The 115343-nt window shown below is 63.0% G+C and carries 104 protein-coding genes (1 of these 104 running past the window's edge); 52 read left to right on the top strand and 52 right to left on the bottom strand.

Annotated elements, in window-relative coordinates; genetic code table 11:
* The 7 genes from BC363_RS36205 to BC363_RS07870 all read left to right on the top strand — a co-directional run.
* A protein-coding gene (locus BC363_RS36205) for an amino acid ABC transporter permease/ATP-binding protein (protein ID WP_083223777.1) crosses the window boundary here: on the top strand, positions 1–1136 show its 3' portion. The gene continues 640 nt to the left of window position 1, outside the view; 1136 of the gene's 1776 nt are visible here — the last part of the coding sequence; its start codon lies off the left edge, out of view; its stop codon occupies positions 1134–1136.
* A 77-nt stretch (positions 1137–1213) separates the two neighbouring features.
* Complete coding sequence (locus BC363_RS07895) at positions 1214–2158, top strand: ABC transporter substrate-binding protein (RefSeq protein WP_065787402.1); 945 nt, start codon at positions 1214–1216, stop codon at positions 2156–2158.
* Between the two features lie 76 nt (positions 2159–2234).
* Complete coding sequence (locus tag BC363_RS07890; protein ID WP_065787403.1) at positions 2235–3173, top strand: ABC transporter substrate-binding protein; 939 nt, start codon at positions 2235–2237, stop codon at positions 3171–3173.
* Positions 3174–3185: 12 nt separating this feature from the next.
* Positions 3186–4247 (top strand): LLM class flavin-dependent oxidoreductase, encoded by a 1062-nt coding sequence (locus BC363_RS07885; protein WP_065787404.1) that lies wholly within the window; start codon positions 3186–3188, stop codon positions 4245–4247.
* Between the two features lie 47 nt (positions 4248–4294).
* Positions 4295–4891 carry a DsbA family protein gene (locus tag BC363_RS07880; protein WP_065787405.1) on the top strand — a complete coding sequence of 199 codons (597 nt, stop codon included), beginning with the start codon at positions 4295–4297 and terminating at the stop codon, positions 4889–4891.
* Positions 4892–5108: 217 nt separating this feature from the next.
* Positions 5109–5312 (top strand): hypothetical protein, encoded by a 204-nt coding sequence (locus tag BC363_RS07875; RefSeq protein ID WP_065787406.1) that lies wholly within the window; start codon positions 5109–5111, stop codon positions 5310–5312.
* A 46-nt stretch (positions 5313–5358) separates the two neighbouring features.
* Positions 5359–5961 (top strand): nitroreductase family protein, encoded by a 603-nt coding sequence (locus BC363_RS07870; protein WP_065787407.1) that lies wholly within the window; start codon positions 5359–5361, stop codon positions 5959–5961.
* A 133-nt stretch (positions 5962–6094) separates the two neighbouring features.
* On the opposite strand, the gene BC363_RS07865 is transcribed toward BC363_RS07870, so the two are convergent.
* Positions 6095–7834, bottom strand: coding sequence for a penicillin-binding protein 2 (locus BC363_RS07865; protein WP_083223778.1), 1740 nt, complete (start codon positions 7832–7834; stop codon positions 6095–6097).
* 1 nt (position 7835) lies between these two features.
* The gene (locus tag BC363_RS07860) at positions 7836–10289 is read right to left on the bottom strand and encodes a penicillin-binding protein 1A (RefSeq protein ID WP_065787408.1); all 2454 of its coding nucleotides are present in this window, start codon (positions 10287–10289) and stop codon (positions 7836–7838) included.
* A 449-nt stretch (positions 10290–10738) separates the two neighbouring features.
* Between BC363_RS07860 and BC363_RS07855 the strand changes: the two genes are divergently transcribed.
* Both BC363_RS07855 and bla read left to right on the top strand, forming a co-directional pair.
* Entirely contained in the window at positions 10739–11656 is a 918-nt protein-coding gene (locus BC363_RS07855; RefSeq protein WP_065787409.1) for a LysR family transcriptional regulator, read from the top strand.
* A 404-nt stretch (positions 11657–12060) separates the two neighbouring features.
* Positions 12061–12921 carry a subclass B3 metallo-beta-lactamase gene (gene bla / locus BC363_RS07850; RefSeq protein WP_083223779.1) on the top strand — a complete coding sequence of 287 codons (861 nt, stop codon included), beginning with the start codon at positions 12061–12063 and terminating at the stop codon, positions 12919–12921.
* Positions 12922–12963: 42 nt separating this feature from the next.
* Here the strand turns inward: bla and BC363_RS07845 are convergent, their stop codons facing one another.
* A complete protein-coding gene (locus BC363_RS07845) occupies positions 12964–13170 on the bottom strand; it encodes a hypothetical protein (protein ID WP_065787410.1) in 207 nt (68 codons plus the stop codon).
* 249 nt (positions 13171–13419) lie between these two features.
* Here BC363_RS07845 and BC363_RS07840 point away from each other — a divergent pair, with 249 nt between their 5' ends.
* The 6 genes from BC363_RS07840 to BC363_RS07815 all read left to right on the top strand — a co-directional run bounded on the left by BC363_RS07840 (position 13420) and on the right by BC363_RS07815 (position 22411).
* Complete coding sequence (locus tag BC363_RS07840) at positions 13420–14304, top strand: AraC family transcriptional regulator (protein ID WP_065787411.1); 885 nt, start codon at positions 13420–13422, stop codon at positions 14302–14304.
* Positions 14305–14482: 178 nt separating this feature from the next.
* Positions 14483–16681: a TonB-dependent siderophore receptor gene (locus tag BC363_RS07835; protein ID WP_065787492.1), complete on the top strand. Its 2199-nt coding sequence runs from the start codon at positions 14483–14485 to the stop codon at positions 16679–16681.
* Positions 16682–16770: 89 nt separating this feature from the next.
* Positions 16771–17550, top strand: coding sequence for an ATP-binding cassette domain-containing protein (locus BC363_RS07830; protein ID WP_065787412.1), 780 nt, complete (start codon positions 16771–16773; stop codon positions 17548–17550).
* 5 nt (positions 17551–17555) lie between these two features.
* A complete protein-coding gene (locus tag BC363_RS07825) occupies positions 17556–18437 on the top strand; it encodes an ABC transporter substrate-binding protein (protein WP_065787493.1) in 882 nt (293 codons plus the stop codon).
* On the top strand, positions 18421–20424 hold the full coding sequence (fhuB, locus tag BC363_RS07820) for a Fe(3+)-hydroxamate ABC transporter permease FhuB (protein ID WP_083223780.1): 2004 nt from the start codon (positions 18421–18423) through the stop codon (positions 20422–20424). The genes BC363_RS07825 and fhuB overlap by 17 nt, the downstream gene beginning before the upstream one ends.
* A 202-nt stretch (positions 20425–20626) precedes the next feature.
* Positions 20627–22411 (top strand): diguanylate cyclase, encoded by a 1785-nt coding sequence (locus BC363_RS07815; protein ID WP_065787413.1) that lies wholly within the window; start codon positions 20627–20629, stop codon positions 22409–22411.
* Between the two features lie 195 nt (positions 22412–22606).
* Here the strand turns inward: BC363_RS07815 and BC363_RS07810 are convergent, their stop codons facing one another.
* The 7 genes from BC363_RS07810 to BC363_RS07780 form a co-directional block, all read right to left on the bottom strand.
* Positions 22607–23266 carry a histidine phosphatase family protein gene (locus BC363_RS07810; RefSeq protein WP_065787414.1) on the bottom strand — a complete coding sequence of 220 codons (660 nt, stop codon included), beginning with the start codon at positions 23264–23266 and terminating at the stop codon, positions 22607–22609.
* 91 nt (positions 23267–23357) lie between these two features.
* Positions 23358–24458, bottom strand: coding sequence for an ABC transporter ATP-binding protein (locus BC363_RS07805; protein WP_065787415.1), 1101 nt, complete (start codon positions 24456–24458; stop codon positions 23358–23360).
* A gap of 18 nt (positions 24459–24476) precedes the next feature.
* The gene (locus BC363_RS07800; RefSeq protein ID WP_141690252.1) at positions 24477–26186 is read right to left on the bottom strand and encodes an iron ABC transporter permease; all 1710 of its coding nucleotides are present in this window, start codon (positions 26184–26186) and stop codon (positions 24477–24479) included.
* Between the two features lie 220 nt (positions 26187–26406).
* Positions 26407–27702: an extracellular solute-binding protein gene (locus BC363_RS07795; protein WP_244519821.1), complete on the bottom strand. Its 1296-nt coding sequence runs from the start codon at positions 27700–27702 to the stop codon at positions 26407–26409.
* A 184-nt stretch (positions 27703–27886) separates the two neighbouring features.
* Positions 27887–29227 (bottom strand): sigma-54 dependent transcriptional regulator, encoded by a 1341-nt coding sequence (locus BC363_RS07790; protein WP_065787417.1) that lies wholly within the window; start codon positions 29225–29227, stop codon positions 27887–27889.
* Positions 29224–31116, bottom strand: a complete 1893-nt coding sequence (locus BC363_RS07785) for an ATP-binding protein (RefSeq protein WP_065787418.1) — start codon at positions 31114–31116, stop codon at positions 29224–29226. Before BC363_RS07785 ends, BC363_RS07790 begins: the two co-directional genes overlap by 4 nt.
* Positions 31117–31127: 11 nt before the next feature.
* A complete protein-coding gene (locus tag BC363_RS07780; protein ID WP_065793288.1) occupies positions 31128–32519 on the bottom strand; it encodes an extracellular solute-binding protein in 1392 nt (463 codons plus the stop codon).
* Between the two features lie 463 nt (positions 32520–32982).
* On the opposite strand from BC363_RS07780, the gene BC363_RS07775 reads away from it, so the two are divergent.
* Positions 32983–34797 (top strand): ABC transporter ATP-binding protein, encoded by a 1815-nt coding sequence (locus tag BC363_RS07775; RefSeq protein WP_065787420.1) that lies wholly within the window; start codon positions 32983–32985, stop codon positions 34795–34797.
* Positions 34798–35019: 222 nt separating this feature from the next.
* On the opposite strand, the gene BC363_RS07770 is transcribed toward BC363_RS07775, so the two are convergent.
* From BC363_RS07770 to BC363_RS07755, 4 genes are all read right to left on the bottom strand, one after another.
* Positions 35020–36228 carry a TIGR03862 family flavoprotein gene (locus BC363_RS07770; protein WP_065787496.1) on the bottom strand — a complete coding sequence of 403 codons (1209 nt, stop codon included), beginning with the start codon at positions 36226–36228 and terminating at the stop codon, positions 35020–35022.
* 81 nt (positions 36229–36309) lie between these two features.
* Positions 36310–37383: an amino acid ABC transporter permease gene (locus BC363_RS07765; protein WP_065787421.1), complete on the bottom strand. Its 1074-nt coding sequence runs from the start codon at positions 37381–37383 to the stop codon at positions 36310–36312.
* Positions 37380–38570 (bottom strand): ABC transporter permease subunit, encoded by a 1191-nt coding sequence (locus BC363_RS07760; protein WP_065787422.1) that lies wholly within the window; start codon positions 38568–38570, stop codon positions 37380–37382. The genes BC363_RS07765 and BC363_RS07760 overlap by 4 nt, the downstream gene beginning before the upstream one ends.
* Before the next feature lie 19 nt (positions 38571–38589).
* Positions 38590–39633: an amino acid ABC transporter substrate-binding protein gene (locus BC363_RS07755; RefSeq protein ID WP_065787423.1), complete on the bottom strand. Its 1044-nt coding sequence runs from the start codon at positions 39631–39633 to the stop codon at positions 38590–38592.
* 422 nt (positions 39634–40055) lie between these two features.
* On the opposite strand from BC363_RS07755, the gene BC363_RS07750 reads away from it, so the two are divergent.
* The 3 genes from BC363_RS07750 to BC363_RS07740 all read left to right on the top strand — a co-directional run bounded on the left by BC363_RS07750 (position 40056) and on the right by BC363_RS07740 (position 43216).
* Entirely contained in the window at positions 40056–41072 is a 1017-nt protein-coding gene (locus tag BC363_RS07750) for a DUF930 domain-containing protein (RefSeq protein ID WP_065787424.1), read from the top strand.
* 192 nt (positions 41073–41264) lie between these two features.
* Positions 41265–42323 carry a P1 family peptidase gene (locus BC363_RS07745; RefSeq protein WP_065787425.1) on the top strand — a complete coding sequence of 353 codons (1059 nt, stop codon included), beginning with the start codon at positions 41265–41267 and terminating at the stop codon, positions 42321–42323.
* 26 nt (positions 42324–42349) lie between these two features.
* Positions 42350–43216 (top strand): D-amino-acid transaminase, encoded by an 867-nt coding sequence (locus BC363_RS07740; RefSeq protein ID WP_065787426.1) that lies wholly within the window; start codon positions 42350–42352, stop codon positions 43214–43216.
* An 88-nt stretch (positions 43217–43304) separates the two neighbouring features.
* Here BC363_RS07740 and BC363_RS07735 read toward each other — a convergent pair whose 3' ends face one another.
* The 7 genes from BC363_RS07735 to BC363_RS07705 form a co-directional block, all read right to left on the bottom strand.
* The gene (locus tag BC363_RS07735) at positions 43305–44204 is read right to left on the bottom strand and encodes a LysR substrate-binding domain-containing protein (RefSeq protein ID WP_065787427.1); all 900 of its coding nucleotides are present in this window, start codon (positions 44202–44204) and stop codon (positions 43305–43307) included.
* A gap of 87 nt (positions 44205–44291) precedes the next feature.
* Positions 44292–45806, bottom strand: coding sequence for a serine hydrolase domain-containing protein (locus tag BC363_RS07730; RefSeq protein WP_065787497.1), 1515 nt, complete (start codon positions 45804–45806; stop codon positions 44292–44294).
* Between the two features lie 40 nt (positions 45807–45846).
* Complete coding sequence (locus BC363_RS07725; RefSeq protein WP_065787428.1) at positions 45847–46587, bottom strand: ABC transporter ATP-binding protein; 741 nt, start codon at positions 46585–46587, stop codon at positions 45847–45849.
* The gene (locus tag BC363_RS07720) at positions 46584–47414 is read right to left on the bottom strand and encodes an ABC transporter ATP-binding protein (protein ID WP_065787429.1); all 831 of its coding nucleotides are present in this window, start codon (positions 47412–47414) and stop codon (positions 46584–46586) included. Before BC363_RS07720 ends, BC363_RS07725 begins: the two co-directional genes overlap by 4 nt.
* Before the next feature lie 3 nt (positions 47415–47417).
* Entirely contained in the window at positions 47418–48320 is a 903-nt protein-coding gene (nikC, locus tag BC363_RS07715) for a nickel transporter permease (protein ID WP_065787430.1), read from the bottom strand.
* On the bottom strand, positions 48317–49330 hold the full coding sequence (locus BC363_RS07710; RefSeq protein ID WP_065787431.1) for an ABC transporter permease: 1014 nt from the start codon (positions 49328–49330) through the stop codon (positions 48317–48319). The genes nikC and BC363_RS07710 overlap by 4 nt, the downstream gene beginning before the upstream one ends.
* The gene (locus BC363_RS07705) at positions 49327–50925 is read right to left on the bottom strand and encodes an ABC transporter substrate-binding protein (RefSeq protein ID WP_065787432.1); all 1599 of its coding nucleotides are present in this window, start codon (positions 50923–50925) and stop codon (positions 49327–49329) included. The genes BC363_RS07710 and BC363_RS07705 overlap by 4 nt, the downstream gene beginning before the upstream one ends.
* A 286-nt stretch (positions 50926–51211) precedes the next feature.
* Here BC363_RS07705 and BC363_RS07700 point away from each other — a divergent pair, with 286 nt between their 5' ends.
* Entirely contained in the window at positions 51212–52252 is a 1041-nt protein-coding gene (locus BC363_RS07700; protein WP_065787498.1) for a dipeptidase, read from the top strand.
* A 20-nt stretch (positions 52253–52272) separates the two neighbouring features.
* On the opposite strand, the gene BC363_RS07695 is transcribed toward BC363_RS07700, so the two are convergent.
* From BC363_RS07695 to BC363_RS07660, 8 genes are all read right to left on the bottom strand, one after another.
* Positions 52273–53337 carry an ABC transporter ATP-binding protein gene (locus BC363_RS07695; RefSeq protein WP_065787433.1) on the bottom strand — a complete coding sequence of 355 codons (1065 nt, stop codon included), beginning with the start codon at positions 53335–53337 and terminating at the stop codon, positions 52273–52275.
* A 21-nt stretch (positions 53338–53358) separates the two neighbouring features.
* Positions 53359–54180: a carbohydrate ABC transporter permease gene (locus BC363_RS07690; RefSeq protein ID WP_065787434.1), complete on the bottom strand. Its 822-nt coding sequence runs from the start codon at positions 54178–54180 to the stop codon at positions 53359–53361.
* Positions 54177–55064, bottom strand: a complete 888-nt coding sequence (locus BC363_RS07685; RefSeq protein WP_065787435.1) for a sugar ABC transporter permease — start codon at positions 55062–55064, stop codon at positions 54177–54179. The genes BC363_RS07690 and BC363_RS07685 overlap by 4 nt, the downstream gene beginning before the upstream one ends.
* A gap of 138 nt (positions 55065–55202) precedes the next feature.
* Positions 55203–56516 carry an extracellular solute-binding protein gene (locus tag BC363_RS07680; protein WP_244519820.1) on the bottom strand — a complete coding sequence of 438 codons (1314 nt, stop codon included), beginning with the start codon at positions 56514–56516 and terminating at the stop codon, positions 55203–55205.
* Positions 56517–56544: 28 nt separating this feature from the next.
* Positions 56545–57402 (bottom strand): ROK family protein, encoded by an 858-nt coding sequence (locus BC363_RS35850; protein ID WP_065787437.1) that lies wholly within the window; start codon positions 57400–57402, stop codon positions 56545–56547.
* Positions 57403–57407: 5 nt separating this feature from the next.
* Positions 57408–58094 carry a putative N-acetylmannosamine-6-phosphate 2-epimerase gene (locus BC363_RS35845; RefSeq protein WP_065787438.1) on the bottom strand — a complete coding sequence of 229 codons (687 nt, stop codon included), beginning with the start codon at positions 58092–58094 and terminating at the stop codon, positions 57408–57410.
* Positions 58095–58268: 174 nt separating this feature from the next.
* Positions 58269–59015, bottom strand: coding sequence for a GntR family transcriptional regulator (locus BC363_RS07665; RefSeq protein WP_065787439.1), 747 nt, complete (start codon positions 59013–59015; stop codon positions 58269–58271).
* 418 nt (positions 59016–59433) lie between these two features.
* Positions 59434–60297 carry a DMT family transporter gene (locus BC363_RS07660; RefSeq protein WP_065787440.1) on the bottom strand — a complete coding sequence of 288 codons (864 nt, stop codon included), beginning with the start codon at positions 60295–60297 and terminating at the stop codon, positions 59434–59436.
* Positions 60298–60398: 101 nt separating this feature from the next.
* On the opposite strand from BC363_RS07660, the gene BC363_RS07655 reads away from it, so the two are divergent.
* Together BC363_RS07655 and BC363_RS07650 are read left to right on the top strand one after the other, a co-directional pair.
* A complete protein-coding gene (locus tag BC363_RS07655) occupies positions 60399–61796 on the top strand; it encodes a PLP-dependent aminotransferase family protein (RefSeq protein WP_065787441.1) in 1398 nt (465 codons plus the stop codon).
* A gap of 394 nt (positions 61797–62190) precedes the next feature.
* Positions 62191–63234 carry a glutamine synthetase beta-grasp domain-containing protein gene (locus BC363_RS07650; protein WP_065787442.1) on the top strand — a complete coding sequence of 348 codons (1044 nt, stop codon included), beginning with the start codon at positions 62191–62193 and terminating at the stop codon, positions 63232–63234.
* A 162-nt stretch (positions 63235–63396) separates the two neighbouring features.
* Here the strand turns inward: BC363_RS07650 and BC363_RS07645 are convergent, their stop codons facing one another.
* From BC363_RS07645 to BC363_RS07615, 7 genes are all read right to left on the bottom strand, one after another.
* The gene (locus tag BC363_RS07645; RefSeq protein ID WP_065787443.1) at positions 63397–64305 is read right to left on the bottom strand and encodes an ABC transporter ATP-binding protein; all 909 of its coding nucleotides are present in this window, start codon (positions 64303–64305) and stop codon (positions 63397–63399) included.
* Complete coding sequence (locus tag BC363_RS07640; RefSeq protein WP_065787444.1) at positions 64302–65105, bottom strand: ABC transporter ATP-binding protein; 804 nt, start codon at positions 65103–65105, stop codon at positions 64302–64304. Before BC363_RS07640 ends, BC363_RS07645 begins: the two co-directional genes overlap by 4 nt.
* Positions 65102–65992, bottom strand: a complete 891-nt coding sequence (locus BC363_RS07635; RefSeq protein ID WP_065787445.1) for an ABC transporter permease — start codon at positions 65990–65992, stop codon at positions 65102–65104. The genes BC363_RS07640 and BC363_RS07635 overlap by 4 nt, the downstream gene beginning before the upstream one ends.
* Before the next feature lies 1 nt (position 65993).
* Entirely contained in the window at positions 65994–66971 is a 978-nt protein-coding gene (locus tag BC363_RS07630; RefSeq protein WP_065787446.1) for an ABC transporter permease, read from the bottom strand.
* Between the two features lie 162 nt (positions 66972–67133).
* Positions 67134–68783 (bottom strand): ABC transporter substrate-binding protein, encoded by a 1650-nt coding sequence (locus BC363_RS07625; RefSeq protein WP_065787447.1) that lies wholly within the window; start codon positions 68781–68783, stop codon positions 67134–67136.
* 36 nt (positions 68784–68819) lie between these two features.
* Positions 68820–69842 carry a glycoside hydrolase family 3 N-terminal domain-containing protein gene (locus BC363_RS07620; RefSeq protein ID WP_065787448.1) on the bottom strand — a complete coding sequence of 341 codons (1023 nt, stop codon included), beginning with the start codon at positions 69840–69842 and terminating at the stop codon, positions 68820–68822.
* A 24-nt stretch (positions 69843–69866) separates the two neighbouring features.
* Complete coding sequence (locus tag BC363_RS07615; protein WP_065787449.1) at positions 69867–70346, bottom strand: GNAT family N-acetyltransferase; 480 nt, start codon at positions 70344–70346, stop codon at positions 69867–69869.
* Between the two features lie 521 nt (positions 70347–70867).
* On the opposite strand from BC363_RS07615, the gene napE reads away from it, so the two are divergent.
* Genes napE through BC363_RS07585 form a run of 6 tightly spaced genes read left to right on the top strand, consistent with a single transcriptional unit; the run spans position 70868 to position 75491 of the window.
* Entirely contained in the window at positions 70868–71059 is a 192-nt protein-coding gene (napE, locus tag BC363_RS07610) for a periplasmic nitrate reductase, NapE protein (RefSeq protein WP_065787499.1), read from the top strand.
* An 8-nt stretch (positions 71060–71067) separates the two neighbouring features.
* Positions 71068–71562: a ferredoxin-type protein NapF gene (locus tag BC363_RS33325; protein ID WP_083223782.1), complete on the top strand. Its 495-nt coding sequence runs from the start codon at positions 71068–71070 to the stop codon at positions 71560–71562.
* Entirely contained in the window at positions 71555–71842 is a 288-nt protein-coding gene (locus BC363_RS07600; RefSeq protein WP_065787451.1) for a chaperone NapD, read from the top strand. The genes BC363_RS33325 and BC363_RS07600 overlap by 8 nt, the downstream gene beginning before the upstream one ends.
* Positions 71817–74321, top strand: a complete 2505-nt coding sequence (gene napA, locus BC363_RS07595; protein WP_065787452.1) for a periplasmic nitrate reductase subunit alpha — start codon at positions 71817–71819, stop codon at positions 74319–74321. Before BC363_RS07600 ends, napA begins: the two co-directional genes overlap by 26 nt.
* Positions 74322–74335: 14 nt before the next feature.
* Positions 74336–74791 carry a nitrate reductase cytochrome c-type subunit gene (locus BC363_RS07590; RefSeq protein ID WP_202618547.1) on the top strand — a complete coding sequence of 152 codons (456 nt, stop codon included), beginning with the start codon at positions 74336–74338 and terminating at the stop codon, positions 74789–74791.
* A 4-nt stretch (positions 74792–74795) separates the two neighbouring features.
* Positions 74796–75491: a NapC/NirT family cytochrome c gene (locus BC363_RS07585; RefSeq protein ID WP_065787454.1), complete on the top strand. Its 696-nt coding sequence runs from the start codon at positions 74796–74798 to the stop codon at positions 75489–75491.
* Positions 75492–75531: 40 nt separating this feature from the next.
* Here BC363_RS07585 and BC363_RS07580 read toward each other — a convergent pair whose 3' ends face one another.
* Together BC363_RS07580 and BC363_RS07575 are read right to left on the bottom strand one after the other, a co-directional pair.
* Complete coding sequence (locus BC363_RS07580) at positions 75532–75900, bottom strand: YbaN family protein (protein WP_065787455.1); 369 nt, start codon at positions 75898–75900, stop codon at positions 75532–75534.
* A gap of 19 nt (positions 75901–75919) precedes the next feature.
* A complete protein-coding gene (locus BC363_RS07575) occupies positions 75920–76621 on the bottom strand; it encodes a DUF2161 family putative PD-(D/E)XK-type phosphodiesterase (protein WP_065787500.1) in 702 nt (233 codons plus the stop codon).
* 245 nt (positions 76622–76866) lie between these two features.
* Between BC363_RS07575 and BC363_RS07570 the strand changes: the two genes are divergently transcribed.
* Positions 76867–78231, top strand: a complete 1365-nt coding sequence (locus BC363_RS07570; RefSeq protein ID WP_065787456.1) for a nodulation protein NfeD — start codon at positions 76867–76869, stop codon at positions 78229–78231.
* 26 nt (positions 78232–78257) lie between these two features.
* Positions 78258–79031 carry a slipin family protein gene (locus BC363_RS07565; RefSeq protein ID WP_065787457.1) on the top strand — a complete coding sequence of 258 codons (774 nt, stop codon included), beginning with the start codon at positions 78258–78260 and terminating at the stop codon, positions 79029–79031.
* 21 nt (positions 79032–79052) lie between these two features.
* Here BC363_RS07565 and BC363_RS07560 read toward each other — a convergent pair whose 3' ends face one another.
* The 4 genes from BC363_RS07560 to BC363_RS07545 all read right to left on the bottom strand — a co-directional run bounded on the left by BC363_RS07560 (position 79053) and on the right by BC363_RS07545 (position 84475).
* Positions 79053–79865 carry an inositol monophosphatase family protein gene (locus tag BC363_RS07560; RefSeq protein WP_065787458.1) on the bottom strand — a complete coding sequence of 271 codons (813 nt, stop codon included), beginning with the start codon at positions 79863–79865 and terminating at the stop codon, positions 79053–79055.
* 136 nt (positions 79866–80001) lie between these two features.
* Positions 80002–81063, bottom strand: a complete 1062-nt coding sequence (locus tag BC363_RS07555) for an ABC transporter ATP-binding protein (protein WP_065787459.1) — start codon at positions 81061–81063, stop codon at positions 80002–80004.
* 8 nt (positions 81064–81071) lie between these two features.
* Positions 81072–83309, bottom strand: a complete 2238-nt coding sequence (locus BC363_RS07550; protein ID WP_065787460.1) for an iron ABC transporter permease — start codon at positions 83307–83309, stop codon at positions 81072–81074.
* Between the two features lie 137 nt (positions 83310–83446).
* Positions 83447–84475: an ABC transporter substrate-binding protein gene (locus BC363_RS07545; RefSeq protein ID WP_065787461.1), complete on the bottom strand. Its 1029-nt coding sequence runs from the start codon at positions 84473–84475 to the stop codon at positions 83447–83449.
* Positions 84476–84667: 192 nt separating this feature from the next.
* On the opposite strand from BC363_RS07545, the gene BC363_RS07540 reads away from it, so the two are divergent.
* Positions 84668–85669 carry a substrate-binding domain-containing protein gene (locus BC363_RS07540; RefSeq protein WP_065787501.1) on the top strand — a complete coding sequence of 334 codons (1002 nt, stop codon included), beginning with the start codon at positions 84668–84670 and terminating at the stop codon, positions 85667–85669.
* Positions 85670–85707: 38 nt separating this feature from the next.
* Here BC363_RS07540 and BC363_RS07535 read toward each other — a convergent pair whose 3' ends face one another.
* Positions 85708–86505 carry a phosphatase PAP2 family protein gene (locus BC363_RS07535; protein ID WP_083223783.1) on the bottom strand — a complete coding sequence of 266 codons (798 nt, stop codon included), beginning with the start codon at positions 86503–86505 and terminating at the stop codon, positions 85708–85710.
* 379 nt (positions 86506–86884) lie between these two features.
* Here BC363_RS07535 and BC363_RS07530 point away from each other — a divergent pair, with 379 nt between their 5' ends.
* The 4 genes from BC363_RS07530 to BC363_RS07515 all read left to right on the top strand — a co-directional run bounded on the left by BC363_RS07530 (position 86885) and on the right by BC363_RS07515 (position 90512).
* The gene (locus BC363_RS07530) at positions 86885–87577 is read left to right on the top strand and encodes a response regulator (protein WP_065787503.1); all 693 of its coding nucleotides are present in this window, start codon (positions 86885–86887) and stop codon (positions 87575–87577) included.
* 17 nt (positions 87578–87594) lie between these two features.
* Positions 87595–88746 carry an ATP-binding protein gene (locus BC363_RS07525; RefSeq protein WP_244519818.1) on the top strand — a complete coding sequence of 384 codons (1152 nt, stop codon included), beginning with the start codon at positions 87595–87597 and terminating at the stop codon, positions 88744–88746.
* Between the two features lie 220 nt (positions 88747–88966).
* Entirely contained in the window at positions 88967–89971 is a 1005-nt protein-coding gene (locus BC363_RS07520) for a DUF535 family protein (protein WP_244519817.1), read from the top strand.
* Between the two features lie 124 nt (positions 89972–90095).
* Entirely contained in the window at positions 90096–90512 is a 417-nt protein-coding gene (locus tag BC363_RS07515) for a GFA family protein (protein ID WP_065787462.1), read from the top strand.
* Between the two features lie 50 nt (positions 90513–90562).
* Here BC363_RS07515 and BC363_RS07510 read toward each other — a convergent pair whose 3' ends face one another.
* The 3 genes from BC363_RS07510 to BC363_RS07500 form a co-directional block, all read right to left on the bottom strand.
* Positions 90563–91186 (bottom strand): LysE family transporter, encoded by a 624-nt coding sequence (locus BC363_RS07510; protein WP_065787463.1) that lies wholly within the window; start codon positions 91184–91186, stop codon positions 90563–90565.
* 3 nt (positions 91187–91189) lie between these two features.
* Positions 91190–91639 (bottom strand): Lrp/AsnC family transcriptional regulator, encoded by a 450-nt coding sequence (locus BC363_RS07505; RefSeq protein ID WP_065787464.1) that lies wholly within the window; start codon positions 91637–91639, stop codon positions 91190–91192.
* A gap of 85 nt (positions 91640–91724) precedes the next feature.
* Entirely contained in the window at positions 91725–92783 is a 1059-nt protein-coding gene (locus tag BC363_RS07500; RefSeq protein WP_065787465.1) for a LacI family DNA-binding transcriptional regulator, read from the bottom strand.
* Positions 92784–93025: 242 nt separating this feature from the next.
* On the opposite strand from BC363_RS07500, the gene BC363_RS07495 reads away from it, so the two are divergent.
* The 8 genes from BC363_RS07495 (at position 93026) to BC363_RS07460 (ending at position 101443) form a co-directional block, all read left to right on the top strand.
* Positions 93026–94018: an autoinducer 2 ABC transporter substrate-binding protein gene (locus BC363_RS07495; protein WP_139109906.1), complete on the top strand. Its 993-nt coding sequence runs from the start codon at positions 93026–93028 to the stop codon at positions 94016–94018.
* A 183-nt stretch (positions 94019–94201) separates the two neighbouring features.
* Complete coding sequence (locus BC363_RS07490; protein WP_065787507.1) at positions 94202–95716, top strand: sugar ABC transporter ATP-binding protein; 1515 nt, start codon at positions 94202–94204, stop codon at positions 95714–95716.
* Positions 95709–96710: an ABC transporter permease gene (locus BC363_RS07485; protein WP_065787466.1), complete on the top strand. Its 1002-nt coding sequence runs from the start codon at positions 95709–95711 to the stop codon at positions 96708–96710. Before BC363_RS07490 ends, BC363_RS07485 begins: the two co-directional genes overlap by 8 nt.
* Positions 96707–97705: an ABC transporter permease gene (locus BC363_RS07480; RefSeq protein ID WP_065787467.1), complete on the top strand. Its 999-nt coding sequence runs from the start codon at positions 96707–96709 to the stop codon at positions 97703–97705. Before BC363_RS07485 ends, BC363_RS07480 begins: the two co-directional genes overlap by 4 nt.
* A 2-nt stretch (positions 97706–97707) precedes the next feature.
* The gene (locus tag BC363_RS07475; protein ID WP_065787468.1) at positions 97708–98556 is read left to right on the top strand and encodes a sugar phosphate isomerase/epimerase; all 849 of its coding nucleotides are present in this window, start codon (positions 97708–97710) and stop codon (positions 98554–98556) included.
* Between the two features lie 54 nt (positions 98557–98610).
* Positions 98611–100056, top strand: coding sequence for an FGGY family carbohydrate kinase (locus BC363_RS07470; protein WP_065787469.1), 1446 nt, complete (start codon positions 98611–98613; stop codon positions 100054–100056).
* Between the two features lie 20 nt (positions 100057–100076).
* Positions 100077–100772 (top strand): class II aldolase/adducin family protein, encoded by a 696-nt coding sequence (locus BC363_RS07465; RefSeq protein WP_065787470.1) that lies wholly within the window; start codon positions 100077–100079, stop codon positions 100770–100772.
* Positions 100773–100855: 83 nt separating this feature from the next.
* Positions 100856–101443 (top strand): gluconokinase, encoded by a 588-nt coding sequence (locus tag BC363_RS07460; RefSeq protein WP_065787471.1) that lies wholly within the window; start codon positions 100856–100858, stop codon positions 101441–101443.
* On the opposite strand, the gene BC363_RS07455 is transcribed toward BC363_RS07460, so the two are convergent.
* Genes BC363_RS07455 through BC363_RS07445 form a run of 3 tightly spaced genes read right to left on the bottom strand, consistent with a single transcriptional unit; the run spans position 101440 to position 104289 of the window.
* A complete protein-coding gene (locus BC363_RS07455; RefSeq protein ID WP_065787472.1) occupies positions 101440–102123 on the bottom strand; it encodes a 4-hydroxythreonine-4-phosphate dehydrogenase in 684 nt (227 codons plus the stop codon). The two genes, BC363_RS07460 and BC363_RS07455, sit on opposite strands and share 4 nt — an antisense overlap.
* Positions 102124–102127: 4 nt before the next feature.
* The gene (pdxA, locus tag BC363_RS07450; protein WP_141690250.1) at positions 102128–103129 is read right to left on the bottom strand and encodes a 4-hydroxythreonine-4-phosphate dehydrogenase PdxA; all 1002 of its coding nucleotides are present in this window, start codon (positions 103127–103129) and stop codon (positions 102128–102130) included.
* Positions 103126–104289 (bottom strand): four-carbon acid sugar kinase family protein, encoded by a 1164-nt coding sequence (locus tag BC363_RS07445; RefSeq protein WP_065787473.1) that lies wholly within the window; start codon positions 104287–104289, stop codon positions 103126–103128. Before BC363_RS07445 ends, pdxA begins: the two co-directional genes overlap by 4 nt.
* Between BC363_RS07445 and BC363_RS07440 the strand changes: the two genes are divergently transcribed.
* Positions 104279–105229, top strand: a complete 951-nt coding sequence (locus BC363_RS07440) for a LysR substrate-binding domain-containing protein (RefSeq protein ID WP_244519816.1) — start codon at positions 104279–104281, stop codon at positions 105227–105229. The two genes, BC363_RS07445 and BC363_RS07440, sit on opposite strands and share 11 nt — an antisense overlap.
* Before the next feature lie 103 nt (positions 105230–105332).
* Here the strand turns inward: BC363_RS07440 and BC363_RS36200 are convergent, their stop codons facing one another.
* Positions 105333–105455 carry a hypothetical protein gene (locus BC363_RS36200; RefSeq protein ID WP_280137970.1) on the bottom strand — a complete coding sequence of 41 codons (123 nt, stop codon included), beginning with the start codon at positions 105453–105455 and terminating at the stop codon, positions 105333–105335.
* Positions 105456–105804: 349 nt separating this feature from the next.
* On the opposite strand from BC363_RS36200, the gene BC363_RS07435 reads away from it, so the two are divergent.
* From BC363_RS07435 to BC363_RS07400, 8 genes are all read left to right on the top strand, one after another.
* Complete coding sequence (locus BC363_RS07435; protein WP_065787475.1) at positions 105805–106968, top strand: isovaleryl-CoA dehydrogenase; 1164 nt, start codon at positions 105805–105807, stop codon at positions 106966–106968.
* A 52-nt stretch (positions 106969–107020) separates the two neighbouring features.
* The gene (locus BC363_RS07430; RefSeq protein ID WP_065787476.1) at positions 107021–108628 is read left to right on the top strand and encodes a carboxyl transferase domain-containing protein; all 1608 of its coding nucleotides are present in this window, start codon (positions 107021–107023) and stop codon (positions 108626–108628) included.
* Between the two features lie 10 nt (positions 108629–108638).
* Positions 108639–109022: a RidA family protein gene (locus BC363_RS07425; protein ID WP_065787477.1), complete on the top strand. Its 384-nt coding sequence runs from the start codon at positions 108639–108641 to the stop codon at positions 109020–109022.
* Positions 109023–109038: 16 nt separating this feature from the next.
* Complete coding sequence (locus BC363_RS07420) at positions 109039–111027, top strand: acetyl/propionyl/methylcrotonyl-CoA carboxylase subunit alpha (protein ID WP_065787509.1); 1989 nt, start codon at positions 109039–109041, stop codon at positions 111025–111027.
* On the top strand, positions 111024–111893 hold the full coding sequence (locus BC363_RS07415; protein WP_065787478.1) for a hydroxymethylglutaryl-CoA lyase: 870 nt from the start codon (positions 111024–111026) through the stop codon (positions 111891–111893). Before BC363_RS07420 ends, BC363_RS07415 begins: the two co-directional genes overlap by 4 nt.
* Positions 111890–112687: a crotonase/enoyl-CoA hydratase family protein gene (locus tag BC363_RS07410; protein ID WP_065787479.1), complete on the top strand. Its 798-nt coding sequence runs from the start codon at positions 111890–111892 to the stop codon at positions 112685–112687. Before BC363_RS07415 ends, BC363_RS07410 begins: the two co-directional genes overlap by 4 nt.
* Before the next feature lie 61 nt (positions 112688–112748).
* Positions 112749–113120, top strand: a complete 372-nt coding sequence (locus tag BC363_RS07405; protein ID WP_065787510.1) for a DUF2384 domain-containing protein — start codon at positions 112749–112751, stop codon at positions 113118–113120.
* Positions 113120–113626: an RES domain-containing protein gene (locus BC363_RS07400; RefSeq protein WP_065787480.1), complete on the top strand. Its 507-nt coding sequence runs from the start codon at positions 113120–113122 to the stop codon at positions 113624–113626. Before BC363_RS07405 ends, BC363_RS07400 begins: the two co-directional genes overlap by 1 nt.
* Before the next feature lie 16 nt (positions 113627–113642).
* Here BC363_RS07400 and BC363_RS07395 read toward each other — a convergent pair whose 3' ends face one another.
* Entirely contained in the window at positions 113643–115007 is a 1365-nt protein-coding gene (locus tag BC363_RS07395) for an FAD-binding oxidoreductase (RefSeq protein ID WP_065787481.1), read from the bottom strand.
* 105 nt (positions 115008–115112) lie between these two features.
* Positions 115113–115343: TOBE-like domain-containing protein (locus BC363_RS07390; protein WP_348272188.1), on the bottom strand; the 231-nt coding region annotated here is incomplete at its 5' end.

The raw sequence follows: 115343 nt of genomic DNA, 5'->3' as shown, positions 1-115343 counted from the left end.
TCGTGCTGCCGCAGGCGATGCGCTCGATCCTGCCGACGGGCTTCAACGAAATCATCGGTCTCGCAAAGAGCACGTCCATGGTCTACGTGCTGGCGCTGCCCGAACTCTTCTACACCGTTCAGGTCATCTATCGCCGCAATCTCGAAGTCATTCCGCTCTTGATGGTTGCGACCGTCTGGTATCTGGTGATCATGACTGGGTTGTCGATCGCCCAGCACTATATCGAGCGCCATTTTTCCAAGGGTGCCGTTCGTAATCCGGTTCCGCTGCCGTTCCAGGCGTTTTTCTCGCGGTTTCGGCGTCCGCTGGAAGAAGTCGCGAGCAATGGCGTTGTCGCCCGTAAGGCCGGCTTTCATGACGCGACGGCGTTCCGCGCCGGCGGTGCCGTTCGCATCCACGGCATCTCCAAAAGTTTTGGCCCGCTGAAAGTGCTTGACGATGTCGAGCTGAGCCTTCCCGCCGGCAGCGTCACCGCGATCCTCGGGCCGTCCGGCTCCGGTAAATCGACCCTGCTGCGCGCCATCAACCATCTGGAGCGGGTCGACGACGGCTTCATCTCCATCGATGGCGATCTCGTCGGCTACAGCCAGAAGGGCAACACGCTCTATGAACTGAAGGAGAAGGATATTTTGAAGCGCCGCGCCGACATCGGCATGGTGTTCCAGAATTTCAATCTCTTCCCGCATCTGACGGTGCTGGAAAACCTCGTTGAAGCGCCGATACAGGTGCGCGGCCTGAAGCGCAACGACGCGGTCCGGCTGGCGCAGGAGCTGTTGGCGCGGGTCGGCCTCAGCGACAAGATCAACGCCTATCCCCGACAACTCTCCGGCGGCCAGCAGCAGCGCGTGGCGATCGCCCGGGCTCTCGCCCTCAGGCCGAAGGTCCTGCTCTTCGACGAGCCGACCTCGGCCCTCGATCCGGAACTGGTCGGCGAAGTGCTTGATGTCATCAAGGAACTGGCGCGAACCGGCACGACGCTCGTGATCGTCACTCACGAGATCGGTTTTGCCCGCGAGGTTGCCGACACCGTCGTCTTCATGGAGGCCGGGCGGATTCTCGAGGCAGGGCCGCCCTCCCGCATCTTCTCCGCCGCGGAACATCCGCGCACCCGAGAATTCCTCGCCAAGGTTCTCTGAAATTTCCAGCCGTGCGCGGGCACGCTGGATCGAACCGACACAATCTGCAACCCAAAGATGAAATGGAGTCAAAACACATGGCATTCTTCGACAGAGCAAAGCTGCTTTTGGCAGGGGCAGTCGCCGTCGCGACACTCGGCACAGCCTCGGTTCGGGCTGAGGAGAAGTTCGACCTCAGCCCGGATACGTCCAACCGTGTGCGCACTGAGCGAAACGAAGCGGCGATCAAGGCGATCGCGCCTGACTTCAAGTTCGTGAACCCCGGCAAGTTCACCGTTGCCGTCAACCCCTGGGATCCGCCGATCGCGACCTATGCATCGGACTCGAAGACTGTCGTCGGCGCCGATCCTGACCTCGCCTCGCTGGTGGCCGATTCCCTCGGCCTCGAGCTGGATCTCGTGGCGGTCGCCTGGGCCGACTGGCCGCTCGGCGTCGCGTCGGGCAAGTATGACGCGGTGATCAGCAACGTGACCGTAACCGAAGAGCGCAAGGAAAAGTTCGATTTCTCCACCTACCGCCGCGACGTGCTCGGCTTCTTCGTCAAGTCCGACAGCCCGATCAATTCGATCAAGGAGCCGAAGGACGTGGCCGGCCTCAAGGTAATCACCGGCGCCGGCACCAACCAGGAAAAGATCATTCTGGAATGGGACAGGCAGAACGTCGCCGCCGGGCTGAAGCCGATCGAGGTGCAGTATTACGACGACCGCGCGGCCGGTGACCTGGCGCTGCAATCCGGGCGGGCCGACGTGGAATTCAATCCCAATGCGACACGCGCCTATGCCGCTTCGATCCGCAACGATACCAAGGTCGTCGGCATCGCCAGCGGCGGCTGGCCGCTCACCGCCGAGATCGCGGTGACGACCCGCAAGGGCGGCGGGCTTGCCGACGCGATTACCCTTGCTGTCAACGACCTCATCAAGAACGGCAAATACGGCGAAGTGCTGAAGCGCTGGAGCCTGACCGACGAGGCTGTGGATGCGTCGCAGACCAACCCTCCGGGCCTGCCGAAGAGCGGCTCCTGACCGTAACCCTTTGCGGGCCGGCATGTGCACGTGCCGCCGGCCCGTTCGTTCAACACCTCTTCCGGAGACGACAGATATGCTCGGTTTAGCCGCACTACGCCCCTCGTTCATCGCAGCATTTGCGACGGCACTCTTCCATCTCGGCCCTGCGCTGGCAGCCGATGGCTTCAACTTCAGTCCGGAGCAACCTGGACGCATCCGTGCCGAGCGAAACGAGGCGGCGATTGCGGTGATACCGCCAAGCTTCAAATTCGTGACCCCGGGTAAATTCACCGTCGCCGTCAGCCCCGGCGGGCCGCCGCTTGCGACCTACGCGACGGACGCAAGAACGGTGATCGGTGCGGATCCGGACTACGCCCAGGCGGTCGCCGACAGTCTCGGACTGACCCTGGAGCTCGTGCCGATCGCGTGGATCGATTGGCCGCTCGGCCTGACGTCGGGCAAATATGATGCGGTGATTTCCAACGTCGGCGTGACGGAACAGCGCAAGGAGAAGTTCGACTTTTCGAGCTACCGCCAGGGATTGCACGGCTTCTTCGTGAGGGCTGACAGCGCGGTCACCTCGATCAAGGAGCCGAAGGATGCTGCTGGCTTCAGGATCATCGCTGGCGCGGGCACCAACCAGGAGCGCATTCTTCTCAAATGGAACGACGAGAATGTCGCCGCCGGGCTGAAGCCGCTCGAACTGCAATACTATGACGACGAGGCGACGAGCCTTGTGGCCCTGGCTTCGGGCCGCGCCGACGTGATCGTCCAGCCGCACGCGCAGCTTGTTTTCATCGCCGCTCGCGACAGGAACATCAAGCGCGTGGGAACTCTGAGCGCCGGCTGGCCGGAACGGTCCGATGTGGCGATCACCACGCGCAAGGGCAGCGGCCTTGCCGATGCGCTGACCGCTGCCACCAATGGCCTCATCGAAAATGGCGCCTATGCCAAAATTCTCGACCGCTGGCACCTGGCGGAAGAAGCGCTGCCGAAGTCGGAAACCAATCCACCCGGCCTACCGAAATCCTGAAGGCGCGCAACGATGACGAACCACAAGATCTCGATCGATCACATCGGCTTTCTGACGCCGGGAAACTATGCGAGCGACGATCCATTGGCGGGTCTTGAGCAGACGCTGCGCCTGCTCGAATATGGCGAGACGCTCGGTTTCGCCAGCGCCTGGGTGAGACAGCGCCATCTGGAACCCGGCATCTCGTCGGCGGCCGCCTTTCTGGCGGCGGCGACCCAGAGGACGGACCGCATTCAGCTCGGCACGGCGGTTATCCCGATCGGCTACGAAAACCCCTACCGTCTGGCAGAGGACCTTTCGACTGTTGACGTCCTGTCGCGTGGCCGCCTGAACGTTGGCTTGAGTGCGGGGCGCCCGCCGCATGTGGATCTCATCGGACCACTCGCCTTCGATGGGGACTGGTCCGCCTACGATTTCTCGCATCAGCGGGTTCTGCGTTTTGCCGGTAATCTGCGCGGGGAGTTTCTCGGCGATGAGTACACCGTCATCAAGACGCCGTTCGGCCCACAGCGCCCGCGGCTACAGCCCCATGCCAAGGGGCTTGCCGACAGGCTCTGGTACGGCGGGGGCTCCTTGCGCTCGGCCCGGTGGGCTGGCGAGAACGGTTTCAACCTGCTGATCGGCAACGTCACGACCGGCGAGCAGACGGACGACTTCTTTGAGGCACAGGCACGCCAACTCGAAACCTATCGGCAGGCCGGCGGGACAGACCGACGCGTTGCGCTTGGCCGCGTGATCGTCCCACTCGATGGCGCGGACGCCAGCACCCGGCGCCGGTATCTCGCATACGCCGCCGGCCGGCATGAGCGCACGCTAACGCCGCAGGGCGAGCGGCGCACGCTGTTTGCCCGCGACCTCGTCGGCACGTCCGAGCAGATCCTTGAACGACTGCTGGCCGATCCAATCCTGCCGCATGTGCGCGAGCTCCGGCTCGAATTGCCCTACGAATTCGAGCAGGACGAGTATCGCGAGATCCTCGACGATGTCGTGGCGCGCATCGCGCCGGAGTTCGGATGGCCACGGACAAACGACGAGATCGCCAAGGCAGCCTCCACAAATCCGGCGGCCGCGTGAGCCGTTCGGGCAACCTCAGATCTCAACGCGATAAGGCAATTCCTGCAGTGACAAAAAGAATCGACTATTTCTTCTCGATCGGCTCACCCTGGTCGTTCATCGGACTTGAAGCCTTTGTCGCGCTTGCGCGCCAGCACGACGCCGAGATCAAACCCTATCTGGCGACGGTGGTCGAAGAGAACGGCGGCATCTTTTCGCGCAACCGTCCGGACGTGCGGCGGGCATACGGGACGCGCGACCTGAAGCGCTGGAGCCGTGCCCGGGGCAAGAACCTTCTTCTCGACGGCCGCCCGCCGCTCGCCGATCCGTTGCCTGCGTCGCGGATGGTGATTGCCGCCTATCTCGACGGCAAGGATTGGCTCGCCTTGACGCTTGCTTTGCAGGAAGCCTTTTGGGTTGGGGCCGAGGATATCGGCAAGTCAGAGGTGCGCCAGGACGTGGCGACCCGTGCGGGCCTTGATGGTGGCGCACTGCTGGCGCGGGAAAATGCGACCGACGTCGCCGAGAAATGGGTCGCCGATCGGGAGCATGCGGTCAAGAGCGGCGTCTTCGGCTTCCCAACTTTCGGTTATGACGGCGAGATCTATTGGGGTCAGGACAACCTGCCGTTTCTGGAGCGGCATCTCGACGGAGAAACGCTTTAGGGATGGCTGCGCCGGAGCGGCTCTGGGTGGATCTCTGGCTACCGGGGGCGCTCGCACCGGATCACTTTTCCAAGATCGATACGATCTTTGGGGCGAGGTTTCTTCAATCCACTATTTAACTCGATAACTTCATGGTGCTTGATCTCGAGCAAACGAATGAAACCTTTCCCGTGGTTCATGCATTTCTAATTAACGTCGTTTCTTGACGAGGTGTGCCATGAGTGTCCTGCGACAATATGAACGTCTGAGTGCGATCCGGGATGTTCTACAAGGCAAGCTCGAGCTCTACGAAGCCCGGGATTGTTTCGGAATAGACGATTTCGAAGACGGAACGACCAACGAGCTTCGCGACCGCATAGCCGAACTTTCGGATGAGATCACCAACCTCAAACAGCGCCGCGAGCGCTACGAAAACTGGTGATATCGACGGCGACCCAAAGCCGGATCAACCACGACATAGGAAAACCATGACCATCGAAATCAATTCGCGTATCGCCGGCCACTCGATCAACCCGCTGTTCCTCGAGCGTTGGTCACCACGCGCCTATGCTGGAGCGGATATTTCCGAAGCCGAATTGTTCGGAATTCTGGAGGCGGCGCGCTGGGCGCCCTCGGCCTATAACGCCCAACCCTGGCATTTCATCTATGCCCGCAGGGGCAGCGAGCATTGGGACAAGCTGTTCGGCATCCTCAACACGTTCAACCAAAGCTGGGCGAAGGACGCTTCGGCGCTGATCTTCGTGTTGTCGAAAACATCGCTGCTGCCACCGGGCGCCAGCGAGGAAGTGCCGTCCTACACGCACTCGTTCGATACCGGCGCCGCCTGGGGTGCGCTGGCGCTGCAGGCTGCCTATTCAGGCTGGCAGGCGCACGGCATGGCCGGCCTCGACTACGACAGGGCGCGGACCGACCTTGGCGTCCCGTCCGATTATCGCGTTGAAGCCGCCGTCGCGATTGGCAGGATCGGCGACAAGGCGCAACTGCCCGAGGGGCTGCGGGAGCGCGAAGTGCCGAGCCCACGGAAATCCCTTTCGGAGATCTCGTCCGAAGGCCACTTCGAGCGGTCTTAACACGCCGACACCAGTGACCACGCCGAGGGCTAACCTTGTCCTCGGCGAATGCATTCGGCAGGTCGCGATTGCAGTAAGTTTAAAGTGTTACAGCGTCCTTTGCGCGTCAGATTTGACGCGCGGCGCTGTAATCTCAAAGCGGCTCCTCGACAGCGGCATCATGGCTGGGGGCATCGCGCAGGTTCACGCCGGAAAACAGCTCAGAACCATAGGCCCGTTGCGCGACAATCGACGGAAAGGTGACGTCGAGCAGGTCGAAGGTCGGCATCAGGTTCATCATCGGCAGGATGCGCTCGAACACCGCGCCGCCGAGCGGAGCGGCATTCCAGCCGGAGGTGCGAAAGCCATAGGTTTCCGGCAATCCCTTGGGTTCGTCCAGAATGGTCAGGAGCAGATAGCGCGGATTGTCGGCCGGCACGACGCCCATGAAGGATGTGAGATTGAGATCCTTGGCATAGCGCCCACCGACCACCTTTTCGGCTGTGCCGGTCTTGCCGCCAATGAAATAGCCTTTGACCTCGGCCCGTCGTGCCGATCCGGTCCTGGCATTGAGGCGGAGCAGAAAGCGCATGGCTTCACCGGTTTCCGGCTTGACGAGATCTGTGGCAAGCACCCGGTCCTCGATCGCTGAACCCTTGATGAAAGTCGGCCTGATCAGGCGCCCGCCGTTGACGAGCGCGGCAACGGCAATGCTCGCCTGCAACGGCGTCACTGCAATGCCGTGGCCGTAGGATGCGGTTGCCGTGTCGATCTCGTGCCAGGAGCGCGGCAGTTGCGGATGGGCGCTTTCCGGCAGTTCGGTCGTCAGCCGCGACATCTGGCCGAAACGGGAGAGAAAGGCGCGGAAATTTTCTGGACCGAGCGCGATTGCCATCTTCGCCATCGAGATGTTGGAGGAATAGATGAAGGCTTCCGGCAGGCTGAACGGCCGGTATTTGCCGCGATAGTCGCGGATGCGAAACCGGCCGAAGGCCAGCGGCTTGCTGGCATCGATGACGGAGCGGACGGTGAACTGTCCGGAATCGAGCGCCATCGCCGTTGTCAGGGCCTTGAAGGTGGAACCCATCTCGAAGGTGGCGGCGGCAATGCGGTTGATGCGATCGGGCTTGAGGGCATCGGCGGGGGTGTTGGGGTCGAAATCCGGAGCGGAGGCAAGGGCGAGCACTTCGCCGTTGGTGATATCGAGCACGAGCCCAGCTCCGGCCTTTGCCCCGAATTTTTCGATCGCCTTGGCAAGCTCGATCTGCAGCGCGTGCTGGATCCGGATATCGAGCGTCAGGGTGACAGGCTGCAGGTTCTGGTGGGAGAGATCCATTCCCGTCTGGCGCAGCACGTCGAGGCCCTGGGTCTCGATCCATTTTTCAATTCCGGCAATACCGATATTGTCGATATCGACGGTGCCGAGCACGTGGGCGGCGAGCGAACCGTTGGGGTAGACACGTCGCTTTTCCCTCTGGAACCCGACTGCAGGAATGCCGGCATCCCAGAGCGCCTGTTCCTCAGCCGGTGTCACCTGGCGCTTGATCCAGGCGAAGGGCGCCTTGCTCTTCAGGCGCTGGTGCAATTCGCGGGCGTCGAGATCCGGGAAGATGGCCGTCAGCTTTTCCACCGCTTCGTCGACGTCGACGATGAAGCGGGGCTCGGCATAGACGCCGGAGCTGGACACGTCGATCGCCAGCAGATTGCCGTTCCGATCCAGGATCGAAGGGCGGCCGACCGTCGGGCGCTTCGGCACATAGCCGGTGGTCTCGATTTCGGCGGTGCCCAGCTGGATCAATCGCGCGAGCATCGTCAGGAATACGACGATAAACACGGCGATCAGAAAGAGGATGCGCTTGCGGCGATCCGCGCGCGATGAAACGCGTTGAACCATATCAGTAAAGCCCGCCGGTATTGCTGAGCAGTTTCTGCCGCAACTCAGGAGAGAGGCCCTTGTCGGCATCATCGGAGGGCAACTCGGCCATTTCGTTATCGTCGATGACGGTGCAGCTGCCCTCGCACGGGCCGGTCCCAGGCTTGAAGGCCTCGACGATGGCGCCGGGCGCGCCGTCCTCAGCCGGCCGTCCCGTCCTGCGGTCGACCGCCTGGAAGGTCATGCCGGGCGGCGGGTGAAACTCGGCTGCCGGTTTTCCCTGAAGCGCGACCTTCATGAAGTCGATGAAGATCGGAGCGGCCAACCCGCCGCCGGTTTCGCCGTACCCCATCGGCTTCGGCGTGTCGTAGCCGAGGAAAACGCCGGTGACGACGTTGGGGGTGAAGCCCACGAACCAGACGTCCTTCTCGTCGTTGGTCGTTCCGGTCTTGCCGGCGATGGGGACGCCGAGGGTGGCGACATTTCTGGCGGTGCCTCGTTCCACCACGCCGCGCATCATCGAAGTGATCTGGTAGGCGGTCATCGGATCGAGCACGTAGTCGCGGTTGTCGACAAGCACCGGTTCTTGCTGGTTGTCCCAGGCAAGCGCGTTGCAGTCGGCGCACTGACGGCTGTCCTGCCGGTAGAACGTCCGGCCATATCGATCCTGGATGCGGTCGATCACCGACGGGGTGATGGCCTTGCCACCGTTGGCGATGACGGCATAGGCGGAAACGAGCCGCAGCAGGGTCGTTTCGCCGGCGCCGAGCGCCATCGGCAGATAGGTGCGAAGCTCGTCGTAGATGCCGAAGCGCTTGCCGTAGTCGGCGACAAGATCCATGCCGAGATGGCGGGCAAGGCGCACGGTCATCAGGTTGCGGCTGTTTTCCAGCCCCGTGCGCAAGGTTGAAGGGCCGCTGAAGCGCCCATCGTAGTTTTTCGGCCGCCAGGTCTTGCCGGTACCATCAGGGATGGCGATCGGCGCGTCCACGACAAGCGTGGTCGGCGCATAGCCGGTATCGAGTGCGGCGGCGTAGACGAACGGTTTGAACGACGAGCCGGGCTGGCGGTAGGCCTGGGTCGCGCGATTGAATTCGGATTGCGCGTAGGAAAAGCCGCCAGCGACCGCAAGCACCCGCCCGGTGTTCGGCTCCATCGAGACCAGTGCCCCCTGCACCTGGGGCGGCTGGCGCAGGACATAGCCGTTCTCCAGCTTCTCGACATAGACGACGTCGCCCGGCGACAGCATGCCGTCGAGGGATGAGCCGCAACGGCGCTTGCCGTCGGTGAGCCGGCACAAAGCCCAGGCTGAGCCGTTGCGGTCGATCGTGACCGTCTGCGCGGGCGCTGTCGACGCGTCTGTCCCTGCTGGCCTGAGGCCAAGTTCGGCACTGTCCTTGCTTGCCGAGAGGACGACGGCGAGCTGCCATTCCGGCACGTCCACGAGCGGCTGACGCTTGGCGAGCGCTTGCCGCCATCCGCCAAGGGAGGGCAGGCGGGTGAGCGGGCCTCTATATCCATTCGCTTGATCGTAGGCGACGAGGCCCTTTCGCAACGCCTGCATGGCCGCCTGTTGCAACCGCGGATCGAGCGTCGTGCGCACCGAAAGCCCGGCAGTGTAAAGGGCGGCTTCGCCATAGTGGGTGCCCAGTTGGCGGCGCACTTCCTCGGTGAAGTAGTCCGCCTTGTCCGCCGATGTCTCCTGTGGTTTCGGTTTGATGCCAAGCGGCGAGGCGGTCGCTGCTGCCGCAACTTCAGCATCGATGACGCCGTTGCGGCGCATCTGTTCGATGACCCAGTCGCGCCGGGCGACGGCCCGGCCCGGATGCCGGTAGGGGTCATAATTGTTCGGAGCCTTCGGCAGAGCGGCGAGGTACGCCGCTTCGGCCACCGTCAGCTGATCGACCGGCTTGTCGAAATAGGTCAGCGCCGCCTGTGCGACGCCATAGGCGCCAAGACCCAGATAGATGTCGTTGAGATAGAGCTCGAGGATACGGCCCTTGGAATAGGCCTGGTCGATGCGGATCGAAAGGACCGCCTCGCGCAGCTTGCGCTCCACCGTGCGGTCGGAGGACAAAAGGAAGTTCTTGGCGATCTGCTGCGTGATCGTCGATCCACCGATCATCCGCCGCCCCGAGCCGTAGTTGGCGACGTTCGACCAGAGCGCGGTGGCCAGGCTTGTGAGGTCGATGCCGGGATGAAGGTAGAAGTTCTTGTCCTCGGCCGAAAGGAATGCCTGCTTGACCCGGACCGGCATGGCGCCGATCGGCAGGAACAGTCGGCGTTCGCGCGCATATTGCGCGATCATGGCGCCGTCGCCGGCGTAAAGCCGGGTGGTGACCGCCGGCTCCCAGTTCGCCAGCGCCCGATGATCCGGCAGGTCTCGTGTCAGGGCCGCGGCACAGAATGCCAGTGCGATGCCGAGAAGCGTTGCCAGGTTGATCAGGGTCGCGAGCAGGTTTGCGATGGGCTTCATGATGGATGTCGGGGACTTTCGAGGTTCGAAGACATGGCTTCGCTATCCGATCCGAGGGAGCGGCTGGCGCGCGTGGGTCTGTTGCGTGATGGCAGTGCGCAATGGCGGACCAGGCTCAGGTGCCTGATGTTTCGCCCATGCAGCTAGGGGTAATCTGTCGCCTCCGTTTCGCCATCAAAGGCGGTGAAATGCGGCCGTGGCTCGCGGCTGCGGTGATCGCAGATGTGACGGTTGCGAATTTTGTGGGGCGCGTGCCAAAGGGCGTTCAGTCGAGACGACACATGGTTGGATCCTCCACAGGGACGTGTGTTTGAGGGGCCTGATCCTCGATGCGTTTACGGCCTCGCCCCGACGAAACAGGGTACCGACGTGAGTTCACCGTAAAGGGGTTGTGCCATAGCGGCAAACCACGTTTATTTGCAGGACCCATTAGCTGAATTAGGGCATTCATGGTCAGGCCGTATCTTCCTCTCAATGCGCTTCGGGCATTCGAGGCATCCGCACGACATCTGAGCTTCACCCGCGCGGCGATCGAGCTTTGCGTGACGCAGGCTGCCGTCAGCCACCAGGTGAAGTTGTTGGAGAGCCGTCTGAACGTAACGCTGTTCAAGCGCCTGCCGCGCGGCCTGATGATCACCGCCGAGGGCGAGGCATTGCTGCCGGTGCTGCAGGATTCCTTCGATCGCATGGCCGATATGCTCGAACGGTTCGAGGGCGGCCATCTCCGGGAGGTCCTGATGATCGGCGCCGTCGGCACCTTTGCCGTCGGCTGGCTGTTGCCCCGCCTTGCGGACTTTCAGGAGAAATACCCTTTCATCGATGTCCGGCTGTCGACGAACAACAATCGTGTCGACATGGCCGCCGAAGGGCTCGATTACGCCATTCGCTTCGGCAGCGGCTCGTGGCACAACATCGAGGCGACGCGGCTGTTCGAGGCGCCGCTTTCGGTTCTGTGCGTTCCTGATATCGCCGATACGCTGCGTCGCCCCGCCGACCTTCTCAGTCAGACGCTGCTCAGGTCCTATCGGGCGGACGAATGGGTGAACTGGTTCGCCGCTGCCGGCATCACCTATCCGGCGCCGCTTCTTAAAGGTGTCGTCTTCGATTCGTCGCTCGCCATGATGGAAGCGGCAGCCCAGGGCATTGGCGTGGCTCTTGCGCCGCCGCTGATGTTTTCCCGGCTGCTTTCGAACGGAACGGTGCGCCAACCCTTCGATGTCTATACCTCGATGGGGAGCTACTGGCTGACGCGGCTGAAGTCGCGCGCGCCGACGCTGGCGATGTCAGCCTTCCACGACTGGCTGATGGCAGCGAAGGAAGACCGCTCTGCTCAATTGCATGAGCCGGAGGCGAGCAACTCGGCATAGGCTGCACTGCGTGGGCGAGGGGCGGCATCGTTTGCGGATGTCTGGGCTGGCTCGATGGGCGGCGGCCAAGTCGACACAGTCAGTTCGGAGCTATTCGCCGTAGCTGACGATCCATTCCGGCGGCTGCGTGCCGCAGGCGCCGTGAAGCCGGTTTCTTTCACCATCGTTCCTCTTCTGCTGATCGAGATGAGAACGACCCTCGTGCGCAAGGGTTGCAGGAGCATTGCGTGCTCGAGATTTTCTCGCTCCCGTCACGTCGAGCGGCAGGCCCCGGCTGACGGCTGGTTGCCTTGCCGTTCGAAATGCAAATTATTCTAATGTCTGCTGCAAATTATCGTCGTTTGCCGACCGTGTCGCGGCTACTTAGGCAAGGTGCATCCGAGGTTCGAGATGCGGAGGCTTGAATGAGAAAGTTGATGCGGCGCGCTGTGGCGACGCTGGTCGCCACGGTATGTCTGGCCGGTGTGGCGATGGCCGACAATGCCGAGTGGTCGCAGCCGACAAAGCCATTTCGCGTCGTCGGCAACATCTATTACGTCGGCACCAAGGGGCTGGCCGCTTACCTCATCACATCAGGCAAGCAGGCCATTCTGCTCGACGGCACGCTGACGAGCACCGCATCCCTTGTTGAGAGCAACATCACTGCGCTCGGCTTCAAGCTTTCCGATGTCAAGATCATCATCACCAGCCATGCGCATTTCGATCACGTCGCCGGCGTGGCCCAAATCAAGCGTGACAGCGGCGCCAAGCTCTATGCAATCGCGGCGGATCGCTGGTCGCTGGAAAACGGCCTGCATGATGGCGAGACCACCTATAAGCGCGGAACGTTTCCGGCGGTGAAGGTCGATCATGTGCTTGACGACGGTGACGTCGTGACGCTCGGTGACGCCAGCCTGAAGGCGACGCTGACGCCCGGCCACACGCCCGGCTGCACCACCTGGTCAACATCGGTGACCGAGGCCGGACGCGCGCTCAAGGTGGTCTTCCCCTGCAGCGTCACCGTCGCTGGCAACAAGCTTATCACCAACAAGCGCTATCCCGGTATCGTTGCCGATTTCGAGACCAGCTTCGATCTGCTGGCAGGCATGAAGGCGGATGTGGTTCTGCCCGCTCATCCGGATATTGCCGATATTCTCGGCCGGGCCGCACGGCGGGATGCGGGCGAGAAGGATGCCTTCGTCGATCCGGACCTGCTGGGGCAGATCGTCGAAAAGTCGAGCATCGCCTTCACGAAGGAGCTTGCAAGGCAGAAGGCAAGAAAATGAAAGAAACGGCCGCGCTTGGGGTGGCCCCCTGCGCTTGGCTCCTCAGTCGGCCACGAGGCCGTCGAACACTTCGAGCATGGCGTCGCTGATGGCCTTGCCGAGTGTCGCTGCGGCCGCAGTCAGGGCCTCATCGTCCATATCGCGTGCCGCCATGGCGAAAGACGCGCCTTCCGTCACGACGATTTCCTGTGCGCGCTGGATTGCCCAAAGGGCAAATTCGCTGCGGTCTGCGATTTCGACGGTTTCCATGGCAGGCTCCTGATCTGTTCGAGTGAAGCCTTATACCCATATCGGCCGCACAGGGGACCGTCCGCGTGCTCCTTTGGTGTGGAATCCCAGAAATAATCGCGCTGAGGTGCGATTTTTCACGGTCAGGACCGCTTGGTGACGCCTTTTCCGAAAGCAACGGTGGGGACTTCCGTTGCGGTTTAAAGATGAGTATTGAAGGAAGGAATAAAATCCGGAAGACAGGCCGTCGCAAAGACGGGCAAAGCGATAATGACGTTTCAGCCGCGGATGCAGAACAAGATTGCCGGTTTCAAGATCCTGGGCGAGCTGCATCGCCGGGAATGGAACGGGATCATTGCCGATGTGTGGGACGTCGAGTGCGCCCCGCATGCCGGGGGCTACTACGTCTCGAATAATCCGCGGATGTTCATCGTTCTCGATGCGCAGGGCGGGAGCAGCTGCAACGTCAAGCTTTCCTCGCAGGGAAACGGCACCGTCCAGAACTACCGGGAACAGGCGATATCCTACATCCCGGCCGGCATGGAGATCTGGGCGGATGTGGTTGATGTCAAATATATCCGTCATCTCGATCTGCACTTCAACATCGACATCCTCAGCCGGCGGCTGATGGAGGATCTCGACGCCGACCGGTGCGACGTGCCGCGGCTGATGTTCCTGGATGAGCGGTTTCTCCAGCTCGCCCGGCTGATCGCCTCGGAGTGCCTCAATCCTGAGCCTCTCCACGATCTCTACGGCGACGGCCTGACGCTCGCGCTGTTCATCGATCTGATGAAGCTCAACCGCGCAAGCACCCGCAAGCGCAGCCAGCTCGCGTCCTGGCAGCTGCGTCGGGCGGTGGAGTACATCGAGGAAAACAGCGTTCGCAACATCCGGCTCGAGGAACTGGCGAACCTGGCCGGCCTTTCGCAGTCCCATTTCAGCCACGCCTTCAAGGCATCGACGGGGGTGGCGCCGCATCAATGGCAGACGAACGCCCGGATAGAGCGGGCAAAGCATCTGCTCCTGAAGAATGAAGCGTCCCTGACCGCGATCGCTGCCGAAACCGGCTTCTCGGACCAGGCACATTTCACCCGCGTCTTCCGCAAGGCGGTCGGAACAACGCCGGCGCTTTGGAAAAGAAGCCGTCTCGGCTGAGCAAATGCCTCGGCTTTGAACAGTTGCCTGCACATATTTGCCCAAGAGCGTTCAACTTTCGGGGATCGAAACAAGCCTCGCCCCAATAGTTGATATAAACGCTCATCTTATCAGCAGTCAGAAAGCCGGGCGGAACGCTGTGGGGATGGCGGGTCCGGCAAGCAGGGGCGACGATGTGATGCAGCGTGATGGTGACAGTGTGCGTTTGAGAGAACTGCTTGCGAGCGGCGTCGCCAGTATCGCGTTGCTGGTGTCGACGGCGGCTGCCGCCCAGGATGGCAGCGCCACGAAGCTCGAAAAGATCGAAGTGCAGGCACAGGGCGCACGCGACGAAGCCACGGGGCCCGTTGACGGCTACGTCGCCAAGGCCACGACGACGGGCTCGAAGTCAGCCACGCCGCTTACCGAAATTCCCCAATCCGTCTCCGTCATCGGTCGCGATGAACTCGACGATCGCGGCGTGGTCAACAAGGTCGACGAGGCCCTGCGCTACACGCCCGGTGTCACCACTGAGCCTTTCGGCACCGATGCGGATACGGACTGGTTCTATATCCGCGGCTTCGATGCGACGCAGACCGGCGTGTTCCTCGACGGTCTGACGCTCTTCAGCTTTGGCTTCGGCGGTTTCCAGATCGATCCCTTCATGCTTGAGCGGGTCGAGGTGCTGAAGGGCCCCGCTTCGGTGCTCTACGGCGGCGCCAACCCCGGTGGTATCATCAACCTGATCAGCAAGCGGCCGCTCGATGAACCGCTCTACTACACCGAGATCGGCATCAACAGCGAAGGCAATGCCTTCACCGGCTTCGACATCAACGACAGGCTGACCGACGATGGCACCATCCGGTACCGCGTCACCGGCAAGGTTTCGGGCGGGGACACCTACACCGACTTCTCGAACGATCTGCGCGGCGTCATCATTCCGCAGATCACCTACGCCCCGGACGATGCGACGAGCCTGACGGTTTACGGCGTTCTGCAGGGCCTCGACCAGGTGCATGTCGGCAACGGCTTTCTGCCCTATCTCGGCACGGTCGTCGATGCGCCCTTCGGCAAGATCGATCGCGATGCCTTTTACGGCGAACCGGATCTGGACACGGGCACCTATGTCCAGCAGATGATCGGCTACGAGGCCAAGCATGAGCTTGAAAGCGGCTGGAGCCTGACGCAGAACGCCCGCTACAGCCACCTCTACAAGCACGAGGCTGGGCCCTATACCTTCGGCTGGGTGGGCGGTGCGCCGACCGGACCGGATTATCTGCTCAATCGGATCGGCTTCGAGGCGACGTCCAAGGTCGACACCTTTGCGATCGACAATCGCGCCGAGAACGAATTCGACCTCGGCGGTGCGAACCATGCGTTCCTCGCCGGTCTCGATTACAAGTACTATCGCCTCGACCATATTCAGGCCTGCTGCGGCGCAACGCCGATCAGCGCCACCGATCCGGTCTATGGCGTGCCGCAGAACCCGAACTTCGTCTATCTCGACCAGGTCGTCAGGCAGCAGCAGGTCGGTCTCTACGTCCAGGATCAGATCCGCTTCGGCGGCGGCTGGCTCGTCACCCTCAACGGTCGCTACGACTATGTCGATACGGTTTCGAAAGCGGCCATCGGAACGAGCTTCGATTCGAACGACGGCGCGCTTAGCGGCCGTGCCGGCCTTGCCTATGAGTTCGACAATGGCGTGACGCCCTATGTCAGCGTCGCGACCTTCTTCAGCCCTCTTGTCGGAACGCGAACGACCGATGCGAGCGATCCGTTGAATCCCGCCAAGCTTGCGCCCCTGCAGCCGGAAGAAGGCTATCAGTACGAGGCCGGGGTCAAGTACGAGCCGAGCTTCGTCGATGGCCTGTTCACTGCGTCGGTGTTCCAGATCACCAAGCAGAACGTCTCGGTCCCCGTGCCCGGTTTCTTCGTCAACGCGCAGCTTGGCGAGGTCCAGTCGACCGGCGTCGAGCTCGAGGGCAAGGTCAACATCAGCAATGACTGGAAGGTGATCGGTGGGTTTTCCTATACGGATCTTGAGGTTACCGAAGAACTCGACGCCAGCCTGATCGGCAAGTCGCCGGTCATCGTGCCGGGAACGCAGGCGTCGCTATGGCTCGACTACACCGTGCCCTCGAGCGCGCTTGAGGGACTGAGCGTTGGTGCCGGCGTCAGATACCAGGGTGAATCCTGGGCCGACGCAGCCAATACGCGGAAAGTACCCGCCGCCGCATTGATCGACGCGGCAATCCGCTACGAGAAGAACGATTGGGCGGCATCGCTCAACGTCTCCAACCTCTTCGACAAGGAATATGTGAAGGGGTGCCAGGGGCTATCGGTTTGCGGATATGGCGAAAGCCGGACGCTGACCTTGAAGCTCAGCAAGAAATGGTAATGCTGACTGAAACAGTATAGTTTATATGGACCGTTCGGGACCGGCCGTGGTCGGCCCGGATCCGCACTCAGCCCTCAGGAAACGAACCGTTGTCGTCACCGCTGCTTGCCCTTTCCGATGTCCGCCATTCCATTGGTTCGAAGCGCATTCTGGCGGGGATCGATCTCTCGCTTGAAGCCGGCAGGATCTATGGACTGGTCGGTCCGAACGGATCGGGAAAGAGCACGCTGCTTAAGATCCTTGCCCGCCAGCTGACGGCGGAGAGTGGCCGCATCCTGCTGGAGGGCAAGGAATTTGGCGACTGGCCTGGGCGGGCCTTCGCCCGCAAGATCGCCTATATGCCGCAATTCACGCCCGCGACCGACGGGATGACGGTGCGCGAACTCATCTCGCTTGGCCGCTTCCCCTGGCACGGCACGCTTGGCCGTTTCACTGCGCATGACCGGTCTCTGGTCGATGCGGCGATTGCGCGCACCGAGCTCGGCGATTTTGCCGACCGCCCGGTCGCCAACATGTCCGGGGGCGAGAGGCAACGTGCCTGGATTGCGATGATGCTGGCGCAGGATGCCCGTTGCCTGCTGCTGGACGAGCCGACGTCGGCGCTCGACCTCGCGCATCAGTCGTCGATGTTATCGCTTCTGCAATCGCTTGCGAGGGAACGGCAGCTTACCATCGTCATCGTGCTTCATGACATCAATCTCGCCGCGCGCCACTGCGACGAACTCTTCGCTCTGAATGCGGGACGCATCGCCCATCGCGGCGGGCCGGATGCCATCATGCAGAACGATGTGCTGCAGGCAATCTTCGGTGTTCAGATGGGCGTATTTGCCCATCCGGCGACCGGCAGCCCCGTCAGTTACCTGCTTTGATGCGTATGACCGGTAGGGGACTTGCACGACGGGAGTTTCTCGCACTCGGTGCCGCGGCCACCCTGCTGCCGCGTAGCCTTCGCGCGCAAACGGGCGTCCGGGTGGCGACGCTCGACTGGGCGCTTCTGGAAACCCTGCTGGCGATCGGGGCCAATGTCGTCGCCGCGACGGAACTTTTGCAGTTTCGCGAGGTTGCCGTCAAACCCGAGATCCCCGCAGGGGTCGCCGATCTCGGCCTGCGCGGCACGCCGAATTTCGAGGCCTTGCGGCTGGCGGCGCCCGATCTCATCGTCAACTCCAATTTCTATCAGTGGGCAAACGAACGCATGTCGCAGATCGCCCCGGTCGAGACCCACTCGGTCTATGTCCCAGGGCAATCTCCCTATGCGCTGTCGGAAAGCGCCGCCCTCGCGCTCGGCCAACGGTTGAAGCTCGACAGCGCCAGGCGCTTCGTCGATGGGGCAAGGGCCGAGCTGGAACGGTTGCGTCATCGGCTCGGAGGCGGCGATGGCAGAGCCGTCATGCCGATCAATCTCGGCGACGCCCGACACTTCCGCGCCTTTGGCGCCGACAGCGTCTTCGGCGATGTGCTGGCGCGGCTCGGCCTCGAAAATGCGTGGAAGGATGTCACCAGCTATTCCGCAAACGCTCCGGTCGGGATCGAGGCCCTGGCCGCCGCCCCGGACGCCTGGATCATTCTCATTCCGCCGCATCCGCTCGATGCGCTTCGAAGGCTTGAACAAAGCGCCTTCTGGAATGTTCTGCCGGCGGTGGCGGGCGGGCGCGTGCTGACGCTCGGCCCGGTCAATCCCTATGGCGCACTTCCCGCCGCGTTGCGCTTTGCCAATCTGCTGGTCGAAGGAATGCTCAATGCACGGAACGGTTAGGTGTCGCGCCGTCCTTCCGGGTCGGCCCCTGGCAAACTGGGCGCGCGCCGGCGTTGCACTTGTCTGCATCTGCGCGGTTGCCCTGGTTCTTCTGACACGTCCGCAGGCGCCGGGCAGCGCCGAGCTTGCCGCCAGGCTCGACCAGCTCTACCTCTGGCACAGCCTGCTGCCGCGCCTCGTCGTGGCGATCGTTGTCGGTGCTTCGCTCGGCCTTTCCGGTGTGCTGCTGCAACGTATCCTGCGCAATCCGATTGCCGATGCGTCGACGCTCGGGATAGCGTCGGGCTCCGAGCTCGCCCTGACTGCGGTGGTCGGTCTTGCGCCTGCGGCTCTGGACGTCTCGCGGGAGTGGGTCGCTTTCTCAGGCGGGATTGCCACCGTTGCCATCGTCGTCGGCCTCAACTGGCGACGTGGGCTCGACCCGGTGGCCGTTGCCTTGTCCGGCATGATGGTTGGCCTTATGGCATCGGCGCTTGCGGTTGCAATCATCCTGGCGCGGGGCGAATACGCCATGTCGATCTTCATCTGGGGGGCGGGATCGCTTGCGCAACAGGACTGGAGCACGGCGCTATCGCTTGCACCGCGGTTTGTTGTCGGCCTCGCCATCGCCTCTATGTTCCTGCGGCCGCTGACCTTGCTTGGCCTCGACGATGCCGGCGCCTCGAGCCTCGGGCTTTCTGTCAATTTCGCCCGTCTCGGCGTGCTGACCCTGGCCGTCTGGTTGTCGGCGTCCGTCACCGCGGAAGTCGGCGTCATCGGTTTCCTTGGTCTGGCCGCGCCCGCAATCGCCCGGATGCTGGGTGCCCGCTCCATGAAGCAGATGATCGTTGCGGCGCCGCTTTCCGGTGCCGCACTATTGCTCGTCACCGACTGCGCGATGCAACTTCTGTCTCCGGGTTTTTCCGATCTCGCACCGGCCGGCGCTACCGTCGCCTTGCTCGGTGGACCCGTTCTGCTTTTCCTGTTGTCGCGCCTGCGCGGACCTCTCGGGGTGCCTGGGCGCGTTGCTGCGGCTCCGACGCGTCCGCTTCGCCGCCCTCATCTGGCGTTGGCGTTGCTTGCAGCAGGCGTCGTCCTTTTGGTGCTGGGCGCTCTCGTCATCGGCCGAGATGCCGGTGGCTGGATGGTTGCGACCGGACACCTGCTTGAGGACCTGCTTGTCTTTCGCGGTCCGCGCACGGTCGCAGCCGGCGCTGCGGGCGCCATGCTGGCCGCCGCCGGTTTCCTGATGCAGAAGATGACGGGAAACCCGGTCGCAAGCCCGGAGGTGCTGGGTGTCAGTGCCGGCACCGGCGCAGGACTGACGATCGCGCTGCTCTTTGCGCCATTGGCCGCACCGCCGATCATGCTCACGGGCATGGCGCTCGGCGGCTTTGCGGCCTTCCTCATGATGCTCGCCATCAGTGCACAGAGCCGCTTCAGCCCTGAGCGCTTGCTGCTGGCGGGTGTGGCGATCGGAGCCTTCTCGATGACGCTGGTGACGGTCGTGCTATCGAGCGGCGGTATGCGCGGCTTCGTCCTTTTGACCTGGCTTTCCGGGTCGACCAATCGCGTCGGCGCCTTCGAAGCCTGGATCGCCGTCGTCTCGGCGATCGCCCTCATCGCGCCGCTGCCGTTCTTCGCGCGCTGGCTCGCCATCCTGCCGCTCGGCGACGACGCAGGTCGTGCGCTCGGTCTGGCGCTCGGCCGCTGCCGTTTGCTGATCGCGCTGTTCGCAGCGCTGCTGACGGCCATCTCCTGCTTCATCGTCGGCCCACTCAGCCTTATCGGACTGGTGGCTCCGCATGTCGCCCGGCTGCTCGGTTTTCAGCGCGTCCTTCAGCATCTGGCCGCGAGCATCCTGCTGGGGGCAGGGCTGCTTGCCGGCGCCGACTGGCTGTCGCGGCTGATCATCTATCCCTACCAGTTGCCCGTCGGGCTCTTGGCCTCGCTGGTCGGCGGGCCATACCTCATCTGGCTACTCAATCGTACGGAGAAACGCGCATGACCGTCGGGGGCTGGGCATCCCCGTCGGGGATCGTCGCGTTTGATGACGTCGACTGCCCGGATGCGAAGACACTGGCCAGCGTGCAAACGGCTTCCAGGGAGAGTTAGGGTCTAACGCCTACCGGTCTCTGAAGAAAAACTGTCGCCAAAAGCAGACGAAGCGCTTAATCCGCTCGCAATCGGCATCGGCTAGTGTTCATCCAATGAGAATCAACGCGATTACAAACTGGGCCTACGGCGTCACGGTCCTCCTGACCGGACTATCCGGTGTGGCGTTCATCCTGTCGACGAACAGTGCGATCGAGGAGCGGCAGGCGGCCGAGCAGCATCTTGTGCTCGATACGCTTGGCGAGGATCTCGCGCTCGGCGCGGAGGAGCGAAGCGATGCCGCCCGCCTTTACGTGATGCGTGGCGATCTGCGCCACCTCGAACGCTTCCATGGCAAGGAAGAGGAAGAGCGTACCCACGAGGCGGCGATCAGAAACGTGCGGGAATTCGGAGCGTCACCGGCCGAACTCGCGGCGCTCCAGGAGGTCGAGCGCGAGGCGGAGGCCCTCGACAAGATCGAGGTGGCGGCGATCGCTGCCTATCAGAAGGGCGATCAGGCGGCCGCGCAACAGATGCTCTTCGGTCCGGAGCACGACCGTCTCCAGACCGCGTTGCTTGAAACGGTGGTCCGCTTCCGCGAACTGACCAAGGCCAGAACCGGTGCGGCGCTGGAACAGGCGAAGGAACGGAGCGACTGGTTCGGCATCGCCGCCAGGACCATGCTCGCCATGACCGCGGCGCTCTTCCTCGGCGTCCTTTATTTCGTGCTCAAGCGGCGCGTCGCCATGCCGCTCGTGCGCATGACGGGCATCGTGACGCGGCTCGCCAAGCAGGATTACGCGGTGGAAGTCCCGCTCGACCGCCGTCGTGACGAGATCGGCGAGATGAACGAGGCGATCCATATCTTTCGTACGAACGGGCTTGAGCGGGATCGGCTCGATGCCGAGCGGCGGCTGGACCAGCAGACCAAGGACTTGATCCTGCAGATGATGCACCGGCTGCAGGCGTGCCAGATCCAAGAGGAACTGGCCGAAGTCGTGGCACGGTTCGCGCCGCAGATCTTCCCCAACCTTGCCGGCCACCTCTATGTGCTGAACGACAACAGGATGTCGCTGACGCTTGTCGGCACCTGGCTCGACCCGCAGCATTCGGCCGATACCTTTCCGTCAAGTGCCTGCTGGGGGCTGCGCCGAGGCAGGCCGCATGTCAGCAACGGTGGGCAGAGCGATATCGCCTGCCAGCATCTGGGCGAGAGCGATGTCGCCGGGCTGTGCGTGCCGTTGACGGCGCAAGGCGACACGATCGGGCTGCTTTATTTCGAGGAGCGCTCGCCCGAGCAGCCGGCCGTCGAGACGTCACGGCTTTATCTCGAGCTGATCGCGGAAAACATCGGTCTGGCCGTCGCCAACCTGCAGCTGCGCGAGAAGCTGACCAACCTGGCGGTCCGCGATGCGCTGACGGGGCTCCTCAACCGGCGCTGCCTCGATGAGGCCTTGAACAAGCAATTGCGGGAACAGGCGGGCCGGCCGCTCGTCTGCCTCATGATCGATATCGATCATTTCAAGCGCTTCAACGACGAGTTCGGCCACGACGCCGGCGACGTGGTGATGCAGTATGTTGCCCAGATCATGCTCGACGCGGCCGGCGAGCTGGGAACCACCTATCGTTTCGGTGGCGAAGAGTTCACGATGCTTCTGCCTGAAATGAGCGAGGCGGCAGGCTTCGAGTTCGCCGAACGCCTGCGCGACAAGATCGGCACGACGCCGCTTTCCCACCGCGGCCGCATCCTCGGCTCCGTTTCTGTGTCGATCGGCATTGCGTCGTCGCCGCGCGAAGGCACGATGGCAACGCTTCTGACGCGGGCCGATGCCGCCTTGCTCGACGCCAAGGCGCGGGGGCGGAACATGACGGTGTGCTCGTCGGGCCTGGTCGTCACCTAAAGCATTTACTGGAAAAGTGCGAAGCGGATTCCGTGAGTAAATGCGTAAAAACAAAGAGATAGTGCGTTTCTGTGACGCCGTTCAGGACGGAATACTCCAGAAAGCGATTGCCGTGGCGGTTTTCTGCCGCCCTTGCTGAAAGACGAACCCCGCCTGCCGGCGGGGTTCGCTTTAGCTGGAATGGACCGTCACTGTTTAGATCCAGACGGTTCGACCCTCGCCTTCGCAGCCGAGCGCACGCAGAATGCTGAGCGGAATGCCGATCATGGTTTCGTGGCCGGCCGAAAGCAGGAACGAGGCAGTCTGCGGTTCGCGATAGGCAAGGATCTCTTCGCGGGAGGCTCTGGTATAGATGCCGCGCAGGGCGCGTACACAGCCGCTGTGGGTCACGACCACGTGCGTGTTCTCGTGGTCGAGCGTCGCGAGCCAGGCGAGCAGGCGGGCGTCGAGCGTGGTCCGGCTTTCGCCGCCGGGCATGGCGTAGTCCCATGGCTCGGCGTTATGCGCCTGGTATTCATGCGCGAGCTCTCGCTCGATTTCATCGTGCGAGCGGCCCTCCCAGGAGCCGTAGGCCCTTTCCACCAACGCCTCGTCATGGGTGAATTGCTCGAAAGGAACAGACCAAGTGTCGGCAAGGATCGATGCCGTCTGGCGAGCGCGCCCGAGCGGGCTGACCCAGAATTTGAGCTTCGTCGCGCCGGCTATTCTTTCCGCCAGCCGCAGCCCGACGGCGAGCGCCTGGCGGACGCCGTTTGCCGTCAGCGGCGTATCCCGGCGGCCTTGCAGCCGACCGGCGACATTCCATTGGGTTTCGCCGTGACGGATGAGGATGATGTTGGGCAGAGGAGAGGTCATGACATGCTCGAGATTCTGCGGGCTGGCGTACCGGCCGGAATTGAAGAAGGAAGGGCACCCACCGGAGAATGGCCGGTGGATGCCCGGTTGCTCACTCGGCAAGCCAGAGCGCCGAGGACGGCTTGAGGCCGAGCGTCGTCGTCGCGCCGGTCTCGAGCAGGGCGTTGCCCGAATGGAACGGCGCGTCGATCAGTACCGTCGCCGTCCCGACCTGCACCCCATAGCGCACGGTGGCGCCCAGGAACTCGCGATGCGCGATGGTGCCGGTCAAGGCAACGGCACCTGGCTCCAGCGCACCGAGGGTCGCATATTGCGGCCGGAAGACGAGCTTGGCGCCCGCCGGTACCGTCGCACCCGCCGGGATCGGTATGGAGCCCGCTCCTGAAACCTCGAAGGTGCGCTGCGTACCGGAACCGGAGACGGTGCCGTCAAGGATATTGGCCGTGCCGAGGAAGTTGGCGACGAACAGGTTGGCAGGCTTCTCGTAGAGCCCCATCGGCGTTCCCACCTGCTGGATGCGCCCCTCGTTGAAGACGGCGATGCGATCGCAGACGGTGTTGGCTTCCTCCTGGTCGTGGGTGACGAAGATCGTCGTCAGCTTCAGCCGCTGCTGCAACTCGCGCAGCTCGCGCCGTACTTCGACGCGCATCTTGGCGTCGAGGTTGGAGAGCGGCTCGTCGAGCAGCAGTACCTTCGGCTCGATGGCGATGGTGCGGGCGAGCGCGACACGCTGCTGCTGTCCACCGGAAAGCTGCGACGGGCGCCGGTCGGCGAGATGTTTCAACCCGACGAGTTCGAGTGCCGCCTGAACCCGGCGTTCGACCTCGGCGCGGGGCAGGCGACGCTCCTCCAGCCCGAAGGCGACATTGGCGGCAACAGTCATATGCGGCCAGAGCGCATAGGACTGGAAGACCATGCCGATGTCACGCTTCCACGGCGGCATGTCGAGCACATCCTGGCCGCCGATGACGACTTTGCCCTGCCGGGCATTGTTGAAGCCGGCAATCAGCCTGAGAAGCGTGGTCTTGCCGCAGCCGGATGGGCCGAGAAAGGCGAAGAATTCGCCCGGCTGGATCTCGAGATTGATATCCTTCAGCACGTGAAGCGCGCCGTAGTAGAGATTGACGTCGCTGATGCTGATCGCCTTGGCGGGGCCGACCGATAGCGCGGCGCTGTTGATGTTGACAGTCATATTGTTCCTCCCGAGTTTCTATTTCGCCACGCCAAGCGCCTTCTGGCGGCGCTCGATGACGTAGTGCGAGAGCAGGGTGCAGAGCGCGACCATGATCACGGCGATGACACCGAGGGCTGCACCCGGGCCACGACCCGCCGGCGATTGCATGAAGACGTAAAGCCCGTAGGCGATCGGTGCGTCCGAGTTGCTCTGGATCAGCATCAGGGTTGCCGACAGCTCGACGGCGGCCGTCGAGAAGCTGGTGACGAAACCGGCGAGCAGGCCGCCGGTCATCAGCGGCAGGACGATGCGCCGGATCGTTCGCTGCTTGGTGGCGCCGAGGTTTTCAGCCGCCTCTTCCAGCGATTCCGAAACCTGCTGCAGTGCCGCGTAGCAGGCCCTGAGGGCGTAGGGCAGCCGGCGGATGGCGAGTGCCAGCACGACCATGACCCAGAGGGTCGCAAGCGGTGTGCCGTCCGGCAGCGTGATGCCGTAGAAGGTGCGGAGATAACCGATGCCGAGCACGACGCCGGGGATTGCCAGAGCGGCGGTCGCCGCCCAGTCGAGCCAGCGGCGGCCGACGACCTTGGTGCGCAGCACGAGATAGGCGATGGCGCCCCCGATGACGACGTCAATCATGCCCGCAAGGCTGGCATAGATCAGCGTGTTCTTGATGTAGAGCGAGCTTTCGCCGAACACCCGTCCGTAGTGGGCGACGGTGTAGGCGTCGGGAAGCGGGCTGAAGGACCACACCGTCGCAAGCGACAGCAGCAGGAGGCCGATATGCGGCGACAGCACGAGCAGCAGGATCAGGCCGACGACACCATAGGCGATGACGCTTTCGCCGCGGCTGAGCTTGCGGCGGGAAAGACCGCCGCCACCACGCTGCGTCGTCGAATAGTCCTTGCCGCGCATGGCGACCGCTGAAAGCCACATGGCGAAGATCGAGACGGCGATCAGGATGACCGAGATGACGTAGCCCATCGGATCGGTGAGCCCGACCGACGTGACGCGCAGGTAAGCCTGGGGCGCCAGCATGTCCTTGACGTTGAGAAGCAGTGGCGTTGCCAGGTCGTCGAAGACCTTGACGAAGACCAGCGACGCGCCGGCGAGATAGCCAGGCATCGCCAGCGGGAAGACGATGCGGCGGAACAGCCGGAAGCCCGACGAGCCGAGGTTCTGGGCAGCTTCTTCCATCGAGCGGTCGATGTTGCGCAGGCTGGTCGACAGATTGATGAGGATGAAGGGGAAATAGTGCAGCGACTGCACGAAGATGACGCCGTTCAGCCCTTCCATGAAGGGAATGCGGATGCCGAACCAGTCATTCAGGATGAGGTTGACGGTGCCGTTGCGGCCGAACAGCAGCTGCATGGCGACCGCGCCGACGAAAGGCGGCATGATCAGCGGTACGAAACCGAGCGTCTGGATGATCAGCGAGCCGCGGAAGTCGAAGCGCGTGGTCAAAACCGCGAGCGGCAGTGCGATGGCGCTCGCCCATACGACCGACATCCCGGAGACGTAGACGGAGTTGAAGAACGACCGCCGGAAGAGGTCGGTGTTGAAGAAATCGACGAAGTTGACGATCGTCAGCGCGCCGGTGCCCTTCTCGGTGAAGGCCGTGTAGATGACCGTACCGGCCGGGATGACCAGAAAGATGGCGAGGAAAAGCGCGATCAGGGAGATCGCAAAGATCTGTCCGGGCTTGGCCGAAACGCGTCTTATGGGAATGGATTGAACGAGCGCCATGGGCAGACTCCGAATTGTGGTCGGCAAGCCTGACGCGTTTACAGAGCCGCGTACCTCTCGATCACGAGGGTCGCAACAACGCTTTCGACTGCTGGACGGCGTGCCTCCGGATCGATTCCGATCTCCGGGAGCTCGCCTGCAGGCGCGTCAGGCTTGGCGATGACATGAGTTTTCGGGGATGGCCGCCCGCCCCGGGGCAGGCGGCCTCTTGGATCCGATGTCAGTCGACGAGGGCCAGCGCTTCTTCGGCCTTGGCCTTGGCAGCGGCGTACTTCTCGGTCGCAAAGGCGGCCCATTTCTGCTCGAGTTCCGCCTGGCGGGCGGTCTTTTCCTCACCACCGGTAAAGGCGTCACGGACCTGCTGGCTGGCAGCCTCTTCCGCCGTGATCGGCATGGCGGCGATCAGGGCGTGGGCTTCCGTCAGGAGCGCGCGGGCCGGCTGCTGCTCGTTGGCGGCAACGGCCTTTTCCGCTTCATGGATCGCCTTGGTGGCGCCCTTGATGTTGTCGAGCTGGAACGAGATCAGCTGGTCGTAGAGGGTATCGACGACATCGGTGCGCTTCTTCGATACGTCGGAATCAAACGTGATCATCGACTGGAAGCGCGGATCCTTGAACGGGTTCGGGAAGCCTTCCGGTGCCTTCTCGTAAAGCGCGGGGTTGATCGGCAGGCGACGGATCGCCGGTTCGAGCAGAACGGCCTGGCCTTTTTCCGAGAGCAGGTAGTTGACGAAGGCTTCGGCGCCGGCCTGGTTCGGCGCATTGGCGACGATGCCGATGTTGGCCGGAACGACTGTTGTGACCGAGGGATAGGCGAAGCTGACCGGGAAGCCGCTCGCCTGCGCCGAGAAGGCGAAGAAGTCGATGACGATGCCGATACCGGTCTGGCCGGAGTTAACGGCGTCAGGCACGCCGAAGGAGCGCTCGGTCACCTGCTGCAGGTTGCCGCCGATCCCCTTCAGCGTCGCCCAGCCCTTGTCCCAGCCTTCGCCCTGCAGGATCGTTTCGATCGTCAGATGGGTCGTGCCCGAACGCGAGGGCGCGGCAATCGCGATGTGATCGTGGTATTCCGGCTTGGTCAGGTCGCTCCACTCGACCGGCTTCGGCAGGTCGTTGGCTTCAAGGTAGCGGTCGTTCGACATGATGCCGTAACCCGACGCGGCAAAGCCGAAGTAGTAACCGTCCTTGTCGTTGACCGGATAGGAGCCGACCTTTTCGGGAAGGCCGGTGACCGAAGGGCTGAACTTGGCGAGCAGTTCGCGGCTCTTGAGGCTGTCAAACGCATCCGGGGCCGATGCCCAGAACAGATCGACCTGGTTGTTCGCCTTGATCTCATCGATGTACTTGACGCCCGAGCTCGTGCTCTTGTTCTGGACGTCGAGGGTGAAGCCGGGGTTGGCGGCCTCAAAACCCGCCTTGAACGGATCGGTCACGTCTTTGGAAAACGACGTCACGATCGTGACTTTCCCGCCGTCCTGGGCGTGGACCGTCACAACGAAGGCAGCCGACATCAACATCGCCGCAGCAATGGTCTTCAACATAGGTATCTCCTCCCAATAGGGACACCGAGCGTTTGGTGTCCGATCTATCGAGAGCAAGCGCCGTGCCAGACTGAAAACAGCAGGAGGTCAGGGGTTCATGGCTGCCTGATGGGTAAAGACGGTAACAATCTAGCAGAATGGCCGGGTCAAATCGGTAACATCAGCCGGCCTCGCCATCGTTCTGGGCGGCGATATCGAACTTGCGCATCTTGAGGTAAAGCGTCTTGCGGGAGATGCCGAGCGCATCGGCGGTTGCCCCAACGCGGCCGTCGTGCCTGGCCAGGCTGTCGAGAAGGATGGCGCGCTCAAGCCGGTCCATCTGCACCTCCAGAGTCTCGCGGCTTTGCGCTGCCCGGTCGCTATCGCGGTGGTCTTCAAGCCCGAGCACGAAGCGTTCCGCGACGTTGCGCAGCTCGCGAACGTTGCCCGGCCATGACCTGCCATTGAGTTCGGTCAGAAGCTCGGCACTCACGCGTGGCGGCGTGCGGCCCTGTCGTTTGGCGGCGAGCCCCAGAAAATGCTGGAACAAGAGGCCGACGTCGCCCTTGCGTTGGGCGAGCGGCGGCAGCTCCACACGGGCGATGTCGAGGCGATAGGCGAGGTCTTCCCGGAAATCGCCCTTCTTCGCGGCCTCGTGCAGATCCGCTTTCGTCGCCGCCACGACGCGCATGTCGACCGGTAGCTCGACGTTGGAGCCGAGCCGTTCGATGACGCGCTCCTGCAGCACGCGCAGCAGCCGCACCTGGGCTGCAAGCGGCATCGATTCGATCTCGTCGAGAAACAGCGTGCCGCCGTCGGCGTATTCGATCTTGCCGATGCGCTTTTCGCGCGCGCCGGTAAAGGCGCCGGCTTCATGGCCGAAGAGTTCGGATTCCAGCATGGTTTCGGGAATGGCACCGCAATTGACGGCGACGAAACGCCCCTTGCGCCCGCTGAAATCGTGGAGCGCGCGTGCCGTCACTTCCTTGCCGGTACCGGTATCGCCGATGATGAGCGCGTCGGTCGCCGCCGCAGCGATGCGCTTCAATTTTTCCCGCAGGGCAACCATCGGCGTGGAATGTCCGATCAGGCGCGTTTCCCAGCCGTCGTCCTCCACCGACAGCCGCAGCCGCCGGTTTTCGAGCAGCAGGCGGCGATGGTCCCGGGCGCGGCGCACGGTTTCGATCAGATGCACCGGATCGGCGGGCTTCTCCAGAAAATCCCAGGCGCCGTCGCGCATGGCGCGAAGAGCCATGGGAATGTCGCCGTGCCCGGACATCAGGATGATTGGGATTTCCTGATCGATCTTGCGCACGGCGGCGACCAAGTCGAAACCATCGTGATCCGGCATGCGTACATCGGAAACGATGACGGCGCGGCTGTCGGCGCGAAGGCCGGCGAGCGCCGATGCCACCGAACCGTGCGGCGCTACGTTGAAGTCTTCCAACTCGAGCACCTGACAGCAGGCTTCAAGCACGCTGGCATCGTCGTCGATGAGGATGATATCCGGGTCCAACGTCATTGCGGGCCTTTCAGGGATACGAGGAATTGCGTGCCATGCGCACTGGTTTCAAGGATCGAGATCTCGCCACCGAAGTCCTTGACGATGTTGTAGGAAATGGAGAGGCCGAGCCCGAGGCCGGAACCAACCGGCTTGGTGGTGAAGAACGGGTCGAAAACCGCGCCGATGTCGGCAGCAGCAATGCCGCCCCCGGTATCGCCGACGATCAACCGGGCATCGGTGCCGACCTGTCCGATCGTCGCGTTCACCTGCCGCATGGGCCTGCCTTTGACGGCGTCCAATGCGTTGCTAATGAGATTGACCGCCACCTGCTCGAGCCGTACCGGCTCGGCCATCACCATGACCGCCGTGTCCTCCGGCAGGCGCAGTTGCATCTCGACAGCCTCTTCCTCGAAACGGTGCTCGAGCAGGCTGAGGGCGTCACGGACGGCGGCCGCGAGGTTGACGGGCCGCAACTGCGCGTCAGGTCGGCGTGCAAAGCGACGGATATGGCTGATCTGGTCAGCCATGCGTCCGGTCAATCCCTTCATCTTGTCGAGATTGAGCACCGCCTGCTCGCCCTTGCCGCGCCCGATCAAGGTCGTGGCACTATGGATGTGCGCCCGAAGGGCTGCCAGCGGCTGGTTGAGCTCATGGCCGATGCCGGCCGCCATCTGCCCGAGAGCCGCGAGCTTTGCCGACTGGATCAGCTCGTCGCGCGTCTGGCGAAACAGGACCAGGGCATGGGCAAGATCGCCGAGCTCGTCTGCTTCGGGTGAGGGGATCGCGGTTGCCGGACGCCCGCTGCTGATCGCACCGGCGGCTGCCGACAGCAGCCGGATGCGCGCCAGAAGATTGCGGTAGACGTAGAAGAAGCCGATCGCGGTTGCGAGCAGCACCGAAAGAATGGCGATGGCGACGAGCAGGCTGCGCCCGGTTTCGATAGCCGCGGCGGCACGCTGTGCGGCGGCGGCGGCACTGGCCTCGATCGCCACCACTTCGGTTTCGATCCGGCGTCCGAGGTCGTCCACCAGGCGGCCGTTCTGGCTGGCGAGCTCGGAGAGTTTTGCCGCCTCGATCATTTCCGAGCGCTTGCGATTGGGAATGCCCGTCAGCACGTCAGACTGGTCAAGAATACGGCGTGCCAGCTGGCGAACGGTGATGCTGTCCGGCCAGTTCTCGAGGCTGGCGATGCGGCTTGCGAGTTCGTCGGCACTGTCGCCGAGGAAGGCGTTGGTTTCCTGGATTTCCTCTTGCGTGGTGGCGTTGACGAGCCGGCCGATCAACCCCGTCGCCAGGTTTGCCTGCGATACGGCCGTCAGCAACGCCTCGCTCTTTTGCTGTTCCGCGAGCGCTGCCGCCCCGTGCCCATTGCGGGTCTCGGCTTCGATGTTGAAGCGAATATCGTCGACGAGCGGGTCAGCTTCCTCAAGGAGGTCTGCCTGGACCCACCGCAGTTCGTCGATGTCAGAGCGCATCGCCTCGCGAAGGGTGAAGCGCTTGCCGGCAGCAAGGTCGATCTTGTCGAGGTTCTCGCCGATCGCCTCGGCGAGCGGCAGCAGATCGGTTGCATCCGACTTCGCGCCGCTTTCCCCAAGCAGCGATCGAAGGGTGAGCAGGCTTGCCGCGTAGTTGCTGCGGATCTCGTTGTACTCGGAACGCGTCTCGGCACCGGCGAGAACCGTCGTAACCGAACCGATGTCGGCGCCCGCCTTCGACAGCCGGGAGGCGAAAGCGAGTTGCGGCATCTGGTCTTCCGCGATCCGCGACAGTTCGCCGGACAGCCGCTCATAGGACAGCCAGCCGACAAGGCAGGCGCCGACGGCGAGCCCGACGATCGCGACGAAGGCCAGGACGAGCCGCGCACCGATGCCGAACCGCCAGCGGCGCGCGGCGGAAGCAGGGGCCATGGGTGGGTTCATTATTGCCGCCATGGCTGCAGATCTGCCGCCGGTCGTCCGACGGAGGACAGAAGCATTTCGGCTGTCGCCAGATTCCGCTCGATCGTGGCGCGCAACCTCTGCGTCAGCGCGGTATGCGCCGGCGAGCGGGCAATGCTGCGCGGCCACTCGGCCTTGAGGGATTCGTCGGCGTTTTCGACGTCGCTTGCCGAAAGCGGCGGCGTGCCCAGCAGACGCCGGGCTCTCGCAAGCATGCTGCGCTGCTGCGCATCCTCGATCTCGGTTGCTTCCAGGTCCGCTACCCTCTTCCAAAGCCGGGCAAGTGTCGCCCGGCGGCGCACGATATAGTCGTCGAAGATCAGGTTGACGAGACCATAACGTCGTGCCGACAGCGCCGCGTCGAAACCGCTGTATTTCAACAGGCCGTCACCGCTTTCCTGCGGTAGCAGGCCCTTGTTGAGCGCCGGGTTGAGGGGAATGCGGGCCACGGCCGGCAGCAACAGCACCCTCTGGCCGTCTTCCGACAGAACGAAATCGATGAACCGCTCGGCAGCTCGAACATTGCGCGCCCGTGAGAGGATCGCGATGCTGGCCGGCACGAACACGGTGTCGGGCGGCAGGATGAACACGTTGCCCGCATCGGCGAAATCAGGTGCATTGGCGAGGAAATCGATGGTGATGCCGATGCTGAAGCGCCTTTGGGCGACACCGGATGCAACACCGAAACTGCGGGCCGTGACGGTCGACAGATTACCGCCGAGCTGGGACAGCATCGCCCAGCCTTTTTCCCATCCATAGGTCTGCAGCAAGGCTTCGACGATCAGATGCGTCGTGCCCGACCGCGAGGGGGTGGTGATGCCGATCTGACCGGAATAGACGGGCTTCAGCAGGTCCTGCCAGTCTCGTGGCACCGGCAGCTTGTTCTGAGCGAGATAGGACTGATTGTAGACGAAGCCGTATCCGGAGAGAGCAAAGCCCAGGTAATAGCCCTCGGGATCGTTGACCGGATAGCCGAAGACTTTTTCGGCAGCCCCGGTGTGGCGCGGCGCAATCGGGCGCAGATCGCCGCTGCGCTTCAACAGCTCGAAAGCATCGGCGGCCGAGGCCCAGAATATGTCGGCCGGGACATCGGCTTTTTCCATGACGAAGCGCGTCGCGCTTGCCGTGTTGCGCTGAACGATCGACATGCGGATATCAGGGTTCGCGGTCTCGAACGCCTGCCGAAACGGCTCGAAGAACGACGGCGGATACGAGGTGACGACCACCAGATCCTGTTTTTCGGCCGCCTGCGCAGCGGACACGAGCATGGTGACGCAGGCAAGAGCCAGCAGCCGCAATGCCGCAAGAATGACGAACCGGACCTTCAACACTTCACGCCACCACGACCAGCGCCTGCTCTCTTTGGGAAGCATGCGCGCGCGGTCCCTCCCTCGTTGCCGTCATCCCGCGGGTTGATCCCGCCATCGGCCGACGGTTTACTCTGCTATGAAGACCGTGTCGCCGTAAACCCTGACGCGGCCTGTACACTGTTGCAAACGAGCCGCACCGGTTGTGCTTTGGCGGCATGGCTAGATTTCCTCGCTTGGCGGTTGCGGGCGATTCGCCTATAACCCGACTTCCGGCAACAGATCAGGGAGGTTTCAGATGCCAGCTTATTCTTTCTCCCTACGGGGCGGCGTGCAGTTCTGAAGTAGACGCTTGAGAGCATTCGCGCTCTTTAGCTGTTCAAGTCAGGACCTGTTTCGCTGACTTTGGTCTTCCCTTGATGCGGAAGCTACCAATCCATTGATGCCGATCGGAAAACCGTTTCCCTTTCTCGGCATGTTTCATTGACTAGAATTTTGAGGCCAGTGCTTTTGGCATTGGGCAATCGTTATGGCTTTTACTCGTTTCGCCTTGCGCGGCGGCGCGTTCCGCAGCGTTCTCGGTTTTACCTGGGTCCATTGGAAGCGCCAGCCGCTTCGCCTTTGCTTCATCCTCGGCGCCGTTCTGTTTTCGACGCTCGCGGATGTCTTGACGCCGCTTTACTCCGGTCGGCTTGTCGACGCGGTCGTGACCGGTGCTGCCTCGGACCAGGTGGCCTGGGATGCGGCACTTGCAGCGTTCTGGACGATGACGGCCCTGTCGCTCGGTGCCATCATTTTCCGGCATATTACCTTCATGGGTGTCGTCGATCTGACGCTCAAGATGATGTCCGACATCGCCTCGGCGGCCTTTTTCCGCATCCAGCGGTTCTCGTCCGATTGGCATGCCAACAGCTTTGCCGGCTCGACGGTGCGCAAGGTGACGCGCGGCATGTGGGCGCTGGATCTGCTGAACGACACGCTGCTGATTGCGCTGTTTCCGTCGGTCATCATGCTGGTCGGCTCGACCGCTCTGATGGCGTGGTACTGGCCGATGATGGGTGTCATCATCGGCGTGGGCTCGCTCATCTTCATCGCTGCAACGGTCACGTTGTCGCTGGGCTACGTCGCGCCTATGGCGCGCCTGGCCAACAGCTGGGACACCAAGCTCGGCGGTTCGCTTGCCGATGCCGTCAGCTGCAACAACGTCGTGAAGGGCTTCGGGGCGGAAAAGCGCGAGGATGCCCGGCTGGTCAAGGTGCTGGCCAAATGGCGGGACCGCACGGGCCGGACCTGGGTGCGCGGAACGGTGAACGGAACGACGCAGGGCGCGCTGTTGCTCGTTCTCCGCGCGGCGGTCATCGGCTTTGCGCTGTTCCTCTGGTCGCGCGGACAGGCAACGGCGGGCGATATCACCTTCGTGCTGACCTCCTTCTTCATCCTGCAGGGCTACCTGCGTGAAGTGGGCATGCACATCCGCAACCTGCAGCGATCCGTCAACGATATGGAAGAGCTGGTGGACATCCACGCCCAGCCGCTCGGTATCGAAGACAGGGCCGATGCAAAGCCGATCCGCATCACCGATGGCCGCATCGAATTCAACGATGTGACCTTCCATTACGGCGCCCATCGCAAGCCGCTCTACGATCGGTTCTCGGTGACTATACCGGCGGGGGAGCGTGTCGGTCTTGTTGGACACTCCGGCTCGGGCAAGACGACCTTCGTCAAGCTGATCCAGCGGCTGCACGACCTGAAGTCCGGCCAGATCCGGATCGACGGTCAGGATATCGCCGGCGTTGCCCAGGCTTCGCTGCGCCAGCAGATCGCGATCGTCCAGCAGGAGCCGATCCTGTTCCACCGGTCGCTTGCGGAGAACATCGCCTATGCCAGGCCGACGGCCACGCAAGCGGAGATCGAGAAGGCGGCAAAGCTTGCGAGCGCCCACGACTTCATCACGGCGCTGCCGAAAGGTTACGGCACGCTGGTGGGCGAACGTGGGGTCAAGCTTTCGGGCGGCGAGCGCCAGCGCATCGCCATCGCCCGGGCCTTCCTGGCAGATGCACCGATCCTCATTCTGGACGAGGCGACCTCGAGCCTCGATTCGGAATCGGAAGTGCTGATCCAGCAGGCGATGGAGCGGTTGATGCTGGGGCGCACAACCCTGGTGATCGCGCACCGGCTGTCGACCGTGCGCGCGCTCGACCGGTTGCTGGTGTTCAGCCACGGCCGCATCGCCGAGGAGGGCACGCACGAGGCGCTGATCCGCCTCGACGGCGGCATCTACCGGGGGCTGTTCGAGCGGCAGGCGCTGGAACTGACCAAGGGCCTCGTGCTCAACGACGGCTGAGGTCAGGCGCAAGCCGCAAACGGTGAAATGCACGGACGCCGGTACCTACTGCATAATTCCTTAAATCGGAATCGATTTAAGGACAAAATTATGCAGCAGCTCAAAGTGTTACAGCGACCTTTGCGCGTCTAGATAGACGCGCGGCGCTGTAAGTGTGCCGGCGTCTTGCGTTTCGCTTTCCTTGGCCGGGGCGCCATCGATGCCGCCTTGTGAATGCGACACCTAGCGGTGCAGCCATGCGTCGATGCCGCGCGCCGCGGCGCGGCCGGTGGCGAAACAGGCGGTGAGCAGATAGCCGCCGGTCGGCGCTTCCCAGTCGATCATCTCGCCGGCGACGAAAATGCCCGGCAGCGCCTTCAGCATGTAGGCGTCATCCATGGTGCTCCAACGCACACCGCCTGCCGATGAAATCGCCTCGGCGATGGGGCGGGGACGAAGAACGGCAATTGGCAGTGACTTGATGAGTTCGGCAAGCGCCTTCGGATCGGCGCGTGGCGCCTCGGGGGCAATCTCGCGCAGCAGCGCCGACTTGACCCCCGCGAGCCCAGCGCCTTTGCGCAGGCGATTGGAAAAGCTCATCTTGCTGTCCTGGCGCGCAAGGTCCTTGGCCAGCCGGTCGCCGGTTCGTCCGGGGACGAGATCGATCTGCAACGCAGCAGTCCCCTGCGTCTGCAGGGGGTCGCGCAAATGTGCCGCATGGGCATAGACGAGGCTGCCCTCGATGCCGTGACGGGTGATGACGAATTCGCCGGGGATCGTCCCCGCCTTTGAAGTGGCGGTTACGGATTTCAGCGCTTCGCCGCCAAAACGTTCGCTAAACGGAGCGCTCCAGTCGACATCGAAACCGCAATTGGCGGGGCGGAACTCGGCGACGTCGGCACCCACGTCATTCAAAACCGCCAGCCAGCCGGCATCGGACCCCAGCCGCGGATAGCTGGCGCCGCCGAGCGCTAGAAGCGTGGCATCGCTGTGCACGACCTTACGCCCATCCGGTGTGTCGAAGACCAGTGCCCGGCCGTCAAAGCCCGTCCATCGATGCCGTGTCAGGATCTGGACTCCCTGCGCATCCAGCCGCCTGATCCAGGCGCGCAGGAGCGGCGAGGCCTTCATCGCCTTTGGAAAGACCCGGCCGGACGAGCCGACGAAGGTTTCCGTCCCGAGACCCTCCGCCCAGGCGCGCACATCCGCGGGTGTGAAGGCGTCGAGCGCTGCGCGCAATCGCTCTGATGAGGCCCCGAAGCGATCTGCAAAGCGCTGGAAATCTTCGGAATGGGTGATGTTGAGGCCCGATTTTCCGGCCAGCAGAAACTTGCGCGCAACGGTCGGCATGCTGTCGTAAACCGTCACCGAATGGTTCTGCAGAGACAGGATCTCCGCCGCCATCAGCCCGCTCGGCCCGCCGCCGATGATCGCGATTTCGCTTCGTTTCATGCGCCCGTCCGGCATCCGATTCCGTTGCGGCCACTCTTGGCCCGTCAGGACGTCTCGCGCAAGGCGGCGTGAGCGGCCACTTCAATGCCGGGTCGGAGCATCCAGACGTTTCTCGAGCCAGATGCTGTAGCGCGAGCCGGTGAAACAGATGACGAAATAGACGGCCGCGGCAAAGACATAGGCTTCGGTATGGAAGCCGAGCCATGTCTGATCCGTGGCCGAGGTCTTGGCCGCATTCAGGAGGTCGTAGATGCCGATCACCGCCAGCAGCGATGTGTTGAGAACGATGCCGATCGAAAGATTGACGATCGCCGGGATGACGGCGCGAAGCGCCTGGGGGAGGACGACGAGGCGGATCGTCTGGATATAGCCAAGACCAAGCGAAAGCGCTGCTTCCCGCTGTCCCCAGGGCACAACCTGCAGCCCGGCGCGGATGACTTCGGCGAGATAGGCCGAGAAGAACAGCGTCACGCCGATCTGCGCGCGCAACAGCTTGTCGATGGCAGCGCCGCTCGGCAGGGCGAGGGGAACAATCAGCATGGCGACATAAAGCACGGCGATCATCGGCACGCCGCGCAGCGTCTCGATGAATGCGATCGCGAGCGTCCGGATAATGCCCATGCTCGATTGCCGGGCGAGCGCCAACAGAAGCGCGATCGGAAACGCGAAGGCCAGGCCGGCGATCGAGACGACCAGTGTGATCGGCAGTCCGCCCCAGTTGTTGGTCGATACCTGAGGCGGCGTCAGCGTTCCCGCCATCAGCAGCCAGCTCAAGGCGAGTGCTGCGATCCACACCGGCACCAACCGGAAACTCCAGAAACGTGGAAGGGCAGACAGCACCAGCAAGGCGAGTACGGTTGCAACGACAAGGGCCGGCCGCCATTGCAGGTCCGGTGGAAAGAACGCGAAGAGGATGAAACGCAGCTTGGCGCCGATGAAGGCCCAGCAGGCACCGGCGCCGTCAACCGCGCAATCCTTTGCCGTTCCCGTCCAGACGGCGTCGATGACCGCCCAGCGCAAGAGCGGATGGAATAGCCAGGCAAAGGCGCCGAGAGCGGCAAGCGTGATGAGGCTGTTGCCCCAGCCGCCGAAAAGACCGCTCCGCCAGCGATGCCAATCCGGCGCGACCGGTGGCGGCAATTCGATGTGGCTCATCGCCGTGCCTCCCCGCGCAGGACGATGCGCCGGTTATAGAGGTTCATCAGTGCGGAGACCGAAAGGCTCAGTGTGAGATAGACGGCGGCGATGATGCAGATCGATTCGAGTGCCTGGCCGGTGGTGTTCGCGGTGGTATTGGCGACGCTGACGATATCGGGATAGCCGATCGCGACGGCGAGGCTGGAGTTCTTCGTCAGGTCGAGAAAGCTCGAGATCATCAGTGGCGTGATGACACGCAGCGCCTGCGGCAGGACGACGAGGCGGATGATCTGCGCGGGTTTCAAGCCCAGCGCACGTGCGGCTTCCCATTGGCCCGATTTCACCGACTGGATGCCGCTGCGGACGATTTCGGAAATCGAGGCGGACGCGTTGACGACGAGGCCGATCAAAAGCGCAAAGAACTCCGGCGTCAGCGAGAGGCCGCCTTTGATGTTGAAGCCGCCTTTGGCCGGCAAATCGATGGTGGCGGCAAGGCCGAAAGAGGTGAGCGCGAGAGTGCAGATGACAAGCGAGCCGAGCACGGTCATGGTTGCCTTCGGCATGTAGAAGGCCGCACCTGTCAGCAGGTGCCGGGCGAGCGACAGCGACGCATAGGCCGTCAGCAGGATGGCAGGCAGCCAGATCGCCCAAGAGACCCCCTGCAGCGAGACGGAAGGGACATAGACGCCGCGATTGCTGAGATAGACGCTTTCCAGGAAGACATAGGCGCCGCGTGGCGGCGGCAGCGCGTGGATGATCGCGCTCCAGAGGAAGAGCTGCAGCAGCAGCGGCGTGTTGCGCAGCAGTTCGACATAGGTGTGCACGAAAGTTGCCAGCAGCACGTTGCCCGACAACCGGGCGATGCCGAGCGCAACGCCGAGAACAGTCGCGAGTACGCAGCCGACGATGGCGACCTTGATGGTGTTGGCAAGGCCCGCCGCAAGTGCGCGGGCGTACGTGTCTCCCGCCGAATAGGGCAGTACCGTCTCGCCGATTTCGAAATTCGCCTGATGGAAGAGGAAACCGAAATCCGGAGAGAGACCCGTGCGTTGCATGCTGTCGACGGTGTTGGAGCCGAAAAGCGCGAAGATCGCAAGCACGCCGGCAAACAGGAAGATCTGCCCAAAGGGCGAAGGACCGAGCCAGGTGCTTAAGCGGGAGGGAAGTCCGGGCCCTTTCGGGCCCGGTCGAAAAGTGGATGTCATCGCAGATACCGGCAAAGGTTCAACGGAACGGCGGCGAATAGAGAAGGCCGCCGGCGGTCCAGGGCTGGTTGTAGCCGCGGTCGAAGTTGAGCGGCGTGCCTTTGCCGACGTTGCGGTCGAAGATCTCGCCGTAGTTTCCGACCGCCTTGACGATGTTATAGGCGAACTTCGGATCGAGGCCGATGGCTTCGCCGAGCGATGGATCGACGCCGAGGAAGCGCTTGATGCCCGGGTCTTCGCTGGCGAGGAAGCTGTCGACATTCTTCTGGGTGATGCCGAATTCTTCCGCTTGGATCGTGGCGTAGACGGTCCAATTGACGATCTCCAGCCATTGGTCGTCGCCGGCGCGAATGGCCGGTGCCAGCGGCTCCTTCGACAGGCGCTCGGGCAGAAGGACGTAGTCGTCCGGCTTGGAAAGCTGCGTGCGTTTGGCGGCAAGGTCGGTGGCGTCCTGGGTGAGCGCATCGACACGGCCGGAATCGAGTGCCTTCAGGAATTCGCCCGTTTCCTCGATCGTCACAGGCGTGAAGGCCTTGTCGGTCTTGCGGAAGAAATCGGCGATGTTCAGTTCGCCGGTCGTGCCGCTCTGCACACCGATCGTTGCGCCGTCGAGCTCCTCGCCCTTGGCGACGCCGAGATCCTTGCGCACCAGCAGGCCCTGGCCGTCGTAGAAAACCACCGGACCGAAATGGAAGCCGAGCTTGAACGCTCTGGTCACCGTCTGGGTGACGCCGGAGAGCAGAATGTCGAACTCACCCGATTGCAGGGCGGGCAGTCGCTGCTGCGGTGAAGAGTTGGTGAACTCGACTTTCTCGGCATCGTTGAAGACGGTGACCGCCAGTGCCCGACCGAAATCGACGAAGAAACCCTGCCAGCGGCCGCCGCTATCGGGCGTGAAGAAGCCCGGAGTCGTGCCGACGCCCACTTTGATAATCCCGCGTGCCTTGATCTTGTCGAGAGTTTCACCCGCAAGTGCTGAAGAGGCGATCAGGGCGGCCGTCAGCGCCGCCGTTACCGCAAATGCCCTTGTGAAAAATCTGCTTCCGATAGAATTTCGCTGCATGAAGAGGCTCCTGGCCGTGATGTTCGTCCGTCGCGCCGCCCGTCAAATCCGGAGCCGCAACTGACATCAGTTTTAAATCTATAGAAATTATAGAATAGGGATGATTGTGCGGAATCCGTGCCATTTTGGAAAGAAATTTCCGATCTGAACGGAAAATCGCGCCAATGTCCCATGTCCTGCACTTCGGCTCTTGGTGGTGAGACGAGAGGGGCAGCTCCTCTTTCTCTTTCGAAGAGAAGCCCTGAAGCTTTGGTCGCAGCAAGGCAGGCGAAGATGCCACGAACGAAGAGAAGAAGCGTAAGGCCCCAACCGCGACAGAAGCTGACATGGCACAGTTTAAAGCCCGGGCCGGCCATGCAATAATTTCGTCAGATTTTGCGGACACCTAGCTTCCGCCCATGTGGTCCATTATCTCGTAGGCGATGCAGCTGTTTTCCGAAAAGTGGTGGGAGAAGATCAGATGGGGCACGCCGACCTCGGTCGCGCTGCACCTGCTCGTGATCTTCCTCGTGCTGTTTCGCTTGCCGCATGAAACGCCCAAGCCGAAGGGCGAACAGAGCATCAGCGTCGAAATCGTATCTCCACCCCAACCCAAGCAGGAGGAGAAGCCCAAGCAGGAGGCTCAGCCGAAGAAGGAACAGCCGAAGCCACAGCCGGCTCCCGCTCGTCAGCAGCCGCAGGCCTTCGAATCGGCCGCCGCCAAGACCAAGCAGGAGGCCAAGGTCGCTCAGCTTCCGCCGACTGCGAAAGCCGAGAAGAAGGATGTGGTGAACGAGCCGAAGAAGGCGGCTGCGGCTGATGCCGCGGAGAAGGCAGAGAAAGAAGAGGCGAAGGCGCAGAAGCAGCCGCAGACCGAAGAGCGCGCGCCGCAGCAGCTTGCCGTCCTGTCGAGCACCGCCAACGGCGAGAAAAACGCTGCTGAAAAGAAGCCGGCTGCCGAGGCGGATGCCGACAAGGCGCCGCCGAAATCCGATCCGGTGCCGGTGCGCAAACCCGCCGATGGCAAGGAAAAAAGCGAAGAAGCCGAGGGCAGGGCCGAGGCAAAGGCGAAATTGCCGTCCGACAGGTTCGTCGAGGCTAAGGAGCTGTTCTCGGCCAAATCGATAGCCGATCCGCGCGTCAAGCAGGCGATGGGCCAGCTGCCGGTCAAGAAGCGTATCCTCCAGCTCTGCAGCATCGAAGCCCTGGAGCAGATCCGCCACCAGCGGCCAAAGGATTTTCCGGATATGCTCGTGCCCTTCGGGCCATCCGGCGGGTTTATCGGCAAAGATCAGATCGATGCGAGCGGCGGCGCCTATCGCAGCAAGGGCAACTGGTACGACGTCGACTTCAAGTGCGAGGTCGATCTCGAGACGGTCGAGGTTATCTCGTTCAGCTATGCGATCGGCGGCATCGTGCCGGAGATGGCCTGGAAGAGCCGCAAGCTGCCGACAAACTAGACCTGTTTTGTCGGGGCGTCGGAGGTCTGCGGCCACGATGGGCAAAGACGTATCCCACCGTCTTGCGGACTTCTCATAGAACTATTCCATTTTTGAGATGCCGTTTTGTCGCGGGGAAGAGTAGCTTCCAGCCAAACAAGGCGACGGTCGTTTGCGGCGGATCGCCACCTGGCAGCACGGGGAAAAGGCTACATGTCGGCAAACACGCGTCAAAGGCTTCGCGATCTCGGAGTCCGTCCCGGCGTTTACGAGACCGGTTCGTTGAACGCGATCACCGATGTCGTCGGCGTTGCCGTTGGCCACGCGACCGTCATCGAGGGCGACAGGATCCGCACTGGTGCCACCGCCATCCTTCCCCACCCGGGCAATCTGTTCCAGGACAAGGTGCCGGCGGCGCTCGCGGTGCTGAACGGTTTCGGCAAGTTCGTCGGTTCGACCCAGATCGCCGAGTTGGGCGAGCTCGAAACCCCTGTCGTTCTCACCAATACGCTGGCGACCGGGCGGGCGATCGAGGCGATCAACCGCTTTACGCTGGCCCAGCCGGGCAACGAAAAGGTCGTGTCGCTCAACGCGGTCGTCGGCGAGACCAATGATTCCAGGCTGAACGATATCCGCGCCGGTCGCCCGACGATCGATGAGATCGGCAAGGCACTTGCCGCCGCGACGCCCGGCCCGGTCGAGGAGGGTGCCATCGGCGCCGGCACCGGCACGGTCGCCTTCGGTCTCAAGGGTGGGATCGGCACCAGTTCGCGCCGCGTCAAGACCGCGGGCGAAACCTTTATAGTCGGCGTGCTGGTGCAGTCCAATTATGGCGGCCGCCTGCTCATCTGCGGCCAGCCCTACGATGCGCCTTCCGGCCATGATCGCGACGGTTCCATCGTCATCGTCGTCGCCACCGACGCGCCGTTGTCGTCGCGCAACCTCAAGCGTCTGGCCGAGCGCGCCTTCGGCGGCCTTGCCCGCACCGGTGCCGCCCTCAGCAACGGTTCCGGCGACTATGCGCTGGCATTCTCGACTGCGGAAGCCGTCCGTCGCACCCGCGAACGGCGCGCAGCGATCGCCAGCTATCCTGACCTCCCGAACGACCTGATGTCGCCGCTGTTCGAAGCGACGATCGAGGCGACCGAAGAGGCGATCCTCAATTCGCTGGTCGCGGCGCAATCCACGAGCGGCTTCAATGCCGCCACCGGTAAGGCCAGTTCGGTGGAAGCGATCTCGCTCGACCGGCTCGCGGCCCACAAAGCCTCCTGAATTCTTTTCCCTCAGACGGAGTTACCATGCCCAACCCGACCGGCCGTATCGTTTATCTGAACGGCGAGTTCGTTTCCGAGAATGCGGCGCATCTCTCGATTTTCGACCGCGGTTTCCTGTTCGGCGACGGGATCTATGAAGTGACCGCCGTGCTTGAAGGCAAGCTCATCGACAGCGCGCTGCACATGGCGCGGCTCGAACGCTCCGCCCGCGAGATCGACGTGCCGCTTCCGGTGTCCGTTTCCGAGATCGTCGAGATCGAGCGCCGACTGGTGCGCGAAAACAACCTCGTCGAGGGCGTGGTCTACCTGCAGCTGACACGGGGCGCCGAGGATCGCAACTTCCTGTTTTCAGGCGAGATCAAGCCGACGCTGCTGCTCTTCACCCAGGTCAAGACGCTCGAACATGTGGCCGCCGTGGACAGGGGTGTTTCCGTCAAGTCGGTCGCCGACCAGCGCTGGGCGCGACGCGATATCAAGAGCGTGTGTCTCTTGCCGCAGGTGATGGCGAAGCGTATCGCCAGGGCCGAAGGCTGCGACGAAGCCTGGATGATCGAGGACGGTTTTGTGACCGAAGGCGCCTCTTCGACTGCCTATATCGTCACCGACGACGGCAGGATCGTTACCCGCGGCAACAGCAATGCGACGCTGCCCGGCTGCACGCGACTTGCCGCATTGGAGCTGGCGCGAGAGCAGGGGCTTACGATCGAGGAACGGCCGTTTTCGCTCGATGAGGCGCTCGGCGCCCGCGAGGCCTGCCTGACGAGCGCGTCGAACTTTATCGTTTCGGTGACGCGCATCGACGGCAAGCCTGTCGGCGACGGCATGCCCGGGCCGATGGTCAAGCGATTGCGTGAACTCTACCTGGAGAATGCTCGCCGCACCGCGATCTAGCGGCCGGTTTGTGTGAGCGCTGGTCGGTGGCATACGAGCCTGAAGCGCTTCCTGACGAAAACCGCGTCGCACTTTTCCCGAAGATGCTTTAGGCAACCGCCTCCTGCGATTGCCAGATGCGCCCGACGACGGGGCGCCGGTTGTCCTTGGCGCGGTAGAGCCGGATTTCCACGCTGATATCCCAACGGGGATCGGCGGCACGCACCAGCGCGCCGGTCGCAAGCTCCGTGGTCATCAGGCTTTCCGGCACCCAGGCGATGCCCCAGCCGGCCTGCGCCATCGCCTTCAGGCCGACAGACATGCTGCCTTCATGCACCCGCTGAAAAGGCGGCAGGTCAGCGCCGACCAACTCCCCCAGCAACTGGCCGAAGAAAGACGATTTCTCGTAGCTGATATGGGGGAAGGGCTTTGCACCGCCTTCCAGCAGGTGCGCGGCCGCCCCGGTTTCATCAGGTGCCGAAACCGGAATGATCTTTTCGTGGCCGAGCGAGCGGTGTTCGAACGCCTGTGGATCCAGGAGCAGCGGCACCTGGGTATGGGCATAGGTCAGGAGGAAATCGCATGAGCCGTCGACCAGCGAATTGAGGTTCTCCTCCATGCTGCCGGAATCCGGGCGCAGCCGCGAGAAGACCGGGCCGGCCTTTTTGTTGATCCGGTTCATCCAGTCGGGAAAGAAGGTGAAGGAGAGCGTGTGGAGCGCGGTCACCTTGATCGTCTTGGCGTCCGAGCCCTCTTCCTTCTGCAGGTTGCGCCGCGATTGATAGAGGTGCTTGAGGGTCTCCTGCGCCACCGGCACGAATTTCTGACCCGCCTCGGTCAGCCGCGAGGGGTAGGTGGCGCGGTCGACCAGGCTCGCGCCAACCCAGGCCTCTAGCTGCTTGATCCGGCGGCTGAAGGCGGATTGGGTGACGTGCCGTTCGTCGGCTGCCTTTGAAAAATTGAGCGTGCTCGCCAGCGCCAGAAAGTCTTCGAGCCACTTGATTTCCAAAGCATGCACTCCTGAAAAGCGTCACTTACCGCCTTGCAGCGGCAACCTGACCCCTTTTAGGCACAGTTCGACTGGCTTCAAGAAAAATCAGGTCCGACGGCGGTATTCCATCATCCGCGCGCGGCTGAGCACGAGTTCCACCCTGTTGTCGTCGAGGGCATGAAGGCAGACCCGTTTCGTCCACGGCCCATCATGGAGCGTGAAAAGGAAGCGGCCGTTGCCGAGCGCCGTCAGCGGCATCGCATGGCGCACCGGACCAACCCCCATCAGCACCGCCCCATCGCGGATCTCGAACTCGGCCCCCTCCGGGGATTGCCACGTTCCAGCAAACGATGCCGGCACCGCGTGTTCCTTGGTGACGGGCAGGAACCGCCGCGCTGCATGGCCCGCCTCGCCGACGAGCGCCGACCCCTCCAGTCGCAACCGCATCGGCGAGGAGGCCGAGCGCGAGGAAACCCAGTCGTCGCCGTCATCGTAGAGCGTGTCGTCGGCATCGAGATAGGTGCAGGCGCTGCCCTTGATCTCGAGCCACCACGGACCTTGCTCCGTTGCATAGAGGCCGTCGGGAACGCCGGTTGCCGGTTTCGGCAGCGGCAAGCCGGTCAGCGCCGCCATGCTTTCGAGTGCGATCTTGTTGCCGTCCGTGTCCTCGCGGTTGGAGACGATGACGAAGCCCGACCGGCTTTCCGGGGCGAGCAGGAAGTAGGCCTTGTAGCCGGGGTGTGAACCGCCGTGACCGACGAAGCTACGGTCACCAAGCGTCGACAGGCGCAGGCCAAGGCTGTAGCCGCTCGGCCTGCCATCCGCCAGGAAGCGTGTCGCCTGCAGCCTCTCCAGCAAACCTTCGTATCGGCCTCGCCCCGCCATCAATGCTTGCAGCCAGGCAGCGAGCGCATTGGTGCTTCCGGTCAGACTGCCCGAAGCGGAGATATGCAGGCCGGCGGCGGAAAGCTGCCAGCGTTCGCCGTTGTACCAATAGCCCGGCACCAGCCCGGCGACCGGATCGTTCCAGACATCGGGCGCCTTGAACGTGACGCCCAGCGGCCCGGCGACTTCGTTCTGGATGAAATCATCGAAGGCAAAGCCCTTACGCTCCAGTGCCGCCTCGACGAGGCGATAGCCGCTGTTGGAGTAGGAGACTTCGCTGCCGGGATCGAAATTCAGCCGCCGCAAACGCGCCAGAAATGCCAGAAGTGGTGCGGCCTGGGTTTCCGTGTAGACGGAGAGGCCGAGCAGCGACAGGCATTCGCGCGTGTCCGGCAGGCCGCCGCTCATGTCGAGCGCCTGGCCGACCGTCACGTCGGCAAGCGGCGAGGCAAGTTCGGGCAGATGTTGCCCAAGCCGGTCGTCGAGCTTGATGATGTCGTCATGGCCGAGAACCATTGCGCAGAAGAAATGCTTGGTGACCGAGGCATAACGAACGACGCTTTCGGCCGAGAACGGCGCGAGCGTCGCCAGGCTTTCGACGCCGCGCGCATGCGAAAAGCGGATGCCGCTCTCATCGAAACCGACGATGGCGCCGCCCGGTTCGTTCTCGGCCCACTGCTTGGCGAAACCTTCGGCGGTGGCGGATGCGGCGTGCCAATCGAAATGTACCGGCATGTTGTCTTCCATTGTGTTTGTTGTCACGACAGGGACGAGGTCAGGCGGGCTCTTCCAGCCCGACGCTCAGCATACGCAGTTCCGTCGTATGGGCATGGCTTGTCTTGCCCGCTCGAAGGTCCTGTGCACTCAGTTGCTCCACCATTTCGCCATTCAGCATGACGCCGACCTGACCACAGAGATGGGCGATCACGGCGAGGTTGTGGCTGACCAGAATGTAGGTGAGGTTTCGCGCTTCGCGAAGGTCGGACAAAAGGTTGAGGATTTCCGCCTGCACCGAAACGTCGAGCGCGCTCGTCGGTTCGTCGAGCAGCAGCACCTGCGGATCGGCGATCAGCGCCCGGGCGATCGCCACCCGCTGGCGCTGGCCGCCGGAAAGCTGGTGGGGAAACCGGAACCGGGCCGCCTGCGGCAGCGCCACGTCGGAAAGCGCCTGGACGATGCGCTTGTCGATGTTGTCCATGCGGTGCACCAGCGGCAATTCGCTGAGAATGCGGTCGATCGTCTGGCGCGGGTGCAAAGAGCCGTAAGGGTCCTGGAATACCATCTGCACCCGGCGGAAGAATCCCGACGGACGCTTCAGCGCAGCCGCCTCTCCACCAAAGGCGATGCGGCCTTCCCAACTTTCGTTGAGTCCGGCCATTGCCCTGAGGATCGTGGACTTGCCCGAGCCGCTTTCGCCGACGATGCCGAAGCTGTCGCCCTTCCTCACCGAAAACGACACACCTTTGACGACCTCGCGGTCGCCGAATTTGATGCGGAGATTTTCAACGTCGATCATGCAGTGAGCCACGATGCATCGCGGTTGAGAACAGGCAGCCGGTCCCTGGGATGCGTAAGGGAAGGCATGCAGTTGAGGAGCCCCTTCGTGTAGGGGTGACGGGCGTTCAGCAGGTCCGAGGCTTTCAGTTCCTCCATGACCCGCCCGGAATACATCACCGCGACGCGATCGCAGAAATGCGAAACGAGCGGCAGGTCGTGGCTGATCAGAATGAGGCCCATGTTGCGCTCGGAGACCAGCTCCTCGATCAGCCGCAGGATTTCTGCCTGCACGGTCGCGTCGAGCGCACTCGTCGGTTCGTCGGCGATCAGGAGTTCCGGATCAGGCGCCAGCATCATGGCGATCATCACCCGCTGGCCCATGCCGCCCGAGACCTCGTGCGGGTAGGCGGCGGCGACTTCGCGCGGGTTGCGGATCTTTACCTGGTCGAGAAGATGGATCGCCGCTTCGAGCGCTTGCCTCTTGCTGCCGCCCTTGTGGGCGCGCCAGGCTTCTGCCACCTGCCGGCCGATGTTCATCACCGGGTTCAGCGAGTATTTGGGATCCTGCAGGATGAAGCCCGCCCGCTTGCCCCGGATCTGACGCATCTGCTTTTCCGAAGCGCTCAGCACATCGACGCCGTCGAAGGAAAGCCGATCGGCGGAAATCAAGGCATTCGCGGGCAGCAGCTTCATCAGCGCCCGCGCCGTCAGGCTCTTGCCCGAGCCGGATTCACCGACGATGCCGAGTTTCTCCGCACCGAGCGAAAGCGACACGCCGCGCACCGCCTCGAACCGGGAAGAGCGGTTCTCGAAGGCGATGCGAAGGTTTCTGATATCAACCAGCATGGCTCAGTCTCCCTTCGGATCGAGCACATCGCGCAATCCGTCGCCGAGAAAGTTGAAGGCGAGCGACACCAGGAAGATCGCGATGCCGGGGACGGTTGCGACCCACCATTGCTCGAAGATGAAGCGTTTGGCCGTGGCGATCATCGCGCCCCATTCCGGCGACGGCGGCTGTGCGCCCATGCCGAGGAAGCCGAGGCTTGCGGCGGTGATGATGATCGAGCTCATGTCGAGCGTGATGCGCACGATCAGGCTCGGCACGCAGAGCGGCGCTGCATGGCGCATGATGATGCGCCAGGGCGAAGCACCGGTCAGCCGGCAGGCGGCGATGAAATCGCTGCGGCGCACGGTCATGGTTTCGGCGCGGGCCAGGCGCGCATAGGGCGGCCAGGCGGTGAGCGCGATGGCGAGAACGGCGCTTTCGACGCCCGGCTTCAGCGCCGCGACGAAGGCAAGTGCCAGAATGAGCCGCGGGAAGGCGAGGAACACGTCGGTTACCCGCATGAGCACCGTATCGACGATGCCGCCGAAATAGCCGGCGATGCAGCCGACGGCAAGGCCGATCGGCGCAACCAGGACAACCACCGCGACGACCATGCCGAGCGTCACGCGGCCGCCGTAGAGGATGCGCGAGAAGATGTCACGGCCGAGCTCGTCTGTACCGAGCCAGTGCGCCGCATTCGGGGCGGCAAGCCGGTTTGTCAGATCCTGGATCGCCGGGTCGTGCGGCGCCAGCACCGGCGCAAGCACGGCGAGCAGGGCGAAGACGAGGATGATCGTCAGTCCGATCATCGCCAGCGGGTTGGACTTGAGTTTCAGCCAGATGCGATAGCGGTGGCCCCAGGAGGCCTGGGTGCGCGAGGCGGGCGTTTCATCCAGCGCCCAGTTTCGAAAGGTCGTAAGCATCATCGGACGCGGGGATCCAGTACACGATAGAGAAGGTCGGCGATGAGGTTGAGGCCGACATAGATGAGGCCGATCAGCAGCGTTGCTCCGACCACCGGGTTCATGTCGGCGTTCATCAGCGACACCGTCAGATACTGGCCGAGGCCCGGCCAGCTGAACACCGTTTCGGTGACGACGGCACCTTCGAGAAGCCCGGCATAGGTCAGCGCCAGAACCGTCACCAGCTGCACGGCAACGGTCGGGAAGGCGTGGCTCCAGATGACTGTCGAAGCGGACAGTCCCTTGGCGCGCGCGGTGATGACGAACTCGCCCTTCAGCGCATCGACCATGAAGGCCCGGGTCATGCGGGTGATATAGGCCATGCTGAAATAGGCGAGGATACAGACCGGCTGCGCCATATGCGCGACGGCGTCACGGAAGGCATCCCAGTCGCCTGATATCAGCGTGTCGATCGTCAAAAGGCCGGTGATGGGATCGATCATGCCGTCGAAGATTATATCCTGACGGCCGGGTCCCGGCGCCAGGCCAAGCGTGGCGTAGAAGATCAAGAGCGAGATCAGCGACAGCATGAAGACCGGAACGGAGTGACCGGCAAGGCAGACGACGCGGATTGCCTGATCGACGAATTTGCCCTGCCGGACGGCGGCCCAGACGCCGAGCGGAATACCGATTACTGCCGACAAAAGCAGCGCCGCCGTTGCCAGCTCCAGCGTTGCGGGGAAGAACCGGGCGATATCGGTCGAAACCGGATTGCGCGTCAGGATCGACATGCCGAGATCGCCGTGCAGCAACTGCCAGAGATAGCGGAAGAACTGCACGATCAGCGGCTGGTCCAGACCCATCTCGATGCGGGCGCGGGTGATCACCGCCTCGGAGGCGTTGTCGCCGACCGCGGCGATCACCGGGTCGACCGGCATGACGCGCCCGATCATGAACGTGACGATCGTCAGGCCGAGCAGCGTCAGGAAGACGCTGCTCAACGTGGTGGAAAAGCTTCTGATACGTTTGTTCAAGCCTTGGACGCCTCTGCATAGGAGTGGGAGTCCGACAGCGTGCCGAGCCGGATGCCGGCAACGGCCTTGCGGCAGGCGGCCGTGGTCGTTGTCTGCAGCATGAAGGCGAAGGGGCTGTGCGCCATATGGGCGCGCTGCAGCTCCTCGTAAAGCGCGATGCGCTTTGCCGGGTCCTTCTCGTCGCGGGCGGCCTCGGCCTTCTTCGCCATCTCGGCATCCTGCCAGGACGAGCGCCACAGGAAGGGCCGCGACTTGGCATCATCCGAATTGTCGGGGTTGATGTTGAACACGTCGGCATTGGCGTGCGGGTCGAAATAGTCCGATCCCCAGGCCGAAAGCGCCATCTGATGCTCGCGTGCGCGCATCTTGGTCAGCACCTGGCGGTTTTCGGCGGCCTGCAGCTGCACGCGGATGCCGATTTCGGCGAGGTTTGCCTGGATCGCCTGCGCCAGATCCGGATAGGGCTGTGCCGAATAATGATCCATGACGATGTCGAAACCGGCTTCGAGGCCAGCTTCGGCCATCAGCGCCTTGGCCTTGGCCACGTCTTTGACGAACGGCGCATCGTTGACAACGCCCGGATAGCCTTCGGGCAGGAAGCTCTGGTGGATCTTGTGGGTGAGGGGCACGATGTTTTCCTGCATGCCCTTGTAGTCGAGTGCATGCTTGATCGCCTGCCAGACCTCAGGCTTTGCGAGGTTCGCCTGCTTCTGGTTGAGCGAGATCAACACGAGCGAGGCGACGCCCTTGCGAACGAGCGTGTAGTTCTCGTCGCCCTGCAGGGTGCGCAGCTGCTCGGAGCTAAGGTTGCGGGCGATATCGACGTCGCCCTTCTGCAGCATCAGGAGCTGCGACGACGGGTCGGCGACATGGCGCAGGATGATGCGCTTGATATTGCCCTTGTAGGGGCCATTCGGATTGACCGTCAGCGCGACGCTCTCGCTCGGCTTCCAGGATTGCAGCGCGAATTCGCCCGAACCGGCGGTGTTCTTCTGCAGCCAGGCATTGCCGAGGTCGCCGTCGACTTCATTTTCGAGTGCCACCTTCTTTTCGACGATGCTGCCGACATTGGCCGAGAGGCAGTAGAGCAGGAAGGCGAGCGATGCCGGCTGCTCGAGCGTGAGGCGAAGCGTCGAGCCGTCGACGGCGACGATGCGCTCCTCGACATTTTCGGGCGTGAAGCCGAACTGGGCGATGATGAAGGCCGGGCCCTTGTTCATCTTGATGGCGCGCTGCAGCGAGAAGGCCGCATCTTCCGCCGTCACCGGCGCGCCGCTGGCAAAGGTGGCGCCGGTGCGAAGCTTGAAGGTGAAGACCTTGCTGTCCGCATCCGTTTCCCAGGATTCGGCCAGGATCGGGTCGACCTTGTTGGCGTCGTCCAGGTTGGGGTGAACCAGCTTCTGGTAGATATTGCCGCAGATTTCGCTGCCGACCGCCTCGAAGCTCTCATGCGGATCGAGGCTCGTCATGTTGTCGAGCTGTTGAGCGACAACCAGGATGTCCTTCGGGGTGTCAGCGAAGGCCGGCACCAGGCTGACATAGGACAGAAACGGTACGGCAGCGCCGCCGATCAACAGGTTGCGTCTGGAAATCATCGGAAATATCCCCTTCTCGGACTTAACGTCATGCGAACGGCCGTTGTGAGGTTTTTTGACTTCACCTCACCCTCAGCCGTGTTCCCTTGTTAGGGCCCGGATTAAGCACAACATGGCTTGGTGCTACCAATTCCGATTTCGGCAGGGCCTATGCATGGTTTGCATTTGCGCCGATGGACGGCTTTCCCCTAGGTCTGTCAGGTGATTATGGTCGCGCGCGACGGCGAGCTGAGTCGTGCGCAGCCGGCCACCGTGGCCGGCAAAAAGATTGAAAGGCGATCCCCAGTTGACCACACAGGCGAAAATTCCGGTCTTCGATGGGCATAATGATGTGCTGTCGCGCTTGTGGCACTCGCGGCAGGCAGATGCAGAGGCCGGCTTCATAGACGGCGGCGGCAGCGGCCATATCGATCTCGTCAAGGCCGAGAATGGCGGGCTCGCCGGCGGTCTTTGCGCCGTCTATGTCGCGTCGCCCAACATGCAGAAGGATGCCAATGGCGATTTCGCAACGCCGGATCAACAGGATGCGCTAAAGAGCACGCTCGGCATGGCGAGCCTGCTCATGCGTCTGGAGCGGCAGGCAGGCGACCGTTTGAAGATCTGCCGCTCGGCAGCCGATATCCGTCAGGCGATCGCCGACGGCGTGTTCGCGTCGGTGCTGCACATCGAAGGTGTGGAAGCATTAGCCGCCGATCTTGATGCGCTTTACGTGCTGCACGCCGCCGGCCTGCGCACGCTTGGCCCGGTCTGGAGCCGGCCGAACATCTTTGCTTATGGGGTGCCGTTCCGTTTCCCGTCGTCGCCGGATATCGGTCCGGGCCTCACTGAAAGCGGCAAGGATCTGATCCGGGCCTGCAATGAGCTGCGCATCATGGTCGACCTGTCGCACATGAACGAACAGGGCTTCTGGGACATTGCGTCTCTTTCCAACGCGCCGCTGGTCGCCTCCCATTCCAATGTGCATGCGCTCTGCCCGCACAGCCGCAACCTCACGGATCGCCAGCTCGACGCGATCAAGGATACGGGCGGTCTCGCCGGCATCAATTTCGGCGTCTTGTTCCTGCGTTCGGACGGCATCAAGAACCCGGATACCAGCCTCGACCTTTTGGCGGATCATATCGACTACATCGCCAACCGCATCGGCATCGATCACGTCGCGCTCGGCTCGGACTTCGACGGCACTACGATCCCGGCGGCGATGCGAGACGCCGCCGACCTGCAGCTTCTGGTCGACCTGCTCCGCGAGCGCGGCTACGACGAGGCATCGCTGGCGAAAATCTGCCACGGCAACTGGATCCGGGTGCTCGAAACGACCTGGGGCGCATAAGGCAGATCACGCAGCGAGCCTTATCGGTTCGCTGCGATCGCTGCGCCTGCGTCGTCGAACAGCGATGAACTCGCCGCATCGATCCGGATGCCGACGGTCTCGCCGATGCGATAGGGCGTGTCGGCGGGCGCGCTGACATTGATCAGCCCGAGTTTGCCGGCGCGCACGAAGACACTGGTGTTGCCGCCGAGATATTCGCTGACCTCGATGGTGCCCCGGCAATCGCCGCTGTCGGGCGAGACCAGCGAGAGATGCTCGGGCCGGGCGCCGAGGTGCGCCGGCGCTGCCGGGCCGGACAGCGGCAATCGAATGCTGCCTTCGCCGGATAGATCGAGCCCATCTGCGCTGCGCCGGCAGGGCAGAAGGTTCATCTTCGGACTGCCGATGAACTGGGCGACGAACAGGTTTGCCGGCGTCTGATAGAGCGCCTGCGGGCTGCCCTGCTGCATGACGCGGCCGTCCTTCATCACCACGATCCTGTCGGCAAGCGTCATTGCCTCTACCTGGTCATGGGTGACGTAGATCATCGTCGCGCCGAGGGTGCGATGCAGCTTGGCGATTTCGAGCCGCATGTCGACGCGCAGCGCCGCGTCGAGGTTGGAGAGCGGCTCGTCGAAGAGAAAGCCGACCGGTTCGCGAACGATGGCTCGCCCGATCGCCACACGCTGGCGCTGGCCGCCTGACAATTCCTTGGGGTAGCGTTCGAGCAGGTGCGTGAGCTTCAATGTCTCGGCTGCAGCCTCGACCTTAGCCTTGATCCGGTCGGCAGGCAGCTTGGCAAGCTTGAGCCCGAAACCCATGTTGCGGCGAACCGTCATGTGCGGGTAGAGCGCGTAGGATTGGAACACCATGGCAAGCTTGCGCTCGACCGGTGAGACCGCGGTTACGTCGCGGCCGTCGATGAAGATCTGACCGGAGGTGGTTTCTTCCAACCCGGCGATCATCCGCAGCAGCGTGGATTTTCCGCAGCCGGACGGACCGACGATGACGACGAATTCGCCGTCGGCAATGTCGAGATCGAGCTCCCGGATGATCTCCAGATTGCCGTACTGCTTGCCGGCCTTTTTCAGCGAAATCGTAGCCATGGTTTTCTCCGAAATATGGGGTCAGCCCTTGACCGCGCCTGCCGTCATCGAGCCGCTGATCTGGCGATACATGATGAGGCCGAGCAGAACAGGCGGGAGTGCGCCGACGATCATGACGGCGGACGCCACGCCCCATTGAACGCCGCCGCCGCTGGCGGCGAAGAAGAACGAGGCGCCGACGGTGATCGGCACGGCCTTGGAGGTCGTCAGCATCAGGCCGAACAGGAACTCGTTCCAGGCCGTGATGAAGCCGAAGATCAGGCTGGTGACGATGGCCGGTCGGCAGACGGGGGCAATCACCCTGAAAAGGATCTGCGTCCGGCTGGCGCCATCCATGAGGGCTGCCTCGTCGAGTTCGGCCGGCAGGTCGTGGATGGCGTTGACGAGGATGACGAGCGCCAGAGGCAGGTTGACGATGGTCAGGATCAGCCCGAGGCCGAGGCGGGTGTCGAGCAGCGCCAGCCACTGGAACATCATGTAGAGCGGGATCGCGAAGATGATGAGCGGAACGGCGCGCAGATTGACGATGAACGGCAGCAGCGTTCGCTCGCCGAGCTGGCCACGGGCAATCGCGTAAGCCGCGGGAAGGGCGAGCGCCACGGCCAGCATGGTGCCGATCAGAGCGACCGAGAGGCTGTTGAGCAGATAGAGGAAGATGTTCAACCGGTCCGTCACCTGGAAGACCGCGAGATAATTGTCGAGCGTCGGCGCCTGGACCCAAAGGCCCGGATTGGTCGACAGCTCGCGGGTGCTCTTGAACGCGGTCGAAAGCGTCACCAGGATCGGGAAGTTCATGGCGAATGCGGCGATCGCAAACACCAACCAACGAAGAGCGGTGATCATCGGATGGCTCCCTTTCGCCGGCTGGCAATGAAATTCAGGCCGTAGAGCACGGCAAAGGAAACGACGAACAGGATCACCGAGGCGGCGACCGCCTTGCCGATGGCGCCCTGCTTGAAGAACGCCTCGTAGATGTAGATCGACAGCGATGCTGTCGAGCCGCCCGGGCCGCTGCCGGTCAACACATAGACGTTGTCAAACACGCGGAAGCCGTCGATGAAACGGATGAGCAGGGCGACGACGATCGTCGGCAGCATCAAGGGCAGCTCGATGTACCACAGCCGATGGTGGCTCTTGGCGCCGTCCATGGCCGAGGCTTCGGCGATCTCGGATGGGATTGCCTGGTAGGCCATGTAGAACAGCAATAGCGCAAAGGGCGTCCACTGCAGGGTCTCGACGACGACGAGCGTCCAGAAGGCGGAACCGGGGCCGAGAAACGACAGGCTCGCACCGAAATAGGTCCAGAGATAGTAGGGTACGGGGCCGACGAATTCGTGCAGCACCAGCCGGTACATCAGGCCGACCAGCGCCGGCGCAACCATCAACGGCAGCATCAGGATTGCCATCAGCCAACTGCGTCGCTCGATCAGCGGCGACAGGAAGATGGCGAGGAAAAGCCCGAGCGTGCATTCGAGCACGGCGGTCAGAAGGCCGAAGCGGAACGAGAACCAGCTTGCCTGCCAGAAGGCGCTGTCGCTCCACACGGCGGCGAAGTTCCCAAAACCGGACAATTCGGGCTGGCGCAACGTTTCGAACGAGACGTCGGAGACCGAATAGATCAGGTTGACGATCGCGGGAAAGCCGAGAAAGACCAGGAGAAACAGCACCACCGGCGTGGCGAGAAGCCTGAATTCCTGGATAAGGGGGCGTTGCTGGGCTTTCGTCATCGGACCAATCTGTATCTGGCTTTCCTATGATCATCGACGGCTCCGCGATGGGTCGGACGCCCCGGGGGCGTCTCAATCGCATGGCTGTCGATCTCGCCGAAATGCACCGGCGGCAGTCCTGCCGCCGGTGCATTTCGCTCATTTCAGCAATTCGGCCATGCCCTTTTCTGTATTGGCCAGCGCATCGTCGATCGATTGCTGGCCGGACCAATAGCCGGTGAACTCCTTGGCCTGCAGTTCGTAGACCGAGAGCGCCTTTGCCGAGGTGCCGCCGCTCATGACGTAACCGTACTTGCCGGCGAATTCTCCGAGCTTGACGAGATCCGGCCGTGCGTCGGCGACTTCGGCGACCACCTCGGGCGTCAACGCCGGTGCGCCGTTGTTCCTGGCGTAGATCAACGCCGCTTCCTTCGAAGACAGCCACTTGAGGAACAGTGCGGCCCCTTCCTTGTTCTCGGCATTCTTGTTGAGACCGAAACCGAGGCCGTGGATATGGGTGAAGCGACCTTCCGGGCCGGCGGGAGGTGCGACGGTGTCGGTGACCTCGGCAACGGCCGGGGACTTTTCCTTGCTGGTCAGATCGCCAGCGGCAGCGTTCCATTGCAGCATCGCGGCCACCTGGCCGGAAGCAAAGGCGGCGTTAGCTTCCGCAAACTCGTAGGAGAGAGAATCGCGCGGCGTCGCTCCGTTGTCGTAGAGCAGCTTGTAGATTTCGAGACCCTTGCGATAGGCGTCGGAGTTGACAGTGATCTTGCCGCCGTCGTCCATCCAGTTGGCACCGTAGGCACGCGGCACCGACTGCCAGATCATGATGTTGAACAAGAGGTTCTTGAGCTGCAGCACGGTGCCGTAGCGGGTCGGACTATCAGGATTGACGGCTTGCGTGAAGTAGAGCGCGGTTGCGGCATAATCGTCCCAGGTCCATTCGTCCGGAGCCTTCGGCTCGAGCTTCTTGCCCAGATGCTTCTCCGAAATCTCCGCATACTTCGTCTTTGCCGCGTCATCCTTCATCAGGGCGTCGACCAGGTCCTTGCGGAAGTACATGAAATGCAGCGACAGGTCGGTCGGCACGCCGTACTGCTTGCCTTCATATTGCATCGTCGAAAGCACGGAGTCGCCATAGACGGCCTTGGCCTCGCCTGACAATTCGACCGGCTCCATGAACGGCGCGTAACGGCCGATCGAGTAGGTGGCGAGCAGGTTGAGGTCGAAAGCCTTCGAGCCAGCGGCAAGATCGGCCTGCAGCTTGTCCCAGAAGCCGTCACGGTTGAAGAACAGCAGCTCGACCTTGTCCTTGTCGGCAACGTCGGACTTGGCATTGTAGGCATCGGCTGCAGCGCGCAGCGCCACTTCCTCCGGGCCGCCGGGCCAGCCGAGCACGGTGACTTCCGCAAGTGCCGGGCTTGCCAGAAGGCCGGCGATACCGGCTGCGAGCAGTGCTCCTCGTTTCATGGTCGCAAGTGTCATCTTTGGTTCTCCCTCAAAGTTGTTGTTGACGCTCTGCAAGATCTGCGATGCCGACCACGCCGGCGTTCTCCCCGAGTTCGGCGGCGTGGATCGATGGCTTGAGGCGCGGCGGAAGGTCGCTCAGCGCGCGCTCGATGGATGTGAGGTAGCTCGGCGCCAGCCCGATGCTGCCGCCGATGACGATGCGCTTGGGATCGAGCGCGAGTTGCACGTTGCGGCAAAGAAGTGCCGTCCGGCGCGCCGAGGTCTCGACGATCCGTCGCGCCCAATCCTGTCCGGCGTTCGCCGCCGCAAAGACCTCGCGGGCGGTGGCGCCCTCTTGATGGGGGCTGGCCTCGCTTGCGATCCAATGGCCGGAAACCTGGTCTTCGAGCATATGGCGCGATGCCTCGTCGAGGCGAAACTGGCCGAAATGGCCGGCAAGGCCGCCGAGCAGACGGCCGCCCACGACGATGCCGCCACCGATGCCGGTCGAAACCGTGAGGAAGACCATGTCCTCGCGCCGGCCGGCGCCGAAGCTGAACTCGCCCCAGGCTGCCGCCTGTGCGTCGTTTGCTGCGAAGGCAGGTGAACCGGACAGCCGAGCGATCGTGTGGGTCAGCGGGAAACGCTCGGGGATGTCGAGTGTGTTGCGGTTGAGCGCCGACCAATGGCCATCATCGACGATGCCGGTGACGGCGGCGCCGACCTTGTCATAGCGTCCCTTCCACGGGGCTATGGTGTCGAACAAGGCCTGCAGCCATTCGGCCGGATTGCCGCCCCGGGGTGTCGCCATCTTGTGCGTGTCCAGCACGGTTCGGTCGCGCACCAGCGCCGCCAGCATCTTCGTGCCGCCAAGATCGATGGAAAGGGTGGCCTGCGCCTGCGCCATCACCGTCACGCCCCGCTTGATGCCAGCGTTTCGTCGAGCGCTGCGCGGAACCACGAAGTCACATGCTCCGGCCGCGTAATGGCGGAGCCGACGACCACCGTGAAGGCGCCGGCCCGCAAGGCGCGTGATGCCTGTTCCGGCGTCCGCACGCAGCCTTCCGCCACGACGAAGGGCGTAAGTTTGCGCATCGCCGCAATGAGTGCGAAGTCCGGTTCGGTCGGCTCAATCGGTCCGGTGTAGCCGGCGAGTGTCGAGCCGACGATTTCGGCGCCTTCACGCAATGCCTGTTCGGCGTCGCTGCTGATCGAGCAATCGGCCATGGCGATTTTTCCCGCCGCGTGGATGTGTTCGATCAGGCTCCTGGTCTCGACCGGGCGCGTCCGCTGGGTTGCGTCATAGGCGATGACATCCGCGCCGGCTGTGGCCAAAGCGTCGACATCCTCGATCAGGGGCGTGATGCGAACGGGTGAGGTCGTCAGATCGCGTTTGACGAGCCCGATGATCGGCCGGTTCGTCGCCTGGCGAACGGCACGCACGTAGTCGGCGGATTCGATGCGCAGCGCCGCGGCGCCGCCATCGAGGGCCGCCAGGGCGAAGCCGACGACCATGCCCGCGTTGTCCATGACGCCGCCCTTGACCGGCTGGCAGGAAACGATCAGTCCGTTCTTCAGGCTTTGGATTTCGAATGTCACGCCGGCTCCTCTGGCGCGGGTGAGACACCAATGGCGAAGTCCGCCTCTTCCCGCACGCACTTGCAACTCGGTCGCGTCATGGCTGTGGGCTGGCTCAGCCCTGCATCGTTGCGATCCGATCTGACCACTACGGTACCAGGGCAAGACCAGATTGCAACAGGAATTAAACTGGTATTATCTCATCAATTCGATGACGAAGTCGTAGACGTCGCCGCGATATTTGGTCTGGGTAAACTCGACGATCTGGCCGTCAGCGAGGAAGCAGCGCCGCTCCATGATCAAAAGGCTGGTGCCTTCGGGTGTCGCCAGCAGGCGGCGCTCCTCCTCGCTTGCCGGCTTTGCCTGCATGCGCTGCAGCGCCCGGACGGGAAGGGCGCCGTGGGCGGCCAGATATTCGTAGAGCGAGGCGCCGATCGCTTCCGGTTGCGGCACGAAACGGGCGGGGAGCGCCGCGGTTTCGATCGCAATCGGGGTGTTGTCGGCGGTGCGCAATCGCCGCAGGCGCACGATCTTTTCGCTGCCGGCAATGCCGAGCGCCATCATCTCGGCCGGCGAAGGGCGGCTGATTTCCCGCGAAATCCAGACGCAGCCGGGCTCAAGGCCGCGCGACCGCATGTCCTCGGAAAAGCTGGTCATCGTCGCCAGCGATTTTTCGACCCGGGATGAGACGACGGTCTTTGCGCCCTGCCGCCGATCCAGCAGCCCTTCGGCAACCAGGCCCTCGATGGCTTTCCTTACCGTCACCCGCGATATCGCGAGACCATCGCTCAGGTCCCGCTCGCTCGGAATGACGGCACCATGCCGCAGAACGGACGCGCCGATCGCCGCCTTGATCGCCTCCCCAAGCCGGCGGTAGAGCGGCTCGCCGCTCTCGCCGGACATCGTCTGCAACAGAAAGTCGAGAGTTGCCTGATCGCTCATGGAGACACCTGCTTGAGATGTCTCCTTATGCAATATTTTTTTCCGGTGTTAAACTGGTATTGTTCTTGCGGTGTGATTTTGCGGCTTTCCCGGGGGGGGGCAGCGGTCCGGCTTGGCCATCAATGATGCCAGACTCAGCGCCTGGCTTGCGGTGACTGCACTATTGCCGCGACGATGACGCGCACCGGCGGCAGCACGCAGACGGCTTGGAAACGCCACCAGCCACGAGATGCCCCAGGCTTTCATCCACAGGGAGAACAGATCTGCCCTGAAGCCGGAGTTTGCTGCCGCCGAGACGGCCGAGACGAGGCTGGACATTTGGCGAGAAGGCAGGGCACCCACCGCCAAGATCCGCACATTCAACGACCTTCTGAGCAAAGGGCTCAAGCTCGACCACCTCTGACGACGGCAGGGTCGGCTACTTTGCGAACCTCTTGGCGCCGGCCACACACAGGACGATGGCGCCGGTAACAGTGAGCATGGCCCAGCTGACCGGTTCGTGGAGAAGTGCTGCCGCCAGCGCCAGGCCGAAGAACGGCTGCAGCAGTTGCAGCTGTCCGACGCCGGCGACGCCGCCGAGCGCCAGTCCGCGATACCAGAAGATGAAACCGATCAGCATGCTGAAGACGGAGACATAGGCAAGTCCGGTCCAGGCGGCGCCATTCACCATCTCGAAGGACGGCAGGTTGGTGAAGAGGCCGATGCCGACCATGATCGGCAGCGACAGCACCAGCGCCCAGCAGATCACCTGCCAGCCGCCGAGCTTGCGCGACAGGCTCGCTCCTTCGGCATAGCCGAGACCGCAGACGATGACTGCGGCAAGCATCAGGAGGTCGCCGACGGGCGAGGCCGAGAAGCCCTGCATCAGCGCGAAACCGGCAACCAGCGCACTGCCGAGGCAGGAAAACAGCCAGAATGCCGGATGCGGCCGCTCGCCACCGCGAAGCACGCCAAAGACCGCGGTGGCCAAAGGCAGCAACCCGATGAAGACGATCGAATGGGCCGATGTCACATGCTCGAGCGCCAGCGCGGTCAGGAGCGGGAAGCCGAGAACAACGCCGAATGCGACGATCGCCAGCGACACGAGATCGGCGCGCGTCGGCTTGGGCTGGCGAAAGACAAGGAGCAGGCAGAGCGCAAGCGCACCGGCAATCGCCGCCCGTGCGACCGTCAGGAACACCGGGTCGAAGTCCATGACGGCTGCGCGTGTCGCCGGCAGCGAGCCGCTGAAAATCAACACACCCAGAAAGCCGTTCATCCAGCCGCTCGTCGTTCTGTCCATTGTCGTCTCCTTTTCCACCTGTATCGGCTGGAGACGATGGCTCTTCCAGAGACAATACGGTACAGTTGCGCCAAACTGTCTCGTATAAGGATCCAGTACAGATGGCGTTTCAGCAAGCGGAGATCGGTGGCGAGACCCTGCTTGAGGGGGTCATGGGCACCATCCGGCAACGCATTGCCGGACGGTCGTTGACGCCGGGCGCCAAGCTTCCCTCCATTCGGGCGCTTGCCAAGACGCTGCGCGTTTCCAAGTCGACGGTGGTCGAGGCCTATGAGCGTCTTGCCGCGGAAGGCGTGATCCGGTCACGCCCCGGTTCGGGCTTTTTCGTGTCTGCCCCCCTGGCGCCGTTGTCGCTGACGGAGGTCGGGCCCCGGCTCGACCGTGCGGTCGATCCGCTCTGGGTTTCGCGCCAGGCGCTTGAAACGGACACCAAAGTTCTGAAGCCCGGCTGCGGCTGGCTGCCGGCGTCCTGGATGCCCGAGGCGGCGCTGCGTCGCGCGCTGCGCTCGATCGCGCGCGCGGATACCGCCGGTCTGACGGATTACGGCACGCCGCTCGGCTTGCGACCGCTGCGGCAGTTGCTGGCGCGACGGCTGGCCGAGCATGGGGTCGAGGCATCGCCCGACCAAATTATCCTCACCGAGTCAGGCACCCAGGCGATCGATCTTCTCTGCCGCTTCCTGCTGGAGCCCGGCGACACCGTCATCGTCGACGATCCCTGCTACTTCAATTTCCAGGCGCTGTTGCGGGCGCACCGCGTCAATGTCGTCAGCGTGCCCTATACGCCTGCTGGTCCCGATCTCGATCGCTTCGCCGAGGCGCTGGAGACCCACCGTCCTCGCCTCTACATCACCAATTCCGCCGTTCATAATCCGACGGGCGCCACGCTTTCTCCCGTGATTGCGCATCGTCTGCTGCGGCTTGCCGAACAGGCAGGTTTGACTGTTGTCGAGGACGACATCTTTGCCGATTTCGAGCATGTGCCGGCGCCGCGGCTTGCCGCCTTCGATGGCCTCGACCGTGTCGTGCAGATCGGCAGCTTCTCCAAAACGCTCTCCGCGTCTGTCCGCTGCGGCTACATCGCAGCACCGCGAGGCTGGATCGAGGGGCTGACCGATCTCAAGATCGCGACCACATTCGGCGGTCCGAGCCTTGCCTCTGAACTCGTGCTGACGCTGCTTCGGGATGGCAGCTATCGAAAGCATATGGAAGCGCTTCGCCTGCGTCTGACGCGGACAATGACCGAGACGACCGCGCGTCTGGTGGCGGTCGGGATCACGCCCTGGATCGAACCGCAGGCCGGCATGTTCCTCTGGTGTCGGCTTCCAGAAGGTCTCGATGCGTCGGAGTTGGCGCAGAAAGCGCTGGCGCACGATATCGTTCTTGCGCCCGGCAATGCCTTCAGCCATTCCGGTTCGGCGGCAGGATTTCTGCGCTTCAACGTCGCCCAGTCGACCGATGAGCGGCTTTATCGCGTGCTGGCAACGATTGCCCGATAATCACTCATGTCCATAGGGGCCGTTTTGACGGAGCCGTGAGGTGCTGCTTGTTTTTCGAGCAGCCTTTCGGATGCCTGCCGCTGTCGAGCCGGCAAGGCCGCCGCAATTGCGTCGCCGCTATTCGCCAGCGTCTAAAGCACCTGAGCAGGCCAGTGCCTCAAAGCTCGGCTGCCTGTGCCTATTTTGTGTGCAATCCGCTTCATCCTTAGTCTCTGCCTGCCGTTCGATCCGTTGCCGGGAATGCGGCGGGCATTGATTTTTCAATCTCCGGCGACGCAAACGCGAACTGGCACGATTAATGCATTCTTATGGCTACCGGTTGTTGGGCAGCTGAATTGGGTTGCCGGGCCGCTTCGGAACTTAGCCAGATCATGGCGCCATGTGAGAGAACGCAATGACAAAGTATAAGCTCGAGTATATTTGGCTCGATGGGTACACACCGGCCCCGAACCTCCGCGGAAAAACCCTGATCAAGGAATTCGATGCCTTCCCGAAGCTGGACCAGCTTCCTTTCTGGGGCTTCGACGGAAGCTCGACGATGCAGGCGGAAGGCAAGAGCTCGGACTGTGTCCTGAAGCCTGTCGCCGTTTATCCCGACAGCGAACGCAAGAACGGCGTTCTGGTGCTGTGCGAAGTCATGATGCCGGATGGCAAGACGCCGCATCCGTCCAACACCCGCGCCACCGTGCTTGACGATGAAGGCGCCTGGTTCGGCTTCGAGCAGGAATACTTCTTCTACAAGAACGGCCGCCCGCTCGGCTTCCCGGAAACCGGCTTCCCCGCACCGCAGGGCCCGTATTACACCGGCGTCGGCTACAGCAATGTCGGCGACATCGCCCGCAAGATCGTCGAAGAACATCTCGACATCTGCCTGGCCGCCGGCATCAACCACGAAGGCATCAATGCCGAAGTGGCCAAGGGCCAGTGGGAATTCCAGGTCTTCGGCAAGGGCTCCAAGAAGGCCGCCGACGAAATCTGGCTGGCGCGCTACCTGCTGCAGCGCCTGACTGAAAAATACGGCATCGATATCGAGTATCACTGCAAGCCGCTCGGCGACACCGACTGGAACGGCTCGGGCATGCATGCCAACTTCTCGACCGCTCACATGCGCGACGTCGGCGGCAAGGACTATTTCGAAAATCTAATGTCGGCCTTCGAAGAAGCCCGCGCCGACCACATCGCCGTCTACGGCCCTGACAACCACATGCGCCTGACCGGCAAACACGAGACGCAGTCGATCCACCAGTTCAGCTACGGCGTGGCTGACCGCGGTGCCTCGATCCGCGTTCCGCACAGCTTCGTCAACAACGACTACCGCGGTTACCTCGAAGATCGTCGTCCGAACTCGCAAGGCGACCCCTACCAGATCGCCTCGCAGATCCTGAAGACGATCTCGACGGTGCCGACGGATGCCGAAAACCAGATGAAGGCGGCCTGAGCATGTGTCGTGGCGTGCTTTAACAGCACGCCACGCACGCTCTGTCTCCAGGCACACGCGATCGGCGACGATTGCAGAACAAAACGCCCCGCTTTCGAGCAGGGCGTTTTGCTTTTTGCCGTCCTGGGAGGATAGCTTTGCGGATGCCGGCCGGGTGAAGGTTCAGGCGGCGCGAACGAAGTGATCGGTGTCCACTTCGACGATCTTGTCCTGCGTCAACGCCGATTTGCGCCTGATCTCTTCCGCATCCTCAGGACGCAGCCGAACGCTCGGGTCGTCGAAGCGGATATCCGGATCGGGCACGGCGGAAAGCAGCAGTTTCGTGTAGGGATGGGCGGGATTGTCGATCACCCTGCCGACATTGCCCCATTCGACGATCTGGCCGGCATACATCACGGCGATATCCTCGGCGACATAGCGGGCCGTGGCGATATCGTGGGTGATGTAGAGCAGGCCGAGCTTCATCTGCTGCTTCATCTCGCTCAAGAGATTGAGCACGCCGAGGCGAACGGAGACGTCGAGCATCGACGTCGGTTCGTCAGCGACGATCACTTCCGGCTTGGCGGCAAGCGCGCGGGCGATGTTGACGCGTTGACGCTGGCCGCCGGAGAGCTCGTGCGGATATTTCGGCGCAACGATGTCAGGGTCGAGCTTCACCTGTTGCAGCAGCGCCCGCACCGTCGCGTCGATCTCCGCACGCTTGATATCCGGGCGGTGCAGCAGCAGCGGTCGCTTCAGGTGATAGGCGATCGTGTGGGCCGGGTTGAGCGAGGCGAACGGATCCTGGAAGATCATCTGCACCGCGCGGCGATAACGGGCCGTCTCGGTGGGGCTGGCGCCTTCGACCGCTTGACCCTTGAACAGGATCTTGCCTTCAGTCGGCAAATACTCGCGCATCGCCATGCGGGCGCAGGTGGTCTTGCCGCTGCCGGACTCACCGACAAGCGCAAGCGCTCGGCCGGCATGGAGCGAAAACGAGATCGAACGGGCCGCACGAACGGCACCGGGCCCATGGCCGAATGTCTTGGTGACCCTGTCAAGCGCAAGGATCGGGGTTGGCCGGCCGGTCATAGCAGGACACCTCCATGGAGCGACGGGAAGGAGGCCCAGAGTTGTTTGGTGTAGTCGTGCTGCGGCGATCCGTAGATCGCTTCGGCAGTATTCTGCTCGACAAGCTTGCCTGCGAGCATGATGCCGATACGGTCGCAGAACTGGACCATCAGGCCGAGGTCGTGGGTGATGAACAGCACGGCAAAGCCGAGGCTGCGCCGCAACTCGTTGATCCGCTGCAGGATTTCGCGCTGGACGACGACGTCGAGCGCCGTCGTCGGCTCATCCATGACCACAAGCCGCGGGTCGAGCGCCAGGCAGATGGCGATGACGATACGCTGACGCATGCCGCCGGAAAACTGATGCGGGTAGTCGCGCATGCGGTCCGGCGCGATATCGACCAGCTTCAGCATTTCGGCTGTGCGGTCGCGCGCCTGCGCGCGGCTCATGCCCTTGTGGGTCTTCAGCACGTCAAAGAATTGCTGCTCGATGCGCAGTACCGGATTGAGCGAGTTCATCGCACTCTGGAACACCATGGCGACCTCGCGCCAGCGGAAATCCCGCAGGCCCCTGTCATCGAGGTCGAGCACGTTGCGGCCGTTGAGCAGGATCGTGCTTTCCCGCCGGATCAGGGCCGGCGGCTTGTGTAGCCGGCTGATGGCAAAGGCGATGGTGCTCTTGCCGCAGCCGGATTCGCCGGCAAGGCCGAAGACCTCGCCCGGTGCGACGTCGAAGCTGACATCGTCGACGGCGCGAAAGTCCTTCTCCTCCCCGATATAGTCGATTGTGAGGTTTTTCACCGATAGCAGTGGCGCGGTCACAGGCGGCCCTCCCCGGAACGGATGAGAGCGGACCAGCGCCCGAGACGATTGCCGGTGCGCAGCCGCGGATTGGCGATCTCGTCGACGGCAAAATTGAGCAGCGACAGGCCGATGCCGAGGAAGGCGAGCGCGAAGCAGGGCGTGAGAATGTCCCACCAGGCGCCGACCGAAAGCGCCGACGCCTTCTGCGCGGCATAGAGCATGGTGCCCCAGGAAACGACCTTCGGGTCGCCAAGGCCGAGAAACTCGAGCGTCGCCTGTGTAATGATCGCGAAGATGACGCTGCCGATGAAGTTGATGCCGACGATCGAGATCAGGTTGGGGAAGATCTCGAAGGTCATGATGCGCCAGCGTGGCTCGCCCATCATCTCAGCGGACTTCACATAGTCCTTCTGCTTGACCGACAGCGTCTCGGCGCGGGTCACGCGGGCGCCCCAGGCCCAGGAGGTTCCGCCGAGGATCAGCGCGATGACCCAGGGGCTTGCCTGGCCGATGAAAGCGGCGAGAACCAAGAGCAGCGGCAGGTTGGGAACGACCAGCACCATGTTGGTGAAGAAGCTGATGACCTCATCGACCTTGCCGCCGCGATAGCCGGCAAGAATGCCGAGCGCCGTGCCGACGAGGGTGATCAGCAGACCGGCCCCAAAGCCGACCGCAAGCGAGGTGCGGGCGCCGTAGATCAGCCGCGTGAACACATCCTGGCCGATACGGGTGGTGCCGAGCCAATGGGCCAGCGACGGCGCCTGATGCGGCCGGCCGACGCGAGCGCCTGGGTCGTAGGGGGTGAGCAGCGGTGCGGCGATCGCCACAAGGAGGATGAAGGCGATGATCGCGACGCCGACCAGAGCCTTGCGGTTGCGGATCAATCCGAAGGGTTGGGTTTTCATCTCACGCCCTCTTCAGTCGGGGGTCGAGCAGCACATAGCTGACATCGACGATGAAATTGGCGACGAGCATGGTCGCGGTCATGATCAGCAACTGCCCCTGGATAACAGGATAATCGCGGGCGAGGATCGCCTGGTAGAGGATGTTGCCGAGGCCGGGATAGTTGAACACGACTTCGGTGACGAGCGAGCCGCCAAGAATGGTGCCGATGGCGATCGCCAAGCTCGATACGGTCGGCAGCAGCGCGTTGCGCGCCGCATACCAGAGCATCACATGCCCGTCCGACAGCCCCTTGGCTCGGGCCATGACGATATAGTCCTCGCCAAGCAGGTTGATCATGTTGTTGCGCATGGTGACGGCGAAACCGCCGGTCAGCACCGTGCAGAGCGTCAGCATCGGCAGGATGCCGTGATAGAGCACGCTGCCGAGATATTGCAGCGTGAAGGCCGGGTCGAGCGCCGGATCGGCGGCGTAGCCCGTGGGGAACCAGTTGAGCGTGAAGCCGAAGAAGAACACGACGATCAGCGAGGTGACGACGGCCGGAACCGAGGTCGCGAAGATCGCGCCGACTGAAACGATGACGTCGAAAAGGCTGCCGCGCCGCCAGGCGGCGAGAATGCCGAGGAAGGTGCCGAGCGTGAAGCTAACGATCGTCGCCGTGCCCATCAGGCCAACCGTCCAGACCAGGGCGTTGCCGAGAACCGTCGCCACCGGGAGCGGGAAATATTTGATCGAGCGGCCGAGATCGCCGCTGAAGATGCTGCCGAGATAGGTCAGATATTGCTGCCAGAGCGGGCCGTCGACGAAGCCGAAGGTGAGTTTCAGCGCCTGCAGGCTTTCGGGCGGAAGTTCCGCACCCGCGCTCGAAAACATGATCTGCACGGGGTCGCCCGGCATCAGCCGCGGCAGGAAGAAGTTGATCGTTGCCGCCGCGAGGAAGGCTGCCAGATAAAAACATAGGCGGCGAAGCAGGAAAGCCATGGGGACTCCATCGACTGCGCCTTGACCCTGTTACTGGCAGGCAAGGCGGCAGAAACGCTTTGAAACGGCGCAAGCCCTTATCCTGGAGCAGATCCGCTGCAGAGGCCGGCGCGAAAACGGGAGCGGCCCGGTGATGAGCCACTCCCGCCAGTCCTGGGGGTATTAGTTGACCGGCTCGAGCGCGAGCAGATGCAGCAGGCGCGCCGGGTTGGTCCGCGAGATCGACGGATTGACGAACGGGGTCTCAGCCGTCACCCAGCCTTTGAAGCGCTTGGTGTTGTACTGGTACCAGTTCGGATTGTTGAAGACCGGCATGATCGGCAGGTTCTCGGCGACGATGCGCTGAGCCTTGTTCATGGCTTCCTTCTGCTTGGCGAGGTCAGCCGTGTGGGTGAACTCGGTCAGAAGCTTCTCGACCTCGGCATTGAACCAGCGCTGCGCGGTGAAGCGCGTCTTGCCCTTGTCCGAAGCGCTGAAGGCGCGCTTGTAGGGATAGTAGGGCGAGGCGGATGCCGGCAGGCTGTTGATCGCCGCATCGAACGTGCCATTGATGAGGTTGCCGGTCCATACGGCTTCTTCCGGCGTCTCGATCTTGGCATCGAGGCCGACGGCCTGCAGGCCTTCGACGGCGATCGTCACCGTGTCGATCCAGTCGGTCCAGGCGCTCGGCACGATGATCGAGAAGGCGATCTTGCTGCCATCCGGGTTGTCACGGAAGCCGTCACCATCCTTGTCGACATAGCCGGCCTCGTCCAGCAGGGCCCTGGCGGCGTCGGCGTCGTATTTGCCATAGGTGCCGAAGTCGGTCGCGACCGATGGATCGGCCCAGCTCTTATAGAGTTCGCCCATGCCGGCCGGATCTTCGTTGAGCGTCGGATAGCCGTAGCCGGCCACGTCCACCATCGTGCCGCGATCGAGCGCCATGCTGGCCGCGCGGCGGAAACTCACGTCGTTGAAGGCCCTGCGGTTGTTCTCGTTGGCGGTTTCCTGGTTGAAGAGGAAAGCCACCATGCTGCTCGGCGAATACCAGAAATGGTAGTGCACCAGGTCCTTGGCGACATAGACGTTCTCGATATCCGGGATGAAGGAAACGCCCCAGTCGAGCGTGCCCGACGCGGTGGCCGTCAGGATCTGGTTGTTGTCGGCAAGCTGCGGGAAACGCAGGCAATCCACCTTCAGCGTCGCTCCGTCCCAATAATGCGGATTGCGGCACTGGTCGTAGGTCTGGCCGGTAAAACGCGGGATTTCCGTCATCGGGCCGCTGCCGACCGGTGTCTCGTTGGCGAAGGTCACCGGCTCGGCGATATCCTTCCAGACATGCTCAGGCACGATCGGCAGCTGAGCGAGCTGCTCGGCGGCAAGCGAGCTCGGATTGGCGAGCGTGAAGCGCACGGTCTGCCCGTCGACAGCCTCGACGCCGGTGATGAAGGTCCAGATGCTGACGAAATCGAGTGCCGGGAATTTTTTCAGGTAGTCGTAGGTGAATTTGACATCGGCGGCCGTCAGCGGCTTGCCGTCCGACCATTTCAGGTCGGGGCGCAGCTTGAACTCGATCGACTTCAGGTCATCGGCAAGCTTGAAGCTTTCGGCGAGGCGGAAGACCGGCTTGTTGTCATCGAAGCGGTTGAAGACGACCAGCGGCTCATAGATGAAATCGAGCGTGCTCTGACGCGCCGATGTCTGGTTGAACGGGTTGAAGTTGCGAACCCAGGTCGTGGCCGGCTCGATATTGACCGTGAGGATCGACTGCGCCATCGCCGGTGCAGCGAAAAGGGTCAGCGCGGTCGCCGCCCAGAGAATGGATTTTGTCATGTTTGCTCCCCCCCATGTTTGGTGAATGGCGTCCCGTCAGGCGACGAGGACGCTCTTGAACATCTCTTCGACTTCGGCATGGGCTGCGCGAACGTCGACCTTGAGCTTGCCGGTCCGGCTCTGGCCGGCGGCGATGCGCTTCTGGGCCGCCTCGGTCAGCGGGCGGGCGGCCTTGGCGGCGGCCTCGCTCTCGGCAAGATCGCCGTGGCTGTGAAGTGCTACGTCCGAGCCGGCGTCGAGCACCTGCCTCACGCGCTCGGGCAGGGTGCCGCGCAACGATTCCATGAAGATGCAATCGGACACGAGCACGCCCTCATAGCCCATGTCCTTGCGGATCACCTCGTGCATCGTCGGCGAGATGGAGGCCGGCAGCTCGCTGTCATAGGCGGAGTAGACGACGTGGGCGACCATCGCCCAGGGCGTATCCTTGAGGGCAACGAAGGGCTTGAAGTCGGTTGCGACAAGCGTTTCGCGCGATGCGTCGACGACCGGGCGCTCCTTGTGGGAATCGCGTGTCGCGCGGCCATGGCCGGGGGTGTGCTTCATCACCGGCATGTTGCCGGTCTCAAGCAGACCGTCGATCACTTCGCGGCCGAGGGCTGCGATGAAATCCGGGTCAGAACCGAAGGAACGGGCGCCGATGACGGAACTGGTCGTTTCGAAGACGAGATCGAGAACCGGCGAGCAGCCGCTGGTGAGGCCCAGTTCGGTCATCATCGTTCCCATGGCCTGCGACGAAAGACGAAGCGCCTTCTTGCCGAGGTCGAGATCATGGCGCGCAAGCTCGGCAAACTGGCCGAAGCTGCGGAAAAGCGGCCAAGGACCGGCGTCGAGATGCTGGACGCGGCCGCCCTCCTGGTCGGTGAAGACAGGCGCGTCTTCCCGCCCGACCGCCTCGCGGAAACGTTCGATCAGGATCTTGACCTGGCCGGGCTCGCGCAGATTGCGGCGACCGACGAAGAGGCCGAGCGGATTGGTTTCGCGAAACAGCGCGAACTCGTCGTCCGAGAGTGTCGGGTTTGGAAGGCCGACGAAAAGGGCGAGCGGCGTCGATGCCATTGGAAAGCTCCGATGTTCAGGTGATTATTTGGATGGACTACGAAGCATGCCTTCGTAGATGCCTTTGTCGGCGGCGGGGATGGCAACGGCGCCGATGGTCTTGGCGTAGAAATCAACCGGCCCGGCATCACCGATGAAGGCATAGGCATGCCCGAGCGTCTTCATGGTCTCCAGCGATGCGGTCAGCAGATCGACGCCAATGCCCCGCCCTCGACTTTCGCCGGCGACCCCGGTCGGGCCGAAGAAGCTGCGCGCCGTGGTGTCGTAGCAGGCAAAACCGAGCAGCTTTCCGTCCTCCACCGCGATGAGGCAGGCAATCGGTCGGCGGGAGAACGCGACGGAAACCTCGCTCGCCCAATTGTCACTGAAGTTCTGTCTTACCCATTCGACGACCACATGCATTTCGGGCGGAAGCGCCGGACGAATGCGAATGCCGGTCGCGTCGGTTTTCCGCTTGAGATTGGCGAACGTCGGCGCATACAAGCTCACAAGCAAGTCCGGCACTCCTGATCCTCCATATATTCCTTTATTAAGGAATTGATCCCTTTGTAATGCAATATGTGTCCTCATCTCAGGCTGGTTGTCAACCGGCAATCGTGGCGATGGAGCCCGACGGCGTGCGCGTCACCATGACGGTGGTGAGAACGTTTGACGGCGCATAGTATTGTCGCGCTACAGCGCGTCGGCTTTGGCGAATGCTCCAGCGGCGAAACGGCGAATCGTCGAGTTGGTCCCAAAAACCAATGGCTTCGAAGTCGACAAGGCGTACACGGCTGGCATTCTCCTGAAAGTGCCGTCACGGGCCGTGTTCTTTCATTGTTCTCGTTATATTGTGATTTACGAAAATACTAAGTTTGGCTTTTGTTCTGTTTTCGCAAGGAGCCACTGTAATTATTGGGATAAATATCCCATTGAATTGATAGATGTTATTTTTATTCTTGATTGCAAGAGTACAGTTTGTTCTGCTTTATTTTCTGTCACGGGTTGTTACTATGCTTTCGGATCAACGAGACCGGGAGCCTGACGTGTCAGAGGTACCTCCACAGCACGTGACCGAGCAGGAGCCGCGATCTCGCCGGCGTCAGGAGCTTCTGACTTTCCTTGTCCTGGCCTTCGGCATCTGGCCGCTGCTTGCCGTCGGCGTGGTCGGCGGTTACGGCTTCATCATCTGGATGCTGCAAATCGTTTACGGCCCTCCGGGGCCGCTCGGGCCTTGAGGCGATCGATGGGGGCTGTGACAACCAGACGAGGATTGTTGCTCGGCCGGCAGGCAGACAGAAGGCGCATCTTGCCGCCGGGTGTCACGCTTGAAAGCTTGACATCGTGCACCGGTTGCGGCCGCTGCGTGGAACAGTGTCCCACGCACATCATCTCGCTTATGGACGAGCGTCCGTCGCTCGATTTTTCAGGCGGTGAATGCACGTTCTGCGGCGATTGCGCACGGGCCTGTCCAGAGCCGGTATTCGCGGTGGAGGGCGCGGCGCGGCTTGCCCATGTCGTTGCCATCGCCGACGGCTGCCTCGCGAAAAACAACGTCGCCTGCCAATCCTGCCGCGATGGCTGTCCGCAACAGGCGATCCGCTTTCGGCCTCGGACCGGTGGGCCGTTCCTGCCGGAGGTGGACGTCGACAGTTGCAGCGGGTGTGGTGCCTGTATCGGGGTCTGCCCGGTCGGCGCCATCGGCATCGCCCAGCGGCTTGAGGAGGGCGTCCATGCCTGATGTCCCCCGGCAATATCATATCTCAAGCGCTGTCGTCGTCGCTCTTCCGGCGATGAAGAGTGCCGTGCTTGCGGCGCTGGCGCGCATGGAAAATGTCGAGGTCTACGGACATGAGGGCGGCAAGATCGTCGTCGTCATCGAGGGAACGACTACCGGCATGCTTGGTGAATGCCTGTCGACGATCTCCGCGCTTGAAGGCGTGGTGGCGGCCAACATGGTGTTCGAACATGTCGAAACGGAAGGAGGGACGGACGATGACCACCGAACTGACGCGGCGTGATATCCTGAAGGCGCATGCGGCCGGCATCGCCGCCGCCACCGCCGGCATTGCCATGCCCGCAGCCGCTCAACCTGTACCCGGCGGTATCAGCGCGCTCGAGATCAAGTGGTCGAAGGCGCCCTGTCGCTTCTGCGGCACCGGCTGCGGCGTGATGGTCGGGGTCAAGGAGGGGCAGGTCGTTGCCACCCATGGCGACATGCAGGCCGAGGTCAACCGCGGCCTCAACTGCATCAAAGGCTATTTCCTCTCCAAGATCATGTACGGCTCCGACCGGCTGAAGACGCCGCTGCTGCGCAAGCTGAACGGCGCCTACAACAAGGACGGCGAGTTCGAGCCGGTGAGTTGGGACGAGGCCTTCAACGTGATGGCCGAGCAGTGCAAGAAGGTACTGAAGGAAAAGGGATCGACGGCTGTCGGCATGTTCGGTTCCGGCCAGTGGACCATCTTCGAGGGCTATGCGGCAACGAAGCTGATGCGGGCTGGTTTCCGCTCGAACAATCTCGACCCCAATGCCCGCCATTGCATGGCTTCGGCGGCCTATGCCTTCATGCGCACCTTCGGCATGGACGAGCCGATGGGCTGCTACGACGACTTCGAGCATGCGGACGCCTTCGTGCTCTGGGGCTCGAACATGGCCGAGATGCATCCGATCCTCTGGACAAGGCTTGCCGACCGTCGCCTGGGCCAGCCGCATGTGAAGGTGGCGGTCCTGTCGACCTTCACCCACCGTAGCATGGACCTCGCCGATATTCCTGTCGTCTTCAAGCCCGGTACCGATCTGGCGATCCTCAACTACATCGCCAATTACATCATCGAGAAGGGGCGGGTGAACGAGGACTTCGTCCAGAAGCACACCACCTTCATGCGCGGCGTCACCGACATCGGCTATGGCCTGCGCCCGGACAATCCGATCGAGGTCAAGGCGGCCAACTCGTCCGACCCCGGCAAGATGGAGCCGATGGACTACGAGGCGTTCAAAGCCTTCGTGTCGGAATACACCCTGAAGAAGACGGCCGAACTGACCGGCGTCGATCCGGCCTTTCTGGAGGAGCTGGCGGAGCTTTATGCCGATCCGCAGCGCAAGGTCATGTCGCTGTGGACCATGGGCTTCAACCAGCATGTGCGGGGCGTCTGGGCGAACCAGATGGTCTACAATATCCACCTTCTGACCGGAAAGATTTCGGAACCCGGCAACAGCCCGTTCTCGCTGACGGGGCAGCCGTCCGCCTGCGGCACGGCGCGCGAGGTCGGCACCTTCGCTCACCGTCTGCCCGCAGACATGACCGTGACCAATCCGGAGCACCGCAAACACGCCGAGGAGATCTGGCGCATTCCACATGGAATCATCCCGGAAAAGCCCGGCTATCACGCCGTCGAGCAGGACCGGATGCTGAAGGACGGCAAGCTCAGCTTCTACTGGGTCCAGGTCAACAACAACGTCCAGGCGGCCCCCAACACCAGCAACGAAACCTACCAGGGCTATCGGAATCCGGAGAATTTCATCGTCGTCTCGGATGCCTATCCGACGATCACGGCGATGAGCGCCGACCTCATCCTTCCAGCGGCGATGTGGGTGGAAAAGGAGGGGGCCTATGGCAACGCCGAGCGGCGGACCCATGTCTGGCATCAACTGGTGCAGGCGCCGGGCGAGGCCCGCTCAGACCTCTGGCAGATGGTCGAGTTCTCCAAGCGCTTCGTCACCGACGAAGTCTGGCCCGCCGAAATCCTTGCGGCCAATCCGGAGTTCAGGGGTAAGACGCTGCATGACGTCCTGTTCCAGAACGGCGAGGTCAATCGTTTCCCATTGAGCGAAGTCAGAGGCGACTACGCCAACAACGAGGCCGAAGCCTTCGGCTTCTATATCCAGAAGGGGCTGTTCGAGGAATACGCCACCTTCGGCCGCGGACATGGGCACGATCTGGCGCCCTATGACCGCTATCATGAGGAGCGTGGCCTGCGCTGGCCAGTAGTCGACGGCAAGGAGACCCGCTGGCGCTATCGCGAGGGCTACGACCCCTATGTCAAAGCCGGCGAGGGCGTCAAATTCTACGGCCGCCCGGACGGCAAGGCGGTCATTCTCGCCGTGCCCTACGAGCCGCCGGCCGAATCGCCCGACGACGAATTCGACCTCTGGCTGGTGACGGGTCGGGTGCTCGAACACTGGCATTCGGGTTCGATGACAATGCGCGTGCCGGAGCTCTATCGCGCGTTTCCCGGCGCCCGCTGTTTCATGAACGCGGACGATGCCCGCAAACGCGGCATCAATCAGGGGGCGGAAGTGCGGATCGTGTCGCGTCGCGGCGAAATCCGCTCGCGCATCGACACGCGCGGACGCAATCGCATGCCGCCCGGCGTGATCTTCGTGCCCTGGTTCGATGCAAGCCAGCTGATCAACAAAGTGACACTCGACGCAACGGATCCCATCTCCAAACAGACGGATTTCAAAAAATGCGCAGTCAAGATCGTCTCCGTCGCTTGAAGCGACCAGAATGGATGGTTGTTGCCATTGGCATCGCGCTGTTTGCCGCGACGACGGCGATTGCCCAGGTCGTCCAGCAAATGGTGCCGCAGCTTGAAGGTCCGACACCGCAGATGGAAACCGGGGCTGCCGCGACCTTGCCGAAATGGGTGGTCGACGACAAGCGCAAGATGCGCGCCTATCCGGACCAGCCGCCGATCATCCCGCATTCGATCGAGGGCTACCAGCTTTCAGTCAATACCAATCGCTGCCTCTCCTGCCACAAGCGCGAGTTCACGCAGGATAGCGGCGCGCCGATGATCAGCGTGACACATTACATGACGCGCGATGGGCAGATGATCGCCGACGTTTCGCCGCGGCGCTATTTCTGCACGGCGTGCCATGTGCCGCAGGCGGATGTTCGCCCGCTGGTCGACAATGTCTTCAGGGACATGAGTGAACTTGGCGTCAAGCCGGCCGGAAGCGAGTGAGCCCATGGAGCGGATCCGAAGACTTGTCCTATGGGCGTGGCGACTTGTCAGCACGCCGGCGGGAACGCTGAGCCTTGGTTTTTTGACGCTGGGCGGCTTCATTGGCGGCGTGATGTTCTGGGGGGCCTTCAATACGGCGCTCGAGATCACCAATACGGAGAAGTTCTGCACCTCCTGTCACGAGATGAAGGACAATGTCTATGAGGAACTGACGCGCACGATCCATTTCTCCAACCGTTCCGGCGTGCGCGCGTCCTGTCCCGACTGCCATGTACCGCACCAGTGGACCGACAAGATCGCCCGCAAGATGCAGGCGTCGAAGGAGGTCTGGGGCAAGATCTTCGGTACCATCAACACACGCCCCAAATTTCTCGAAAAGCGGCTCGAGCTGGCCCAGCACGAGTGGGCCCGGCTGAAGGCGAACGACAGCCTGGAATGCCGCAACTGCCATTCCTCCGTTGCCATGGACCTGCAGAAGCAGACGGAGCGTGCGGCCACCATTCACACGCGCTATCTGCTGTCCGGCAAGGCGACCTGCATCGACTGCCACAAGGGCATCGCACACGAACTGCCGAACATGCAGGGCATCGATCCCGGCTGGAAGATGCCGAAGGAGCTTGAAGGCACAAGCACGACGGGCATGACGCCGATCGACGATCTTCGCCGAGCGATGATGGAGCTGCACGCCAGCAACCTCTGATCGTCGCTTCCGGCAAAAGTGCCGTGAAGGCATTGATCCCTCAGGCGGTCGGCCTGGTGATGATGAAGAGGGCCGGGAGCAGCATCGCCGCGGCGACGACCGCCGCGAGGGACAGGCTCGGTTTGCTGGCAATGCAGAAAAAGACGAAGCTCGTGACCATCAGGGCGACGGCGGCGGTCTTTGCCCGTGCCGGTATCGCACCTTTATCCCGCCACAGCCGCAAGGAGGGGCCGAGGGTCGGGTGCTCCAGCAGCCAGCGTTCAAGTCGCGGCGACGCGCGAGCAAACAGGCCCGCCGCCAGGAGCAGAAAGGGTGTGGTTGGCAAGACGGGCAGAAAGATGCCGGCGATGGCAAAGCCGACCATCAACCATCCGAGACCAAGACAGAGCAGCCGAAGAGGAAGGTTCATATGTGCTCTCCGCGCCAGGTCAGTTTTCGGAACACGTTGATATCGCTGCCGCTTCTTTCTGGCCGAGTACCGGATCCTGCGGCCAGCGCCGAAGCGCTTCCGCGCCCAGTTCTGTCAACGCGTAGACGCCGCGGTCGACACGTTCGAACCATCCATAGACATTGCCGAGCAGGATCTTGGCGGCATCGGGTGCAGCTTCGCGCAGGTCGCGCGGGCGCAGACGGCCTTTCTGCAAAGCGGCGGCGCAGGCAAGCGCCTGCTGGCGGTAGGCGGTCATGATCGGCGCGCGCGAGCCACCGCCGAGCGTCGGGTCGCCCTTGCGACGGCGGTGCTCCTTGATGAGACGCGCTCTCTTTTTCGGGTTCTTGCGCGGCATGGCAGCGGATGCTGCGACAATCACATCGACCGCACCATTGTCGGCGACGGCGAGCATGCCGAAGCCGAGCCGGCGGCAGAGATCGCGAAAGCGGCGATCGCTTTCCCGTCCCTTGCCCTTGGCCGAGACGCGCGCTGCGATCCAAACTTCGTCACCGGCATTGGCTCGATCCACTGCCTGTAATACCAGTTCCAGATTGTACGTCAGCTTGAGTTCGCAGATGACGACGAGCGGCGGCTCGTCATCGCTGAGCGCAAGGATATCGCAGCCTCCGATCTCGCCCTTTACGGAGTAGCCCGCTTCTTCGAGGAAGCGCTTGATCGGAAGATAGAGTGTTGTCTCCAAGCGGATGGGTTCCTGGCGAGGTCGAAGGCGGTTCGTCTTGGCAAACGCCGCCGTCGTCGTTTGTTTCGGCAAGGTAGAGCGGTTGCCCCGACATGCAGATATCCCCGATCCGGGACTTTGTCATCCGGTTGGCTGTTCGCAGCGCGGTGGTACGTTGTGCTTCGTCTTAACTTTATGGTGTGCTAATATTGCTGCGTGGGAGGCCTTCGCCGCAAGGCCCCCGGTATCCGAGGCTTTGACGACAGATGTTGCGAATCCTCATTTTGTTGCTGTCGCTGATTTCGATATTCGTGTTTCCAGCCGCGTCCGCGCCAGAAACCGAGCGGGTTGTCTTGGTGCTGCATCTCAAGGGCGCGATCGGCCCGGCAACGGCTGAATATATCAGGCGTGGATTGCAGAGGGCCAATGATCGGCAGCTGCCGCTTGCCGTTCTTGAAATGGATACGCCCGGTGGTCTCGATACCTCGATGCGCGAGATCATCCAGGCGATTCTCGCATCTTCGGTGCCGGTGGCGAGTTTTGTTGCCCCAAGTGGAGCGCGCGCCGCAAGCGCAGGTACCTATATCCTCTATGCAAGCCATATCGCCGCCATGGCGCCGGGAACCAATCTCGGAGCTGCGACACCGATAGCCATCGGCGGAGACATGTTCGGCGGACAAAAGGATGAGCGCGCCGACGAGAGCGACAAAGACAAAGCCGCCAAGCCGCAGCCAACGCAGACCGCGAGCGAAGCCAAGCTCGTCAACGATGCTGTGGCCTATATCCGCGGACTTGCCGAGTTGCGGGGGCGCAATGCCGATTGGGCCGAGCGGGCCGTCCGCGAGGCGGAAAGCCTGTCGGCAGCGGCTGCCGTTCAACAGAAGGTCGTCGATTTCACTGCTGTTTCCGTCGACGATCTGCTGAAACAGGCGCAGGGACGGACTGTCCGTATCGGGGAAGCGGATGTGGTCCTCGAAACCGCAGGTCTCATGCCAGAGGATTTCGTGCCGGATTGGCGGACGCGGCTGCTATCGGTCATAACGGACCCGAACATTGCGGTCATTCTGATGATCATCGGCATCTATGGACTGATCTTCGAGTTCCTGACACCAGGATCCGTGGTGCCCGGCACCGTCGGTGGGATAAGCCTGCTGCTCGGTCTCTACGCGTTGGCCGTTCTGCCGGTCAGCTATGCCGGTGTCGGGTTGATACTGCTCGGCATGGGCCTGTTGGTTGCGGAGGCACATGCGCCTTCTCTCGGCGTGCTCGGCGTCGGCGGCGCCCTGGCGCTGGTGCTCGGTGCGGCAATTCTCTTCGATACCGAGACACCGGGGCTGCAGGTGTCCTGGCCCGTTCTGGCCGGGCTTGGCATTGCCAGCCTCGGCTTCAGCGCACTGGTCGGTCGTCTTGCGTTCGGTTCCCGCCGCCGTGCGGTCGTCACCGGCGGTGAGCAGATGATCGGAATCCCGGGCAAGGTCGATAGTTGGACCGGCGCCAGCGGCTATGTCATTGCCCACGGCGAGCGCTGGCAGGCCGTCAGCAGCCAGGCGTTGGATGCGGGCGAAAATGTGAAGGTTATAGGCCGTAACGGGCTGACGCTTGAGGTCGCGCGCGACGAGGCAAAGGGCTGACGCACGTGGTAGAAGGAGCAAAGATCATGGACATGTTCGGGAGCCTTGCTCCCTATCTCGCGATCCTGTTGTTCGTCCTGATCGTCATCGCCTATGCGATCCGGATCCTGCGCGAATACGAACGCGGTGTTGTCTTTACCCTCGGCCGCTTCACGGGCGTGAAAGGGCCGGGGCTGATCCTGCTTCTTCCCTATGTCCAGCAGATGGTGCGGGTCGATCTGAGAACCCGCGTGCTCGACGTTCCCAGCCAGGACGTCATCTCGCATGACAACGTTTCGGTCCGCGTCAGCGCGGTTATTTATTTCCGGGTGATCGATGCCGAAAAATCGACGATCCAGGTCGAGGATTTCATGATGGCGACCAGCCAGCTCGCCCAGACGACGTTGCGCTCGGTGCTTGGCAAGCACGACCTCGACGAGATGCTGGCGGAGCGCGACCGGCTGAACGAAGATATCCAGAAGATCCTCGACAGCCAGACAGACGCCTGGGGCATCAAGGTGGCCACGGTCGAGATCAAGCATGTCGACATCAACGAAAGCATGGTCCGCGCCATCGCACGCCAGGCGGAGGCGGAGCGGGAACGTCGCGCCAAGGTCATCAACGCCGAGGGCGAACAGCAGGCGGCAGCCAAACTGCTCGAGGCCGCCGAAATCCTTGCCCGGCAACCTCAAGCCATGCAGCTGCGCTATCTCAGCACCTTGAACGTGATCGCTGGGGAAAAGAACTCGACGATCGTGTTCCCGTTCCCGATGGAGCTCGTCAATCTGTTGACGGCCAAAGTCGACAAGCCGGCGAGCTGATCGCGTTCGGAGCGTCGATCGTCAGGCTGCCTTGCTTTCCAGTCGCGCGACCTTGAGCAGGTCTTCGATCGCACCCGGTGCTGCGACCAGGACGGCGCTTCCCCGGGTCAGGGCTTCGCCCCGTGTCGGGAAGGGCAGCGACCAACCGCCCGCTTCGTTGACCAGGCAATAGCCGGCCAGGCAATCCCAGGCATGCATGTAGGGCTCGTAGTAGCCGACGAGCCGGCCGGCGGCCACATAGGCAATCATCAGCGCGCCCGAACCGTTGCGCATGAAATTGCCGCCGGCTGCAAGAAGGCGCTCGACGATCCCGGCCACTTCGGCCGGCGTCACGTGATTGTTGGCGCCAAGACCGGTCACGGCGTCGCGGATCGTCCGTGTCGCGTCGAGGCGCAGGGTCTTGCCGTTGAGCGTCGCACCGAGGCCGGTCGCGGCGGCGTAGAGTTCATCGTGGCACGGCGACTGGATCACGCCGATCACGGGTTTGTCCGCATGCAGCACGGCGATCGAGATGCACCAGTTGGGCATGCCGTTGACAAAGGGCGTGGTTCCATCGATCGGATCGATTACCCAGGTAAAGCCCGAAGTGCCGCCGATGAGGCCGTGTTCTTCGCCGAGCGCGCCGTCGTCGGGGAAAGCGGCGCTGATGCGGTCACGGATCAGCGTCTCGACGTTCCGGTCGGCGATCGAGACGACGTCATGGGCGTCAGCCTTGGTCTCGATCACCAGCGTTTCGCGCTTGAGGAAATAGTCGTGAGCAAGGCGTCCGGCTTCCCCGGCGATGGTCTTGGCGAGCGCGAAGCGGGCTTCAAGGCCCGCGATTGGCGAAGTCATGCAATGGTCCTTCCTGTATCGGTCTCGAAAAATCATACGCTACAGCGCCGCGCGTCAGATATGACGCGCAAAAGACGCTGTAACGCTCTAAATTTGCTGCATAATTTCGCCCTAAAATCGATCCAGATTTGAGGAATTATGCAGTAATCAAAGCAAGGCCGCGGTTGCGGAAGCCGATGGCGACTTCGGTGGAGGGAGATAACATCTCCTCGATCGCCTCATGAACTACAAATAGCAGCCCTGTTGGCGTTTCAACCTCGTATTCGATGTGGCCGCCGAGATAGGCCGCAGTGCTGATAGTACCGGGCAGCGCAGCACCTGTCGCGGGCGTCAGCGTCACGGCATTGGGGCGCACGGCGAGCTTCGACGGGCCGGGCCGAGCATCGCGCGACGGCAGCCGATGTTCGAGCCCGCCGACGCGGATGGTGGCAAGGCCGGCATCGGACGCGGTGATTTCGCACGGCAGCACATTGGCCTCGCCCATGAAGTCGGCGATGAAGGCGGATGCCGGTGCCTCGTAGAGTTCGCGCGGCGCGCCTTCCTGCGCAATCTCGCCGTCCTTCATCACGATGATCCGGTCGGAGACGGCAAGCGCCTCGTCCTGGTCGTGGGTGACGTAGACGGCAGTAAAACCGAGCCGCTGCTGCAACTCGCGGATTTCGGTGCGCACCCGACGGCGCAGCCGCGCATCGAGGTTGGAGAGCGGTTCGTCGAGGAGCAGCACCTGCGGCTCGAGCGCCAGCGCGCGGGCGACGGCAACACGCTGCTGCTGCCCGCCTGACAGCTCGGCCGGCAACCGCTGGCCGAGGCCGCCGAGGCCGACGAGCTTCAGGCCCTCTTCCGCCCGGTCGCGTGCCTCCTTCTTCTTCATGCCGGAGGATTCCAGGCCGTAGGCGACGTTGTCGAGCGAGGTCATGTGTGGGAACAGCGCGTAGGACTGAAACACCATCGACACGTCGCGCTCGTTGGCCGGTAGCATGGTCACGTCCTTGCCGCCGATCAGGATTTTGCCGGCGGTCGGATGTTCGAGGCCCGCAAGCATGCGCAGGGTTGTGGTCTTGCCGCAACCGGACGGGCCGAGCAGGGTGACGAGAGTGCCGGGTTCGATGGTCAGCGAAAGGTCGTGGATGGCGGTGAAGGCGCCGAACTGCTTGCGCACGTTCTGGAAGACGACCGAGCCGGTGCGCGGTGTGGTCATTTGAGTGCTCATGCGGGGTTCTCCTGGGAAAGGTTTTTGGCGACAGCACGGGCCGGAGCCGCGCCGAAGACGCGGTTCTCCCGTCTCAGCTTGCGCTCGCCGACAAGTAATTGCAGGCCGGTGATGACCGTGATCATCACCACGATAAGGGCCGAAGAATAGGCGATCGCCACGCCGAACTCGCCGTTTTCGACGAGGCCGACGATATAGGACGTCGCCATGTTGTATTCGGCGCTGACGAGGAAGACGACGGCGCTGATCGACGTGATTGCCCGCACGAAGGAATAGACGAGGGCGGCGACGATGGCCGGCCGCAGCAGCGGCAGGATCACCTTGCGCAGCGTGCGCAAGCTGGTTGCCCGCAGCGTCAGCGACGCCTCGTCCAGGCTCTTGTCAAGCTGGCTCATCGCCGCGATGCCGCCGCGAACGCCGACGGGCATGTTGCGGAAGACGAAGCAGGCAACCAGGATCAGCGCCGTGCCGGTCATTTCGAGCGGCGGCAGGTTGAAGGCGATGATGTAGCTGATGCCGATAACGGTGCCGGGAATGGCAAAACTCAACATCAGGGCGAACTCGAAGATGTCCCGTCCGGCAAAACGCTGCCGGACGATCAGGTAGGCGGTCAGAAGCCCGACCAGGGCCGTCAGCGGCGCGGAGATCAGCGAGATCTCCATCGTCGTCCAGAACGAATTCCAGGCGACACCGGTCCAGGCGATGGCGCCATCGGCGATCGAGATCGAGAAGGCTTTGACGTAGTGCTCGAGCGTCAGCGAGTTGTCGAGACCCCAGGTCTTCACGAAGCCGCCGAACAGGATCATGCCGTAGACGACGAGCGTGAAGATCATCCACGGAATGACGACGGCATGGACGGCGATCGAGAGCGGACGCGGCAGGGCGATATGGGATCCGGAATCGCCCTTGCCGGTGACGGTCGAGTAATTTTTGCCCGCGAGCCAATAGCGCTGAGCCAGGAACGCCGACAGGGTGAAGCACAACAGGATGATGGCGAGCACGGCGGCGCGTGATGGATCGTTCTGCGCTCCGACGACGGCGAAGAAAATTTCGGTCGAAAGCACCCCGTGGCTGCCGCCGAGCACCAACGGATTGCCGAAATCGGCCATGCTCTCGATGAAACCGATCAGGAAGGCGTTGGCGAGACCGGGCTTCATCAGCGGCAGCGACACGTTCCAGAATGTCCGCCAACGATCGGCCCGCAACGTCTGCGATGCCTCTTCCATCGATGGGCTGACGCCCTCGACGACGCCAATCAGCACGAGGAAGGAAATCGGGGTGAAGGAAAGGACCTGCGCGATCCAGATGCCGGTCAGGCCGTAGAGCCAACGCCCCGGCTCGATGCCGAAGGCGTCCGACAGGAACTCCGTAATGACACCGGCGCGACCGAAGAGCAGGGTCAGCGCCAGGCCGATGACGAAGGGTGGCGTGATGATCGGCAGGATCGTCAACAGGCGCATGCCCTTCTTGAAGGGGAAGCGGGTGCGTGTCGCGACAAGCGCGAAGGCGAGGCCGAGCAATGTCGAGCCGGACGCAGTCAACAGCGCCAGCCACAGCGTGCGCCATGCAACGCCGCAGCGCTCGCCGCCGGTGACGCAGCCAAGGCTCCAGATCGAGCCGTCCTGGATGTTGCGCAGGAAGCCGTCCGGCTTGAACGAACCGTCAAAATCCTGGACGGAGGCTGCAAACATGCTGCCGACGGGATAGAAGACGAAGACGACGACGAGGCAGACGAGCAGCGAGATGGCTGCCACGATGAAGGCGTCGCCCTTCATGACGCCGCGCTCGGCCAGGCCAAATGCGAAGAGCAGAATGAAGGCGAGGGAGGCCAGAACGGCGCCGGCGCCCATCGATGGCTGTCCGTCGTTGAGTGGTCCAAAAAGGCTTTCGCTGATGGTCCACGTCCAGCCAGTGAAGCCGATCGCCAGACCCTGGAACGCGATGAAGACAAGGCCGATTGCGCCGGCTGCCGCCAACACTAACCCGCGACGGGCCGGGTCGCGAACGAACCGGGCGGCTGCACAGACGCCGAGCAGTACGAGCGCGACGACGAGCCATGGCCGTCCGTGGGCAAAGATTTGCGCGAGGCCGGGTGCCACGGCAGTATCGGAGGGAAAGCTGGAAAGCCAGCCGAGGCCGAAGAAGCCTCCCTCGATGCGGTACCAGGGCACAGCCATGAATGCGGCCAGCCCAAGCCCGAGTGTGAGGTCGAGCCTACGGTTGCGATGTTCCATCACGGTCCTCGCGTCTCTTCAATATTGGAATGTCGATCTGTTGCAGGGCCGGCTGGTGGGCAGCCGGAAGCGCCAGCGGTCTTTCGAGATGCAACCGACCGGATCGTTCGGCCCGGCCGGTCGCACGTCGAATGGCGTCAGTTGGCGCTGGCGCCGACTTCGCGGTCCCAACGCTCAAGCAGAGCCTTGCGCTTTTCGGAATCGCCATAGGTGGCGAAGTCGTAGTCGATCAGCTTGATATCCTCGAACTTCGGTGCTTCCTTCGGCACTTCCGCGCTTTTGTTGGACGGCAGCTGGAAGGACTTGGCATCCTTCATGCGCGACTGAACCTCTGCCTTCAGCGCCCAGTCGTACCAGGCCTTGGCATTGTCCAGGTTCTTGGCGCCACGGATGATCGACATCGAGCCGATCTCGTAGCCGGTGCCCTCGCAAGGCGCGATCGCCTTGATCGGGAAGCCTTCGGCCGTCTGGGCGACGGCGTCATGCATGAAGACGATGCCGAGGCCGGCCTCGCCGCGTGCGGCCGACTTGACCGGCGCCGAGCCCGATTTGGTATATTGCGCAACGTTGGCGTTGAGCTTCTTCAGGTAGTCGAACGCCTGGTCTTCGCCCATGATCTGCACCAGCGATGCGAGTGCCGTATAGGCAGTTCCCGACGAGTTCGGGTTTGCCACCTGGATCTCGCCCTTCAGCGAAGCGTCCAGCAGATCGGCCCAGCATTTCGGCTCCTTGAAGCCTTTTTTCTGGAAGATTTCGGTGTTGTATCCCCAGCCGAGCGCGCCGGCATAGACGCCGACCGTGCGGTAGCCCGAGCCTTCGGCCTGCTTCTTGGCCCAATCCTGCAACTGGTCGAGCATCGGCGACTTGTATTCAAGCGTCAGGCCGTCGGATGCCGCCTGCAGATGCGGGTCGCCGGTGCCTGCCCACCAGATATCGGTCTTGGGGTTGCGCGCCTCGGCGCGAACCTTGGCATAGGTTTCGCCGGAAGACAGGCGAACCATGTTGACCTTGATCCCGCTTTCCTTCTCGAAATCGGCGGTCATCTGCTCGCAAATGACGACGTCTGCCGAGCAAATAAGATTGAGACTGCCAGCTGCCTGCGCCTCAGACGCGGCGAATGCTAGGCCGGTTGCGGCGAACGCAACCGAAATGGATACAGCTTTCATAACTTCCTCCCAATGATGCGATGCCTCCACATCGCAGTAATGCAAGCGCGTGCAAGGTGTCACATGGATCGGAATGTTGTCAATCCGGGTCAAATGAAAAGCAGAAAGTTTAACAACTTGGGTTTGATCAAGCTTGCACAGGCTTGGGATTTGTTGCAAGAAGTTTGCAAAGCCGTGCAAGAGTGGTTCCCGATGAGCGACAAGATATTCGTCAGTGCGGAGGAAGTGGCAAGGAAGGCCGGCGTTTCCCGGTCAGCGGTTTCGCGCGCATTCACAGCGGGTGCGAGCATCGCGCCGGAGACGCGCCGCAAGGTCATGGAAGCGGCCGAAGCGCTCGGCTATCACGTCAATCATCTCGCTCGCGGGCTGATGCGCAACGAGAGCGGCATCGTCTGCCTCGTCGTTTCCGACCTGGGCACGCCTTACCGATCGGCGTTGATCAAGGCCCTGACCCAGCAGCTGCAGAACGCCGGCAAGATCGCGATGATCGTCAACACGGATCGATCCGACGAACGCGTCGACATGGCGTTGCGTCAGGCGATCCGCTATCGGGCCGATGCCTCGATCGTGCTGTCCGGCATGCCGGACAAATCGCTGGTCGATCTCTGCGTCAGGAACGGTCAACGCCTGGTTCTCATCAATCGCGACGACGAACATCAGGGACCGCTCAGGATCAACCTCGATGAGGAGGGCACGGCGCAGAGCGTCGTGACCGCATTCCTGCGGGCGGGCTGTCGCCGGCTCGCCTTTGCCAATTCGGAAGCGGGCACGCCAAGCCTGATGGCCCGCGAAGTGGGCTTTGTCGCCGCCGCGCGGGAGCAGGGGCTCGACGTGACCGTCGAGCGTTTCGGCCCGACGGGTTACGAAAGCGGCAAGGTCCTGGCGCAGCGGCTGATGACCCGTCGCGAGCGCCCGGATGCGGTCTTTTGTGTCACCGATCTCGTAGCGCTCGGCTTCATGGACGCAGCCCGGCACCAGTTTTCGCTGTCGATCCCGCAGGATCTCTGCGTCGTCGGCTTCGACGACATTCCGCAGGCTGCCTGGAATTCCTACGATCTGACGACATTCGCCCAGCCGATCGACGAGATCGCGACGGCGGCGGTGGCGTGGCTGATGAGCGACGACGTCGGGCAATCGCAATCGCTGCGCCTGAACGCCCCCTTCGTCTGGCGCCGGTCGGTGCGCAGCGCCTGATCGAGCAGAGACCGGCCAGCGGCAAGGCGCCGCCGAAATCAGCTTTCGATAGGGCGTCGACCACGCGTCAGAGCGGCATCGATGCGTGCGCCGTGGGCTGCAAACACAGACCATAGCCACAGCATGATCCAAAGCATCATGAGCCAGGCGAGCACGACGTCCGAGAGAAAATGGGCGCCGAAGGCGACGCGGTTGAGCGAGAAGGCGAGCACGACAGGGATCAAGGCGAGGATCGCCGTCCGACGCCATCGCACCGGTAGCAGCAGCGCCAATGCAATCAAGGCAATCGCTGTGGCCGACTCACCGGAGGCAAACGAACAGCTACGCGAGCAGACGCCAGAGACCTGCCAGGCCGGCGTAAACGGCAGGGTTCCGCCGAATTCGACGATCTCGGAGGGGCGGGCGCGACCAACCAACGTTTTCAGAAACTGGATGGCAAGGCCCGGGCCGAGCCCATAGAAGGTTAGGAAAAACAGCATCTTGTGCGGACGCGGCAACCAGGCGCGCGGCGCTGCAATTTGTGCAGCAAGCATGGTCGCCACAGCGGGCAGGATCAAAAGCGGGATCACGCGGTTGAAATCGCGCAGCAGACGCAGCGCGTGTTCCCGCGACAGCGGAAAATCTGCGTCACCGGTCGCCGCCCAGCGGGACACAGCGAGATCGATACCGGGAAAGGCCATGAAGATGAAGCCGGCAAAGATCGTCGCGGAGGAGGCCGCCTGGATCGCGTGCTCCTGGATGTAAGCGCGCGCGTGGGCAAGCCATGTCCGGGGATTGGCAACCTGCCACAAGATGCCGGCAGTAGGTGTCGTGGTGGATTGCAGGATGCTGGACATTCCGAATGCTCGCGATGAAAAAATATGAGGAGGTGCGAGCGGAAGAGTTGCGGTTGACTGTCAAGGAAGGGCGGGGAACTGGAGAAGGCTGGGAGCGGAACGCAAATCAGCCTTTCGACGTGTTGCTTGAGCCGTTGGGCCAGGCATTTTTACCGCAAAATCAGGTTCAGAGGCCCAGGCATCGGGCGCCACAGCTATGGGGCCGAAGGCAATGGCGGCGACACTCGGTTCGCTTTGTCAAGAAATGGCGGAGAAACGAAGAACGCTTGATGCGGAACGCTCGGTGACGGCGCCGAGGGCCACCCGGATGAATTGCATGCCGGATTTTTTCGTCCCATAAGCTCGTTGCCACAACACATGCGCGAGGAGTTTGCAGATGATCGACAAGGGGCTCATCCTTTTGGTCGAGGACGAGCCGGAGATCGCGCAGATTCTCGATGCCTATCTCGTGCGCGACGGCTTCCGGACGGTGCGGGCTGCCGACGGCGAAACTGCGCTTACCCATCACGCGGTGCTTTCGCCGGATCTGGTTCTTCTCGACGTGCGCATCCCGCGGCTCGATGGTTTCGAAGTGCTGGCGCGCATCCGTCGTGAGAGCAACACGCCGACGATCATGGTGACGGCCCTCGCCGAAGATCTCGATCGGCTCGCGGGCCTGCGGCTCGGCGCGGATGACTATGTCGTCAAGCCGTTCAACCCGCAGGAAGTCGTGGCCCGCGTCAATGCTGTGCTGCGGCGCACACGCAACGGCGCCGGCGCGACGGTATTGCGCTTCGAAAACGTCGAGGTCGACCTCGACGCCCATGCCGCCTTCGTTGACAACAGCGGCAAGCGCCAGTCCTTGCCGCTGACGCTCAGCGAATTCCGCATCCTCGCCCACATGATCCGCCGCCCGACGCATGCCTTCGAACGCGCCGACATACTCGATGCCTGCCTTCCGGACAGCGATGCGCTGGCACGCACGGTCGATACCCACGTCGCCAATCTCCGCCGCAAGCTCGAGGATCTCGGTGCCTGCGGCTTCTTCACCGCGGTTCGCGGCGTCGGCTACCGTTTCGTGGAGCCGAGATGAAAATCAGAATGTCGCGAATGCCGCTCAGTGTTCTCACCGCCATGCTTCAGGCGGTCCTGCTCGTGGTCAGTGTTTGCATCGTCTATTTCGGCGTCATGTGGATCGAGTCGGACCTCGAGGAGCGACTGCTGAAGCGGATGCCGCGCGGTGCCGCCCAGGCATACAAAGACATCAATGCCGGCCGCATGCCCGAGGAGGAGCACCTTCGGGTGCTCGTCACCAACATTCCCGAGATAGAGGAGTGGGGCAACAACGAGGTCGATCTGTCGATCATCACCTTCGGCGCCATTGCTGCGGCAACCTGCAGTCTGATTGGCTATTGGCTTGCGCGCAAGATCAGCCGTCCGCTGGAGCTTCTCGCCAGGGCAACCGAGGACCTGCGTGCGGGTGATTTCGCAGTCCGTGTCGGCTCTGTGCGGAAGGGGGCGAAGGAAGTGGCGACGTTGATCAAGACCTTCGATGAACTGGCGGCCGAACTCGAAAGCATGGAAAGCCGTCTGCGCTTCAACACGATGGCCGTGGCCCACGAACTGCGCACGCCCCTGACAATATTGCAGGGCAACCTGCAGGGCATGGCCGACGGTGTCTTTCCGCTCGAACAGGAGCGCGTGCGGCAACTCCTCGTGCAGGTGGAAGGGTTGTCCGCGCTGGTCGAGGACCTGCGCACCCTGTCGCTTGCAGCGGGCCAGAAACTCGTGACGCAGCGCAGCGCCGTCGATCTTTCTGCCGAGGCGACGCAGGTGCTCGGCGCATCCCGCACCATTCTGGCTGCCGCCGGCCTCTCGCTTGAGGCAGCACTTGAGCCGGCGGTCGTGTCTGGCGATTCCCAGCGCCTGCGCCAGGCCTTGCTTGCGCTCGTCGAAAACGCCTGTCGTTATGCGGCATCTGGCGGCGTGCTTCGCTGCGAGACCGGTGCGCGTGGTACCGACGAGGCCTTCATCCGTGTACTTGATCGCGGACCGGGGCTTCCGGACGATGTATCGACCCACTCGATCGACCTGTTCTGGCGCGGTGACGCGTCACGTTCGCGGGCAACCGGCGGGACAGGCCTTGGCCTGTCCGTCGTGCAGGCGATTGCCAAGGCCCATGGCGGCCGGCTGGAATTCGCAGCGCGCCCCGGCGGCGGAGCGATGATCACCATAATGCTGCCGCGCGAAAGCGCCGCCTGAACACCACTGGGCATCAGCGTGAACAGGGCTTGATCGGCGGCCATTGCACCGTTCGGCGAAAGCCCTATGGCCGTTTTGCGCGTGCGCGTAGACGGCTCTGCGGATTGCGCTCAATTCCCGATCACCTCTCCGCATTCCCTTGACAAACAGCGGGCAAACCCAGCGGTGCCGGATATCCCGGCGATGCTTGGACAAGCATTTGCTTTCAAGGAATTACATCATGTCCCTGGAAGGTCGTTTGCAGCAATACAGCGCTCGATCGGACTTGCCGTCGCTCGCTGACGAACGCGAAGAGAGGGTCGAAACCTTGCTGCCGTCCGTTGGCTTCGCCGCCGCCGCCAACATGCCAGCGCGGGATCGATCGGACCGGCGGATCCTGTGGCAGGTTCTCAAACTTGGCGGGCGGCTCACCTGGAAGCGCGCGGTCGTTTTCTCGATGCGCCTTGTCCGTCACCCGGTGCTGACGACGCGCTGGCTGGTGTTTCTCGGCGCGTTCGGCGACCGCTACAAGTTGGGTCTTCCGCACGACGATCTCATCCGCAAATCGGTCCCGACATTTCTGCTGCATGGCGCGTCGTCCCGGCGTCGTCTCGAATTGTTGATGAACCACTTCGATGTCGCGAGCGAGGTTCTGTCGCGCCGGTCGCTGATGGCGCTCTGGCGCGGCGCGTCGATGGAAATGGGCACGGTCGGAGGCCGTATTGAAAACTACAGCATCCAGTTGCTGCTGGCCGACCATTGCGGCGGCCGCCATGAGGGTGCTTTCGCTATCCGGCTCAGCCGGCAAAGCGATCGCTGCGCGCTTTGCACTGTCAGCTTTGCCTTCGTGCGCTGCGGCGACGAGGCCTATAGTCTGGCGATCGGCGGCATGCAGGGCCCGCGCGGCGGCGACGGGAAACGCGCGTTGATTACCGCGACCCGCGACCTTGGCGGCCTGCGGCCGAAAGATGCCGTTTTGCTCACGCTTCAGGGGCTCGCCTCCGAGGGCAACGCTTCGCACCTCTACGCCGTCTCCAACGACAAGCATGTGATCAATCGTCGGCGGCGCAAGCGCCGCCGGATGATGGTCGCCGATCTTGATGCCTATTGGCGCGACAGGGGCGGCGAACCGTCCGATCCGTTTGGCTTCAGTCTCCCGATTGGTGATGGCCAGGCCAATGAGGACGGCAACAGGCGCGACCAGAGCAAACGTGCATTTCGCGACATCGGCGCTTGGTTCTACTGACCGCCGGCGCATGATCGGCCATTTCCTTGGGTCGGCTGACGGAGTGTGTCATGACAGCACTACGCCAAGTTGCGCGTTGCAAGTTATGTTATGGGCGAATCGAATCTGCAACTGGAGGCAAAGCGTGACGAGAGCCGTCGCCAAGGGGACGAAATCCCATACTGGTGGATGCCTTTGCGGGGCAATCCGTTTTGAGGCACAAGGGCCGGCCGGGAAGCCGCACACGTGCTCCTGCAAACTTTGCCAGCGGCATTCGGGTGCGCTGACCGTCGCCTGGGTCGAATTTCCAAAGGAGGCTGTTGCCTGGATCGGACCGGGTGGTGCACCCTCGACCTATCGCTCCTCGGACTATTCCAGCCGGGCCTTCTGCGGCACGTGCGGCGGCACGATCGGTGCTATCGATGATGCACCTGTCGTGGCTCTGGTTCTTGGCGGTTTCGACAAGACCAGTGCGGCAGATTTGATCCCGGTGTCGCACAGCTACCGTGGCGGACGCCCGAAATGGTGGCATGTCGAATGCGTCAAGCCGACGGCTGAATAGCCGCCGGCGATTGATGACCCGGACCTTTCGCGCGGCCCCGGTGCCGACGTTTAGAACAGGTTCGCCACAACCGAGCCGATGGCAATGGTGCCGAACGCAATCAGGACGAGGCCCGAAAGGCGCGACACCCAGGTGACAAAACTGTCAGGCACGCGCGTGCGGGCAAGAGCCACCCCGCCGCTCAAAAGCATCCACCAGGCAAGCGAGCCGAGGAATACGCCGGCAACGACAATGGCGGCGTTGCCTATCCCGCCGGTCTTCGCCAGGCCGAGGACGGCAAAGAACGCGGCAAAGGACAGGATCGTCAGCGGGTTGGCGATCGTCAGCAGGAACGTTGCTGCGGTCGTCTGGATGAGATCGCGCGCACCAACCTGTGCTGCGGCCGCGACCGGGCTCGGTTGAAGCCCTCGCCAGCCAAGCCAGATCATGAAGGCGCCGCCGAGCAGGCTGAGTGGCGTCGACACCATGGCGAGCATGGTCGCAAAGGCGGCAAATCCGGCGGCCGCAAGCAGTGCGTAACTGGCATCGGCAAGTGCCGTCCCCAATCCGCCGGCGACGCCGGCCCAGAAGCCACGCTCGAGCGTGCGGTTGATGCACAGCGCGCCGATCGGGCCGAGAGGGGCGGCGATGGCCAGGCCGAGCAGTAGGCCTTTTCCAAACAACAATGCAGACATCGCTCAGCGCTCCGGGCTGGTGAACTGGGTTTCCCTGACGGTCGACAAGGCAATCACGGTCTCGCTTCGGGCGAGAAAACGTCGGCGCTTGAGCTCTGCCAGGAAAGGCTCGATATCGCCGAGGGATGGCATGCGCACCTTGACGCAATAGGACCAGGCGCCGGTGACGTGATGGCACTCGGCGACCGCGGGATGATCGGCCATGAAGGTGCGAAACGCGGCCTCATCCGCATCGGGCGAAAGGCCAACCCAGACAAAGGCGAGCACGTCGAGCCCGAGCGCGCGATGGTCGGCATCGATGGTGAAACGGCGGATCACGCCGCTTGCGACGAGCCGGCGAATGCGTTCGTTGACGGAGGAGGGCGACAGCTCCACGGCCGCACCGATATCGGTCAATGACCGGCGGGCGTCCTGCGCCAGGATCCCAATGATTTTTCTGTCTATCTCATCCATTTCCAATGAATACGTGGAAAATAACAAAACGTACAGCAAAATCATTGGAAGGAATTTGGTGTAGCCGAAAAATCGACGGTGTCGCTCAGTCGATATCCCTAAGGGCGTCGAGCGGGCCGGTCAGCGCCGTGCGCGGCTGGACGAGTTCGGGACTGATCAGGTGAATGCGGGGCTGCGGCCGCCCCTCCTCGATCACCTCGAACGCCTTGGTGATCATGCCCTCGACATCCTGCCTGATCATGATGACCGGGAAGGGCAGGAACGAGGCGAAGGGGTCGTAGTCGTAGCAGCCGACGACGAGATCGGCGAAGTTCTCGTGCGGGTGGCCGGCCATGAAGCGCAGCAGTCCCTCGAAGTTGATCGAGGAGTTGACGAACAGGCCGCGCGGCAGCTTGCCGTGTTTCTCGTAGAAGGCTTCGAAAGCAAGCCTTGCATTGTTGGGAGCGTAGCCGGTCGGCTGGATGCAGCCGTCCGGATCGTCTCCCAGAAGCTCGCGCTTCACGGCGCGGAAGCCGCGGATACGCTCCCGGCTGGCGTGGTCGTCGCGACCGCCGAAGAGGTAGAGTTCGTCCGGCCGAAGCGGCTGATCCGCCGGAAAATGGCGGATGATCGCTTCTGTCAACATCCGGCCGCCTTCGTAGTTGTCGCTGATGACGGACGGAACCTTGGTGCCCGGTAGGTCGATATTGATGTGCTTCAGGCCGACGGTCTCGCAGACCTCGTGCACGCCGTCCGGGTCGGTCGCGCCGCAGATGAACAGCTCGTCGATCGAATAGGAGATCAGCGTTTCGGCGGTCTTGCGCTCCTCTTCCGGGTCACGGCTGGCGCTGACGACGATCGGGCATTGCCCCTTGCTCCTGACGTGCGCCTCGAAGGTCTGTGCCATCGAGGAGAAGTAGCGGTTGTCGTGGACGGGCAGCAGCAGGCCGATCAGGCCGGAGCGGGAACTGCGTAATCCGCGCGCCTGACGGTTGGCGGTATATTGGTGGGTTTCCGCCAGGTCCCGGATCAGCGCCGCCGTGCTCTCCTTGATCCGCCGCTTCTGCCAGGTGCCATTCAGAACCGCACTCACGGTTGAAGGCGAGCTGCCGGATAGCACCGACAAGTCGTAGATCGTCGCCTTCTTCTTGCTGCTCTTCGTCATCCACGTGCCTCCCTCATCGTCTTAGTGCCGATTTCCCCTTGACGAAAGATTAAGTCTGCACAATAGTCTTTGCACCATCGATTGTGCAAACAAGAAATATCGATTGTGCATGCGATGGGCCGTCTGAGGAGGCGGCGATCAGGGAGGCGGGAATTCGTTCCCTGCCAGTTGCGATTTGAAACTGGAGGCCGGCGCTTTTGCAGCCGGGCGTGTTCCCCGTGGGGAACGAGTGGAGGAGAGACATGATCAAGAAAATTCTGGTCGCCGCTCTGGCGACATCGCTGTCGCTTGCCGGTGCGGCTGCCGCATTCGCTCAGGATGCCGGAAAGGTCGGCGTCGTGGTCAAGATCGGCGGTATTCCTTGGTTCAATGCCATGGAGGCCGGCATCAAGGAGCGTGGCCAAAAGCTCGGCCTCGACGCCTTCATGGTCGGCCCGACGAGCGCCGATCCGGCGCTGCAGGTGCGCGCCATCGAGGATCTGATCGCCCAGGGCGTGAAGGTCATCGGCGTCGTGCCCAACGATGCCAAGGTTCTGGAACCGGTTCTGACCAAGGCGAAGGAAAAGGGCATCATTGTCATCACCCATGAATCGCCGAGCCAGAAGGGCGCCGACTGGGACTTTGAGCTGGCGTCTTCGACCGGCTTCGGTGAGGCGCACGGCAAGCTGCTTGCCGAGAAAATGGGCGGCAAGGGCGAATATGCCGTCTTCGTCGGCTCCTTGACCGTGCCGCTGCACAATGCCTGGGCCGATGCGGCGATCGCTTACATCAAGAAGAACCACTCGGATATGACTTTGGTCGGCGAACGCTACGGCGTTGCCGAAGACGTCGACAAGAGCCGCTCGACCGCGCTCGATCTGATCTCGGCCCATCCGAACCTGAGGGGCTTCCTTGCTTTCGGTAGCCAGGGACCGATCGGGGCAGGGCGTGCCGTGGAAGAGCGCCGCAAGGTCGGTGAGATCTTCGTGCTCGGCCCGTTCTCGCCGGGCCAGGGACAGAAGCTGGTGAAGTCGGATGCGATCTCCGGCGGCTTCATGTGGAATCCGAAGCAGGCGGGCGAGGTGTTCGTGACGCTCGCCGACAAGTTGATGAAGGGTGAGGAAGTCAAGGACGGCGACGAGATCGAAGGTCTCGGCAAGGTCAAGCCGGACTTCGAAAACCGCAACATCATCGTCGATCAGCTGGTGCCGATCAACAAGGATACGGTCGCGGACCTCGCGGCCATGGGGCTCTGATCCGCTACGGCGCCGCGCGCCTTATCGGGCGCGCAAAGGCCGCCGTCGCACTTTGAATTGCTGCATGTTTTTGTCCCTAAGTCGGCTTCGATTTAAGGAAACATGCAGTGGGTTCTCCCGGCTGCTGGGCCGGCTTCGGCCGGCCTGGCAAGTCCCTTCAAAACGGTATTCGGGCACACGTTCATGCACCAGCTTGCGATTGCGGGAGGCAGCGAAAAGCCGCTTCTGTCCCTGCACGACATCAACATGACCTTCGGTGGCGTCAAGGCGCTCAGGAATGTGAGCTTCGACGTTCGCCCGGGCGAGGTCCATTGCCTTGCCGGCGAAAACGGCTGCGGCAAGAGCACCCTGATCAAGATCATCACCGGCGTTTACCGCCCGGCCGAAGGTGCGTCGATCGAATATGACGGCGAGACCTATTCGCACATGTCGCCGGTCACTGCACACGATCGCGGCATCCAGGTCATCTGGCAGGACCTGGCGCTTTTCCCGGAAATGAGCGTGGCTGAAAACATTGCCTTCCAGACCGTCCTCGGCCGCTGGCCGAAGCTGGTGGATTACGGCCGCATGCGAAAGATCGCGACGGAAGCGCTTGAGCGCCTCGGCATCACGCTCGACGTCGACCTGCCGCTCAAGGAATATGCGATCGCCCAGCGCCAGATCGTGGCGATCGCCCGCGCACTTGTCGGCGAAGCGAAGCTCGTTTTCATGGATGAGCCGACCGCGTCGCTGACCCAGTCGGAAACCGACCATCTGCTCGACATCGTCCGCGGCCTTTCGGCCGCCGGCGTCGCCGTGGTCTTCGTCAGCCACCGCCTTGCGGAAGTGCTGGAAATTTCAAGCCGCATCACCGTGCTGCGCGACGGCGCGCTGGTCGGCGTCTACCCCGCAGCCGGCATGACGCAATCGCGCATCACCGAGCTGATGACCGGAAAGACCTTCGACCAGCAGGTCCGCGCCAAATCCAGGCAGGATCAGCCTGTGGTGCTCGAGGTAAAGGGTTTGAGCCGGCCCGGCCAGTTCGACGACATATCGCTGACCGTCAGGCGCGGCGAGACGCTGGGCATTACCGGTCTTCTCGGTGCCGGCAGAACCGAACTCGCGCAGACGCTTTTCGGCATGCTGCAACCGGCGGCCGGTACGATCATGCTCGACGGCAAGCCGGTCCGTTTCTCCTCCAACCGCGATGCCATCAAGGCGGGTGTCGCCTATCTCTCCGAGGACCGCCTGTCGCTCGGCCTGATCCAGCCACAGTCGATCTCCGACAATCTGGTCATCGGCTCGCTTGGCAAGATCGTTTCGGGCGGGTTCCTGTCGGATGAGCACAAGCGCAAGCTCGTTGCCGGATGGATCGCCGATCTCGGTGTGAAGATCGGCCTGCAGGGCGACGCGATCTCGACCCTTTCCGGCGGCAACCAGCAGCGCATCGCCATCGCCAAGTGGCTTGCGACCGACCCGAAGCTGCTGATCCTCGACGCGCCCACGGTCGGCGTCGACGTCGGCGCGCGTGCCGGCATCTTCGACATCGTCGCCAAGCTCGCCGACGCGGGGCTTGCCATCATTCTGATCTCCGACGAGGTCCCCGAGGTCTATTTCAATGCCGATCGCGTCCTGCACATGGCGCAGGGCCGCATCGTCGGCAGCTACGATCCCCGCAGCGCTTCGCTCGCCGAAATCGAGGGAGCGGTCTATGCGTAGTTTCGCCCGCACCCATGCGACGGAAGTCGCGCTGCTCGCCGTCATCGCTGTCATCTGCACGGTGCTGTCGTTTGCCACCGCCAATTTCTTCTCGCTCGGCAACGCCTTCGATCTCCTGAACACGAGTTCGGTCAACATCATCTTCGCCGTCGGCCTGCTCGTCGTCCTCATCGCCGGCGGCATCGACATCTCCTTCGCGGTCGCCGCCTCGGTCGTGCAGTACGGCACGGCGATCGCGCTCGGCTGGATCGGCGGCGGCGGCTGGGTCTCCGGCCTCGTCATCGCCGGGTCGCTTGGCATTTTCCTCGGCGCGATCAACGCGCTGCTGATCCACCGCTTCCGCATCATCTCGATCGTCGCGACGATATCGACCTTCAACATCTATTTCGGCCTGCTGATGTTCTTCACCAAGGGCGTGTCGATCTACGACTTGCCGGAATGGCTGACGGATCGCGTCGTGTTGTTCGAGCACGAAATGGCCGACGGCAGCTGGATCGAGATCACCCTTCCGGTGCTGGTGATGGTGCTTTGCGTCATCGCCACCTGGGCGCTGATCACCCGCACGACCACCGGTCGGCAACTCTATGCCTTCGGCGACAATCCGGAGGGTGCGCGCCGCTTCGGCATCAACATCGGTGCCATGCAGTTCATCGCCTTCGGCTGGCTCGGCCTGATGGCCGGCATCGGCGGGCTGGTGCAGGCGCACTACGCGCAGGAAGTGGTGCCGAATGCGCTCTACGGGCGCGAACTCGACGTACTCGCGGCAGTCGTTCTCGGTGGCGCAAGGCTTGGTGGCGGCAAAGGCTCGGTGCTCGGCTGCGTGCTCGGCGTGCTCCTGATCGCAATCACCCAGAACGGCTTGAACCTGATGGGCGTTTCGCCCTTCGCCTTCAAGATGATTGTCGGCGCCATCATTCTGATCGCCATCACCCTTTCCAACACCAGCATCGAACGGCTTCTGCCCTTCGTAAGCCAGAAAGGCGCACGCCGATGACACGCTTTTCGGACCGCCTGAAGGCATGGTTCGGACCGGAAATGGCGGGGCCCGGGTTGGCGCTGGTCGCCGTGATCCTGGTGTTCGGCCTCGCGTCGCCGCAGTTCCTGAGTGCGGCGACCTTTGGCTCGGTTGCATTCCAGCTTCCCGAGCTTGGGTTGCTGACCCTGGCGATGCTACTGCCGATCCTGACCGGCGGCTTGAACCTTGCCGTGACCTTCACCGCCAATATCGCCGGCCTGACGCTTGCCTGGGTCCTGCAGGCGAATGGTGGGGCGGATGCCGGCGCCGGTGCTTTCGCCCTTGGTTGTATCCTGGCCGTGATGGTCGGGGCCGCAAGCGGCGTCGTGATGGGCCTGGTCATTGCCTTTACCCGCGCGCACCCGATCCTCGTTTCGCTGTCGATGATGATCTTCCTGCGCGGGCTGGGCGAGTTTCTGACGCGCGGCGGCGATGTCTCCGGCTTCCCGGCCTTCATCGGTCCGCTCGGTCACGGCTCGATCGCGGGCATACCGGTGCCGCTGATCGTCTTCATCGTCTGCGTGCTGGCCTGGCATGTGCTGTTGACCCGAACCAAGCTCGGCTTCAACACCTATATGATCGGCTCCAATCTCGAGGCGACGCGCTATTCCGGCATCAATACCCGCAAGGTGATCGTCCTCGTCTACACGCTCTCAGGGGCGATGTGCGCCATTGCCGGCATCATCATGCTGGCGCGGTTCAACTCGGTGCGCATCGGCCACGGCGAATCCTATCTCCTGATCACGGTGCTGGCCTGCTTCCTCGGCGGGGTCAATCCGTTCGGCGGTTTCGGCCGGGTCCTTCCGGTATTCGTGGCGCTTGTCGTGCTGCAATTGTTGTCGTCCGGGCTCAATCTGATCGGTGCCAACCAGCATCTGGCCACCGCGGTCTGGGGCCTGCTGCTCGTCGGCGTCATGGTGCTGCGCTTCGCCGCCTCCAAGTTCAAGATTTCATTTGTCAGAAAAGGAACGTGATCATGCAGGGTTTTGGCGTCCATACGAGCATGTGGACCATGAATTGGGATCGGTCCGGTGCCGAGCGGGCAGTCGCCGCGGCGGTCAAGTACAAGGTCGATTTTATCGAGATCCCCATGCTCAATCCGCCGGCTGTCGACACCGCCCACACCAAGGCGCTCTTGGAGAAGAACAAGCTGCGCGCGGTCTGCTCGCTCGGTCTGCCTGAACGCGCCTGGGCTTCCGTCCGGCCGGATGCCGCGATCGAGCACTTGAAGATCGCGATCGACAAGACGGCTGATCTCGGCGGCGAAGCGCTGTCCGGGGTCATCTATGGCGGCATCGGCGAGCGCACCGGCGTTCCGCCGACCGAGGCTGAATACGACAACATCGCCCGCGTGCTGACGGCTGCGGCCAAGCACGCCAAGACGCGCGGCATCGAACTTGGCGTCGAGGCGGTGAACCGCTACGAGAACCATCTGATCAACACCGGCCGGCAGGCCGTCGACATGATCAAGCGGGTCGGAGCCGACAATGTCTTCGTGCATCTCGACACCTACCACATGAACATCGAGGAAAAGGGCATCGGCACCGGCATTCTCGATGCGCGCGAGCATATCAAATACATCCACCTCTCCGAGAGCGACCGCGGCACACCGGGCTATGGCAACTGCGCCTGGGATGAGATCTTCGCGACGCTTGCGGCGATCGGCTTCAAGGGCGGGCTTGCCATGGAGAGCTTCATCAACATGCCGCCGGAAGTCGCCTATGGCCTCGCCGTCTGGCGACCGGTCGCCAAGGACGAGGAAGAAGTGATGGGCAACGGCCTGCCGTTCCTGCGCAACAAGGCCAAGCAATACGGGCTGATCTAGAGGGACGGCGATCCGGCCTTTGGCGGCCCGAAAAGTGACGGGAGGCGCGGCATCATGCCAACACCATCACGCAACGAGCAGGGCACGATAGCGGTGCTTGACGTCGGCAAGACCAACGTCAAGCTCAACGCCGTCACGGCGGATGGTATCGTGCTTGAGACGCTCAGCATCCCCAATCCGGTGCTGCCAGGCACGCCCTGGCGCCATCACGATCTCGGCGCCATCGGCGAGTGGGTTTTTTCCGGCCTCGGCCAACTCGCCCGGCGTCACCCGCTTTCGACCTTCGTCGCCTCCGGACACGGTTCCGGCGGCGTGCTTGTCGGTGACGATCCGCAGCGCGGCGACGGCACGGCCCTGCCGATGATCGACTACGAACAGCCGTTGCCTGAGGTTATCCGCGCAGGGTATGCCCCGCTATCCGGCTCGTTCTTCGATCGCGGCAGCGCGATGATGCATGCGTCGACGCATCAGGCACGGCAACTCTACTGGATGCAGGAGCGCGAGCCCGAAGCTTTTTCACGGGCACGCTGGTATCTCGGCCTGCCGCAATACTGGGCCTGGCGGCTCTCCGGCGTGGCGACCTCAGAGACGAGCCTGCTCGGTGCGCAATCGCATCTCTGGAACGTGGCGGAACGGCATTTCGCGCCGATCGTCGAGGCGCGTGGCTGGCGCAGGCCGATGCCGCCCTTTGCCCAGGCCTGGCAGGACCTCGGGCCGGTGCGCGCGGCTTTGGCGCGCCGTCATGGCTTGCCGCAAGAGCTTCGCGTCCTTGTCGGCGCTCACGACAGCAGCTTGAACCACTATCGCTATCACGCCGCCGGACTGAGCGATTTCATCGTCATCTCCACCGGCACCTGGATTGTCGGCTTCTCCGGGCAGACGCCGCTCGACCGGCTCGATGAAGACAGGGGCATGACCTTGAACAGCGACATCTTCGGCAATCCGCTCGGCGGCGTGCTGACGATGGGCGGACGCGAATTTTCATACGTGGCGGGTCAGGAGCCGCCGGACGGGCCTGTGCCCGAACAGATCGTCCGGCGGTTGATCGCCGAGCGCACCATGGCGCTGCCTTCCTTCGGCGACGACAATGGCCTGTTTCCCGGTAGTGCCGGACATGGGCATATCACCGGGCCGAAGCCCGAGACTGCGATGGAGCGCAAGGCACTGGCGCTGCTTTATTGCGCGCTCCTGACCGCCGAATGCGTCGAGGCTTTGGGCGCAGGGCCATCGGTTGTGCTGGACGGCAACTTCCTGCGCGATCCGCTCTATGCCCGCCTTGTCGCGGCCCTGCTGCAGGACCGGCAGGTCCGGTTCAATCTCGATGCCTATGGCGTCGCGTCCGGTGCGGCCCTGCTCGGCGGCCAACGCACACGGACACGGCCGGCGCCGCTTGCCCTGGCCGAGGTTGCCGATATCGCACTGCTGACCGCGGCAATTTCCGACTACGCCGCGCGATGGCGCGCGACTGCGCGCCGGCAAGCCGAACCTGTTTTTCACTGACACGTCGAAAGGAAAGTCCGATGAGCCAGCCCGACATTCTCACTCTTCGCCATGAGATGGTGGATATCTGCCGCCGGATGAATTCGAGCGGCATCAACCAGGGGACGGCCGGCAACCTTTCGGTGCGGATCGGCGATGGCTTCCTCGTCACGCCATCGTCGCTCGCCTACGACACGATGCAGCCGGAAGATCTGGTCGAGATGGATTTTGGGGGTAACTACACGGGCCCTCGGCCATCGTCCGAATGGCGGTTCCACCGCGACATCCTGCGCGAGCGCACGGATATCAACGTGGTTCTTCATTGCCACTCCATTTATGCGACCACGCTTGCCTGCCATCACAAGACCATCCCGAGCTTCCACTATATGACGGGCATTGCCGGTGGAACGACGATCCGCTGCGCCGAATATGCGACCTTCGGAACCCAGGCGCTTTCCAACAACGCGCTCGTGGCACTCAAGGACCGCACCGCCTGCCTTCTCGGGCAGCATGGTCAGATCTCGCTCGGCAAGACGCTGGAATCGGCGCTGTGGATGGCGATCGAAATCGAGACCCTCTCGCGCATGTATGTACAGGCTTTGACGCTCGGCGAGCCCCCGATCCTGCCCGACGATGAGATGGAGCGGGTGATCGCCCAGATGCGCCGGATGAGCTATGGCCAGGCCCCGGACGACGAGGGCGTCAACGACATCGCTCGCCCGCGGGTCGCAAGCTAACGGTGGACCCGTCTTGTCTCGTTGCCGATGCGGCGCTATCAGCGACGTCAGTCACAATCAGGCACCGGAGAGACGAGCGTTCCATGGCGAGCCCCGATATGTCACCCCTTGGTCATGGGCCGAAATTCCCTGGCTCGATTGTCGTCATGGGCGTCTCCGGCAGCGGCAAGACCTCTGTCGGCAAGGCGGTCGCTGCGGCTTGCGGTTATCGCTTCATCGAAGGCGATGCCCTGCATCCGGACGTCAACATTGCCAAGATGTCCGCCGGCATCCCGCTCACCGATGAGGACAGATGGCCCTGGCTCCGGGAAATCGGTCGGCAGCTTTCCCAAGGTGCCGAACCGCTCGTTGTTTCGTGTTCGGCATTGAAGCGGAGTTATCGCGCTTTGTTGCGCGACAGTGCGGGTGGAGATCTGGCCTTCGTCTATCTCCATGGCAGCCGCGACGTTCTCGCAGGCCGAATGCACCACCGCGAAGGGCATTTCATGCCGGCCTCGCTGCTCGACACGCAGCTGGCGACGCTTGAAGAGCCGATCGGCGAGCCTTTGACGGTCGTCGCCGATGTCGATCAATCCGCCGCCGACGTGGTCAAGGCGACGCTGGCGGCGCTCGGCGGCTTGGCATCGTCGAGCACTGGGGCGTCAGGTGATGCTGGTTTCGGCCAGCGTTAGGCCGTTTTTGTCATCAACGCCCTGATCTCCAGCAGCTGCTGCGTCAGCCCCGGCAGGGATGCCGGAAAAGCACCGTCGAGGGCTGCGGTGCCGACCGTGAAGCCGGCGGCGCCGTTGTCAATGGTGGCTTGTATGCGGGCCGCCCTGTCGATCGACCCGGCGACGATCACCGGCTTTTGCACGGCTCCGCACACCGCCCTGATCAAGGCCGGCACGTCGGTTTCGGCGCGGTAGGCAAGAAGGTCCAGCCCATGGACGCCATCGTGGCCCGCCAGATCGATGGCGCTGGCCGTGATGTCTTCGATCGAGCCTTCCAATATGCTCGGATGTCCGGTGATCCGGCCGGGAAAGGGAGAATATCTGATGCCGGTCCCCTCGATCAGCGGAAGCACGTCGGCGACATGCGTGCCACCGAGCAGGTGGTCGACGTCAAGTTTGATCGCTGCCCGGACGGAGGCGATTTCGCTGTCGCGATCAAGCGACACCACTTCAAGGTAGCTTAGCGCACCGCTTTCCTTGATTGTCCGGTTGAGAGCGGCAAGCTCACCAAACGGCAGCCCGATATCCTTGAAGCCGATATGTCGCACGCCCGCAGCGAGCGCCGTCTGCAAGTGGATGGCAGCGTCCGATACGGTACGATCGTTGCGCGTCAGCATGAAAATGAAATCTGGTTCGGACATGTTGTCACTCCTGTTCGTGCGCCGCAGTTGCGAGGCGCACGGCATAGTCGATTGCGGTTTCGAGGCTCGACGGGTCTGCGATCCCGCGTCCGGCGATGTCGAAGGCGGTTCCGTGATCGGGGCTGGTGCGGACGAACGGGAGACCGAGCGTGATGTTCACGCCCTTCTCCAGTCCCAGATACTTGACGGGTATGAGCCCCTGATCGTGATACTGCGCGACCACCACGTCGAACCGGCCGTTTCGCGCCTGCATGAAGACGGTGTCGCCAGGCCATGGGCCGCTCGCATCGATGCCTTCTCGTCGCGCGGCTTCGATCGCCGGTGCGATGATGGTGGTCTCCTCGTCGCCGAACAGGCCACGTTCTCCTGCATGAGGGTTGAGGCCGGCGACTGCGATCCGCGGCGCTCTTATGCCGAGCGCCCGCCCACCTTGATGTGCGAGCCGGATCGCTGATAGCTCGGCATCGAAATCCACCCGTCGTATCGCCTCCAGAAGGGAACAGTGGATGGTGACGAGAACCGTTCGAATATCTTCATTCGCAAGCATCATCGCAACACGTGTTGCGCCGGCCCGCTCGGCAAGGATCTCCGTATGGCCGGGGTGGCTGATGCCCGCGGCGGCAAGAGCTTCCTTGTGGATTGGCGCCGTAACAATGCCAGCAACAGTACCCGTCTCGGCCAGATCGATCGCCCGCGCGATCGCGTCATAGGCAGCCTTGCCGCTGACCCGATTGACTGTTCCGACCGGAGGCAGCGCGTCGAGCGAAGATGAAGCAATCAGGTTGACGATCCCATCCGCAAACACTGCCGCCTGAAGGTCTTGAACAGGGTTGAGGCGGGTTGTGGCGTCGATCTCCGCAAGGGCATGCCGCATGATGAGTGGGTCGCCGACCACGAGGCAGCGTCGATTGTTCCCCCTGTTGCGCAATGCTTTGGCGATGATTTCGGGACCGATGCCTGAAGGATCGCCCATGGTGATGGCGATGGGGCGTTCAGCGTGGTTCATGGACGTGATCCGTTTGAAAGTTGTCGTGCCGCATTCAGGAGCGTCGCCGCTGTGCCGAAGCCCCCGGCCTTCAAAGCGATGACGAGCGGTTGCTCTGGTTCGCGCATCGCGTATCCGGCGGGAAATCCCGGTTCGAGTTCCCCGGTGAGATTGAAGCTTTTGATGGAAAGGCGCTGCAAAAGGGCGTCCATGGTTTCGCCGCCGGAGGCGATCACAGCGTCGAAGCGCTGCTGTCGGAGCGTTGCATTGGCCTCGTCGATGAGCCTGGGCAGCACCCTCCCTGCATCGGTCTCGCGCGAAACCGGCGCTTGGAGACAGGCGATCTGAGCCTGTTCGGTTATGTCGGATGCCCGGCTGGCGATGGCGACGCCGCCTGCGCCAAGCGCGCGGCATTGTTCGTGGCTGGTCCTGTTTGCGCTTCCAACGACGATGAGAACGCGTCGTATTGGCGAGGCTGGCGTCTCAGGTCCGGTGAATGTTGCGTGCGCCGTCAGGCTGGCAAGCGCCAGGGCCATGCCGGGGGAGCCGACCCACAGTGCCGGCTCCATCTGCGCGAGACACGCCACTCTTTGATTCAGTTTTTCCTGGCTGTCGGCATCGACAATGACGACGCGGGTACTCGCAGCCGCCGCACGAACCTCCGCGTCACTCATCTCGACCGTTAGCAGGGCAGGGACCCCCAGTGCCGGGTCGACGAGGTCGCGGATGCAGGATGTGTGTGCGGGGTGGATCGGATCCTGAGCGTATCCGGTATCCGCAACGGGCCTTCCATCAAGCAACTGGATCGCTCCGGCCGTCGTGCGTCCTGCAGCCGGAAAGGCCGGGGCGACCACCAGCCGCATCCGCCGACTTGCCTGGAAGGCCGCGAGAATCTCCGCCCTGACGTGGCCGCGTAACGTCGAGTCCATGGTCTTGTAGAGGGTACGATCTCTATCAAACGCCGAGACGGCTCTTCTTGTCGCGTCCGCAGCATTGGTCTCCGTCATGCTGCGGCTGCCGGTATCGACTGATACGACGGCCGCATCGTCGACCGCTGCTGCGCGGCGGTAGATGCACGGCTTGTGGCCCCGAGTCAGGAACGGGCTCGCCCCGTCCGCCGCACTTGTGAGGTCGTCGGCGATGACGCCGATGCGGTTGAAAATTTCACCAATGTTTTCCATGGCCGCAAAGCTAATGTCCATAGACGTTGGAAAAAAGCGATATGATCTGACCTGTATTGGTGATAAATCATCACCAATGCAACGCTCTGATATTCCTTCTCTGGATGATCTGCGCGCCTTCGAGGTCGTGGCGCGCCTGGGTTCAGTGCGTGCAGCAGCCACAGAGCTGAACCTTACGCATGGCGCCGTCAGCCGCCGTGTTTCCAAGCTTGCGGGCGACCTTGGTCTGGAGCTTCTGGAGGCGCACGGTCGGGGACTGCGCTTGACCTCGGATGGAGAGAAGCTGGCCCAGGCGACGACCCGGGCGCTCGCACTCGTTTCCTCGACCCTCGATGAAATCCGCAGCGCAAAGCCGGCGCAGCCGGTCCTGGTCTCTTGCGAGCGATCCTTGGCGATGCGTTGGCTGATTCCTCGGCTCGCCGATTTTCAGGACCGGCATCCGGACGTCGATTTGCATCTGGCCGTCGGTGGCGGGGCGTTCGATTTCACCCGCGACCGCGTGACACTTGCCATCCGCCGTTTGGATTTTGCCGTCGACCCGCGTTGCCTGGTCACAAGGCTGATGAGGGAAGAGGTCGGGCCGGTCATGCAAGCCGGCATGGTCGAGCGATTTCGCGTGGGGGATTATATCGCGCTTGCCTCAAAGACCAGGCCCGACGCCTGGAACAAATGGGCGCACGCCAACCCGGACGCGCCAAAGCCGCGCTCCACACGCTTTATGGATCACCATTTCCTCATGGCGGAAGCGGCCGCCGGTGGCCTTGGTGTGGCGATGTGCCCGAGGGTCATCGCAACGGACGACATCCGCAACGAGCGGCTGGTCGCACCAATGGGCTTCACGCCCGATGGGTCCGAGTATGGCCTCATCCAATCGGCGTTGATCCCCGAAGCTCCGCAAGTCTTGCTGTTCAAAGCCTGGCTGCAGGCACAGATCGCATAAGCCGACCTGCGGTCTGCGCTATCGGCGAAGCGGCCATGGCATACGGCGCATTGTGGCCGATACGTCTATAGGACGCAGGAGCAGTTCGAGCCGGCGCGCCTTGCTAAAGGATGCGGCCGAACAATGAACCGTAGACGATGATCGCAATTGCGAGCGTAAACCCGGCAGCCACAAACATGAGGCTGAAATCGTACCCGTGAAAACGGGTGGGACGTAAGCGCTTCATGGCGAGCTCCAATTTTCACTCTGCTTGCAACGCTCGCCGAGCAAGAGATCTGGCCGCGCAAGTAGAGCGCGCCGCCCACGAATCCATGGCGACGTTTGAGATGTTGCCAGCCTCATCGGCTGAAACGGGTTCGCGCAGCGGATGCATCGCCAAATGCTCCCGAACTTTGCAGATCGTGCTTCCCGGATTTCCTCTTTGGAAGGAAATTAGCGGGACGCGGTGTTATCGTCGCTCGACATCGCGGCGTTGATATCATTGCAATCGCCGCGTTGCGCGTAGAGGATGGAGCGCAGACGGCCCGGTCGGTGGTGAGGAGATCATGGACGGGGTCGAGGGGAGGAGACGAGAGATGTTTCAGGGCGGATTGAGCTTCGCGCTCGGCGAAGACATTGATGCATTGCGCGACAGCGTGCACCGCTTTGCGGCCGAACGTATCGCGCCGCTGGCGGCGGAAACCGATCGCAGCAACGCTTTCCCGACGCCGCTCTGGCGTGAGATGGGAGATCTCGGCCTGCTCGGCATCACCGCCGACGAGGCCTATGGCGGTGCGGGAATGGGCTATCTCGCCCATTGCGTCGCCATGGAAGAAATCAGTCGCGCATCCGCTTCCGTGGGCTTGAGCTACGGCGCGCATTCCAATCTCTGCGTCAACCAGATCAGCCGCAACGGCAACGAGGCGCAGAAGGTGCGCTACCTGCCGAAGCTGATTTCAGGCGAACATGTCGGCGCGCTCGCCATGTCCGAACCGGGTGCGGGGTCCGACGTCGTTTCCATGACGCTTCGGGCCGAGAAACGCGCCGATCGCTACGTCCTCAATGGCGGCAAGATGTGGATCACCAACGGACCGGATGCGGACGTGCTGGTCGTCTATGCCAAGACGGATCCAGGTGCCGGCCCGCGCGGGATTACCGCCTTCCTCGTCGAAAAGGGCTTTGCCGGCTTTTCCACCGGCCAGAAGCTCGACAAGCTCGGCATGCGCGGTTCCAACACCTGCGAGCTGATCTTCCGCGATTGCGAGGTGCCGGCGGAAAACGTCCTCGGCGATGAAGGCGGCGGCGTCCGCGTGCTGATGTCCGGCTTGGACTACGAGCGTGTCGTCCTGTCCGCCGGGCCGCTTGGCATCATGGCGGCTTGCCTCGACGTTGTCGTCCCCTATCTCCACGAGCGCAAGCAGTTCGGCCAGGCGATCGGCGAGTTCCAGCTCATGCAGGGCAAGCTTGCTGACATGTATGTGACGGCGAATGCAGCACGTGCCTATGTCTACGCGGTGGCAGGCGCTTGTGACCGCGGCGAGGCCACGCGCAAGGATGCGGCCGGCTGCATCCTCTATGCGGCGGAGAAGGCAACAGCGCTGGCGCTGGAGGCAATCCAGGCGCTCGGCGGCAATGGTTACACCAACGACTACCCGGCTGGCCGGCTGCTGCGCGATGCCAAGCTCTATGAGATCGGCGCCGGAACCAGCGAAATCCGCCGCATGCTGATTGGCCGCGAACTGTTCACCGAGACCAGATAGACGCCCGAGCGGGTGGCTGACGCCGCAATCAGGCTCGATCAATGAGGACTTCATGACTGTTCTGAAATCCCACATCTCGCCCTCATCAGACCCGTTCAAGGCCAATCAGGCGGCGATGGCTGAGGCGATTACGACCGTGGAGGACGCGGTCAAGCTGGCGGCCGGCGGCGGTGGCGAGACGGCACGCGAGCGCCATGTCAGCCGCGGCAAACTCCTGCCGCGCGACCGGGTCGCCTCTCTGATCGATCCCGCGACGCCGTTCCTCGAAATCGGCTCGACGGCCGCCCACGGCATGTATAACGGCGATGCGCCGGCGGCGGGCCTCATCACCGGCATCGGCCGGGTGTCCGGCCGCGAATGCATGATCGTCTGCAACGACCCGACCGTCAAAGGCGGGACCTATTATCCGATGACGGTCAAGAAACATCTGCGGGCGCAGGAGATCGCCGCCGAGAACCAATTGCCGTGCATCTATCTGGTCGATTCCGGCGGTGCCAACCTGCCGAACCAGGACGAGGTCTTTCCCGACCGGGAGCATTTCGGCCGGATCTTCTACAACCAGGCCAACATGTCAGCATCAGGAATTCCGCAGATCGCCGTGGTCATGGGATCGTGCACCGCAGGGGGCGCCTATGTGCCGGCCATGTCGGACGAAACCATCATCGTCGAGGGTCAGGGCACGATCTTCCTCGCCGGCCCGCCGCTGGTGCGCGCGGCGACCGGCGAAGTGGTCTCGGCCGAGGATCTTGGTGGCGCGGACGTGCACACGCGCCTTTCCGGTGTCGCCGATCATATGGCGCGCGATGATGCGCATGCGCTGGCGCTTGCCCGCCGTGCGGTCGCCGCGCTCAACCGCCGCAAGCCGACGTCGGTGGAATTGCAAAGCCCGGAGCCGCCGCTTTACGATCCGCAGGAGATCGCCGGCATCGTGCCGGCGGATCTGCGCACGCCCTACGACATCCGCGAAGTCATCGCCCGTCTTGTCGACGGTTCCCGCTTCGACGAGTTCAAGGCGCGCTACGGCACCACGCTCGTCTGCGGTTTCGCGCATGTGCACGGGGTTCCGGTCGGTATCATCGCCAACAACGGCGTGCTGTTCTCGGAATCCGCTTTGAAGGGCGCCCACTTCGTCGAGCTTTGCGCCCAGCGCAAGATCCCGCTGGTGTTCCTGCAGAATATCACCGGCTTCATGGTTGGCCGCAAATATGAAACCGAAGGCATCGCCAAGCATGGTGCCAAGCTGGTGACGGCCGTGGCGACGGCGCAAGTGCCGAAGATCACCATGCTCGTCGGCGGATCGTTCGGTGCCGGCAACTACGGCATGTGCGGCCGGGCCTTCTCGCCGCGGTTCCTGTGGACCTGGCCCAACAGCCGGATTTCGGTGATGGGCGGCGAACAGGCCGCAGGCGTGTTGTCGACGGTTCGCGGCGAGGCGCTCAAGCGCGCCGGGACGCCCTGGAACGAGGAAGAGGAGGCCAGGTTCCGACAGCCGGTTCTTGACCTCTTCGAGCGCCAGAGCCATCCGCTCTATGCCTCCGCCCGGCTCTGGGACGACGGCGTCGTCGACCCGCGCAAGAGCCGCGACGTTCTGGGGCTGTCACTGTCAGCGGCGCTCAATGCGCCAATAGAAGATACGCGTTTCGGCCTGTTCAGAATGTAGGGAGATCGCGATGAAGCGCGAAAACGTCAACGCCAAGAATGCGCCGCAACCCCGTGGCGGCTATTCGCAAGCCGTGCGGCTCGAGAACTTCGAGCGGCTGGTTTTCGTCAGCGGCCAGGTGCCGCTCAATTCGGACGACGTGCTGCCCGACGGCTTCGAGGCGCAGGCGCGTCAGGTCTGGCTGAATATCGATGCGCAATTGAAGGCCGCCGGCATGAGCAAGGCCGATATCGTCAAGGTGACGGCCTTTCTCGCCGATCGCCACCACACCATGGCTAACCGCGCAGCCCGCGCCGACTATCTCGGCCCGCTTGCGCCGGCGATGACGGTGGTGATTGCCGGCATCTTCGATTCCGGCTGGTTGCTCGAAGTCGAAGTGATCGCGGCGCAATAGGGCGGGCCATATGCCGATGTTTTCCAAGCTTCTGATTGCCAATCGCGGTGAAATCGCCTGCCGCGTCATCCGCACGGCCCGGCGCCTGGGCATCCGCACCGTTGCGGTCTATTCCGACGCCGACGTCGACGCTTTGCATGTGGCGCTGGCCGACGAAGCAATCCGCATCGGGCCGCCGGCGGCATCCGAAAGCTATCTCTCGATCGAGCGGATCGTTGCCGCCGCCAGGTCAGCCAACGCGGATGCCATTCACCCGGGCTACGGCTTCCTGTCGGAGAACGCCAATTTTGCCGAGGCGGTCGAAGCGGCGGGCATGACCTTCGTCGGTCCGTCGCCGGGGGCAATTCGCGCGATGGGATTGAAGGACGCGGCCAAGGCGCTGATGGAGCGGGCCGGCGTGCCCGTCGTGCCCGGCTATCACGGCGACGAACAGGAGCCATTCTTCCTGGCGGACCGGGCAGCTGAGGTCGGTTTTCCCGTGCTCATCAAGGCGCGCGCCGGCGGCGGCGGCAAAGGCATGCGCAAGGTCGAGCAGCCGCACGAGTTTGCCGCGGCCCTTGAAGCAGCGCGCCGCGAAGCCGAAGCCGCCTTCGGCGACGGCGCGGTGCTGATCGAGAAATACCTGACCAAGCCGCGTCACATCGAAGTCCAGGTCTTCGGCGACCGCCACGGCAACATCCTGCATCTGTTCGAACGCGATTGCTCGCTTCAACGGCGCCACCAGAAAGTGATCGAGGAGGCGCCCGCGCCTGGCATGACGGCGGAGGTTCGCCGCGCCATGGGCGAGGCCGCAGTCAAGGCCGCGCGCGCCATCGGCTATGTCGGCGCCGGCACCGTCGAGTTCATCGCCGACGTCACCAACGGGCTCTGGCCCGATCAGTTCTATTTCATGGAAATGAACACCAGGCTTCAGGTGGAGCATCCAGTCACCGAGGCGATCACCGGCGTCGATCTCGTCGAGTGGCAGTTGCGCGCCGCCGTCGGCGAGGCCTTGCCCAAGCGGCAGAACGAAATCGCCATCGACGGTTGGTCGTTCGAGGCCCGGATCTATGCCGAGGACCCGACGCGCGGGTTTCTGCCGGCGACCGGGCGGCTCGCGACCCTGGACTTTCCAGGCGACGGCGTGCGTGTCGATGCCGGCGTCCGGCAGGGTGACGTCATCGCCCCCTATTACGACCCGCTGATTGCCAAGCTGATCGTGCATGGGCCAAGCCGCTCGTCAGCGCTCGCGCGACTAGAGAGCGCGCTCAAGGCCTGCCGGATCGGCGGCACGATCACCAATCTCGATTTTCTCGCCCGGCTCGCCGCCGAGCCCGAGTTTCGCGCCGCGCGGCCGGATACCGGCCTTATCGACCGGGCGATCGATCAACTGACGACACCTTTGGTGCCGGGAAACGAGGCGTTGGCACTGGCGGCCATAGCCTCCACCGGCGTGCTGCAACCGGTGAAATCCGACGATCCCTGGTCGTCCCTCGGTCATTGGCAGATCTGGGGAGATGCCCATCGAAGCATTGCCATCGAACATGCCGGCGGGCGATCGGTCGTCACGCTCGCAGCGCGTGGACGCGATCAGTTCGCGGTACGGGCGGGCGAAAGCACCTTTCCGGTGTTGGTGCTCGATCGGTTGGATGATGGCGCCCGAGTGGAAATCTCAGGCGAGCAACGTACCTTCCGCTTCCTGCGCGAGCAGGAAACCATCACGCTTTTCGTCAGTGGCGAGACCTTCGTTCTGCGCCTTCCCGATGCGCTCGCAGGGGCTCACTCCGCTGAGACGGCGGCGGATGAGCTTGCCGCTCCGATGCCCGGCATCGTCAAGCTCATCCATGTTCGCGCCGGTGATACGGTGGTGAAAGGCCAGCCGCTGGTGGTGATGGAGGCGATGAAAATGGAGCTGACGCTGGCGGCGTCGCGCGCCGGTGTCATCGAGAGCACGCTGGCGTCGCCAGGCGAACAGGTGAGCGCCGGAGCGATCCTCGTCGTGCTCAAACCGGAGGGCGACGAATGAGTGGGCCGGCTGCCGAGCATGTCACGCTCGTCGAAATGGCGCCGCGCGACGGTCTTCAGAACGAGAAGCGGCTTGTCGATACCGCCGATAAGATCCGCCTCGTCGATCTCCTGTCTGACTGCGGCTATCAGCGCATCGAGGTGACGAGCTTCGTCAGTCCGAAATGGGTGCCGCAGATGGCGGATGCATCGGCGGTCATGGCCGGAATCCGGCGCCGGCCGGGCACACGCTACACCGTGCTGACGCCGAACATGCAGGGATTTGATGCGGCCCTTGCGGCGAAGGCCGATGAAATGGCGATCTTCGCTTCGGCGTCAGAGACGTTTTCGCAGAAGAACATCAATTGTTCGATCGCCGAAAGCATCGAGCGCTTTCGCCCGGTTGCCGAAGCCTGTCGCGCCAGCGCGGTGCCGTTGCGGGGCTATGTCAGCTGCGTTGTCGAGTGCCCCTATGAGGGTGCGATCGCAGCTGAGAGCGCGGCACGGGTCGCCGCCGCATTGATGGGGCTCGGTTGTTATGAGGTCAGCCTCGGCGATACGATCGGGCGCGGTACGCCGGAGGCTGTCGAGGCGATGCTGGCGGCCGTGCTGGCGGATGTGCCGGCCGGACAGCTGGCGGGCCATTTTCACGACACGTCCGGGCGGGCGCTTGTCAATATCGGTGTCGCGCTCGAGCGCGGCTTGCGTGTCTTCGACGCGTCGGCCGGCGGCCTCGGTGGCTGCCCCTATGCGCCGGGTGCGGCCGGCAATGTCGATACACTGGCGGTCAACGCCTTTGTCACCGGGCGCGGATTTTCAACCGGGCTCGATGCGGCGAGGCTTGAAGAAGCCGCCGCCTTCGCACGATCGCTGAGGAGTGCTGCCTGATGTTCGAATCGATCCGATATTCCGTCGATGTGAAAGGCGTTGCCCGCCTGACGCTGTCGCAGCCGCAGAAGCACAATGCGCTCTCCGCAACCATGATCGGCGAGCTGACTGAGGCGGCAGCGCGCTTGTCGGCCGATGTCGCCGTGCGCGTCGTGGTGCTCGATGCCGAGGGCCGCAGCTTCTGCGCCGGCGGCGATCTTGGCTGGATGCGCGAGCAGTTCGATGCGGACCGGCCGACGCGTATCGCCGAGGCGACCCGTCTGGCGCTGATGTTCAAGGCGCTGAACGAAATTACCAAGCCGGTGATCGCGCGGGTGCACGGCAATGCCTTCGGTGGCGGCGTCGGTTTGATGAGCGTCTGCGATGCCGTCATCGCGTCGTCCGATGCGCGGTTCGGCCTGACCGAAACCGGGCTGGGCCTCATCCCGGCGACCATCAGCCCCTATGTGGTCGCCCGTATCGGCGAAGGCAGGGCGCGGCCTTTGTTCATGTCGGCACGCCTGTTTGGCGCCGAGGAAGCGAAGGATGCCGGTCTGGTGACGGCAATTGTTGCCCCCGATGGGCTGGATGCGGCAATTGCGGCGGAAGTCGAACCCTATCTCCAGACAGCGCCCGGCGCGACCGGACGGGCGAAGCGGCTTGCCCGTTCGCTCGGGCAGCCGATCACCGAAGCGACCATCGCCGCCACGATCGAGCAGCTTGCCGATTGCTGGGAGTCCGACGAGGCGCGCGAAGGCGTTGCCGCCTTCTTCGAGCGTCGCGAGCCCTCGTGGCGTGAGCCGCCGCTTCCTTGATTTGGGCGGATTTTGAGCCTATTTTGATCGAGTGATGATCAAGATGAGATCGGAATTCGCCATGTCTGCCGTCGGCTTCAACATCTCTGCCTCGCATTTCGGGGAAGACCAGTCGTCCTTCCTGTCTGCCCGGCTGGTCGCGGATCGTCTCGGCGTAACACTTGCGGAACTCGCGAAGCTGATCGGCGTCGCGCGCAATACGCTGACGGCGAAATCGAGCGCGCGCAAGGTCGATGCGGCACTCAGCAAAGTCGTGCGGATCCTGGCGATGGCTGCCGAAATGGCCGGCGACGAGAGCCGGGCCGTCATCTGGTTCAAGCACCAGCCGATCCCCGGATGGGCTGGCAAGACCGCTTATGACCTTGCCGGAGAGGGCAAGGCCGACAAGGTGCTTGCCTATCTCGAGGCCGTGCGTTCGGGTGTCTACGCCTGATGTCTGAGAGTGAGCCGGTGCGCCTCTGGCGCGCCTATGTGCCGCGCTGGGCCCACGCTCCGCTTTCGGGCGACGGTGCCGCGCGTTTCGGTGGTCGCTGGAACCCGGTGGGCCTGCCGACGATCTACGCTGCGCGCGAATTATCGACGGCCTGGGCCGAATATAATCAAGGCTTTGTCCAGCATCCCGCCCTGATCGCCCAGCTTGAACTGCGGTATGCGCGTTTGGCTGACACAATGGACCCGACCTTGCTGGCGGATCTTGGCCTCACCGAGGATATCCACCGGGAGGAGTGGCGCGATGTTTTGGATCGAGGCGTCGTGCCCGCGACGCATCGTCTGCAGGCGGAGCTGGCCACCCGTGGTTACGATGGCCTGATCTATCCGTCTTTCATGTCGCCGGGCGGCAGTTGCGTCGCGCTTTGGCGATGGAATGCGGGCGGGGCGGAGTTGACCGTGGTCGATCCGGAAAGCCGCTTGCCGAAGACGCCGGCATCCTGGCTCTGAGGCCGATAGGTCCGCGTCAAAGAACCTTGCCGGGGTTCAGGATGCCCTTCGGATCGAGCGCATGCTTGATCCGGCGCATCACCTCAAGCTCGGCCGCACTTCGGGAGTGGCCGAGGAACTCCCGCTTCAGGGTGCCGATACCATGTTCGGCGGAGATCGAGCCGCGATAGCGCCCGACGATGTCATAGACGATGCCGTCGACCGCATGCTGTGTGTTCTCGTCGCTTGCGGGCGTGGAAAAGGCGATGTGCAGATTGCTGTCGGCAACATGACCGAAGAAGGAGATGTGCGCCTGCGGAAAGCGGGCGGCCAGTGCGGGGCCACATTCGGCTGCGAAGCGGCCGATTTCGCCGATGGGCAGGCTGACGTCGAGATTGATCAGCGCCGGCAGCAGGCGGTCCATCGCGTGGCCCTCGCGTACCTGCCAGAACAGGCGGCTTTCCTTTTCCGACTGGGCGATCAGAGCGTTGGCGATGAGATCGTCTTCAAGCGCGGCGCCGAGGAAGTTCTCGAAATCCTCGCCTTCGTTGTCATCGCCCTGGACATCCTGTTCCAGGATCACCGCAAAGGCGGGGAATGTCTCGAAGAAGCGCTGCCCTTCCGCCTCGCAGTTGAAGCGAAAATAATCTTCCCACATGGCCTCGAAAGCGGAGAGGCCGGGCAGTCCTCGCTGCGCCCGCGCCAGCAAGGCGACGACCTGATCATAACTATCAAGCGCACAGAGTGCCGTCAGGCGGCCTGACGGTCGCGGCTTCAACCGCAGGACGGCGCGGGTGATGACGCCGAGCGTGCCTTCGGAACCGATGAAATACTGGCGCAGATCGTAACCGGTGTTGTTCTTGATCATCTTGCTGAGCGACGAGAGGATCGTGCCGTCGGCAAGCACGACTTCCAGCCCCAGCACATTGTCGCGCGTGACGCCATGGCGGATGACGCGGATGCCGCCGGCATTGGTGGCGAGATTGCCACCGATCTGGCAGGAGCCGCGTGCGCCGAGGTCGATCGGCAGCAGGAAGCCTGCGTCATCGGCGGCGCGCTGGGCGACCTCAAGTGGCGTGCCGGCAAGGACGGTCATGGTTGCCGCCAGCGGATCGAGTTCCTCAATGCCGGTGAGGCGTTCGAGCGAGAGGGAAACCGCGTCCTCGTCCGGGTTGGCACCACCGGCAAGGCCGGTCAGGCCACCCTGCACGACGATGGTCTGGCCATGGGCGTCGCAGATGCGAAGGGCTGCTGCGACTTCCTCTGTGTTCGCTGGGCGAATGACGGCTTTGGGCAGATAGCGCCCGGTAAGACTTGCGTCGCTGCGATAGCGCTCGCCGATCTGCGTGCCGATCAGCACGGCGTCGCCGAGTGCCTGTTTCAGATCTTCAATGACGGACATGCGCCAAATCTCCCGCTTCTACCACCGCATGACGTGCTGTAGCGCATCTCGGCAGAAACGGGAAACGGCTTGGAGCCAGGGTGAGGGTAAACGGCGGAGAAGCCGTCAGGTGCCGGTGCGCGCCAGTTCGAACGGCTGGACTTGCGCTTCCGCCTCGGCGTCGGTGCCTGCCGCCTCGGTGACTGCCTTGTCGTCCCTGAACAGTTTCCATTTTGTCGGCCGGAAGGCGACCCTGGCGCGGTCCTGGGTTGTGGTGCGTTCGGGCGGCAGCTCGATTTCGGCATGCGGGTGGGTGCGGCCGAGGTCGAGTTCGAGATGGCGGGTGCCGGCGACGCG

Source organism: Ensifer sp. LC384 (assembly GCF_001695865.1).
Taxonomy (GTDB): domain Bacteria; phylum Pseudomonadota; class Alphaproteobacteria; order Rhizobiales; family Rhizobiaceae; genus Ensifer.
The sequence above is the reverse complement of the archived record's forward strand: the minus strand, read 5'-3'. Positions and strand labels throughout refer to the sequence as shown.

Excerpts from the sequence above, each read along its gene's own strand:
- BC363_RS07895 (WP_065787402.1), top strand. The coding sequence starts at position 1,214 with ATGGCATTCTTCGACAGAGCAAAGCTGCTTTTGGCAGGGGCAGTCGCC.
- BC363_RS07890 (WP_065787403.1), top strand. The coding sequence starts at position 2,235 with ATGCTCGGTTTAGCCGCACTACGCCCCTCGTTCATCGCAGCATTTGCG.
- BC363_RS07885 (WP_065787404.1), top strand. The coding sequence starts at position 3,186 with ATGACGAACCACAAGATCTCGATCGATCACATCGGCTTTCTGACGCCG.
- BC363_RS07875 (WP_065787406.1), top strand. The coding sequence starts at position 5,109 with ATGAGTGTCCTGCGACAATATGAACGTCTGAGTGCGATCCGGGATGTT.
- BC363_RS07870 (WP_065787407.1), top strand. The coding sequence starts at position 5,359 with ATGACCATCGAAATCAATTCGCGTATCGCCGGCCACTCGATCAACCCG.
- BC363_RS07865 (WP_083223778.1), bottom strand. The coding sequence starts at position 7,834 with ATGGTTCAACGCGTTTCATCGCGCGCGGATCGCCGCAAGCGCATCCTC.
- BC363_RS07860 (WP_065787408.1), bottom strand. The coding sequence starts at position 10,289 with ATGAAGCCCATCGCAAACCTGCTCGCGACCCTGATCAACCTGGCAACG.
- BC363_RS07855 (WP_065787409.1), top strand. The coding sequence starts at position 10,739 with ATGGTCAGGCCGTATCTTCCTCTCAATGCGCTTCGGGCATTCGAGGCA.
- bla (WP_083223779.1), top strand. The coding sequence starts at position 12,061 with ATGAGAAAGTTGATGCGGCGCGCTGTGGCGACGCTGGTCGCCACGGTA.
- BC363_RS07845 (WP_065787410.1), bottom strand. The coding sequence starts at position 13,170 with ATGGAAACCGTCGAAATCGCAGACCGCAGCGAATTTGCCCTTTGGGCA.
- BC363_RS07840 (WP_065787411.1), top strand. The coding sequence starts at position 13,420 with ATGACGTTTCAGCCGCGGATGCAGAACAAGATTGCCGGTTTCAAGATC.
- BC363_RS07835 (WP_065787492.1), top strand. The coding sequence starts at position 14,483 with ATGCAGCGTGATGGTGACAGTGTGCGTTTGAGAGAACTGCTTGCGAGC.
- BC363_RS07825 (WP_065787493.1), top strand. The coding sequence starts at position 17,556 with ATGACCGGTAGGGGACTTGCACGACGGGAGTTTCTCGCACTCGGTGCC.
- fhuB (WP_083223780.1), top strand. The coding sequence starts at position 18,421 with ATGCACGGAACGGTTAGGTGTCGCGCCGTCCTTCCGGGTCGGCCCCTG.
- BC363_RS07815 (WP_065787413.1), top strand. The coding sequence starts at position 20,627 with ATGAGAATCAACGCGATTACAAACTGGGCCTACGGCGTCACGGTCCTC.
- BC363_RS07810 (WP_065787414.1), bottom strand. The coding sequence starts at position 23,266 with ATGACCTCTCCTCTGCCCAACATCATCCTCATCCGTCACGGCGAAACC.
- BC363_RS07805 (WP_065787415.1), bottom strand. The coding sequence starts at position 24,458 with ATGACTGTCAACATCAACAGCGCCGCGCTATCGGTCGGCCCCGCCAAG.
- BC363_RS07800 (WP_141690252.1), bottom strand. The coding sequence starts at position 26,186 with ATGGCGCTCGTTCAATCCATTCCCATAAGACGCGTTTCGGCCAAGCCC.
- BC363_RS07795 (WP_244519821.1), bottom strand. The coding sequence starts at position 27,702 with ATGTTGATGTCGGCTGCCTTCGTTGTGACGGTCCACGCCCAGGACGGC.
- BC363_RS07790 (WP_065787417.1), bottom strand. The coding sequence starts at position 29,227 with ATGACGTTGGACCCGGATATCATCCTCATCGACGACGATGCCAGCGTG.
- BC363_RS07785 (WP_065787418.1), bottom strand. The coding sequence starts at position 31,116 with ATGGCCCCTGCTTCCGCCGCGCGCCGCTGGCGGTTCGGCATCGGTGCG.
- BC363_RS07780 (WP_065793288.1), bottom strand. The coding sequence starts at position 32,519 with ATGCTTCCCAAAGAGAGCAGGCGCTGGTCGTGGTGGCGTGAAGTGTTG.
- BC363_RS07775 (WP_065787420.1), top strand. The coding sequence starts at position 32,983 with ATGGCTTTTACTCGTTTCGCCTTGCGCGGCGGCGCGTTCCGCAGCGTT.
- BC363_RS07770 (WP_065787496.1), bottom strand. The coding sequence starts at position 36,228 with ATGAAACGAAGCGAAATCGCGATCATCGGCGGCGGGCCGAGCGGGCTG.
- BC363_RS07765 (WP_065787421.1), bottom strand. The coding sequence starts at position 37,383 with ATGAGCCACATCGAATTGCCGCCACCGGTCGCGCCGGATTGGCATCGC.
- BC363_RS07760 (WP_065787422.1), bottom strand. The coding sequence starts at position 38,570 with ATGACATCCACTTTTCGACCGGGCCCGAAAGGGCCCGGACTTCCCTCC.
- BC363_RS07755 (WP_065787423.1), bottom strand. The coding sequence starts at position 39,633 with ATGCAGCGAAATTCTATCGGAAGCAGATTTTTCACAAGGGCATTTGCG.
- BC363_RS07750 (WP_065787424.1), top strand. The coding sequence starts at position 40,056 with ATGCAGCTGTTTTCCGAAAAGTGGTGGGAGAAGATCAGATGGGGCACG.
- BC363_RS07745 (WP_065787425.1), top strand. The coding sequence starts at position 41,265 with ATGTCGGCAAACACGCGTCAAAGGCTTCGCGATCTCGGAGTCCGTCCC.
- BC363_RS07740 (WP_065787426.1), top strand. The coding sequence starts at position 42,350 with ATGCCCAACCCGACCGGCCGTATCGTTTATCTGAACGGCGAGTTCGTT.
- BC363_RS07730 (WP_065787497.1), bottom strand. The coding sequence starts at position 45,806 with ATGCCGGTACATTTCGATTGGCACGCCGCATCCGCCACCGCCGAAGGT.
- BC363_RS07725 (WP_065787428.1), bottom strand. The coding sequence starts at position 46,587 with ATGATCGACGTTGAAAATCTCCGCATCAAATTCGGCGACCGCGAGGTC.
- BC363_RS07720 (WP_065787429.1), bottom strand. The coding sequence starts at position 47,414 with ATGCTGGTTGATATCAGAAACCTTCGCATCGCCTTCGAGAACCGCTCT.
- nikC (WP_065787430.1), bottom strand. The coding sequence starts at position 48,320 with ATGATGCTTACGACCTTTCGAAACTGGGCGCTGGATGAAACGCCCGCC.
- BC363_RS07705 (WP_065787432.1), bottom strand. The coding sequence starts at position 50,925 with ATGATTTCCAGACGCAACCTGTTGATCGGCGGCGCTGCCGTACCGTTT.
- BC363_RS07695 (WP_065787433.1), bottom strand. The coding sequence starts at position 53,337 with ATGGCTACGATTTCGCTGAAAAAGGCCGGCAAGCAGTACGGCAATCTG.
- BC363_RS07690 (WP_065787434.1), bottom strand. The coding sequence starts at position 54,180 with ATGATCACCGCTCTTCGTTGGTTGGTGTTTGCGATCGCCGCATTCGCC.
- BC363_RS07685 (WP_065787435.1), bottom strand. The coding sequence starts at position 55,064 with ATGACGAAAGCCCAGCAACGCCCCCTTATCCAGGAATTCAGGCTTCTC.
- BC363_RS07680 (WP_244519820.1), bottom strand. The coding sequence starts at position 56,516 with ATGAAACGAGGAGCACTGCTCGCAGCCGGTATCGCCGGCCTTCTGGCA.
- BC363_RS35850 (WP_065787437.1), bottom strand. The coding sequence starts at position 57,402 with ATGGCGCAGGCGCAGGCCACCCTTTCCATCGATCTTGGCGGCACGAAG.
- BC363_RS07665 (WP_065787439.1), bottom strand. The coding sequence starts at position 59,015 with ATGAGCGATCAGGCAACTCTCGACTTTCTGTTGCAGACGATGTCCGGC.
- BC363_RS07660 (WP_065787440.1), bottom strand. The coding sequence starts at position 60,297 with ATGGACAGAACGACGAGCGGCTGGATGAACGGCTTTCTGGGTGTGTTG.
- BC363_RS07655 (WP_065787441.1), top strand. The coding sequence starts at position 60,399 with ATGGCGTTTCAGCAAGCGGAGATCGGTGGCGAGACCCTGCTTGAGGGG.
- BC363_RS07650 (WP_065787442.1), top strand. The coding sequence starts at position 62,191 with ATGACAAAGTATAAGCTCGAGTATATTTGGCTCGATGGGTACACACCG.
- BC363_RS07645 (WP_065787443.1), bottom strand. The coding sequence starts at position 64,305 with ATGACCGGCCGGCCAACCCCGATCCTTGCGCTTGACAGGGTCACCAAG.
- BC363_RS07635 (WP_065787445.1), bottom strand. The coding sequence starts at position 65,992 with ATGAAAACCCAACCCTTCGGATTGATCCGCAACCGCAAGGCTCTGGTC.
- BC363_RS07630 (WP_065787446.1), bottom strand. The coding sequence starts at position 66,971 with ATGGCTTTCCTGCTTCGCCGCCTATGTTTTTATCTGGCAGCCTTCCTC.
- BC363_RS07625 (WP_065787447.1), bottom strand. The coding sequence starts at position 68,783 with ATGACAAAATCCATTCTCTGGGCGGCGACCGCGCTGACCCTTTTCGCT.
- BC363_RS07620 (WP_065787448.1), bottom strand. The coding sequence starts at position 69,842 with ATGGCATCGACGCCGCTCGCCCTTTTCGTCGGCCTTCCAAACCCGACA.
- BC363_RS33325 (WP_083223782.1), top strand. The coding sequence starts at position 71,068 with ATGGGGGCTGTGACAACCAGACGAGGATTGTTGCTCGGCCGGCAGGCA.
- BC363_RS07600 (WP_065787451.1), top strand. The coding sequence starts at position 71,555 with ATGCCTGATGTCCCCCGGCAATATCATATCTCAAGCGCTGTCGTCGTC.
- napA (WP_065787452.1), top strand. The coding sequence starts at position 71,817 with ATGACCACCGAACTGACGCGGCGTGATATCCTGAAGGCGCATGCGGCC.
- BC363_RS07590 (WP_202618547.1), top strand. The coding sequence starts at position 74,336 with ATGGTTGTTGCCATTGGCATCGCGCTGTTTGCCGCGACGACGGCGATT.
- BC363_RS07585 (WP_065787454.1), top strand. The coding sequence starts at position 74,796 with ATGGAGCGGATCCGAAGACTTGTCCTATGGGCGTGGCGACTTGTCAGC.
- BC363_RS07580 (WP_065787455.1), bottom strand. The coding sequence starts at position 75,900 with ATGAACCTTCCTCTTCGGCTGCTCTGTCTTGGTCTCGGATGGTTGATG.
- BC363_RS07570 (WP_065787456.1), top strand. The coding sequence starts at position 76,867 with ATGTTGCGAATCCTCATTTTGTTGCTGTCGCTGATTTCGATATTCGTG.
- BC363_RS07565 (WP_065787457.1), top strand. The coding sequence starts at position 78,258 with ATGGACATGTTCGGGAGCCTTGCTCCCTATCTCGCGATCCTGTTGTTC.
- BC363_RS07560 (WP_065787458.1), bottom strand. The coding sequence starts at position 79,865 with ATGACTTCGCCAATCGCGGGCCTTGAAGCCCGCTTCGCGCTCGCCAAG.
- BC363_RS07555 (WP_065787459.1), bottom strand. The coding sequence starts at position 81,063 with ATGACCACACCGCGCACCGGCTCGGTCGTCTTCCAGAACGTGCGCAAG.
- BC363_RS07550 (WP_065787460.1), bottom strand. The coding sequence starts at position 83,309 with ATGGAACATCGCAACCGTAGGCTCGACCTCACACTCGGGCTTGGGCTG.
- BC363_RS07545 (WP_065787461.1), bottom strand. The coding sequence starts at position 84,475 with ATGAAAGCTGTATCCATTTCGGTTGCGTTCGCCGCAACCGGCCTAGCA.
- BC363_RS07540 (WP_065787501.1), top strand. The coding sequence starts at position 84,668 with ATGAGCGACAAGATATTCGTCAGTGCGGAGGAAGTGGCAAGGAAGGCC.
- BC363_RS07535 (WP_083223783.1), bottom strand. The coding sequence starts at position 86,505 with ATGTCCAGCATCCTGCAATCCACCACGACACCTACTGCCGGCATCTTG.
- BC363_RS07525 (WP_244519818.1), top strand. The coding sequence starts at position 87,595 with ATGCCGCTCAGTGTTCTCACCGCCATGCTTCAGGCGGTCCTGCTCGTG.
- BC363_RS07520 (WP_244519817.1), top strand. The coding sequence starts at position 88,967 with ATGTCCCTGGAAGGTCGTTTGCAGCAATACAGCGCTCGATCGGACTTG.
- BC363_RS07510 (WP_065787463.1), bottom strand. The coding sequence starts at position 91,186 with ATGTCTGCATTGTTGTTTGGAAAAGGCCTACTGCTCGGCCTGGCCATC.
- BC363_RS07505 (WP_065787464.1), bottom strand. The coding sequence starts at position 91,639 with ATGGATGAGATAGACAGAAAAATCATTGGGATCCTGGCGCAGGACGCC.
- BC363_RS07500 (WP_065787465.1), bottom strand. The coding sequence starts at position 92,783 with ATGACGAAGAGCAGCAAGAAGAAGGCGACGATCTACGACTTGTCGGTG.
- BC363_RS07495 (WP_139109906.1), top strand. The coding sequence starts at position 93,026 with ATGATCAAGAAAATTCTGGTCGCCGCTCTGGCGACATCGCTGTCGCTT.
- BC363_RS07490 (WP_065787507.1), top strand. The coding sequence starts at position 94,202 with ATGCACCAGCTTGCGATTGCGGGAGGCAGCGAAAAGCCGCTTCTGTCC.
- BC363_RS07485 (WP_065787466.1), top strand. The coding sequence starts at position 95,709 with ATGCGTAGTTTCGCCCGCACCCATGCGACGGAAGTCGCGCTGCTCGCC.
- BC363_RS07480 (WP_065787467.1), top strand. The coding sequence starts at position 96,707 with ATGACACGCTTTTCGGACCGCCTGAAGGCATGGTTCGGACCGGAAATG.
- BC363_RS07475 (WP_065787468.1), top strand. The coding sequence starts at position 97,708 with ATGCAGGGTTTTGGCGTCCATACGAGCATGTGGACCATGAATTGGGAT.
- BC363_RS07470 (WP_065787469.1), top strand. The coding sequence starts at position 98,611 with ATGCCAACACCATCACGCAACGAGCAGGGCACGATAGCGGTGCTTGAC.
- BC363_RS07465 (WP_065787470.1), top strand. The coding sequence starts at position 100,077 with ATGAGCCAGCCCGACATTCTCACTCTTCGCCATGAGATGGTGGATATC.
- BC363_RS07460 (WP_065787471.1), top strand. The coding sequence starts at position 100,856 with ATGGCGAGCCCCGATATGTCACCCCTTGGTCATGGGCCGAAATTCCCT.
- BC363_RS07455 (WP_065787472.1), bottom strand. The coding sequence starts at position 102,123 with ATGTCCGAACCAGATTTCATTTTCATGCTGACGCGCAACGATCGTACC.
- pdxA (WP_141690250.1), bottom strand. The coding sequence starts at position 103,129 with ATGAACCACGCTGAACGCCCCATCGCCATCACCATGGGCGATCCTTCA.
- BC363_RS07440 (WP_244519816.1), top strand. The coding sequence starts at position 104,279 with ATGTTTTCCATGGCCGCAAAGCTAATGTCCATAGACGTTGGAAAAAAG.
- BC363_RS07445 (WP_065787473.1), bottom strand. The coding sequence starts at position 104,289 with ATGGAAAACATTGGTGAAATTTTCAACCGCATCGGCGTCATCGCCGAC.
- BC363_RS36200 (WP_280137970.1), bottom strand. The coding sequence starts at position 105,455 with ATGAAGCGCTTACGTCCCACCCGTTTTCACGGGTACGATTTCAGCCTC.
- BC363_RS07435 (WP_065787475.1), top strand. The coding sequence starts at position 105,805 with ATGTTTCAGGGCGGATTGAGCTTCGCGCTCGGCGAAGACATTGATGCA.
- BC363_RS07430 (WP_065787476.1), top strand. The coding sequence starts at position 107,021 with ATGACTGTTCTGAAATCCCACATCTCGCCCTCATCAGACCCGTTCAAG.
- BC363_RS07425 (WP_065787477.1), top strand. The coding sequence starts at position 108,639 with ATGAAGCGCGAAAACGTCAACGCCAAGAATGCGCCGCAACCCCGTGGC.
- BC363_RS07420 (WP_065787509.1), top strand. The coding sequence starts at position 109,039 with ATGTTTTCCAAGCTTCTGATTGCCAATCGCGGTGAAATCGCCTGCCGC.
- BC363_RS07415 (WP_065787478.1), top strand. The coding sequence starts at position 111,024 with ATGAGTGGGCCGGCTGCCGAGCATGTCACGCTCGTCGAAATGGCGCCG.
- BC363_RS07405 (WP_065787510.1), top strand. The coding sequence starts at position 112,749 with ATGTCTGCCGTCGGCTTCAACATCTCTGCCTCGCATTTCGGGGAAGAC.
- BC363_RS07400 (WP_065787480.1), top strand. The coding sequence starts at position 113,120 with ATGTCTGAGAGTGAGCCGGTGCGCCTCTGGCGCGCCTATGTGCCGCGC.
- BC363_RS07395 (WP_065787481.1), bottom strand. The coding sequence starts at position 115,007 with ATGTCCGTCATTGAAGATCTGAAACAGGCACTCGGCGACGCCGTGCTG.